The organism is Sedimentitalea sediminis (assembly GCF_042687825.1).
In the GTDB taxonomy this organism is placed as follows: domain Bacteria; phylum Pseudomonadota; class Alphaproteobacteria; order Rhodobacterales; family Rhodobacteraceae; genus Sedimentitalea.
In genome coordinates, this window is sequence record NZ_JBHUQE010000006.1 from 55,974 (window position 1) to 169,793 (window position 113,820).

Sequence of the window (113,820 nt, forward strand, 5' to 3'; positions counted from 1 at the left end):
GCACCGGGTCCCGCCGGTCGGGGTCGCCGTGTTCATGCTGACGATGCTGGGCAGCGGCAGTTTCGACGGGCTGAACGAGACATTCTGGTGGCTCGACATCCTGGGCCTGAACCCGCTCGAGTTTCCCGGGCGCTCTGCGATCATCTGGCAGACGCTGGCGGGTCTGGTCGTGGCCAATGCCGGGTTGATCCTGATCTATGCGCTGTCGCTCTGGCTGGGGGTGCGGCTGACCGGTTGCGATCTGGCACTGGACCGGGCCTTTTGCCTGTTTGCGCCGTCGATCCTGCCGATCGCGCTGGGCTATCACATCGCCCATTACCTGACCAGTTTTCTGGTCGACGGTCAGTATGTTCTGGCGGCGCTGAACGATCCGCTGGCGCGGGGCGATGACCTGTTGGGGCGCGGCGCGTCCTATGTCACCACAGGGTTCTTCAACACGCCGGACAGCGTACGCCTGATCTGGCTGACACAGGCAGCGGCGGTGGTGATCGGCCATGTTCTGGCGGTTGCGATGGCGCATGTGCTCGCCCTGCGCCAGTTCGGGACCCGGCGCCTTGCCACGCTCAGCCAGACGCCGCTGGCGGTGTTCATGGTTCTGTACACCCTGTTCGGGCTGTGGCTGCTGGCGTCTCCGCGCGGTCTGTAGGAGCAATGAAAGGTTGCCAAACGTCGGGAAAATCCGGATCATTTCGAAACTTGGCGCGACCTCGATCGGCAAAAAAAGCGCATTCGTCTGCCAAAAGGAACAGATTTCATGACCGATGACCGGAAAAAACCTGTTGGACACACCCGTCGAAATGCATTGAAAACCCTGGCCGCAGGAGCCGGGGGGGCTGTGTTGCCATTGTGGGCACGCTATGCCCAGGCGCAGACCTCAGAGCCGATCCGCATCGGTTTTCAGGTGCATCGCACCGGTATCGGCGCCGCCTATGGCCGCTGGTACGACCGCACGACCAACGCCGCGGTCGCGCTGATCAACGACGCCGGCGGCATCAATGGCCGCTTGGTCGAGATCGTCGCCGAGGATGACGGCACCGACCCCAAGCGCGGTGCAGAAGTGGTCGAGAAATTCGCCACCCAGCACAATTGCGATGTCGGTTATGGCACCCTGTTCTCGCACGTGGTCATCGGCTCTGCGCCGCGCGCGGGCGAACTGAAACTGCCCTATTTCGTGGTGTCCGAGGGCCACCATGTCGCCAGCGGCATGCTGAACCGGTACACGCTGCAACCCGGTATCACCGATGTCAAAAGCCAGGTGCAGGCGATGGCGCCCTTTGTCAGCCAAAACCTGGGCAAGAAGGTCACGATGATCTATCCGGATTTCGCCTTTGGTCACGATCACCGCGACTATTTCAGCGCCGCGCTGGCCGAGCAGGGCGGCGAGGTGGTCGCCAAGATCGCGATCCCGCCAACGGAAACCAGTTTTACCAAGTATTTCCCCAAGATTCCGCGCGACACCGAGGTGATCTATCATGTCATGGTCGGCCCCGCCGTGCTGACATTCGTCAAGGAGCTGGGCGAGTTCTTTGGTCCCAGCCGGCCCGAGATCTTCGGCTTTATCGACAGTCTCGAGGCGGTGGATCTGGCCAGCTCGGGGTTGGAATTTCTCGAAGGCACCTATTTCTGGGAAGGTAATCCGCGCTATGCGCAACCCGACCAGAGCGACTATGACAAGCATTACCGCGCCGCCGTCGGGGTCGACGAGAATGGTGCGTCGATCAGCGATCCAAGGGATGTCTCGACCTATGCCCACATGTTCGGCTGCTGGGAAACCCTCTATACGATCAAGGCCGGAATGGAGGCCGCCGGCTATCAGGGGCCGGGCGACCGGGCCGCTCTGATCGAGGCGGTCGAGGCCATGACCGACATGCCCCATTCCAACGAACACCCGCAGGGGGCCAAACGGTTCAACGGCAAGACCCACCAGGTCTTTGGCCACCAGTATATCAGCAAGGTGACCGATGGCAGGCTGATCGTGGTGCACACGACCTCAATCGAGGATACGCTCTATCCCGACGAGGTGGACTATACCACCCAGAGCCTGTGAACGCGGGGCGCATATGTCCGGCCGGCCGGTCGCTCTGCGCCGGGTCCGGCTGAGGCGGGGCGGACGGATCACGGATGGAATTCGGACCCTATCTGATCCTAGCGACCCTCGAGGGCGCGGTCACTGCGGCGGTGCTGGCGCTGACGGCGGTCGGGCTGTCGCTGGTCTTTGGCGTGATGCGCGTGGTCAATGTGGCGCATGGCGAGTTTTTCATGCTGGGCGCGGTTCTGGCCTGGTGGGTGACAGGTCAGGTCGGCGGCCATCCGGCGCTGGGATTTGGCCTGGCGCTGCTGGTGGTGCCGATTCTGGTCGGGCTGCTGGCCGCTGTGGCGGACATGACGGTGCTGAAACGTCTGGCCTATGATCCCGAGCGTACCATCGTCGCCACCATCGGCCTGCTCTACATCATCCAGCAGGTCACGCTGATGAGCTATGGACCCGACGCGCGTCCGGTGGCGCCACCGTTCAACACCCGGCTGGCCATTCCCTGGATCGAATTTGCCGATGGCCGGTTGCAACTCTACTGGCCCTGGGGGCTGGGCACCACCAGCTACAAGCTGGCGGTGATCGCGGCGGCGGTGCTGGTGCTGGTGGGGGTCTGGGGACTGATGGCGCGCAGCCGCATCGGCCTCGTGATGCGGGCGACGCAGATGGACCGCGACATGGCGCTGGCCTTTGGCATCCCGGTCGAGCGGGTCTATGCGCTGGTCTTTGGCCTTGGCGCCGGGCTGGCGGCGCTGGCGGCGGTGCTGATCGTGCCGATCCAGCAGGCGCATTACCTGATGGGCGGCGATCCCTTGTTGCTGGCCTTTATCGTGGTGATCATCGGCGGGCTGGGCAGCCTGCCGGGCACGGTGGTGGCGGCGGTGCTGATCGGGTTGTCGGACGGCATCATCTCGGTGTTCTTCTCGCCGACGCTGGCCAAGATTCTGGCCACGCTGCTGGTGGCGCTGGTGCTGGTGTTCCGCCCGCAGGGCCTGTTCGGGGTGCGTCGCGCATGAGCGCCGGCGCCCGCCGCGACCTGCTGTTGCACGCCGCGCTGCTGGCGCTGCTGCTGGCGCTGCACTTCCTGCTGCCGGCCTATCACCACGGCAACATGGCGCGCATCCTGGTGCTGGCCACTTATGCGATCGGGTTCAACGTGCTGTTTGGCTATACCGGGCTGCTCAGCCTGGGCCATGCGCTGTTCTTTGCCGCCGGCATGTACGGCATGGGGCTGGCGGTGCGGCATCTGGGGTTTTCGCCTGTCCCGGCGCTGGCCGCCGGGCTGGCCGCCGGTTTGCTGGTGTCGCTGGTCGTCGGTGCGCTGGCGCTGCGCACCACCGGGGTGGCGTTCATGATCGTGACGCTGATGTTCGCACAGGCGGGGTATCTGACGGTGCTGTATTTCGGCGCCTTTACGCGCGGGGACGAAGGGTTCGTGATCCAGCAGGCTCAGCGCGTAAAGGCGGGCATCGACCTGTCGGATCCTGCCAATCGCTATTTCGCCGCCCTGACCCTGTTCGCAACCAGCCTGATGGCGACGCTGTGGCTGGTGCGCGCGCCCTTTGGCAGGGTTCTGATCGCCATCCGCGAGAACGAGGACCGCGCCCAGATGCTGGGCTATGACATTGGCCGGCACAAGCTGGTGGCAGTTGTGATCTCGGGGACGATCTCGGCGGCGGCGGGGGCGGTCTATGGGCTGCTGTTCGGCTATGTCGGTGCCAGTTTTGCGGCGGTGCAATATTCGATCTTTCCGCTTTTGTGGGTGCTGCTGGGCGGTGCCGGCACCACATTGGGTCCGTTCATCGGCACGCTGTTCATGTTCTATCTGATCGACCTGTCCAGCGGGCTGACCACTGCCTACATGCTGGTTGCCGGCATCGTTCTGGTGCTGCTGACCCTGTTCGCGCCGCTGGGTCTGGTGGGCGAATTGCGCCGGCGCATCTGGCGGGGGCTGCCATGACCCTGCTGTCCACGCGCGGGCTGAGCAAGCGGTTTGCCGGGCTGCACGCGGTCGAGGATGTCGATTTCGATCTGCCCCGGGGCCAGGTGCGGGCGCTGATCGGGCCGAACGGGGCGGGCAAGACCACCTTTGTCGGCATGCTGTGCGGCCGCATCCCGCCCAGCGCCGGGCAGGTGATCTTTGACGGGCAGGACATTTCCGCCCTGCCGGCGCATCGACGCATCAATCTGGGCATGGCCTATACGTTCCAGATCACCTCGGTCTTTGCCAATCTCAGCCTGGCCGAAAACGTCGCGCTGGCGGCGCGTCGGCGTCTGCGCGGTGCCGCCGTGCCGTCGGCGGTGCAGGCAGCGCTGGCGCAGGTCGGTTTGACCGAGCCGCCCGAGCGCAATGCCGGTGATCTCAGCTATGGCCACCAGCGCCTGTTGGAGATCGCCATGGGGCTGGTGCAAAAGCCGCGCCTGCTGATCCTGGACGAACCCACGCAGGGCTTGGCGGATAGCGAGATTGCCGCCTTCAAGCGTCTGATTCGCGATCTCGCGACACGCGCCACGATCCTGCTGATCGAACACAACATGTCGGTGGTGATGGAGACCGCCGACGTGATCACGGTGCTGAATTCCGGCCGCGTTCTGGCCGAGGGCAAACCGGGTGATATTCGGGCCGACCGGGCGGTGCAGGCCGCCTATCTGGGGACCGGCTGATGCTGGAGCTGCGCGACCTGAATGTCGCCTATGGTCATGCCCAGATCCTGCGCAACCTGTCCCTGCAGGTGCAGGCCGGGGAAATCCTGTGCTTGCTGGGGCGCAACGGTGCGGGCAAGAGCACGACGATGAAGGCGATCATGGGGCTGCTGCCGCTGATGTCCGGGCAGGTCAGGCTGGGCGGGCAAGTGATCAGCGACCTGCCCGCGCATCGGGTGGCTGGCACCGGCATCGGCTATATTCCCCAGGGCCGCCGCCTGTTCGGCGAATTGACGGTGGCGCAGAATCTCGAGATCGGCCTGATGGCGGGGAAATCCGGTCCGCAGGTTCTGGACGATGTGCTGGACCTGTTCCCGCGTTTGCGCGAACGGTTCCGCCAGCGTGCCGAGACCCTGTCGGGCGGGGAACAGCAGATGCTGGCCACTGCCCGCGCCCTGTGCCTGCAGCCCCGGGTCCTGCTGCTGGACGAACCGACCGAGGGGTTGCAACCCTCGATGATCGACCTGATCCGCCGGGTCATCGTGGTGATGCGCGACCGGGGAGTCGCGATCCTGCTGGTCGAACAGCGCATCGACGCGGTGCTGTCCGTCGCCGACCGGGTGGCGTTCATCGACAACGGCCGCAATCAGGAAACCCTGACGGCCGAGGCCTTGCGCGCCGATCCTGCCCTCCTGCAGCGGCATCTGGGCGTATAGCCGGGGGCGGGCTTGTCTGTTGACAGGTTGCCGCAGGGACCGCAAAATCCGGCTGGTCGCCGAGATAGACCGCCCCCCAACCGCGCGAGGCAAATCGCACGTGTCTGCATATCACCGGCCCGAAACCCTGAAGGACGCCCTGGCGATACTTGCCCGGTCACCGGCAGTGGTGGCGGCGGGGTGCACCGATCTGTTTCCGGCAACCGAGCGTCAGACATTGGCCGGGCCGGTGCTGGATATCACCGCCATTGCCGGGTTGCGCGGTATGCGGGAAACCACCCAGGGCTGGCGCATCGGCGCCACGACCACCTGGCGCGATGTTCTGGACGCCCCGCTGCCGCCGGGTTTCGACATGCTGAAACAGGCCGCGCGCCAGATCGGGTCACCCCAGATCCAGAACGCCGGCACCGTGGCCGGAAACCTGTGCAACGCCTCGCCCGCCGCGGATGGGGTGCCACCGCTTTTGGCGCTGCAGGCGCAGGTCGAACTGACCGGCCCTCAGGGGCCGCGCCGTCTGAACCTGGCCGATTTCCTGTGCGGTGTGCGGCAGACCCGGCGGCGGGATGACGAATTGCTGACGGCGATCCACATTCCCTGCGCGGCCGGTGCCGGGCGCAGCGTCTTTCTGAAACTCGGGGCGCGCAAACACCTGGTGATCTCGATTGCCATGGTCGCGGTGCGCCTCGTGGCGGCGCAGGGCCGGGTCGTGGATCTGGCGCTGGCGGTCGGGGCTTGTTCGCCGGTAGCGGTGCGGCTGCACGCGCAGGAACAGGTGTTGGTCGGTCAACCCTTGCCCGATCTGGCGGCGCGGCTGGACCCGGCGGCCGTGGCCGCCGATCTGGCGCCGATTTCCGATTTCCGGGCCGATGCCGCCTATCGTACCGAGGCCGCGGTCGCCCTGTTGCGGCGGGCGCTCGCGGGGCTGCAACCGGGCGCGCCGGACATGGTGTCATGAAGGACGCTGCGGAACGGCAATTATCGGTCAATGGCCGTTTGTTCAGCGTGACCGCGCCGCCCGGGCGGCGCTTGTCCGACGTGCTGCGCAACGAGTTGGGGCTGACCGGCACCAAGGTCGGCTGCGATGCCGGCGATTGCGGCGCCTGCACGGTTCTGCTGGATGGCCGGCCGGTCTGCGCCTGCCTGACCCCCTTGGCGCAGGCGGCCGGGGCCGATATCCGGACGGTCGAGGGGCTGGCCGCCGAAAACACCTCCTCGCGGTTGCAGGCGGCCTTTCTGCGCCATGGCGCGGCCCAATGCGGTATCTGCACCCCCGGTATGCTGATGGCGGCGCAGGCGCTCTTGATGCGCGACCCGTCCCCGGACCGGGACGCAATCGAAACCGCGCTGAGCGGCGTGCTGTGCCGCTGCACCGGGTATGCCAAGATTGTCGCCGCGGTCCTGGATGCCGCCGCCGCCCCCGGCAGCGGCATCGCGCCCGGGGCGGGGCAGGCGGTCGGCGCCCGCGTGCCGCGCTTGGACGGTCCGGCCAAGGTGGACGGAACCGAACGCTTTGGCGCCGATGTCAGCCCGTCCGGCGCGCTGATGGTACAGGCCATCCGTTCGCCGCACGCGGCGGCCCGCTTTCAACTGGGCGATGTGGCGGGCTGGATCGCGGCGCAATCGGTCGAGGCGCTGGTGTTCACCGCCGCCGACATACCCGGTATCAACCGGTTCGGGGTCATCCCGGACTGTGCCGATCAGCCGGCTCTGGCCGAGACCCATGTGCGTATGCGTGGCGAGGCGGTGGCGCTGGTGGCGGCGGCGCAGAACGATATCGCACGGCTTGATCTGGCGGGGTTTCCGGTGACCTGGCAGGCGGAACCGGCGCTGACCGGTCCCGCCGCTGCGCGTGCGCCCGGGGCGGCGCGTCTGCATCCCGCGCGCGCGGACAACATCCTGATCCAGGGCAAGGTCCGGCGCGGCACGCCCACGACCGCTCTGCGGGACGCAGCGGTGGTGGCCGAGGCCAAGATCGAAACCGGCCATGTGGAACATGCCTATATCGAACCCGAGGCCGGGGCCGCCTGGATCGAGGGCGAGACGCTGGTCATCCGCGCCTGTACCCAGGCGCCGATGCTGGACCGCGACGACACGGCCCGGGTGCTGGGGCTGCCGGCCGAACGCGTGCGCATCCTGCCGGCGGCGGCGGGTGGCGGTTTCGGGTCCAAGCTGGACCTGTCCGTACAACCCCTGATCGGGCTGGTCGCGCTCAGGACCGGGCGGGCTGCGCGCATGGTCTATGGCCGCCGCGAAAGCATGGTCAGCACCACCAAACGGCACCCGGCGCGGATGACCGCGCGGGCCGGGATCGACGCGCGGGGCCGGATCACGGGCATGGAGTTTGACGGCGATTTCGACACCGGCGCCTATGCCAGCTGGGGGCCGACCGTGGCGGTGCGGGTGCCGGTGCATGCCTCGGGGCCCTATCGCGTGCCGCATTACCATGCCCGGGCCCGCGCGGTGCATACCCACAACCCGGTTGCCGGCGCTTTTCGCGGGTTCGGCGTGCCGCAGGCGGCGATCCTGCAAGAGGCGTTGTTTGACGATCTTGCCGAAAAAGCGGGGATCGACCGGCTGCAATTCCGCCGGCAGAACGCGCTGCGCGACGGTGACCGCTCGGTCTGCGGGCAGCAATTGTACGGTGTCGGCATCCGCGCCTGTCTGGATGCGCTGCGCGATCCCTGGGCGCGGGCGCTGCAGCGCGCAAGCCAGCTCAATGTCGGCGCAGGCGACATCCGACGTGGCGTCGGGGTGGCGTCGTGCTGGTATGGCTGCGGCAACACCGCCCTGCCCAACCCGTCGACGATCCGGCTGGGCCTGACACCGGATGGCCGGCTGTGCCTGCATCAGGGCGCCACCGATATCGGTCAGGGCGCAAACACGGTGATCGCGCAGATTTGCGCCGATGCGCTGGGTCTACCGCTGGATCAGGTCCGGCTGATCGGTCCCGACACCGCGCGCACGCCCGATTGCGGCAAGACCTCGGCCTCGCGCCAGACGGTGATCACCGGCAAGGCGGCGCTGTTGGCCGGGGCGGCGCTGCGGGCGCGGATTCTGGCGCTGAGCAACATGGGGGACGATGCGCGGATCCGCCTGGCGGGCGCCACCCTGCAGGTCAGCGACGGGCAGGCGCAGCGCCGGATCGCCCTGGGGGAACTGCCGGTTGACGGGCATGGCTATGTGCTGGCGGCCGAAGAGCGCTATGACCCGCCGACCCGGCCGCTGGACGAGAACGGGCAGGGCGTGCCCTATGCGGTCTATGGCTATGGCGCGCAGCTGGTCGAACTGGATGTCGACATGACGCTGGGCACCGTGCGGGTACAGCGCATCACCGCGGCGCATGATCTGGGGCGGGTCATCAATCCGCTGCTGGCCGAGGGCCAGATCGAGGGCGGCATCGCGCAGGGGTTGGGCATGGCGCTGATGGAGGAATATCTGCCCGGACGCACCGAGAACCTGCATGATTATTTGATTCCGACCATCGGCGACATGCCCGAGATCCGCTCGATCCTGATCGAGAAACCGGATCCCGAGGGGCCGATGGGCGCCAAGGGGCTGGGCGAGCATGTGCTGATCCCCACCGCGCCGGCGATCCTGAACGCCATCCGCGATGCCAGCGGCGCGCGCATCACCCGCCTGCCGGCCCTGCCGCATCGGGTGCGGGCGGCGATCCGCGCCGCCAGCGAGGCCCGGCATGACTGAGAAACGCAGAACGAGGCCGGAAAAGATACGCTGCGACGCCTGCCCGGTGATGTGCTATATCGCCGAGGGTCAGATCGGCGCCTGCGACCGCTATGCCAACCGGGGCGGGCGGATCATCCGCTGCGACCCGCTAACGGTGCTGGACAGGCGTATCGAGGCGGGCGGCGAAATCCGGCCCTTCCTGACCTCGGAATGGGACGGGCAGGTGATCGCCGGCGACGATCTGTTCATCACCGCCGTCGGGTCCGGCACCACCTACCCCGATTACAAGCCCGCGCCATTCATCGTCAGCCGCGACATCGACGGCGTCGATTTCGTCACCGTGGTGACCGAGGCGATCTTTTCCTATTGCGGTGTCAAGGTAAAGATCGACACCGACCGGCATCTCGGCCCCGAGGCCGCGCCGGTGCGGGCGCAGGGCGAACATGTGGGTCATGTCACCACCAGCGAATATGGCAGCCAGATGCTGTCGCTGGGCGGGGTCGAGCATTTGACGGGCGGTTCGAAACCCGAGGGCCGAGTCACCTGCGACACGCTGCTGCGCCTGTGCAACCGCCAGGCGGTCGACCTCGATGTCGATGGTGGCGCGTCGGTGACGGTGCAGGCCGGGCAGCCGCCCATTGTCGACGGTCAAGTCGAGGAGCGCATGCGCGTCGGCTGCGGCTCGGCCACCATTGGCATGTTCGCCAGCCAGTGGCAGGGGCTGGTGGACGAGGTGGTGGTGGTCGATGACCACATTACCGGCGTGGTCAGCGAGCATCAGGCCGGCAAGGTGCTGGGCTGGCCGGATACCGGCATCCGCATCAAGGGCCGGCGCTCGACCCCGGGGCGGTATTTCCAGGTGGCGCAGCCGGGGCTGGGCTGGGGCGGTACCGACATTTCCGACCCGCTGACGATCCTGGGCGACTGGAACCCGAAAAAGGGCGCTCGGCCCGGGCTGACCTTGTTGATGGTGTCGACCACCGGCGAGCAATGGGGCTATTTCGTGCTGGATGCCGATCTGGTGCCGCGGCCCGCCGCCTTGCCCGACCGCCTGCGCCCGACCGTCGATCTGATTGCCGAGAATTGCGAACCGGCGCTGTGTACGGTGCTGTTCATGGGCGGCGCGGGCGGCTCGTTGCGCTCGGGCGTGACCCGCAACCCGGTCAAGCTGACGCGGTCGGTGCAAGAGGCCCATACCCGGGTCACCGTGGGCGGCGCGCCGGCCTATGTCTGGCCGGGCGGCGGCATTACCCTGATGGCCGATGTCACGCGGATGCCGGACAACGCCTTTGGCCATGTGCCGACGCCGGCGCTGGTCGCGCCGCTGGAATTCACTCTCAGCCGGGCGGATTACAACGCGCTGGGCGGGCATGACCATGCGGTGCGGTCGGTTGCGGATGTGCTGGAACATGGCGGCGAATACGGTGCCGACCTGCGCGCGGTTCCGCCGGAAAGGAAGTAGAATGCCGGGGCCGCAAATCTCGTTTCTGCCGGATGGACGGCGGCTGCACCTGCATCACGGGCCGATCGATCTGATCATCGCCGCCGACGGGCCCGGTCGCGCGGCGGGACTGGCCCGCGCGGCCAGACGCTTTGACACCCTTCTGGCAGAGCTGGCCGCCGAATTGCCGCAACTGCGTCGCCCGGTCACCGATCGGTGCATTTTGCAGGGGCGCGTCGCGCGCGCGATGCAGCGTGCGGCGCTGGCCCATGCGCATGTGTTCGTGACCCCGATGGCGGCCGTGGCCGGGGCCGTCGCCGACGAGATCCTGGCCGCGATCTGTGCCGACGACGGGCTGCGTCGGGTGCATGTGAACAACGGCGGGGATGTCGCCTTTCACCTGGTGCCGGGCGCGGAACTGACCGCCGCCATCGCCGCGCCGAACCTGCCGCGGATCACGCTGCACGCCGCCGGGTGCACCCGCGGCATGGCAACCTCGGGCTGGCGCGGGCGCAGCCTGTCGCTGGGCATTGCCGACAGCGTGACCGTTCTGGCCCGCACCGCTGCCCGGGCGGATGTCGCCGCGACCCTGATTGCCAATGCCGTGGACCTGCCCGGCCATGCGGCGGTCCGCCGGGCACCCGCAAACCAGCTATTTGCCGACAGCGATCTGGGTGACCGGCCGGTGACCGTGGACGTCGCGGCGCTGGGCCCGGATGAGGTGGCGCGCGCGCTGGGGCGCGGCCAGCGTCTGGCCGAAAGCTGTCTGGCGCGCGACCTGATCACCGGCGCGGTTCTGACACTTGGCCCAGCCTGCCGGGTCGTGGCCGCGCCTGACCTGTTGACCGCTTTTGAAAAGGACCGGATTCATGCCTGATTTCACCCTGCGCAAGACCATGATCTTTATCGAGGACATTCATCACGACGGCGGCGCCATCGCCCGCGAGCCGCGCCGCCGCGCCGCCATCGTGGCGCTGGTGCGCAACCCGTTTGCCGGCGGCCATACCGAACATCTGATGACGGCGATGGAAGACCTGAAACCTCTGGGCCTGATGATGACCGACCGGTTGATCGAGGCGATGGGCGGGATCTCCGGGATCGACGGTTATGGCAAGGCCGGTCTGGTCGGCGAGGGCGGCGAACTGGAGCATACCGCGCTGTGGCACGTGCCCGGCGGCTATGCCATGCGCGAACGCCTGGGCGCGGCCAAGGCCATCGTGCCGTCCTGCATGAAGATGGGCGGGGTCGGCACCCGCATCGACATTCCGCTGGGCCATATCAACGCGGCCTATGTGCGCAGCCATTTCGACGGGATCGAGGTCGGCGTGCCGGACGGGCCGCGCGCCAACGAGTTGCTGTTCGCCCTGGCGATGAGCCGGGGGCCGCGCATTCACAACCGCATGGGCGGGCTGGCAGCCGAAGAGGTCGTCGGCGAGGACGGTCTGCGCTGAGGCAAGAACGGCCCCGGCTGCGCCGCCGCCCCGCTGTCAGTCGGGTTTGCAGGCATCCGGGTGCGCGGCGGCAAAGGCCGGGTGCTGCGCACAGGCAGCATCGACCGCCAGCAGGCGCGGCATGTCTGCGATGTCCACGTCCCAGCGCCGGGCATTATAGACCTGCGGCACCAGGCAGAGATCGGCCAGACCCGGTCTGTCGCCACAGCAGAACGGCGTCTGATCGAACTCGTCCAGCAGGGTTTCAAAGGCGGCCAGACCGGGGCGGATAAACCGCTGCATCCAGGCCTCGCGTGTGCCGTCGCGGCCTCCGGTCAGCTGTTCGGCGTAGGCCGCGACCGCCAGGTTGCAGACCGGGTGGATATCCACGGCAACCGACTGGGCCAGAGCCAGTTGCTGCACCCGTTTCGCTGGATCGCGGGGCAGCAGGCCCAGCTTTCGGGTCTGGTCCAGATAGTCGAGGATCGCCAGTGATTGCGTCAGGCGCAGCCCGTCGATTTCCAGCACCGGAACAAAGCCCTGCGGATTGCGCGCCAGATGTGTGGGCAATCGGTTTTCACCGGCCGCCAGATCGACCGACACCGCCCGATAGGCGATGCCGGCCAGATTCAGAGCGATCCGCACGCGGTAGCTGGCCGACGAGCGCCAATAGTCGAACAGAACCGCGTCAGCCATCCGAATAGGCGCGGGCGACGGCCATGATTTCCCTGAGCACGCCGACATCGCCGATCCGGTTTGCCATCAGCAGCACCAGCCGCGCGTTCAGGGCGTGACTTTCGCTGTCGGCAAGCCCGGCATGGGCGTCCATCAACGCATTATAGAATTCGTCCTGTTCCGGGCTCAGCCGGTCGGGTGTGGCGTTCATGTCGCGTCCTCCAGTTCTGCGCCCAGGGCGCGGGCCTTGGCGGTCAGGACCGCCTGGGTCGTAGGGTGATCGAACACCGCGCAGACATGGCCGTCGGGTCGGAAAAGATAGGCCTTGCCCGAGCCGTACCGCCGGGTGGCATAACCGCCATTGGCCATGAAACAGGGGTAGTCTGCCCGCTGGTTCACTCCGATGCGGCGCACCAGGTCGATATCGGGCAGGGTCACGTCGCCAAAGGCAACCAGGGTGAAATCGCCCTGGACCTCGCTCAGAAGCCAGCTGTCGCCGGTAGCGCTGGTCAGGGGCGCGTCGATCAGCGCCCGGCCGGGTGCGACCTGTGCCGATCCCGGCGTCTGCAGCGCCATCCCCTCCAGCGAGCAGGGCAGGGACAGCCGGCCGGAATTCAGCAGTTTCTGCGCAAAGGGCTGATCATGCGCCAACCGCAGGGTTTCGGCGCGGAACAGGGCCTCGATCGGGGTCTTGGGGGTCATGAAATTGGTGGACCGCGCGGAGTTCAGAATGTTCTCGGCGGCGCCGTGGCGACGTTCCTCGTCATAGGTGTCCAGCAGCCGGACATCGGCCGTGCCGGACAGAACCGCTTCGAGTTTCCAGCCCAGATTGTCGATGTCCTGGATGCCGCCATTCCCGCCGCGGGCGCCAAAGGGGCTGACCACATGGGCGCTGTCGCCGGCAAAGATCACCCGGCCATGCACGAAACGGTCCAGCTTGATGCAGCGGAACTTGTAGACGCTGACCCAGTCCAGTGAAAACGGTTTGTCTCCGACGATCGCCTTGATCCGGGGGACCACCTTGTCCTCGGCGGATTCGGCGGCCCCGTCGGCATCCACGTCCAGTTGCAGATCGATGCGATAGATGTTGTCGGGCTGCATGTGCAGCAGCGCCGATTTGCCCGGGTGAAACGGCGGATCGAACCAGAACCAGCGCTCGGGCACATCCTTGTCGCCGAACGGGCTCTGTTCCATCTCGATATCGGCGATCAGAAACTGCTCCTCAAAGGTCTGACCTTCAAAGCTCAATCCCATCCGATTGCGCGTCGGCGACCCGGCGCCGTCGCAGGCAATCAGATAATCGGCCTGCAGCTTGTAAGGGCCGTCCGGGGTTTCGATCTGCAGCTCTACGCAATCCTCGATCTCTTTGTGATCGACCACGTTGTTCTTGAACCGCAGGTCGATCAGGTCGGAAAACTCCTGGGCGCGCTGCACCAGATATTCTTCGACATAGTATTGCTGCAGGTTGATGAAGGCCGGATATTTGTGCCCCTGCTCCGGCAGAAGATCAAAACTGTAGACCTCCTCGGCACCGTGAAAATTCCGCCCGATCTTCCACGTGACCCCCTTGGCCAACATGCGCTCGCCGACCCCCAGCCGGTCAAAGATTTCTAGCGTGCGCTTTGACCAGCAGATTGCGCGGCTACCCACCGAAACTACGTCATTGTCGTCCAGCACCACCGATTTCACCCCGCGCTGGGCCAGGTCGATGGCCATCGCCAGGCCGACCGGACCGGCACCGATGATCGCCACCGCGTGACGCGGCTCGGATTCGGTCAGACCGGGCGGCGCGACATAGGGGAAGGGGGTGTAGTCATAGGCCATTGGGCGTTCTCCCTCAGTTCTGTTGCGGTCTTTGGCAGCCTGCCGCTGGCAGGGGCAGGCGTCCATGATCGAAATCATGGGCCGCAGATCAACCTTGCAAGTCTTGCCACATCTGAAGATCGCGCTGCGCGGTCCAGATGCGCGGCGTGTCGATACCGCGGGCTTCGTCATAGGCACGGGCGACGTTGAAGGGCAGACAATGCTCATAAATGGCATAATCGGCGAATTTCGGGTCGCATTCGGCGCGCACCGCGTCCCAGGCATCTTTCAGGCTGCCACCCCTGGCGGCAACCTTGGCGGCAGGACGAAAGGTGCTGGTCACGAAATCGCGGGTATTCTCGATCGCCGCATCCACCATGTCGCGGCCCACCAACGCATCGCCGCGCCCCGGCGCAATGGCATCGACTTCGAACCATTTGATCGCATCCAGCGTGTCGCCCCAATCGGCGAAATGACCGTCGCCGCAATAGCAGGCGCTGTGATATTCGACGATGTCGCCGGTGAACATGACATTCTGATCCGGTACATGGATAACGATATCCCCGGCGGTATGGGCCCGGCCCAGATGCATCAGGTCGATACGGCGGTTGCCGAGATAGATGGTCATGCTGTCGTTGAAAGTGGTGGTCGGCCAGGTCAGGCCGGGGATACTCTCATGGCCCTGAAACAGCCGCGGAAAACGCTGAAACTCGCTGTCCCAGTCCTCTTGCCCGCGCTCAACCACCATGGCGCGGGCCATGTCCGACATCACCACTTGATCGGCCCCGAAAGCCGAGGCCCCCAGCACCCGCACCGCGTGGTAATGGGTCAGCACCACATGGCTGATCGGCTTGTCGGTGACCTCGCGCACCTTTTCGATCACCTTGTTTGCCAGACGCGGCGTGGCCTGGGCCTCGACGATCATCACGCTGTCATCGCCGATGATCACGCCCGAGTTGGGGTCGCCCTCGGCGGTGAAGGCGTAAAGACCCGCGCCGACTTCGGTAAACGAGATGTTCTTTTCGCTCAGGTCGCCTTGGGATGCGAATGCTTTGGCCATCTTGTCCTTCCTCGCCCCGGGCTTGACCCGGGGCCTCATGGTTTTTCGGTCAAAAGGCCCCGGGTCAGGCCCGGGGCGCGTTGGATTATCGCTGATAGGGGTTTTCGACGGCCGGCAGGACAGTGCCGCTGCAGGTTCCGAATCCGATCCTGTACCCGTCGCCCTGCGCATGCCCGTGCAGGGTCAGCGTGTCGCCATCTTCTAGAAACGCGCGCGTTTCGCCGCTGTCCAGCGTCACCGGCTCCTTTCCGCCCCAACTAAGCTCCAACAGGCTGCCGCGCTGCGATTTCTCCGGACCCGAGATGGTGCCCGACCCCAACAGATCGCCGACATTCATCGGGCAGCCCGAGGTGGTGTGATGCGCCAGCTGCTGCGCCGAGGAGTAATACATCTCCTTGTAGTTGGTTCGCGCGATGGTGCTGGCCTCCTTGCCGGCCGGGGCCAGCGTCACCGCCAGATCGACGTCATACAGCATCGGGCCGCAATCCTTGAGGTGGTCCAGCAATTCGACCTCGCGCGCGGGGGTGTCGGCGCGGAACGGTTCCAGGGCTGCGCGGGTCACGATCCAGGGGCTGATGCTGGTGGCGGTCGCCTTGGCCTGAAACGGACCCAGCGGCTGATATTCCCAGGCCTGAATGTCGCGGGCGGACCAGTCGTTCAGCAATACGTAGCCAAAGATATTGGCATCCGCCTCCTGCACCGTGATCGGCCCGTCGCTGGCGACCCCGACGATGGCGCCGATTTCCAGCTCCAGATCGAACCGGCGGCAGGGCAGAAAAGCGGGCTTGTCCTGATCCGGCGATTTCAGCTGGCCCCAGGGCCGGCGAACGTCTGTGCCCGAGACCACGACCGAAGAGGCCCGCCCGTTATATCCGATCGGGATATGCAGCCAGTTCGGCGGCAGGGCGTTTTCGGCGCCGCGAAACATCGTGCCGACATTGGTGGCGTGGTGCCGGCCGGCATAGAAATCGGTGTATTCGCTGACCATAAGGGGCAGGTGCAACTGCGCCTGCTCCATCGGGACCAGCAGCGGTTCCATCCTGTCCCGTTCGGCCGATCCCTCGGCCAGCAGCGCCGTCAGCCGCGCCCGCAGCGCCGCCCAGACCGCCGGACCTTCCTCCATCAGATCGTTCCAGAACGGCAGCTCGAACAGGGCGACCTCGGTCAGATCGATCAACCCATCGGCCTCGGCGGCCTGCATGTCCAGGATCATGTCGCCGATGGCGACGCCACAGCGCGGCTCGGTGCCTTCGGTCGAGAACACGCCGTAAGGCAGGTTGTTCAGGGGAAAGGGGTGGTCGGCTGCATTTGCCGACGTCACCCAACTGGTTTTCAGGGGCATTCAGTTATCCTTTTGTGGCGCGGACCGCCGCGGTCGCCGGCGCCGGTCACTTTCGTCCGGGCGTACCATCGAATTTCTTTTCGATGTCATCCCAGCAGTCAATATAGTCGTCCTGCAGCGGCGCTTCGTTGGCGGCAAAGGCGGTCAGATGCTGCGGAAACCGCGTCTCGAACATGAAGGACATGGTGTTGTCCAGCTTTTCAGGTTTCAGATCGGAATTGCTGGCACCCTCAAAAGCGTTCTTGTCCGGCCCGTGCGGCAACATCATGTTGTGCAGGCTCATCCCGCCTGGCACGAAACCCTGCGGTTTGGCGTCATATTGACCATAGATGTTGCCCATCAGTTCGGACATGATGTTCTTGTGATACCAGGGCGGGCGGAACGTGTCTTCCATCACCATCCAGCGCTCGCGGAACAGCACGAAATCGATATTCGCGGTGCCGGGCACGCCACTGGGCGCGGTCAGCACGGTAAAGATCGACGGGTCGGGGTGATCGAACAGGATCGCGCCGACCGGGCAATAGGTGCGCAGATCGTATTTCACCGGCGCATAATTGCCGTGCCAGGCGACCACATCCAGCGGGCTGTGGCCGATATGGGTTTCATGGAACTGACCGCACCATTTGATCGTCACGGTGCTGTCGGCGTCGCGGTCTTCGTAGGCTGCGACCGGGGTCTTGAAGTCGCGCCGGTTGGCCATACAGTTCGCGCCGATCGGACCGCGCCCGGGCAGTTCGAACTTCTGGCCGTAATTCTCGCACACGAAACCCCGCGCCGGCCCCTCCAGCACCTCGACGCGATAGACCAGACCGCGCGGCAGGATGGCGATTTCCTTTGGTTCCAGGTCGATGATGCCCAGTTCGGTGCAGAAGCGCAGCCGGCCCTCCTGGGGCACGACCAGTAATTCGCTGTCGGCGGAATAAAAATAGGCGTCCCGCATCGAAGCGGTGACCAGATAGATATGCGTCGCCATGCCGACCTGGGTGTTGACATCCCCGGCGGTGGTCATCGTGCGCATGCCGGTCAGCCAGGTCAGCTCCGCGTCCGAATGCGGCACCGGGTCCCAGCGGTACTGGCCAAGGCTGATCACGTCCGGGTCCACGTTGGGTGCCGATTTCCAATAGGGCAGGTCGATCTTGTGATAGCGGGCCGAATGCTTGACCGAGGGGCGGATGCGATAGCACCAGGTGCGCTCGTTCTGGTGGCTGGGCGCGGTAAAGGCGGTGCCGGTCAGCTGCTCGCCATACAGGCCATAATTGCATTTCTGCGGGCTGTTCATGCCTTGCGGCAACGCTCCGGGCAAGGCCTCGGTTTCGAAATCATTGCCAAATCCTGGCATGTAACCCGGCGTCGTGCCGGTGGGGCTGTCGGCTTGGATCATCTCTTTCGCGTCGGTCGGACAATTCATCGCGGTCTCCTCGAAATGGCTGGCTGTTGGGTAATAGTTGATTTTGTAACTAACAACGGCAAAAAGGAGGACATGAAGGAAAAAGATGATTTCGATCTGCAGAATTTTCTGCCCTACCTGTTGAATCAGGCGGCCGAGGAAAGTTCGCTGGCATTTCAGCGTGTCTACAAGGGGCGATACGGCATGTTGCGCACCGAGTGGCGGGTGCTGTTCCACCTGGGCATGTACGGGCAGATGACGGCCCGGGACATCGGCGCCGAGGCGCGGATTCACAAGACCAAGGTCAGCCGCGCCGTCCATAAACTGGTGCAGCGCCGGTTTCTCACCCGCACGCGCGACGAGCGCGACCGCCGTTCGGAAAAGCTGGACCTGACCGCGGCGGGACGGGCCGCCTATCACGAATTGCGGATCGTCGCGATGCGCTATGACGCGACTCTGGCCGACGGGTTCACCGCCGACGAGGTCGCCCTGCTGCGCCGGATGTTGCGGCAGCTTGCCGGCAAGAACGGCAAGGACTGCGGATCATTGCCTCGGACCGGTCGCGCGTGAGGGGGCAGGCCGCAGAACTCCGGGGATCGTACCGATGACTGGGGCGGCACACCCGACGCATCCGCCCACGGCGGACAATGCGGAACTGACGGCCTGGCTGATCCGGCAGGGGCTCGAGGGAACCGGGCACGAGGCCTTGTTGCAGGGATACTGCCAGCAGTTGATCGCCAGGGGCGTGCCGTTGTTTCGCCTGCATGTAGCGCAGCGGGCCTTTCACCCGGAATTCGGCGGGATGGGGTTTGACTGGTGGCGCGATACCGGATTGTCGCGCGAGCGTTATGCGCATGAAAACTCGGTCGCGGATTCCTGGCGCAACAGCCCATTGTACCACCTCTTGATCAGCGGGCAGACCGAAATGCGCGAGACCTTGGCGCACATGGATGCAAACGGGCGTTTCCCGATCCTGCAGGAATTGCGGGAAAAGGGGGCGACGGACTATTTCGCGATGGCGATGGCGTTCGAAAAACTGCCGCCGGGGCGGCCGATCGACCCGCAGAACACGCCCGAGGGCATCGTCATCTCGTGGACGAGCGACCATGGCGACGGGTTTTCGGCGGCGCATATCCGGTTGATTCGGGACGTCATGCCGGCCTTGGGGCTGGCGCTGAAATCGGCGTCGAACCGGCGCATGGCGCGGGAACTTCTGGCCGTTTACCTGGGGGCGGATGCCGGCGCCCGTGTTCTGTCGGGCGAAATCCGACGCGGGTCGCTGCAGCGGATCGACGCGGCGATCTGCTATTTCGACCTGAGCGGCTTTACCCGTCTGGCCGAACGGACCGAGGTCGAATTGCTGATCGGGATGCTGAACGACTATTTCGGACTGGCGGTCGATCATGTCCAGTCGCGTGGCGGCACGGTCCTGAAATTCATCGGCGATGGCTTGCTGGCAATGTTCGATGGCCCCGACAAGCAGGCCGCCTCTGTTGCGGCGCTGGACATGGCGGCCGCGCTGCGCCGCCGGATCGCCGCACGCAACCTGGAACGGGCCGGCGAGGGGCAGCCGACGGCAGATGTAACCCTGGCGTTGCATGCGGGCGAGATCTTCTATGGTAATATCGGTGGCAAGGACCGGCTGGATTTCACGGTGATCGGTCCAACCGTCAATCTGGCGGCACGGTTGTCCGACATGCACGCGGCCCTTGGACAAAGCGTGATCCTGTCCGAAGCCATAGTCCGGTACGCGGGGGAAACCGGCCACGATCTGGTGCCCTTGGGGCGTGTCATGCTGCGCGGAGTGGCCGCGCCGCAGCCGCTGTTCACGCTGCATGATCCCGGGCAGGTCTGAGCAGAGGTCCGGTTGCCGAGCCGCAGATCAGATATCGACTTGAACGCCCCGCAGGTTGAGGGCTTTCAGCATTTCACGCAATTCCTGCCGCGCGGCGATGTTGGACATGTTCAGCTTCTTGACGCCGATATCTTTGAGATCCAGCAGGGTCAGGCCGCGCGGGAACAATTCGCGAAAGATCACCCTTTCGCTGAATCCGGGTGCGACGCGGAACCCGATACGCTCGGACAGCAGGCGCACCGCGCGCTCCATCTTTGCCTTGTTCATCATGTGCTGTGAACCGACCCGGTTGCGCAGAACCACCCAGTCAATCGGTTTCAACCCGGCCTGAGCACGCAATTGCCGGGCGCTCCAGACCATTTCGGAATAGACCGACGGCCCCTGGATTTTCTCGCACTGGTTGTCGATGCGTGCCAGCAGATCGAAATCGACAAAGCTGTCGTTCAGCGGCGTAATCAGCGTGTCCGCCAGGGAATGCGCCACCTGACTGAGGCGGGTGTGCGACCCCGGGCAGTCGATCAGAATGAAATCGCAATCCGGTTCCAGCGACGCCACCGCAGCGGCCAATCGCAGGTCAAAGATGTTCTCGCCCGGCGGTACGGTGGCCGGGTCGATCTCGGGCAATTCGCGGAAATCCGGTTCCGGCAGGTTCAGACCGGATTTGCGGATAAAGTCGCGGCGGTTCTCGGCATAACGGCCCATGGTGCGTTGCCGCAGATCCAGGTCCAGCGCGCTGACCTTGTGCCCCATGCGCACCAGCGCCGTGGCCAGATGCATCGAGACGGTGGATTTCCCCGCCCCGCCTTTTTCGTTTCCAACGACGATGATGTGCGCCATGCCCGTATCCTTTGCCGCGGTGCCCGCGCGGTCTGGTGTTTCCGCATCTATAGGATGCGGTTCGCCAGTTGGAAAGCGCTCTGCCTGAACCGGGTCCTTCTGGCCGGTCTGGGTAGCAGGTTGTTTGATCGGATCGGGGGGAAGAAAGGTCATCTGGGGTATCGCCTCGCTGTGCGCGGTCGCTCGCGCCGACAGTCTTGCCGCAAAACCTTTCCAATTCGTCACCATGGCCCGGCACGGCCCGGGGCCGGTCCGGGAACGCAAAACGCCGCCCTTTGCGGGGCGGCGTCGATATCTGCGCAATGCGTGGTCGGTTTCAGAAACCGAGGCCCTCGTATTTTTTCTTGAACTTGGACACGCGGCCGCCGGTGTCCAGCAGGCGGGTGCCGCCGCCGGTCCAGGCCGGGTGGGCGCTGGGGTCGATGTCCAGCGCCAGGGTGTCGCCCTCTTTGCCCCAGGTCGATTTCATCTGAACGACGGTGCCGTCGGTCATCTTGACGTCGATGAGGTGATAGTCGGGATGGATGTCTTTTTTCATCTGTCCGTACCTTACGCCTGTGCGCCCGAAAGCGGCTTGTAGTGGGAATCCTCTGCGATCCGGGCGGACTTGCCGCGACGCGAGCGCAGGTAATACAGCTTGGCCCGGCGGACACGGCCGCGACGGACAACGGTGATGCTTTCGATATTGGTCGAATGCAGCGGGAACACCCGCTCGACGCCTTCGCCAAAGGAAATCTTGCGCACGGTAAACGCACCGGCAATGCCGTTACCGCCCTTGCGGGCGATGCAGACGCCTTCGTAGTTCTGTACGCGGGTGCGCGAGCCTTCGGTCACCTTGTAACCGACACGCACGGTGTCACCGGCTTTGAAATCGGGGATGTCTTTCCCCAGGGCGGCGATCTGTTCCGCCTCCAATTGTGCGATCAGGTCCATCGCATCTACTCCTAAATGCTCGTGGTTGCTCCACGAAGATTTGCGCGGCCTCAGAGCTCTTGGTCTTCACCGGGTCCGCATGCCGCGCCCGCCAGAGGTCAGGTCGTCTGTTCCTTGCTGCGTGGTCCGGCGCGCCGAGAGAGAAGGCCGAAGAAGGCGCGGCTCTCGAATGCCAGCAAAGACCACAGGCCCGGAGCCGCCAAGGCGATTCCGGGCCTCTGTCGGTTTAGGCGAAACCCGGATGCGGATCAAGCCCGATCGGCAGGGTCGCGGTCGCCCAGCCGTCGCCACAGATCCGGGCGGCGCTCGCGGGTCAGGCGTTCGGACTGGGCCTGGCGCCACTGGGCGATCCGGGCGTGGTGGCCCGACATCAGCACGTCTGGGATGTCACGCCCCTTCCACGAGGCCGGGCGGGTATATTGCGGGTGTTCCAGCAGGCCGGCGGAGAAGCTTTCCTCGACCGTTGACTCCCGGTTGCCCAGCACGTCCGGGATCAGGCGCACGGTGGCGTCGATCAGCGCCTGGGCCGCGATCTCGCCGCCGGTCAGGACGAAATCGCCCAGGCTGACCTCTTGCACGCCGTAATGCTCCAGCACCCGCTCGTCGATGCCCTCGAAGCGCCCGCATATCAGGGTGACGCCGGCAGACTGGGCCAACCCGCGCATCAGGTTCTGGGTCATCGGGCGGCCGCGCGGCGACAGGTAGATCAGCGGCCAGTTCTCGGGCGTGTCGGCCTGCGCCGTTTCGATGGCCGGCCCGACCACGTCGGCCCGCAGCACCATCCCGGCACCGCCGCCGGCCGGCGTGTCATCGACATTGCGGTGCTTGCCAATGCCAAAGCCGCGCAGATCGATGGTTTCCAGCTGCCACAGCCCCTCTTGCAGCGCCTTGCCGGTCAGGCTTTCGCCCAGAACGCCGGGAAAGGCGGTCGGAAACAGGGTGATCACCTTGGCCTTCCACACGCCTTTCAGATCGGGCACCGGGGACATCAATTCGCGTGGCTGCATCGTGGCACGGATGGTTTTGCGGCCCAGCGATCTGCCGGGGGTCGGATCATCGGACGCGGATTTGGCGGGACGGTCGGTCATGGCGATTCCCCAGACGTTGCCTGCCGGGTGCCGGGCCCGGCCAGAGCGACAGATTTCAGAACAGGCCCTGTGGCGGATCGGCGATGATCCGGCCCTGGGTCAGATCGACGGTTGGCACGTTGTCGCGGGTAAACGGCAGCAGGACGCTGTCCCTCAGACCCGGCCCATGGATTTCCAGCAGATCGCCGGCCCCATGGTTCAGCACCGATTTCACCTGACCCAGCCGGGTGCCGCCGGAATCCAGCACCGTCAGCCCGATCAGGTCGGCGTGATAGAATTCGTCGTCCGGCAGCGACGGCAACTGATCGCGGCGGGCAAACAGGCGCAGCCCACGCAGCGCGTCGGCCTGTTCCTTGGTTTCGATGCCGCCCAGACGCGCGGTGAACCCGTTCTGGATGGTGCCAATCAGCGCCACCGAATAGCTATGCTGGCCGTCCTCTGTACACAGCGGCGAATAGGTCTCGATATCCTCGGGCACGGCGCAATAGCTTTTCAGGCGCACCTCGCCGCGCACCCCAAAGGCTCCGGCCAGGGCGCCGACGCAAACCAGATCACTCATCGTTGTCCTCCTTCGCAAAGCCCGCCAGTCACCCGCCCGCCGGCATCCAGGCACCGGTCGGTATGAGCGCTGCGCTCGTAGAACACGCCGGTGACAAAGGCGAGCAGCACAAAGATGGCCAGTCTGATCAATCCGAACATCGCTTTCAGCGCACCTCCAGGGGCAGGGTGGCATGGCGCTGTTCCCAGCCCTGACGTTCCAGTTCCGGCGTGTCCGAAACGGCTTCCGGCCAGCCGATGCAGAAATAGCCGATCAGGCGCCAGCTGTCCGGCACCTGCAGATCGCGCGCCAGCCGGTCCGGGTCGAGAATCGACACCCAGCCCAGTCCCAGCCCCTGGGCCCGCAGCGCCAGCCACATCAGGGTGATGCCGCAGACCACGGAATACCGCCGCATCTCGGGCATGGTCGCGGCCCCCAGACCGCTGCCTTTTTCGGTGCCGTCGTCGCAAAAGACGGCCAGGTGCACCGGCGCCTGATCCATCCCGGACAGTTTCAGCCGGCCATAAGCGGCGGCCTTTTCACCGTCATACCCCGCCAGCGCGTCGGCGTTGGCGGCGCTGAAATTGTCCTGTACGGCAGCGCGTCGGGCCGGGTCGTCGACCCTGACCAGACGCCAAGGTTCGCTGAGTCCGACAGAGGGCGCAAGCGCGAACGCGTCGAGGCCGCGCGCCAGCGCCGCCTCGTCCACAGGGTCGCTGCGGAACCGGCGCACGTCGCGCCGGAGCTGCATCAACCGATTCAGCTGCGTGCGGAAATCACCGTCGAACTCGGTGCCCGGCACGGTCACCGGCTCAGTCTTCGGCGACAGCTGCGGCCTTTTCGGCCTTTTCTTCGGCGCGGGCCTTGGCCTTTTCACCGGGTGTGCCCTTTTTCGGGTTGTTGCGTTCGGTCTTTTCCCGGACGCCGGCGGCTTCCAGCATGCGGGCGATGCGGTCGGTGGGCTGGGCGCCCTGGCCCAGCCAGTACTGCACGCGCTCGAGGTCCATCTTGACGCGGTCTTCGCTGTCCTTGGGCAGGAGCGGGTTGTAGGTGCCCAGCTTTTCGATAAAGCGGCCATCGCGCGGCATGCGGCTGTCAGCTGCAACGATGCGATAGAAGGGGCGTTTCTTGCTGCCGCCACGGGCAAGACGGATTTTCATGGCCATTGGGTGTGTCTCCTTTGAATGGCGTGGGGGATGCGCATTTGGCATCCAGTATCGGGGTTATTGTTGCTGTTTCTCGTGGTGGTGGATGACTTCCTGAATGATGAAATTCAGGAAAGCCTTGGCGAATTCCGGGTCCAGATCGGCCTGGTTCGCCAGGTCTTCGAGACGTGCGATCTGTGCCGCTTCGCGGGTCGGATCGGACGGGGGAAGGTCGTGTTCGGCTTTCAGCTTGCCCACCGCCTGGGTGTGCTTGAACCGCTCGCCCAAGGTATAGACGAGGATCGCATCGAGCCGGTCGATGCTTTGGCGATGCTCTTTCAGCAGCAGCGCGGCGCGGGCTACGGGATCGGTCATGCGGGTCTCCGATGGGCGAAAACGGCGGCGGGCGGCGCGGCGGCGCGCCGGTTGGCTGCCATGAGGGAAAACGGGCGCGGCATCAGGCATAGGCCTCGATGCTGCCATCGACCAGACGGTCCGGTGACGGGTGACGATAGACCAGACAAGGGGTATTGCCGGGTCCGCTGGCGCGGTCGTCGCGGCGGGCGCCCAGACGTTCGGCCAGGGCGATCGAGCGGCTGTTCTCCGGCGCGACATAGCTGACGGCGGTGTCCCAGCCCAGAATGTCATAGGCATGGGCGCGGGCCGATTGCACGGCCTCGAACGCATAGCCCCGGCCCTCGGCCTCGGCGGACCAGACCGACCAGCCGATTTCCCGTTCGGGCCAGCCCTCGGGAAACCACGGGCCGGCCATGCCCAAAGCGGTATCGTCGCTCTTCCGGGTAAAGACGAAATTGCCGTAGCCGCGCAGCGCCCAATGACCGATGACATGGCCAAAGGCACGCCAGGCGAGGCTGTCGTCCACCGCGTGAGGCCGAATGAACCGCGACCTTTCCGACGCCATCATCGCGCGCCAGGCCGGCCAGTCCTGCGGGCCGGGGGCGCGCAGGATCAGACGGTCGGTTTCCAGAACCGGGGTATCGGCCAGACGCGGGGTCACGCTATTTCTTCTTTCCGAAACCGGACAGGCCGGGGGGCAGGCCCATGCCACCGCCCAGACCGGGCAGCCCGCCGGGCAGCTTGCCGCCGCCCATCTGTTTGGCCGCCGCCTCCAGCGCTTTGGGGTCCATGGTCGACGGATCGGGCATGCCGCCCTTGCCGAACATGCCCTGCATGGCCTGTTTCAGCATCTTGCCTTTGCCCATCTTGCCCATCTTCTTCATCATGTCGCCCATCTGGCGATGCATCTTGAGCAGCTTGTTCAGGTCGCTGACCTCCATGCCGGCGCCGCGAGCGATCCGCTTCTTGCGGCTGGCCTGCAGAATCTGCGGGTTGGCGCGCTCTTTCTTTGTCATCGACTGGATCATGGCGATCTGCTGGCGCAGGATCTTGTCGTCGAGCCCGGCATCCTCGACCTGTTTGGCCATCTTTTTCATGCCGGGCATCATGCCCATCATGCCCTGCATGCCGCCCATCTGGATCATCTGTTCCAGCTGCATTTTCAGGTCGTTCATGTTGAACTGACCCTTCATCATGCGCTTCATCATCTTTTCGGCCTGTTCGGCCTCGATGGTTTCCTGCGCCTTTTCCACCAGGCTGACGATGTCGCCCATGCCCAGGATGCGCCCGGCCACCCGGTCCGGTTCAAAGGTCTCGATGGCGTCCATCTTTTCGCCCAGACCGACAAAGCGGATCGGCTTGCCGGTGACCGCGCGCATCGACAGCGCCGCACCGCCGCGCCCGTCGCCATCCATCCGCGTCAGCACCACACCGGTGACGCCGATCTTGTCGTCAAATTCTGTGGCGACATTGACCGCATCCTGTCCGGTCAGGCCATCGACCACCAACAGGGTTTCGCGCGGTTGCGCGATATCGCGCACATCGGCGGCCTGCTGGATCAGTTCGGCATCGATATGCAGGCGCCCGGCAGTGTCCAGCATATAGACGTCATAGCCGCCCAGGCCGGCCTGGGTCTTGGCGCGTTTGGCGATCTGTACCGGGGTCTCGCCCTTGACGATGGGCAGGGTATCGACACCGATCTGGGTGCCCAGAATCGCCAGCTGTTCCATCGCCGCCGGGCGGTTGGTGTCCAAGGACGCCATCAGCACACGCTTGCCGTCGCGTTCCTTCATCCGCTTGGCCAGCTTGGCGGTGGTGGTGGTCTTGCCCGACCCCTGCAGGCCGACCATCAGGATCGGCGCCGGCGGGTTGTCGATTTTCAGCTTGCCGGGATCCCCCTCGCCAGTCAGCACGTCAATCAGCGCATCATGCACGATCTTGACCACCTGCTGGCCCGGTGTCACCGATTTGGTCACCGCCTGGCCGGTGGCCTGTTCCTGCACCTTCTTGATAAAGTCGCGCGCCACCGGCAGCGACACGTCGGCCTCCAGCAGCGCAACGCGCACCTCGCGCAGGGCGGTCTTGACGTCCTCTTCGGACAGCGCGCCCTGCTTGGTCAGCCGGTCAAAGACGCCGGACAGGCGTTCGGATAGGTTTTCAAACATGCCGAGGCTCCTTCAACCCGTTGCGCTCTGAACCCCACATAGGCAGGACCCGCCAGAATTGCCAACGCCCCGGATCAATCGTCGCGGCCCCGGACCGGGGCAAAACAAACGGGGGCAAAACAAACAGTTTTGCCCCCGTGGGCGCGACGCGCTGACGGAGGGCGATCCCGGGGCAGGCCACGGGACCGGAAGACATGACGGACTTCCGGATTGCGCCGGTATTTAGGCCGCAAGGGCGGATGAGTCAACTGGCGGGCGCGCCGAAAATGCATGCTGCCGGCCCCCGCAGGCACAGCGCGGAGCGCCATGCGTGATCCTGCACGATACTCGGAAACGGCCGGTAAGCGTCGCCGATGAAACCACCGCCAGCGACCCTGACGCGGCCATGCTGGGCGATCCGCAGGAAGACACCTGATGATCTGCGCGATCAGGCGGGAGCAGGTCCCAAAACGGCTCGCGCGGTGGTCGTGCAAGGGGTATGTGCCCGGATATTCGCCGAATTGGTACAGCCCGGGCTGGATGGCGAGAGCATCAAATTCGGTCTTTCACATCCGAGTGCTGCGCGCAGCGGCAAGTCCCGCAACAGGGCGCGCAACCAAACCGGACAGCGCCGTGGCCCGCCTGTTGCCGCGGGCAGCCAGGGGTCATGATGCAGGCCGGGTGCGCGAAACCCCTGAGGACAGAACGATTGCCTCCCGAATCCCGGCATTGCCCGGCACCAGGACAGGCCCGCCAAAACACGACCACGCTTTCAACCGACAAAGACACGGCATCGAGACCCTCTTCACCTGCTCCTGAGACTGGCGCCTTAACGCCGCTCCCGACAACTGATGCGGCGCCCCGTTCCGCGCTCCGGTCTGCCTGGCCGCGACCGTCTGGTTCTGATTGTGGGGCCTGAACCTGCCGGATGCCGGAGGCTGCGCAAAGATGAATCGTGCCGAACCGGACCCAGCGACCGCCGATGACGTCGCCGCCCGTGTCCGGCGGGAACGCCAGGTCAGGTCAACCGCGATCAACGGGTGGTGCTTGCGCTCCAATCGCCGGCGCCGGGGCTTGCGGCCTTGCGCAACTGAACCGGGGGAACTGCTCAAGCACTCAGGGTGAACACGACCAAATGGGCGGTTCAGCGACGGCCCTCGCGCAGCCAGCCGCCCACGATCAGCGCCGAGGCCAGGATCAGCACCAGCCAGGCGGGCAGCAGCGGCGATTGGGTGACATCCCGGGTTTCATAGGCATCGCGCGGTGTCAGCCCGATCCAGCCGCGCCCGGCGGCGGGCCGGCCGGGGCGCACGTCGCGGATGTCGGGCATCCCGTCCTCCAGCCGAAACACGCCGCCGCGCAAAGGCGCTATCAGCGGCTCCAGCAAGCTGGCCGTGGCGATGGTTTCCTCGAATTCGCGCGGCGCTGCCGGACCCAGCCCGATCACCGCCTGCATTTCGCCCTCGGCCAAACGATAAAGGCCGATCTCGGGGCCGTCATAGGTGGCTTCGAACCGGCCCGGCGAGACCTCGGTCAACTCGATCCCGACCGTGCCGCCGTCCGGGCGCGTGACGGTCACAGGGCCGACCGTTTCGTCCAGCGTCCGGCGGATGATGCGCATGCTCTGGCCGGTCGCTTCGGCCCACAGCGCGTCCTCTTCCAGTTCCGGTTCCTTCATCATCCAATGCGCCAGGCGGCGCAGCAATTCCAGTTGCGGCCCGCCGCCCTCGTATCCCCGGCTCCACAACCAGGCATGATCCGAGGCCAGCAGCGCTACGCGACCCTCGTCGACCCGGTCCAGGACCAGCAGAGGGCGGTCTTGGATGCCGGACATCAGCACCGACCCGGATTGCGGTTCGACATCGATCTGGCGCAGCCAGGCCCCCCAGTTTTCGGCTTCGGGCAGATCGGCCGTGACCGGATGCCGCTCGCCCAGGTCGGTGACGGTTGGGCGGTATTTCTCCTCGATCACCCGGGCGGTGGGCTGGGCGGGCAGAATCCGCGCCAGCGGCGATCGATAGATGCTGTCGGCGCCAGCGAAATCCGGCCCCGCAGCCACCAGCACCGCGCCGCCCTTTGAAACATAGTTCGCGACATTGTCGAGATAGATCGCCGGCAGGATGCCGCGACGCTTGTAGCGGTCAAAGATGATCAGATCGAAATCCTCGATCTTTTCCAGAAACAGTTCGCGCGTGGGAAAGGCGATCAGCGACAATTCCCCGACCGGCACGCCATCCTGCTTTTCCGGCGGGCGCAGGATGGTGAAATGCACCAGATCGACGGAACTGTCCGATTTCAGCAGGTTGCGCCAGGTGCGGCCACCGGCATGCGGTTCGCCGCTAACCAGAAGCACCCGCAGCCGGTCGCGCACGCCGTTCATCTGGATCAGCGCGCTGTTGTTGCGGTCGGTGATTTCGCCCGCCGCCATCGGCACGGCGAACCGGATGACGTTGCGCCCGCCATGGGGCAGGGTCACCGGCAATTCGATATCGCGACCGATCGGCACCTGAAAGCGCTGGGCCTCGGCCCCGTCGATCGAAATGTCCAGCGGCGCCATGGCAACCGGGTCCGGGGCCGCGCCGCTGTCCTCGATGCGCAGGGTCAGGGTGACGGATTCGCCGATGATCGCAAAGGCCGGGGCATTGCGCACGATCAGGCGGCGGTCCCAGTCCGAGGCGCGACCGGTCAGCAGCAGATGCAGGGGAGCGGGCAGGACGGGAGCGCGGTCGATATCGTGTACCCGGCCGTCGCTGAGGGCGATGATCCCGGCAATCCGGGCGCGCGGTTCCTCGGCCAGCACGTTGGCCAGGGCGCTCAGCAATTCGGTCCCGGCATCGCCGGCGCCATCGGGCACGGCGACTTGGCGCAGCTCGGTATTGGGGCGCGCCGCCAGTTCGGCGATGAGGGTTTCGCTGGCGCGCGCCATCTGGTCGGGTCGGTCCGACAGGTCCTGGCTGGCGCTCTGATCCTCGATCAGCACCACGATGTCGGTCAGCGGTGTGCGATCCTCGACCTGATAGACCGGTCCGGCGATCGCTCCCAGCAGGACCAGGGCGGCCAGCGTGCGCAGTGCCCAGCCGGACAGCCCGCGCCACAGGGCCAGCAGCACACCCGCCAGGGCCAGCCCGGCCAGCGCCCAGATCATCGGCCAGGGGATCAGCGGGTCAAAGACGACGGTTCCGGTCATTGTCCCAGCCTGTCCAGCAAGGCGGGCACGTGCACCTGGTCGGATTTGTAGTTTCCCGTCAGCACATGCATCACCAGGTTGACGCCAAAGCGAAAGGCCAGTTCCCGTTGCCGTTCGCCGGCAAAACCGCGTCCCACGGGCAGCATCGGTCGGCTGCTGTCGTCCACCGCCCAGGCGGCGGCCCAGTCATTGCCGCCGATCACCACCGGGGTGACGCCGTCATTGAGGTTGCGAAATGGCATGCCTTCTATGCGTTCCGCATCCGGCGGCGCCGCTTCGACCCAGATCTCGCGCCCGGTATGGCGGCCGGGAAAATCCTGCAGCAGGTAGAACGAGCGGGTCAGCACGTGATCGGCGGGCAGCGGATCCAGCGGCGGAATGTCCAGCGGCGCCGCCAGTTGCTGCAGCTTGCGGCCGTTCGGGCTGGCGTTGCCATATCGGGCGATGTCCGCGTCGCGGGTGTCGAACAGGATCAGCCCGCCCGAGCGCAGATAGGCGTTGAGGCGGGCATAGGCCTCGGCGGACGGCGTTGGCTGATCCGGTGTGATCGGCCAGTAGAGCAACGGAAAGAACGCCAGTTCACTGCGTTCCAGATCGATGCCCACAGGGGCGGCAGGTTCGATCGAGGTGCGGAAATACAGTGTATCGGACAATCCGCGCAGCCCGGCCCAGGCAATCCGGTCCACCCGGTCGTTGCCAGTCAGGACATGCGCCAGCGCCAGTTCGCTGGCGGCGGCAACGACCGTTTCGCCCGTACCGCCGGATTGCTGCGCCCGCAGTGGGGCGGGATGGGACAATCCGGCGATCCCCGCCAGCGCCAGCGCCGCCACGGCCCGGCCCGGCCCCAGACGCCCGGACAGGGCGAGCGAGGCGATCACGTCCAGCACCAGCAGGCCGATCGCGAGGCTCAGCAGCAGTCCGCCCAGGGGCCGCTCGCGGGTGACAGACAGGCCCCCGACCGGGATCCGGCCGGGCCATGTTGCCGGCGTCAATAGGCTGTCCGCGGACAGGAGGTTTCGTGCCAGCCGCCTGTCATCGCTGGCGTACAGGCCCGGGCGCAGTGACGGCCCGGCCGGGGCGCTGACCAGGTCGGCGCCGTCGACCCCGGGCAGTGTGCCGGCATCGGACAGGCCGCCGAACCCGTCCATCACCTGGAGCGGCGTCCAGGTGGTGCCCTGCAGGTCGCCGGCTTGCGGTCGCTTGGCCGACGAGGATACCGCCAGCCGTTCCAGCATTTCGACGAACAGCCCGGACAGCGGCAGGCTGGACCATTCGGCATTGGCGGTGACATGAAACAGCACCACCTGCCCCTGACCCAGCGGTTTGCGGGTGACCAGCGGCGTGCCGTCCGACAGGGCGGCAATCACCCGGTCTGCCAGCACCGGATCTGGCTGCGCCATCACCTGCGCGCTGACAGTGACGTCGGCGGGCACGGACAGGCCGAAAAAGGGCGAGCCTTCGGCGAACGGCGCCAGGGCCTTGGGCTCGCCCCAGCTCATCGCGCCGCCGACGCTGCGGCCCCCGGCGCGCAGGCGGACCGGCATCAGCGGATGTTCTGCGCTGCGGCTGATGCCGCTGGCCGCCAGTCGCGGCCCGGCAAATCGCAGCAACATGCCGCCGGTCTCGATCCAGGCGGTCAGCGCCGATTCTTCGGCCGCGGACAGGGTGGCGACATCCGCCAGCACCACCACGTCCGGATTGGCGGGCAGCAGGTCCAGCAGCGCACCGTCCAGCAAATCGGCGGTCGGCACCAGCGCCTGTTTCAGATAGTGCAGCGGCGCCAGCAGCTCGAGTCCCTCGCGATCCTCGCGCCCGGCGATCAGCGCAACCTCGCGGCGGCGCAGCCCGTCATCGGTCAGGCTGAGCGCGCCTGCTGACCGCTGGCCGCGAATCTCGAAGCGGGTGATGCGGGCCCGCAGTTCCGCCGGCAGCGACAGGGCCGCCGAGGCGGTGGTTTCACCGATGCCAAACCGGGCCGGCACCTCTGCCAGAACCCGCGTGGTGCCGGCCGGGTCGCTGCCCTGGGCCAGGATCGTGATCTCGCGCGCCACATTGTCCCGCGAGCGGTGCGCGGTCAGTTGCACCGCGCCGTCCTGAAATGACGCCGGCGCCAGACCCAGAACCGCGGCGCCGGTCTGAAACACGCGGACGGATCCGCGGCTCTCGAGCGCCGCCAGCAGATCGGCACGGCCCTCATGGTCCAACCCGTCGCTGATCCAGATCGTGTCGAACCCGTGCCGGACGGCGTCCAGTTCCTTTTGGGCTGCCGCGACCTGTGTCGGTCCCGGCGACCAGGGGGCGGGCGCCAGTCCCGCCAGACGGCTGCGCCAGATATTGGCGGCCTGGAATAGTGGCTGTTCGGGTTCGCTCAGACGCAGGATCGACACCGGCCGCCCGGCACGCCCGGCCTCGGACAGGTGCGTGTCGATCAGGTCGATCCTGTTGGGCCAGCGCGTCGCGCCGGCCCATCCGGCGTCCAGCAGGATCAGCAGCGGCCCGTCCGCGCCGTGCTCGTCCTGTGGGTTCAGGACCGGCCCTGCCAGTCCGACGATCACCGCCGCCACGGCCAGCATCCGAAGCAACAACAGCCACCAGGGCGTGCGGTCCGACACGCTTTTGTCGTCGCTGAGCCCCAGCAGAAGGGCGACGCCGGGGAACCGCCGGCGGACCGGTGCGGGCGGAACGGCCCGCAGCAGGAGCCACAGGACCGGCAGCGCCAGCAGCCCCAGCAGCAGCCAGGGCGAGGTGAAGCCGATGCCGGCCAGAACTGTCATGGCTGGCTCCGATCCAGCGCCCGGTACAGCCACAGCAATGCCGATTGCACGCTGTCGCCGGTGTGGTGCAGGCCCAGTTGCCAGCCGGTCAGGCGGCACAGATGCGCCAGCCGCGCCTTGCGATCTGCCAATCGCTGCAGGTAACGGTCCCGCAGGTCATCGGCCTTGAGCGTCTCGTGGGTCAGCGTGCCGCCGACGCTGTCGAAAATGGTGCGGCCGCGAAAGGGAAACAGTTCTTCGCTGGGGTCCAGAATCTGCAGCAGCACCCCGCGTACGCCGCGATCGGCGGCCTTGGTCAAGGCCTGTTCCACCTCGACCACATCGCCCAGAAAATCCGAGAGGAACAGCGCCCGCGCATGCGGGATCATTGCCCGGTGTTCCGGTGCCGCGTAGTCCCTGGCGTCATCCTCGGCAAAGGCGGCGGCCAGTCGCAGGATCTGGGCATTGCCGCGCCTTGGGGGCAGGTCGGTGCCGCATAGTCCGACCCGTTCGCCGCCCCGTGCCAACAGGATCGCCACGGCCAGCGCCAACAATCGGGCGCGATCGATCTTGGGCGGCAGGTGATCGCCCGAGGCAAAGCGCATCGACGCGCCCTGATCGACCCACAGCATCACCGATTGCGCGATCTGCCATTCCCGCTCGCGCACGAATTGCTGATCACCCCGGGCCGACCGCCGGTGATCAATCAAACGTTTGCTGTCCCCCATCTGTGCCGGGCGGTATTGCCAGAAATCGTCGCCCAGACCTGCGCGCCGCCGCCCGTGCTCGCCCAGCAGAACCGTGCCGGCCAGTTGCTCGGCGCGTGCCAGCAGCGGCGGCAGGCGGCTGGCTTCGGCCTCGGAACGTTCCCGCAAGGTGAGGGCGGCGGGTGTCACGCAGCGGCCTCGGTACGGGTCAGCGCCTGGGCAGTGGTGTCGATCAACTCGGCCAGGCTGTCGCCGCGCGCACGGGCGGCAAAGTTCAGCGCCATGCGATGGCTGAGCACCGGGCGCGCCATGTCGATCACGTCGTCCGCACTGGGCGCCAAACGCCCCTGCAGCAGCGCCCGCGCCCGCACCGTCAGCATCAGCGCCTGCGCTGCTCGCGGCCCTGGCCCCCAGGCGACGGTCTCGGCCACGCGGTCGGACACGCCCGGTTCGTCCGGGCGAAAGGCGCGTACCAGATCGAGGATCATCTCGACCACGGATTCACCCACCGGCATGCGCCGCAGCAGGGATTGCGCGGCCAGCAATTCGTCGCGGGTAAAGACCTGGCTGGCCACCGCGTCCTCGATTCCGGTGGTGGCAATCAGGATGTCACGTTCGGTGTCGCGATTCGGGTAGTTCACATCGATCTGCACCAGAAACCGGTCCAACTGGGCTTCGGGCAGGGGATAGGTGCCTTCCTGCTCGATCGGGTTCTGGGTTGCGAGAACGTGAAAGGGCGGATCCAGCGGGCGGTCTTCGCCGGCAACCGTTACCGTGCCCTCTTGCATCGCCTGCAGCAGTGCGGACTGGGTGCGCGGGCTGGCGCGGTTGATCTCGTCCGCCATCAGCAACTGGCAAAAGATCGGGCCCGGCACAAAGCGGAACGACCGCGTGCCATCCGCCGCCGTGTCCAGCACCTCGGATCCCAGAATGTCGGCCGGCATCAGGTCGGGCGTGAACTGGATGCGGTTGCCATGCAGACCCATGACCGTGGACAGGGTTTCGATCAGTCGGGTCTTGCCCAGCCCCGGCAAGCCGATCAACAGGCCGTGGCCGCCGCACAACAATGCCGTCAGGGTCAGATCCACGACCCGCTCCTGACCGATGAACCGGCGGGTGATCGACCCCTTGGCTTCGGCCAGCTTGGCTTCCAGCGCTTCAATCTCGGCGACCAGATCGGCAGGATCGGACATGACATTCCCTTCAGGTGGCTTATAGTTCGACAGTAAGTGTATTCTGCGCAGAGGAAATGACAAAAACAATGAACGGACAAAAAGCTGTTACCCCGTCGGCCGAAGGCATCGCCGCGTCGGTTCGGGCGACCAAGGGGCGGGGCCTGCCGCCGGTCCACCTGTGGAATCCGCCCTTTTGCGGCGATCTGGACATGCGCATCGCCCGCGACGGCACCTGGTTTTATCTGGGCACGCCGATCGGGCGTTTCGAGCTGGTTCGGCTGTTTTCCTCGATCCTGAAACGCGAGGACGGCAAGTACTTTCTGGTGACGCCGGTGGAAAAGGTCGGGATCGTCGTGGACGACGCGCCCTTTGTCGCCGTGGATTTCGAGCGTCAGGGTGCGGGCCGCGAACAGGTGCTGACGTTCACCACCCATGTCGGCGACACCGCCACGGCCGGTCCCGAACATCCGATCCGCGTCAGCCGCGTCCCCGACACCGGCGAACCTTCGCCCTATGTTCTGATCCGCGCCGACCTCGAGGCGCTGATCGACCGCAAGAGCTTTTACCGGCTGGTCGAGCTGGGCGCGCATCACGACGACTGGTTCGGCCTGTGGTCGCAAGGCCAGTTCTTTCCGATCATCCCCTCGCAGGAACTGGCGAATATCTGAACCGCGATCACGGTCTGCCACGTGCCGCAGGCTGCGGCCCAGCAGCGTCATCCCGCGGGCTCGAATGGCGTTGCATCGGCGATGAAAATTCAACCGAGACGCGAAATTCCGCCGATTTGCGGGCCTCGCTCTCTTGGCAGGCCGCGGCGGCGCAGGCTAAAGAGGCGGCGCATTTGTTTAGTGAGTCCTCTATGCCCCGATTTGCCGCCAATCTCTCGTTGATGTTTGCCGAATTGCCCTATCTCGACCGGTTCGACGCGGCTGCGGCCGCAGGGTTTGAGGCGGTCGAAATTCTGTTTCCCTATGACATCCCGGCCAAGGAAACCCAGCGGGCCTTGCTGCGCAACGGCCAGACGCTGGTGCTGATCAACGCGCCGCCGCCGAATTATACCGGCGGCGATCCCGGATATGCCGCCATTCCCGGCGGCGAGGGCCGGTTCCAGCACGACATCCGCCGCGTGCTGCGCTACGCTGAGCAGCTGAAACCCCGGCTGATCCACGTGATGGCGGGACACACGGCGGCGGCCGGGGCGCAGGAAACCTTTGTGCGCAATCTGCAATGGGCGGCCGATCAGGCCCCGGAACAGCTTTTTACGATTGAACCGCTCAACCCAGGCGACCAGCCGGGGTATTTCCTGAACGATTTCGGGTTGGCTGCCGAGGTTCTGGACGCCGTGGCGCGCGCGAATGTCGGGCTGCAGTTCGACAGCTATCATGCCCATCTTATTCACGGCGATGCCGCGCGGGTCTGGCGCGATCATGGCGCCCGTGCGGTGCATGTTCAGGTCGGCAATCCGCCCGACCGCAGCGAGCCGAAACCCGGAGCGATCGACTTTTCGGCCCTGTTCGCCGAAATCGACGCCAGCGACTATGACGGCTGGGTCAGTGGCGAATACACCCCATCGACGGGGCGCACCGCCGACAGTCTGAAATGGATGACATGATACCGCAGAGCGGGGCTCTGGACTATTTATTCAGAAAATGGCATGTGAATGCGGCTTGCTGAAGGAGACCTGCCGATGATTCCCGCCCGTTTCGCGCCGATCCTGTTCGGTTTCATCCTGTCCGGCCTGATGTCCTGTATCGTTTCGGGCATCGCCACCCTGCGCGCGCTGGGTGCGGGCGAGGGGTTTGTCGCGGCCTGGATGGGATCCTGGAGTTTCAGCTGGGCGGTGGCGTTTCCTGTCATTCTGGCCGTGGCGCCGGTGACCCGGCGCATGGTTGCGATGCTGGTGCGGGCCGACACCTGACGCGTGGGCCGCGATAACCGGTAACTGCTATTGCGGCCGCGGCGGGGCCACACCGCGCCGGGCGCTGCGTGCCTGGCGCACCAATGTTGTCGAGTAGATCAGCAAGGCCAGCCAGATCATCGGAAAGGCGATCCGCCGTGCGCCGGAAAATTCTTCGCCGAACACGAAGACTGCTGTCAGAAAGATCATCGTCGGTGTGATGTATTGCAGGATGCCGATGGTGGACAGGCGCAGCAGCTTGGCACCGTTGGCATAGATCATCAGCGGCGCAGCGGTGATCACCCCACAGCCCAGCAATAGCCAGGTATCGACCGGGTTTCCGGCCCACAGATGGTTCCGACCGGTGCCGACCAGCCAGGCGACATAGCCCAGCGCCAAAGGTGTCAGCAGCAACACCTCGAGCATAAAGCCCTGATTTGGTCCGATGGGCAGCCATTTCTTGAAAAACGCATAGAGGCCCCAGGAAAAGGTCAGCCCAATGGCCACCATCGGTACGCGCCCAGCCTCAACGGTCAGCAGGACGACGGCCGCCGCGGCCAGCAGAATCGCGGCGATCTGCGCCGGGCCGAGCCGCTCGCGCAGGACCACGGCGCCCAGCAGGACGCTGAACAGCGGGTTGATGTAATAGCCCAGCGCCGCGTCCAGGGCCTGGTCCGCCGAGATCGACCAGACATAGATGCCCCAGTTCACGGTCACCAGAGCCGCCGTCACGGCGGCCATGGCCAGGGTGCGCGGCGATGTCAGGGCCTGGCGCAGATCGCCGGTGCGCCCGATCAGCACCAGGACCAGACCGGCCACGGGGACAGACCAGAGGATACGATGGGCAATGACTTCGGCAGGCGAGATATGCGCCAACGCCTTCATATACAGTGGCAAGAGTCCCCAGAGTACATAGGCCGAAACCGCAAAGGCAAAGCCGCGGCTGCTGTCCTGATTATCTGGCATCATGCTCACCTCCGATGGCCCGCCGCGCGCGGGATATCTCGCAGGTATATGATTGCTGTGTTAAGAACCATGGTCAAATTGCGACCGAAACTGACGGTAATCGACGACCGTGCAGCCACCATCGCAGAAACCGGTTCTGCCAGTACTCCGTTCCAGCCCGTTTTCGGTGCCGTGGTCCGGCGGGCGGGGTCGCGCTACATCAGTTCATCTTCGGCGTCGGTAGCGGAAATGCCCAATGCATCCAGCCCGTTTTCCAGATGGTCCGACATGTGCGGCGTCCCCAGCACGTAATCGGCACAGGGGGTCGATGCCTCTGCCTTGGCGGTGGCAATGGCTTCGGCCAGATCGTCGACATCGAAACTTTCGCGCCCGATCCACATGATCGCCACCAGCTCGGCCTGTTCGTCTTCGCTCATGCGGTCGATAAAGCCCCGCAACTCGCCCTCGGCCCGGTGCAATTCACGCCCCATCAGAACGACTTGCGCCACTTTGCGTGGGGAAATCTCCAACATTACGTATTCCTCCTGTTCGCGGTCCCTTGTCCGTATGTGATACCCCAGCCACGCCTGCCGTCCTTGATCTTGCGCAAACCGGTCGTCCGCCGGGGCGGTTGCTGCGAAACCATGCCATTGAAGCCAAGTCCCGGGCTCTTATACTGATTTGGCGCGCGACCGGTGCGCGCACCAAGGAGGGACGGACATGAAGATTGCGACCATGGCAACAGGGGGGATCGGCGGATTTCTGGCGGTGCGGCTGACTCAGGCCGGACATCAGGTCGCCGCCATTGCGCGCGGTGATCATCTGCGGGCCATCGCCGAGAACGGCCTGACCCTGGAGCATGGCACGGGCGTCGACACGGTGACCCCCTGGATTGCCACGGATGATCCTGCCGAGGTGGGCGAGGTGGACGCCATCATATTCGGCGTCAAGGGCGATGCACTGGAATCGGCGGCAAAAGCCTGTCTGCCGATGATTGGCGAGGACACGGTCGTTGTGCCTTTTCTGAACGGGGTCGAGGCCAGCGAGCGGCTGATGCAGATCCTGCCGGCGCATTGCGTCGCAAACGGCATGGCCCAGATCTCGACCACGATCGCCGCGCCGGGCGTCGTCCGGCAGGTCGGTGATTTCAGCCGGTTTGTTTTTGCCGAACGCGACAGCCAACCTTCGGCACGCATCGATGCGTTGCGGGCGGCGATCAAGGGCGCCGGTGCATCGGCCCCGGCGACCAACGATATCGACCGCGATCTGTGGATGAAGTTCGTTCTGTTCTCGGCGGTGTCCGGTGTCACGGCCGCCGGGCGCTGTACCATAGGCGATATTCTCGATCATCCGCCACTGGCCGATCTGATGCGGGCGGTGATTGCCGAGACCGCCGCGATCGGACGGGCCCGGGGCATTTCCCTGCCGATGACCGCCGAAGCGGACACCTGGAACCTGGTTCAGGGCCTGCCGCGCGCGATGCGGGCCTCGACCGCGATCGACCTGGAAGAAGGCCGCCCGCTTGAAATCGAGTGGATTTCCGGCGCCGCCAGGCGTCTTGCGGCACAGATGGATGTCCCGGCGCCGATCAACTCGGCCCTGTATGCGCTGTTGCTGCCGCACAAGACGGGCCACGGCTAGAGGCCGGTTTTCAGGGATCGGATTTGCCCAGAGGCACCACGTTGGACGCCTCCTGTTCGGCGATCTCCTCGAAATCGAAATTGTCCAGCCGCTGCGCCCGACGTCCGGCTTTTTCGGCGCTGATGCGAATCTCGGAGATATCCTTGGCCGCCTGACCGAAATGCCGGTCCAGATTATTCACCCGGTCGCCCAGCCGGTCGACATCCTTGTGCAGCAGGCCCAGCTCGCGGCGGATTGCGCCGGCCTGTTCGCGCATGCGCGCATCTTTCAGGATTGCGCGCATCGTGTTCAGCGTCGCCATGCAGGTGGTCGGCGACACGATCCAGACCCGCGCGGCAAAGCCGTCGCGCACCAGTTCCGCAAAATTCGCGTGCAGCTCGGCATAGACCGCTTCGGAAGGCAGGAACATCAGCGCGCCATCGGCGGTTTCGCCCTCGACGATGTAACGGTCTGAAATCGCCTTGATATGGGCGCGCACGGCGGTGCGCATCATCCTGGCGGCCTCGGTTGTCTGGGCCGGGGTTTCGGCGCGGCGCAGCGCCTCATAGGCCTCTAGCGGGAATTTGCTGTCGATGACGATGGGGCCTGGCGGATTGGGCAGGCGGATCAGACAATCGGCGCGCTTGCCGTTGCTCAGCGTCGCCTGCAATTGATAGCTGTCCTTGGGCAGCGCCTTGGACACGATGTCGTTCAACTGAATTTCGCCAAAGGCGCCACGCGTCTGCTTGTTGCTCAGGATGTCCTGCAGGGACAGCACATCGCCCGACAATTTGGTGATGTTGTCCTGTGCCTTGTCGATGGTGGCCAGACGCTCCTGTAGCTGGGTCAGCGAGGTTGCGGTCTGTTTGCTGCTGCCATGCAGGGTTTCGCGCATACGCTCCTGCATCTCGGTCAGGGCGCGGTTCTGGCGCATCATGTTGTCGGCCAGCCGGTCGTTCAGGTTCTGCTGCACATCCGACAGCCGGGTTTCCACGGTCTGTACCATCTGCACCTGGGCATTGGCCTGGGCATCGGAGACATGTTGCAACCCGCCGCGCAGCTGTTCCTGCCCCATGCCCAACTGCTGCACATGCTGCCCCAGCACCGCCATTTGCTGCGCAAGAGGTTCGGTCAGGCGGGCCGAGCGTGCCGCAGCGCGTGCGGCCAGAACCAGAAGGACCAGCACCAGCAGGATCAGCGTCGCCGCCCCCACCGCGCCCAGCACAAGCGGGTCGTTTGGCGCATAGCTTATACCGCCGATCTCGATCATGTGCGCCCGAAAAGGCGTTCGATATCGGCCAGTTTCAGTTCCACATAGGTCGGGCGGCCGTGGTTGCACTGGCCGGAATGCGGGGTGGCTTCCATCTCGCGCAGCAGGGCGTTCATCTCTTCGGCGCGCATGCGGCGGCCCGAGCGGACCGAGCCATGGCAGGCAACGCGCGACAGGATCGCCTCGATCCGGGCCTGCACGGTCTGACTGTCGCCCTGATCGGTCAGTTCATCGACGATGTCGCGCAGCATCGCGGCCGCATCGACCTCGCCCAGGATCGCCGGCGTTTCGCGCACCGCGATGGCGCCGCCGCCAAAGGGTTCGATGCTCAGACCCAGCCGCGCCAGATCGTCGGCGATGTCCAGCAGCCGGGCGCAATCCGGTTCCGGCAGATCGACGATTTCGGGGATCAGCAAGGCCTGCGCGGCCACGCCGGTTTCGGCCATCTGGCGTTTCAGCTTTTCATAGACCAGGCGTTCATGTGCTGCGTGCTGATCGACGATCACCAGGCCGGTCTCGGTCTGGGCGATGATGTAATTCTCGTGCACCTGGCCGCGTGCGGCGCCCAAAGGCAGGGCCTGTGCCGTCTCCGGCTCTGCGGGGTCGGGATCGGTCGGCAATTCGACGACGCGGGCGCTGTAGCTGTCCCGCATTTCAGCAAAGCCCGGGGCCTGTGCCGCATAGCCGGCGCGGCGCGCCTCCGGCGACGGGCGATCCATCTGATAGACCCGCGCGCCGGTCGGTTCCGGCGTCATCGCGCCCAGCGTGGCTTTCGCCACCGTGCTCGAGGCGCGGTGTCCGGCCTCGGCCAGCGCATGGCGCAGCGCCGAGACGATCAATCCGCGCGCGATGCCCGGATCGCGGAACCGCACCTCGGATTTCGCCGGGTGCACGTTGACGTCGACCAGCGTCGGGTCACAATCCAGAAACAGCGCCGCCACCGGGTGCCGGTCGCGCGACAGAAAGTCGAAATAGGCCGCCCGCAAGGCGCCGCCCAGCATCCGGTCGCGCACCGGGCGGCCGTTGACGAACAGATATTGCGCCACTGCCGCGCCGCGGGAATAGGTCGGCAGGGCGGCATAGCCAAACAGGCGGACGCCCTCGCGCGTGGCGTCGATGCGCAGCGCGTTGTCGGCGAAATCGCGGCCCAGGATACGGCCCAGCCGCCCATGCAGCGCGTCAAACAGATCGCCGGTTTCGGGATCGGCCCGAAACACCACGCGCCCGGCACCGCCGCTGACATCGCGCAGGGCAAAGCCGATGGCCGGTTCCGCCATCGCCAGCCGTTTCACCACATCGGTGATCGCCTGCGCCTCGGCGCGATCGCTGCGCATGAATTTCAGCCGGGCGGGCGTGGCATAGAATAGGTCCGACAGCTCGACCACCGTGCCGCCGCCCAGCGCCACCGGTTTCACCGGACCGATCTGCCCGCCGGCAACCCGGATACCGGCGGCGTCGGCCCCGGGCACACGGCTGGAGATGCTCAGGCGTCCGACCGCGCCCAGGGACGGCAGGGCTTCGCCGCGGAACCCGAAAGTGTGGATATTCAGCAGATCCGAACCGTCGATCTTGGACGTTGCGTGTCGTGACAGCGCCAGCGGCAGATCCCCGGCGGCGATGCCGCAGCCGTCGTCGGTCACCCGGATCAGCGTCTTGCCGCCATCCGCGACATCGATGCCGATGCGCGTGGCACCCGCGTCGATGGCGTTCTCGACCAGTTCCTTGACCGCCGAGGCCGGGCGCTCGACCACCTCGCCCGCCGCGATGCGGTTGATCGCGGCTTCGTCCAGTTGACGGATTACCGGGCGTTCTTCGCCGATTTGGGGGTTCGTGTGCGCCATACCCCTATACCTAGCATGGGTATCAACGATTCTGCCACCGGAATGATCGGCGTGCCGCCCGCAAGGCCACAACCGTAACTTGCAGGGTGCCGGCCGGTATCGCCACAGGGGTGCGGCACCGGTATTTACGCTATACATCGCGCCGCGAACCGGATAGGTGCCGTCGCTTGATTCACCCTGCGCGTCGTTTTCCCGCCCGCGCCGTCAGCAGAAAAGAACCCGCACGTGAAACACACTTTGGCAGAAGCGCTGCAGCGGCAGGGCTATGACACCCTGACCCCGGTCCAGCAGGCCGTGACCGATCCCGGGCTGGGCCATTCCGACCTGCTGGTGTCGGCACAGACCGGGTCTGGCAAGACCGTCGGCTTTGGCCTGGCCATCGCGCCGACCGTGTTGGGCGAAGGCGATCATTTCGACGCTGCCGGGGCACCGCTGGCGCTGGTCATCGCGCCGACCCGGGAACTGGCGCTGCAGGTCCGGCGCGAACTGGCCTGGCTGTTCGGCCCGGCGGGGGCGCATCTGGCCTCGTGCGTCGGCGGCATGGACATGCGCGACGAGCGCCGGGCGCTGGCCCGCGGAGCGCATATCGTGGTCGCCACGCCCGGTCGGCTGCGCGACCACATCATGCGCGGAACCATCGACATGAGCGCCCTGCGCGCCGTGGTGCTGGACGAGGCCGACGAGATGCTGGACCTGGGATTTCAGGAGGATCTGGAATTCATCCTGGCGGAATCGCCGCAGGACCGGCGCACGCTGATGTTTTCGGCCACGGTGCCGCGCGGCATCGCCCGGCTGGCGGAAAACTATCAGACCGACGCGATCCGCATCACCACTGCCGCCGAGGCGCGCCAGCACAGCGATATCGAATACCGGGCCCTGTCGGTGGCGCCGCGGGACGTGGAAAACGCCATCATCAACGTGCTGCGCTATTACGAGGCGCCCAATGCGCTGGTCTTTGCCAATACACGGGCGATGGTCAACCGGCTGACCACGCGCCTGTCCAATCGCGGTTTTTCGGTGGTGGCGCTGTCCGGCGAACTGTCACAGAGCGAACGCACCCATGCGCTGCAGGCGATGCGCGATGGGCGGGCGCGGGTCTGTGTTGCCACCGATGTCGCGGCCCGGGGCATCGATCTGCCCAGTCTTGATCTGGTGGTGCATGCAGAACTGCCCAACAGCCATGAGACCCTGCTGCACCGCTCGGGCCGCACGGGGCGGGCCGGGCGCAAGGGCGTCAGCGCGCTGATCGTGCCGCCGGTCGCGCGCAAGAAATGCGAGCGGTTGCTGCGCTTTGCCAAGCTGACCGCGGAATGGGACCAGGCGCCCTCGGCCGAGGCGGTGCGCGCCCGCGACGGCGAACGGATGCTGGCCGATCCGGTCTGGCAGCAACCTGCCGAGCCGACAGAACTGGCGCGCGATCTGTTGGCGCGGTTCGGCCCCGAGCAGATCGCGGCTGCCTATGTCGCGCTGTATGAAAGCCGTCATTCCGCGCCCGAGGAACTGTCGCCTGCGGGTTCTGCGGCCAAACCCGAGCCGCGCGCGCCCTTTGGACCCAGTGTCTGGTTCTCGGTTTCTGGTGGTAAAAAGGCCGGGATCGAGACCCGCCGCCTGCTGCCGATCCTGTGCAAGGCAGGCGACATCACCCGGGACGACATCGGCGCGATCCGCATTCAGTACGACGAAAGCTTTGTCGAGATCAGCGAGGCGCGCGCCGACGGTTTTGCCGCCGCCCTCGGACCCGAGATGACGGTCGAGGACGGCGCCAGGGTCACCCGACTGGACAGTGCACCCGATCTGGGTGGCAGGCAGCGCCCGGGTGGCAAACCCGTTGGCGGCAAACCTTTCAAGGGCAAAGCCAAGCCCCATCGCGGCAAGCCGCCGACCGAACCCGTCGCACAGGCGACCGCCGCCGCCGCGCCCCCGGTGGCGCCGCCGGACGCAACTCCAATCGATTGGAACGACGCCCCCGTTCCCCGGGTAAAAAAGCCGAAACCGGGATCAAAACCCAAGGGCGCGGCCGCAAAATACAAGAAACCCCGTGCCAAGGCCGCCGGCCACCCCGGGGGGGCTGATACGCCTTATCAACCGCGCGGGACGGCGGCCAAACGGAAACCGGTTCCGCCGCACAAGGGCGCCGCGCCGCTTGTGGGCAAGCCCAACAGCAAGAAAAACAAGGCCCGCCGCGCCGCTGCCGCCGCTGCGGCAAAGGCGCAGGGCGGGGACAAGCCTCCCAAGCGCCGTACGCCGAAATCGTGACGCATCAGCCCTGTTGCGGCGCCCCGGCCCGGGTGCGGCAAGGGCCGAACAGCGCCGCCGCAGCCAGGATCAGGCCGGACATCGTGGCGATCATGCCGGCCGCGCTGACCGCATCCTGACCGCCCAGCCACAGCGGGCCGTAACCTGCCAGAATATAGCCACTAACCGCGGAAAGCACCGCAAAGGCGACGCTCCAGGCCACCTGATGTTCCAGCCGGTTGGTCATCAGCCGGGCCGCCGCGGGCGGGCAGATGAACATGGCGATCACGATGATCGAGCCGACCGCGTCAAAGGCCGCCACCGCCGCCACCGCCGCGGTGATCACCAGCGCCAGCCCCAGCAGATCGGTGCGGATACCCAGCGTGCGGGCAAAGCCTTCGTCAAAGGTCGACAGCTTTAGCGGTCGCCAGAACAGCAGGGTGAACAGGATCACGCCGATCAGGGTGATCGCAATGCGCGGCAGTTCCACCGGCAGGCCGCGCAGGGCCTCGTGGTCCAGCAGCGAGCTCCAGCCGGTGGCGTCCAGCCAGATCAGGCTTTCCAGATTGCCATAAAGCGCGTGTTCCACATCCAGGTGGACGCTGGACGTGTCGGACTGTTCCAGCAGCAGTACCCCGGCGGCGAACATGGCCGTAAAGACCACGCCCATCGCCGCGCCCGGCTCGATTCGGCCCAGACGGCGGATCGCCTCGATCAGCACCACCGCCAGCACCGCGGCGCCGGCAGCGCCCAGCATCATTGGCCAGGCGGCGATCACACCGGTCGCCAGAAAGGCGACGACGATGCCGGGCAGGACCACATGGCTGATCGCATCGCCGATCAGCGCTTGCCGCCGCAGCACCAGGAAATTGCCGGGCAGGGCACAGGCCACGGCGGCAAAGATGCCGATCAGCAGCGGTGGCAGTGACAGGGGAACGAACTCGGAACCGGTCATGCGGGCACGCCTTTCGGTCCGCCGATGATGCGGTCGACCTCGGCGATCTGGTCCCGGGTCAGGACGGTTTCGATGTCGCGCAACCCGTCATACAGGGCCGCCGCTGCCTCGTGGGTCTGATCGGCGCGGATCACCTGCCAGCGTCTTTCGTCGCGCAGCGCCTTGGCGGCGCGGGCGCGGCCCTTGTCGGTGGCAACCCCGTCCGGGCGCGCCAGCCCGGCCCGGTGCAGCAGGCGCAGCGTCAGTTTTTCATAGATCGGCTGACCCTGGGCCAGCGCCAGCAGCCCCTGGCGCAGATGCACGCGCTTTTGAAACCGCAGGTGGCGCAGCACCGCCGCCAACACGCCGCGCCCGGGGGCCAGCAGTAGCGACAGGGCAAAACAGGCAAAGCTGACCAGCACGATGATCGGCCCCGTTGGCAGGTTCGGGGCCGAGGCCGAAATCGCCGCGCCGACATAACCCGATGCCCCGCCGACCAGCCCGGCCAGCAGAACCACCCGGTCGCTGCGCTCGGTCCAGAACCGCGCGGTGACCGGCGGGATGATCAGCAGCGCGACGATCAGGATCAGCCCGACGATCTTCAGCCCGACGACGGTGATCGCCATGACCAGCGCCATCATCGCCAGATCGATCCGCGCCACCGGCAGGCCGCGTGCCGCGGCATATTCCGGGTCAAAGGCCACCAGGGTCATCGGCCGGCGCAGCAGCAGGATCAGCGCCAGCGTGGCGGCCCCGCCCAGGGCGATCACCAGGGCGTCGTTCCACAGCATGCCGGCGGTCGAGCCCAGCAAAAAGCTTTCCAGACCGGCCTGTCGGCCCGATCCCATGGTCTGGATGATCGTCAACAGCACGATGCCCAGCCCGAAAAACACCGACAGGACGGCGCCGATCGCCGCGTCTTCGGCCAGCCGGGTGCGGCGCACCAGCCAGTTGAGGCACAACAGGCCGACCCAGGCGGACAGGGCCGAGCCGGCCAGCAGTCCGATCAGGTTGCGGCCATCGCCGCCCAGCATCACCATCAGGATAAAGGCCAGGCAGACGCCGGGCAGGGTGGCGTGGCTGATCGCGTCGCTGACCAGGGCGCGTTTGCGCAGGAACAGGAACGTGCCCGTGGCCCCGGCGGCGACACCCAGCAGGGTCGCGCCGATGGCCACCAGCGTGGCGTTATAGCCCAGTTGCAGCAGCAGCGCGTCGCTTATCATGGTGTCACCCCAGGGCGCGGGCCAGCTGGTCGACCTGCGCGGTGGCCAGACGTCCGCCATAGGTGGCCTGCAGGGTCTCGGCGGTAAAGGTCGTCTCGACCGGACCCTCGGCGACCCTGCTGGTGTTGATCAGGAACACGTTGTCGAAATAGTCGCGCACCGTCGCCAGGTCGTGATGTACGACCACCACGGTCTTGCCTGCCGCGCGCAACGATTTGAGCACGCCGATGATCGCCTTTTCGGTGGCCGCATCGACCCCGGCAAAGGGTTCGTCCAGCAGATAGAGATCGGCATCCTGCGCCAGCGCCCGGGCCAGAAACACCCGTTGCTGCTGGCCACCGGACAATTGTCCGATCTGACGATCCGCGAAATCGACCATGCCGACCCGGTGCAGGCATTCCGTGGCCTGCTGCCGATGCCGCGCCCGGACCCGGCCCAACAGCCCCAGTTGGCGATAGAGTCCCATCAGGACCACGTCGATGACCCGGGTCGGAAAATCCCAGTCGATGCTGGCGCGCTGTGGCACATAGGCGATGCGCGACCGCTGGCTCTGCAGCGGCGCGCCAAAGACCTGGACCTGGCCCGACAGAGGCGTGATGATCCCCAGTGCGGCCTTGAGCAGCGTCGATTTTCCGGCGCCGTTGGGGCCGATGATCGCGGTCATGGCGCCCGGTTGCACGGTCATGTCCACCGAGAACACCGCCGGCTTCTGACCATACGACACCGTCAGCCCCCGGATCGCCAGCGGACTGTCCGCGGCGGAATTCCGTGCCGCGTCCTGCCCGTGCAGGGTTGCCAGTTCCACGTTCATCTCAGAACCCCGCCGACAATCTGCCGCTCATGCCGCGCGCTGGCACGTCCGCGCCCAAGGCCGACGCGATCACTGTCACGTTGTGATCGATCATGCCGACATAGGTGCCCTCATAGGTGCCCTCGGGACCCATCGCGTCGCTGAACAGCTCGCCGCCGATCTGTACCTTGTGCCCCTTGGCGGCGGCCCCCTCGATCAGGGCGCGGATACTGCGGTCAGACACCGAGCTTTCGACGAATACCGCGGTGATGCCACGATCCACCAGCAGATCCACCAGCGCGCTGACCCGGTTCAACCCGGCCTCGCTTTGGGTCGAGATGCCCTGAATGCCCAGCACTTCGACGTCATAGGCGGCGCCGAAATAGCCGAATGCGTCATGCGCGGTCAGCAGGACGCGGTTTTCCGGCGGCACCTGGCGCATGCTGGCCTCGGCATAGCGGGCCAGTCCGTCCAACTCGGCCAGATGCGCCGCGGCGTTGGCGGCAAAGATGTCGGCGCTGTCGGGCCGGGTCTCGGTCAGGGCGATCTGCACCTGCTTGACCACTTCTTTCCACAAAACCGGGGTCATCCAGACATGCGGGTCGAATTTGTCGGCATAGTCGTCATGGCCGCGCAACAGATTGCGTGGCAGCCCCTCGGCCACCGCGACCACGTTGCGCTTGCGCGCCAGGTCCTGAAAAAAGTCTTCCATCTGTGCTTCCAGATACAGGCCATGCCACAGAACCAAATCGGCGCGGGTCATCGCGACGATATCGGTGCGGGTCTGACGATAGGCATGGGGATCGACACCGGGACCCATCAACGCCTTGACCTCAACCAGATCGCCGCCGACCTGCCGGGCGGCATCGGCAATCATGCCGGTGGTGGCCACCACCTGCAGCGGCTGGTCGGCCCGGACCGGTCCAGCCAGCGGCAGGATCATCGCGGCGGCGATTGCAGACAGAAATGTACGGCGCAGAATCATGGTTGGGTCCCATTCAGGTCGGTTTCGATGAATATGAGAGTGACTCGCAAGTAAGTCAATGCTATTGAGAATTATTCGCAAGAAAGACAGGGTGTATCCGGTCCTTCGGAAAGAAATCCAAGGCGCGCGCGTGCAAACCTGTGGCATGCGTGCCGATTGCGCGGGCGGATGCGCTGGGCGCAATGGGTGAGTGCCGGGTTGTAGGTGTCAGTCTGTCTGGCGCGGCGGGATGATCTGTTGTGCGATTCCGGCAAACAGCAGGTAGACGCTGGTAACCACCAGCCCCCAGTGTGCCCAGCTTTGCGGGTGGAAATCGACCCAGGCGGCCCAGCCTGCAAAGAAGGTCCAGGCCAGCGCCATCGGCAATGTCAGGTTGCGCCAGCGTTCGGTGCGCACCGGGTGGACGAATTTCAGGGGTGTAAACATGGTGATGGCCAACGTGGTGACCAGTGCCAGGATGACCCAGAAATTCGGTTGCAGCGCAAACACGACCAGCACCACCATGTTCCAGCAGCCGGGAAAACCGGCAAAGGAGTTGTCCTTGGTCTTCATCCGCGTATCGGCAAAATACATGGCGCTGGCAAAGGTGATGACGATGATCGCGACCCAGCCGGTCCAGCCGCTCATCAACCCGGACTGAAACAGGGCAAAGGCCGGGATGAAGACATAGGTCAGATAGTCGATGATCAGGTCCAGGATCACCCCGTCAAATTGCGGCGCATAGTGTTTGACGTGGTATTTGCGGGCCAGGGGACCGTCGATACCGTCGACAAAAAACGCCACGACCAGCCACAGAAACATCAGGCTCCACTTGGTCTCGGCCGCCGCCAGCATGGCCAGCATGGCAAAGACCGCGCCGGTCGCGGTGAACAGATGGACAAGCAGGGCGCTGTGTTTCGGGGCCATGCCTAGCGTCATGGCGGAACCGCAGATCGGATGCAAAGCAAAATCTCACGACCTGCCGGCGGTGCGGTGCTCAGTTGCCGACGCGCACCTCTTCCAGCGGATAGGCCAGGCTGTCCTGATCCTGCCACGCACCGTGGCAATCGTGACAAAAGCTCTGCGACAGGCGCATCATCCTGCCGTCGGGTTGCACCGCCTCGTAAAACCAGTCATCGCTGTCCGGTGCGCCGCCCTGGTCCAGCTTGGTCATCAGGAACAGGGGGCCGACCCGGGCGGTCCCGTCGGCGCTCAGCGCGATGCTTTCCTTGGCCAGTACCGAGCCGGCGGGCATGCGCACACCCTCGGGGGCAAAGGCCAGATAGGACTCGGCCGCCTCGGCATTGGCAAAAGTCTGTAACAGACGGTCGCCATGCGGGCCGGCGACGGCGGGCCGGGTCGAGGCCACGGTCCAGCCGCGATAGGCGGTGGCTGCCGGATGGCCGCTTTTGGCGTAGGCCGTCTGCATGTCCTGCGCGATACAATCATACAGCGTTTCGATCTCGGCGGCGCTCAGTTCCCAGGTGTCGCCCTGCGGCGCGGCGCAGGTGTCGGCCAGGGCCGCGCCGGTCAGGCCGATCAGGGCGGCCAGGCTGCTCTGGCACAGGTTTGCGGGTCGTGTCATGGTGGTCTCCTCTCGGTAATACGGGATGCCGGGGTCGTGTCGCGAGGTTCCCGTATCGTGCCACGCCCGACCCGCCCGGCGTAGGCACGCTTGTGCACAAGCCTGTGACGAAACGAGAGTCCGGGCTGCGCGGGCGGGCGGATCAGGCTCTTGGGTGGGCGCGGTCATAGACCTCGAGCAGGCGCGCCGTGTCCACCGCCGTATAGGTCTGTGTCGTGGACAGAGAGGCATGACCCAGCAATTCCTGGATGCAGCGCAGATCGCCCCCGGCCTCCAGCAGATGGGTGGCAAAGCTGTGGCGCATCGCATGCGGTGTCGCGGTGGCGGGCAGGCCCAGTTGCATCCGGGCCTTGGCCATTGCCTCCTGGATCGCCCTTGGGTTCAACGCACCGCCGCGGACGCCTCGAAACAGCGGCGTCTCTGCCGTCATCGGGTGCGGGCACAGGCGCAGATAGGCGCTGACCGCGTCGCGGGCGGCATCCAGCACCGGCACCACGCGTTCCTTGCCGCCCTTACCGACGATCCGCAGCGTCGGGGGCAGCGGCGCGTCGGCTCCGGTCAGGCCCAGGGCTTCGGAGATCCGCAGCCCGCAGCCGTAGAGCAGCGTCACCACGGCAACGTCGCGCGCCGCGACCCAGCTGTCTCTGGATTGCAGTTCCACCGTGTCGATCATCGCACGGGCGGCCTGTTCATCCAGCGGGCGGGGCAGTTTCTTGCGGAAACGTGGTGCGCGGGTGGCCAGAACGGCGGTGGGTTCAAACCCCTCGCGCTCTGCCAGCCAGCGGTAAAAGGATTTCACGGCCGACAGCTTGCGCGCCAGCGAGCGCGGTCCGACCCCGGCGCTGCGGGTGCGGGCCATCCAGGCGCGCATGTCCGAAACGCTGATGCGCTGCAGTGCTGCCAGTCCTTGCGCGCCGCCGTGATGCAGACACATGAAACCGAGGAAATCGGTCACATCGCCGCGATAGGCGGCGATGGTGTTTGCCGAGGCGCCGGCCAGCGCCTTTTGCCCGTCCAGCCAGGTCTGCAATGCATCCCGGCAGGCCGGCGAAATCGGGGTCACGACAGCCAGTGGCGCATCGACCGTTCGAACACACCGGCGAAGAACGCCAGCAGGTCGGTGCCTTGTTGCGGGCTGAACTGATGCGAGTCCTTGGCACCCATCACCAGCATGCCGGGCAGGCGACCGGCCCCCAGATCCAGCTTGAGACAGGCCTCGGACTGGATCTGATCGGCGATCTCGCCATAGATGCGGTCGCTGGCCAGCTGGATCTGGCGCAGGCTGACCTGGCGGGGCGATCCGCCGCGCATCTGGGTGATATAGCTGTCCACGAATCCCGGCTCGACCACGGTCAGCACGCTGCCCATGCGCTGCACCGACGGATCGCTCTCGGCCTGGGCGGATTCAAGCACCAGAGTAATGGCGTCCACGCGCAGGATTTCGGCCACCTCGCCCCTCAGATCGCGCAGGAACGGTTCGAACTCCAGCGGATCCAGCAGCCGCAACACGGCGCGGTGCACCTGGTTGGTGCCGGCCAGGTTCTCATAGGCGGCGGCGATGACGCTGCGGTGGGTATCTTCCAGCCGGTCCAGCCGGTTTTCCAGCCGGTCCATTGCGATGCCGCGCAGATCGACGATGTTTTCCCCCATCAGGCGTTCGTTGGCGGACACGAGGGCGCGCATCACGTCCTGATCCTCGAGAATGGCATCGGGTTTGGCAATGATCGCCGAGCGCAGGGCGTCTTCCAGTTTCGGGCTGCTGCTCATTCGGGCCTCGTTTTTTGTGTTTTAGGGCTTATAGCACGTCTGGCGCCATCGTGGCGTGCAAAACCGCGACAGCGCCGCGAATGATGTCCAAATGACAACAGGCGGCATCCGCGACGGGGCGATAGCGCCCATCGCGGATGCCGATCCGCGTGGCATTTACAGGATTTTCTGTCCGGTCTTGGCCCAGTCCGCCATAAAGGCGTCCAGCCCCTTGTCGGTCAGCGGGTGGCTGGCCAGCGCCTTGATCACGCCCGGCGGCGCGGTGATCACGTCGGCGCCGATGCGCGCGCTTTCGGTGACATGGTTCACCGTGCGGATCGAAGCGGCCAGGATCTGGGTGTCAAAGCCGTAATTGTCATAGATGGTGCGGATGTCGGCGATCAGGTCCATGCCATCCAGGTTGATATCGTCCAGCCGCCCGATAAAGGGGCTGATGAATGTCGCGCCCGCCTTGGCCGCCAGCAGTGCCTGATTGGCCGAGAAACACAGGGTGACATTGACCATGTGGCCCTCGTCGGTCAGCACCTTACAGGTTTTCAGCCCGTCCCAGGTCAACGGCACCTTGACGGCGATATTCTCGGCGATCCCGGCCAGCTTGCGGCCTTCGGCGATCATCTCATCGGCTTTCAGGGCGACCACTTCGGCGCTGACCGGGCCATCGACCAGGTCGCAGATTTCCTTGGTGACCTCGAGGATATCGCGGCCCGATTTCAGGATCAGCGACGGGTTCGTGGTGACGCCGTCCACCATGCCCAGATCGTTCAGTTCGGCGATGGCGTCGATTTCGGCGGTGTCGACAAAGAATTTCATGGCGCGCGGTCCTTTGGTGGGTTGGCCTTGGTTCCCGATGGCTTTACCCCAAGAGCCGAGATGCTGAAACCCCCGAGAGGCAAGCCGCGGTGAGCCAGCCGGAATTCTTCGATCAGGGCGCGCTGGTGGCGGTTCTGACCACGCAGCCGCTGGACCGGCTGCTGGATTACAAGGCGCCCGAGGGCGGTTGTTTGACAGGTGCCTTTGTCGAAGTGCCATTGGGCCCGCGCAAGGTGTTGGGCGTGGTCTGGGGGGCGGGGCAGGGCGATTTCGACCTGTCCCGCATCCGCTCGGTCATCCGGGTGCTGGACGCGGCGCCGATGCGCGACGAAATGATGACCTTTCTGACCCGCGCCGCCGATTACACGCTGACGCCGATGCCGGCGATGCTGCGGCTGGCGACCCGGGCGCCGGGGCTGAGCGATCCGCCCTCGATGCGCAAGGTCTATCGGCGGGGGCAGGGCGAACCGGACCGCATGACCGATGCGCGCCGCCGGGTGCTGGCGGTGCTGCAGGATTATGGCGGCCTGTCCTTTACCCTCAAGGAACTGGCCGAAATGGCCGGGGTCACCGCGTCGGTGGTCAAGGGGCTGGTGAAACAGGGTGCCGTGGCCGAGCTGGACCGTCCGCGCGATCTGCCCATGCCGCCGCTGGACCCGGACCGTCCCGGCAAGGCGCTGACCGACGATCAGGCGGCGGCGGCGGATCACATGCGGACGGCGCTGCGCAGCCGGACTTATGGCACCACGCTGCTCAAGGGGGTGACCGGGTCGGGCAAGACCGAAGTCTACCTGGAGGCGGTGGCCGAATGCCTGGCACAGGGGCGACAGGCGCTGGTCCTTTTGCCCGAGATCGCGCTGACGGCGGAATTCCTGACCCGGGTCGAGGCGCGGTTCGGCGCGCGTCCCGCCGAATGGCATTCCGGCGTCACCCTGACCGAACGGCGGCGGGTCTGGAAGATGGTCGGTCAGGGCAACGCGCAGCTGGTGGTGGGCGCAAGATCGGCGCTGTTCCTGCCGTTTCAGCATCTCGGCCTGATCATCGTCGATGAGGAGCACGACACCAGCTACAAGCAGGAAGACGGGGTGCTGTACAACGCGCGGGACATGGCGGTGCTAAGGGCGGCAATCTGCGGCGCCCGTGTGGTTCTGGCCAGCGCCACGCCCAGTCTGGAAAGCTGGGCCAACGCGCAGTCCGGAAAATACGGCATGGTCGAACTGACGGCCCGGTTCGGGGCCGCCGTGATGCCCGAGATGCGTGCCATCGACATGCGGGCCGAAAAGCTGCAGGCCGGCAGCTGGATTTCGCCGAGCCTGCGCATGGCGGTGCAGGACCGGCTGGCCAAGGGCGAACAGGCGATGCTGTTCATCAACCGACGCGGCTATGCGCCGGTGACCCTGTGCCGGGCCTGCGGTCAGCAGGTCGGTTGCGATCACTGCGATGCGCGCATGGTCGAGCACCGGTTTCTCAAGCGCCTGATGTGCCATCAATGCGGCGAGACGCGACCGATCCCGACCGTCTGTCCGGCCTGTGGCGCCGAGGATCGGCTGGCCCCGGTCGGCCCCGGCGTAGAACGGCTGGGCGAAGAGGCGGTGGCACTGTTTCCCGATGCGCGGATCGCGACGCTCAGTTCCGATCTGTTTGGCAGCGCCCGGGCGCTGAAGGCCGAGATCGAAAAGATCGCGGCGGGCGAGGCGGATATCATCATCGGCACCCAACTGGTTGCCAAGGGGCACAACTTTCCGCTGTTGACGCTGGTTGGGGTGATCGATGCCGATCTGGGGCTGCAGGGCTCGGATCTGCGCGCCGCCGAGCGCACGTTCCAGCTGATGCGCCAGGTGGCGGGGCGCGCCGGGCGGGCGGAACGGCCCGGCACCGCGCTGTTGCAGACCTTTCAGCCCGAACACCCGGTGATCCGGGCGATCCTGTCCGGCGACGAGGACGGATTCTGGCGCGCCGAGGCAGCCGAGCGCGAGGTCGCCGGCGTGCCGCCTTTTGGCCGCATGGCCGGGATCATCCTGTCCGGCAGCGACGTGGCGCAGGTGTTCGATCTGGGCAATGCGCTGGCGCGGGCCGATGCGCCGCTGCGCCGGATCGGCGCACAGGTCTTCGGACCGGCGCCTGCCCCGATCGCGCGCATCCGCGGCCGCCACCGGGTGCGCCTGCTGGTCAAGGCCGCCAAGGGCGCGCCGCTGCAAGAGGCGCTGGCCGCTTGGATTGCGCCATTTCGCCCAAAGGGCGATCTGCGGCTGAATGTCGATATCGACCCGCAGAGCTTTTATTGACCCCGGCCGGTCGGGTCAGATCGCCGAACTGTGCCCCGCCTTGCTGAGGTCATAGGCATCAAAGCTGCGCGCGATCATGCGGGTCAGCGCCCGCGCCTCGGGCGGGATTTCGACGCCGTTGCGGGTCATCGCCAGAATGCCGGGGAAATCCTGACTGGCCTGCGAGAACATCCGGTCCAGCTCGGTGCGGTCGATGGCAAAGCGCGTGGTGATCTCGTCGCTGTCGATGCGGAAATCGCACATCAGAGCCTCGATCATGCGCGCCCGCAGCGTATCCTGACCACGGAACCGGTGACCGCGCGTCGTCGAGAACCGGCCCTCGCGGATGCGGCTGGTATGGGCCGAGGTGGCCGGCGCATTCTGAGCAAACCCCTGCGGAAAGCGCGAGATCGCCGACGCACCGACACCGATCAGCACCTCGGAGGTATCGTCGGTATAGCCCTGAAAATTGCGCCGCAGCCGGCCCAGGCGCTGGGCCCGGGTCAGCCCGTCGCCCTTTGTGGCGAAATGATCGATGCCGATCTCGGCGTAGTTGTCCCACAGGAACAGCTTGCGCGCGGTCTCGAACAATTCCAGCCGTTCCTGCGGTGTCGGCAGGGCGTCAGACGGGATCAGTTGTTGCCGCTTGGCCATCCACGGCACATGCGCATAGCCATACAGCGCCACCCGGTCGGGATTGAGCGAAAGCAGCTTTTGTACGCTTTCTGTCATCCGCGCCTGGCTCTGATGCGGCAGGCCGAACAGGATATCGGCATTCAGGCTGGGCACGCCGCGGTCGCGAATCATTTCGACCGCATTGCGGGTGATGTCATAGCTTTGCAGCCTGCCAATGGTCTGCTGAATTTCCTCGTCGAAATCCTGCACCCCGATCGAGGCCCGGTTCAGCCCCGCCGCCGCCAGCGCGTCCATGCGCGGGGCGTCGATTTCATTGGGGTCGATCTCGACCGAGAATTCGGCATTCGGGGCCAGCGGCGCCACCGCTGCGATGGCCGCCGCGAGGTCGCTCATCATGTCCGGGCTGAGCAGCGTCGGTGTGCCGCCGCCCCAGTGCAGGCGCGACAGCTGCACGCCCTGGGGCAAACTGCCGGCCAACAGCCGCAATTCGGCCTTGAGGGTCTCGAGATAAGCCCGCACCGGTGCGTCGCTTTGGGTGCCCTGGGTGCGGCAGGCGCAGAACCAGCACAGACGCCGGCAGAACGGCACGTGCAGATACAGCGAGATGCGGGCACCTTCAGGTATTTGCGATATCCAGGTCGCATAAAGTTCGGGCCCCACATCATTGCTGAAATGGGGCGCTGTCGGGTAGCTTGTGTAGCGGGGTACTTTGGCGTCAAAGAGTCCCAAATCGGCCAATTGTGATTTCGTAACCATCCGTTTAGGGTAGGCGAGATTGAAAACTGCGAGCTTTGACCCAGATCAAGTTGTGAAAATGATGAACGCGCCTGGACAGACAATGAGCGTAAACTGCACGGAATGCCCCATCCGGCACCGGGCGGTCTGCGCGCGCTGTGAAAGCGACGAATTGGTGCGTCTGGAAGAGATCAAGTACTATCGCAGCTTCGAGGCGGGGCAGACCATCATCTGGTCCGGCGACAAGATGGACTTCGTCGGATCCATGGTGTCTGGCATCGCGACCCTGACCCAGACCATGGAGGACGGGCGGACCCAGATGGTAGGCTTGCTGTTGCCGTCGGACTTCGTCGGCCGGCCCGGACGCGACGGCGCCGCCTATGACGTCGTGGCGACCACCGACATCGTCATGTGCTGTTTCCGCAAGAAGCCGTTTGAACAGATGATGCGGGAAACGCCCAGTATCGCCCATCGCCTGCTGGAGATGACGCTGGACGAACTGGACGCCGCGCGCGAATGGATGCTTGTGCTGGGGCGCAAGACGGCGCGGGAAAAGATCGCCAGCCTGCTCAGCATCGTCGGGCGGCGGGACGCCTCGCTGCATCCCGATTCCGGCCCGATCGGCCCGATGGTGTTCGACCTGCCTCTGACGCGCGAGGCCATGGCCGACTATCTGGGCCTGACCCTGGAAACCGTCAGCCGTCAGATGTCGGCACTGAAAAAGGACGGGGTCATCAGCCTGAAGGGCAAGCGCCACGTCACCGTGCCCGACATGGCGCGATTGATGGAAGAGGCCGGCGACGACGCAGATGGCGGGTTTTTGGGCTGAAACCCGCGCCCCACACCAGTATTATTTCGAGCAAGGCAAGTCTTTTCCCGGCAGGGGCCGGGGCTGAAAGCGTGACCTGTGGGCCATTGGCCGCTTCGGACGGGTGCGGCCGCGGCATGACGGCTTGTCTCGGTTGTGCGGCGATGTCAGCATGGCAAGACATTACAAACGGAGGTCGGGATGCAATTTGAAAGTTTGATCGCGATGCTACTGGTTGGCGCCATTGCCGGCTGGATCGCCGGCAAGCTCATGAAGGGCCGGGGTTTTGGCCTGATCGGCAACATCATCGTCGGAATCGTCGGTGCGTTTCTGGCCGGGCTGATCTTTCCGGCGCTGGGGTTCTCGGTGGGCGGCGGGCTGATCGCATCAATCTTTCACGCCACTATCGGAGCTGTGATCCTTTTATTCCTGATCCGGCTGGTCAAACGCGTCTGAGCCGAGATCGCGGCGCCTTGGCCGATGGCGCCGATGGATGTGGCTTGCGGCTAATGTGCCATAAAGACCGGCACAGCGGATTTCTCCAGCATGTTGCGGGTGGCGCCGCCCAGAATCGCTTCGCGAAAGCGGGAATGGCCATAGGCGCCCATCACCATCATGTCCGCCGATGTATCCGTGGCGTGCCGGTTCAGGATATCGGACACCCGGTTCATCGTCTTGCCCAGAACGTCGATCTCGCATTTGATCCCGTGCCGTGCCAGCATCTGCGACAACAGCCCGCCGGGATCCGAGCGTTCCGGCCCGTGCGATGGCGGATCGATCACCACGATGCGCACCAGGTCGGCGTTGCGCATAAACGGCAGGGCGCGGCGGATCGCGTTCAGAGCCTCGACGCTTTCGTTCCAGGCCGCCAATATCGTACGCGGCTGACTGAGAGGTTGATAGTCGTCCGGCACCACCAAAACCGGGGCGTGTCCTTCGAACAGGGCCGCTTCGACGATCGGCTCGACTTCGGCGCCACGGTCCTCGCCATAGGGGCGGGGCATCACGACAAGGTCCGAAAATCGCGCGTGATGCGCGACATGTCGCCCCAGATCCGCAATCTGCGCCACGCCGTCATCCGCCGACCAGCGCACCCCGGATTTACCCAGAACGGCGTTGGCATGCGCCAGGATTTCGGCCGCCTCGGCATTGGCGCGTGCCAGGGTTTCCTGCAGCACCATGGCGTTGGCTCCGGCATAATAATAACCGGTTTGGGTGCGATCCACGCCCAAACACAGCGCTTCGGCGTGCCCATCCTGAGCCTCGGCCAGCGCGATGATCTGGTTCAGTGGAGCGGCTGCGATTCCGGGATCTGTCAGCACGGTCAGCAACGATTTATAAGCCATTTGGACCTCGCAGTTGGCAATCCCGGTCTGGCCAAGCCGACGGGATGTTGTACCATGAGGACTGTCATAGAAACGCTGCTGGCGTCTTGATGCAGATCAATGCGGAATTTTCACGTAATTCGCATTAAGCGGCCAGTCTTACCTAGGGGCGCGGCTGTCGAGTCGCGCCCGTGACGCATACGGACGAAAAAAGGGACGCAAAATGTCGAACTACATCAAGCTTATCGCGCTTGGTCTCGTCACGCTGGTTGCGATGATCGGGATCAACTATGCGCGTGATACGGCTTACATGGTCCATGCCATCATCGTGATGCTTGTGGCCGGTGGCCTTTTCCTGTGGACGCTTCGCCGGACCGACGAACACAAAGATGTCGTCGATAATTCGGGCGAATACATGGACGGTGTCATTCGCGCCGGGGTCATCGCGACATCACTTTGGGGGGTCGTCGGGTTTCTCGTCGGCGTGATCATCGCGTTTCAGCTGGCCTTTCCGCAGCTCAATTTCGAGTGGGCGCAAGGTTATGCCAATTTCGGACGTCTGCGGCCGCTACATACTTCGGCGGTGATCTTTGCCTTTGGCGGCAACGCCCTGATCGCCACCTCGTTCTATGTCGTCCAGCGCACCAGCGCGGCGCGCCTGTGGGGCGGAAATCTGGCGTGGTTCGTGTTCTGGGGCTATCAGCTGTTCATCGTGCTGGCCGCGACCGGCTATCTGCTGGGGGCGACGCAGTCCAAGGAATACGCCGAACCGGAATGGCATGTCGATCTGTGGCTGACCATTGTCTGGGTCGCTTATCTGCTGATCTTTCTGGGCACCATCATCCGCCGCAAAGAGCCGCATATCTACGTGGCCAACTGGTTCTATCTGAGTTTCATCGTCACCGTGGCGATGCTGCACCTGATCAACAACATGGCGGTGCCGGTCTCGTTCTGGGGTTCGCGCTCGATCGCGCTGTTCTCGGGGGTGCAGGACGCCATGACGCAATGGTGGTACGGGCATAACGCCGTGGGCTTCTTCCTGACTGCCGGCTTCCTGGGCATGATGTACTATTTCGTACCGAAACAGGCGGAACGTCCGGTGTTCAGCTACAAGCTGTCGATCATCCACTTCTGGGCGCTGATCTTCCTGTATATCTGGGCCGGTCCGCACCACCTGCACTATACCGCGCTGCCGGATTGGGCCGCGACCCTGGGGATGGTGATGTCGATCGTGCTGTGGATGCCCAGCTGGGGCGGCATGATCAACGGCCTGATGACCCTGTCGGGCGCCTGGGACAAGCTGCGCACCGACCCGGTGATCCGCATGATGGTGATTTCCATCGGGTTTTACGGCATGTCCACCTTTGAAGGTCCGATGATGTCGATCCGCTCGGTCAACAGCCTCAGCCACTATACCGACTGGACCATCGGCCACGTGCATTCCGGTGCGCTGGGCTGGAACGGCATGATCACCTTTGGCGCGCTGTACTATCTGGTGCCCGCCCTGTGGAAGCGCGAGCGTCTGTACTCGCTGTCGCTGGTCAGCTGGCATTTCTGGCTCGCCACGATCGGTATCGTTCTCTATGCGGCATCGATGTGGGTGACCGGCATCATGGAAGGCCTGATGTGGCGCGAAGTGGACGCCAACGGCTTCCTCGTGAACTCGTTCGCCGACACCGTGGCAGCCAAGTTCCCGATGTATGTGGTGCGTGGACTGGGGGGGCTGATGTTCCTGACCGGTGCCGTGATCATGTGCTACAACCTGTACATGACTGTCAGACGAGCGCCGGCCAAAGAGGCCGACCTCTCTGTCGCAGTCCCGGCTGAATAAGGAGGGTTGAAAACATGTCAATCCTGGACAAGCACAAGGCCATCGAGACCAACGCAACCCTTCTTCTGGTGCTCAGCTTCTTTGTCGTGACCATCGGCGGTCTGGTACAGATCGCGCCGCTGTTCTGGCTGGAGAACACCATCGAAAAGGTCGATGGCATGCGACCCTATTCGCCGCTCGAACTGACCGGGCGCGAGATATACATCCGCGAAGGATGCTATGTCTGCCACAGCCAGATGATCCGTCCGATGCGCGACGAGGTCGAACGCTATGGCCATTACAGCCTGGCGGCCGAGTCGATGTATGACCACCCGTTCCAGTGGGGATCGAAACGCACCGGGCCGGATCTGGCCCGTGTCGGTGGCCGGTATTCCGATGAATGGCACGTGGACCACCTGCGCGATCCGCAGTCGGTGGTGCCGGAATCGGTGATGCCCAAATACGGGTTCCTCGAGCGCAAGCTGATCGAGCCGACCTATATTCGGGATTTGCTGGTGGCCCAGCAAAGGGTCGGCGTGCCCTATACCGACGACATGCTGGTCAACGCCATGGGGGATTTCCTGGCTCAGGCCGATCCGGACAGCGACTATGACGCCATGCTGGAACGCTATCCGGGTGCGCAGGTGCGCAACTTTGACGGCCAGCCGGGGATTTCCGAGGCCGATGCGCTGATCGCCTATCTGCAGATGCTGGGCACGCTGGTCGATTTCTCGACCTTCACGCCCGACGCAAGCCGCTAGGAGGGCAAGATGGAAGAATATACTCTCCTGCGTCAGTTTGCGGACAGCTGGATGCTGCTGCTGCTGTTCGCCTTCTTTGTCGGAGTCGTCCTGTGGGCGTTCCGGCCCGGCGCCAGCAAGACCTACAAGGACACGGCGAACATCCCGTTTCGCCATGATGACAAACCCGCCCCGGTTGGGGGGGACATTCCCGCCACATCCAAGGAGGCGCGGTCATGAGCGACAACGACAGCAACAAGAAGAGCGAACAGGGTCACGGCACGACCGGTCACAGCTGGGACGGTATCGAGGAATGGGATAACCCCATGCCGCGCTGGTGGTTGTGGTCGTTCTATGCCTGCATCGTCTGGGCGGTGCTCTATACGATTGCCTACCCGGCCTGGCCGTTGATCAACGGTGCCACCGCCGGCGTTCTGGGCTGGTCCACGCGCGGCGAGGTCGCGGCCGAGATCGCCGCCGTCGAAGAGGCCAATGCGGCCATCAACGACCGGCTGGCCAGCGCCGAGCTGGGATCGATCGCCGATGACGCCGAACTGGGAACCTATGCGGTCTCGGCCGGCGGCGCGGTGTTCCGTACCTGGTGCGCCCAGTGCCACGGTTCTGGCGCGGCGGGGGCCAAGGGCTATCCCAATCTGCTGGACGACGACTGGCTGTGGGGCGGCGATGTCGAGGCCATTCACACCACCGTCAGCCATGGTATCCGCAACGAGGACGACGACGACGCGCGCTATTCCGAGATGCCGGCCTTTGGCGCTGATGAAATCCTTGATGGCGAACAGATCGACGCGGTGGTGAACTATGTCATGTCGCTGTCGACCACGCCGCCGAATGCGGAACAGGTCGCGGCGGGCGCCGAGATCTTTGCCGACAATTGTGCGGCCTGCCATGGCGAGGACGCAGGCGGTGACCGCGAACAGGGGGCACCGAACCTGTCCGATGCCATCTGGCTCTATGGTGGCGATTACGACACGCTGGTCGAAACCGTGACCTACAGCCGCTATGGCGTGATGCCGGCCTGGAGCCAGCGACTGAGCGAGGCCGAGATTCGCGCGGTCACGACCTATGTGCACCAGTTGGGCGGCGGCGAGTAACCGCCCCGCATCAGAAACTTCCGGGCGGCCACTGGCAGCCCGGAAGCCCGGCACCGGCTTTTCGATCTGTTCGCGCGTATCCTGAAAAGCTGGTGCCTTTGGTTTTTCCTGATACGGGATGGCCGGGACAAGAACCGGATCGCGGCCTGAACGAAAAATTCCCGATCACAAACCCTGGTCACACGCCGGCAGCCCGGATGATGACACCGGCCCGGGTTCACGCGTCAAATCATCGCGGAAACAGGTGTTTATGGCGATTTTCCGGCGTTTTGTTAACCACTTGGTAGCCGCGTTGACGACAAAGTTTGTCGCGATTTTGCAGAAACCGCTTGCCATGGGCAGGGGCTCGTATATCGGGGTGGACTATAACAATCCGACACGGCAGGCGCATGAGCATTTCCGATCCCGGCGATCCGCAAGACGCTGGCGCCACCGCGCCGCATGACTGGGTTCGAATCCTGGTCAAATACCGCGAACCGCGGCTGTCTCGCAGCCTGTTCGAATTGACGGTCAGTCTTGTCCCCTTCCTGCTGCTCTGGGCGTTGGCCTGGTGGTCCCTGTCGGTCAGCTATTGGCTGGCGCTGGGCATTTCGGTGATCAATGCCGGTTTCCTGGTCCGTCTTTTCGCCATCCAGCATGATTGCGGCCATGGCGCGTTCTTCGAGAACCGCCGGCTCAGCGACTGGATCGGGCGGATTCTGGGAGTTCTGACACTGACGCCCTATGCCGTTTGGCGGCGCACCCATTCGATGCACCATTCCGCCGCCGGCAATCTGGGCCGCCGCGGCATTGGCGACGTGCACACGCTGACGGTCGCGGAATACCGCGCGCTGTCGCCCCTGTGGCGATTCCATTATCGCCTGTACCGGCACCCCTTTACCCTGTTCGGCTTGGGGCCGGGTTATATCTTCTTTCTGCAGAACCGGCTGCCGATCGGTCTGATGACGGCGGGCTGGCGCTATTGGATCAGTGCCATGGGCACCAATCTGGCCATCTTCGCCGCCTTGGGAACGATCTATTATTTCGGGGGGCTGGCGCCGTTGTTGCTGGTGTTTCTGCCCACGACCCTCGTTGCCGCCTCGATCGGGGTCTGGCTGTTCTATATCCAGCACCAGTTCGAAGAGACCAGTTGGAACCGGGAAGAAGAGTGGCAGTTGCATGACGCCGCCCTGCATGGCAGCTCTTATTACGACCTGCCCACCGTGCTGCGCTGGTTCACCGCCAATATCGGGGTGCATCACGTGCATCACCTCTACAGCCGCATCCCGTTCTATCGTCTGACCGAAGTGCTGCGCGATCACGAGGTTTTGACCCGCCTCAATCGCATGACGCTGGCCGAAAGCTTTGCCTGCAGCCGGTTGCACCTGTGGGACGAGAATCGCCGGCGCCTGCTGTCGTTCCGGCAGGCCACCGCACTTTACGGCGCGCCCTAGCCGGCGCCCGTGAGGCCCCGCGGAACATCGTGACAGACTGACGCGTTGTTTCGGTTGCGGTTGCCTCTCCCGACCGGCGCGACCATGATCCCCCATGGGGAGGCAGCCCGGGCGCTGCTGCAAGTCCTATGGTGCCATGTCGTAAAACATTACTGTCCGATGCCCTTTTTGACTCATATCAAAGTTTGCATGCGACGCATCTGTGAAAAGTCCCCAGACAAGGCCCATCAACCGGAGTGAGTCCGTGAGCAGTACAGAACCAGCCCCCAGCCTTTTTGCCGCGCGTGAGCCGATCTTTCCGAAACGTGTCTCAGGTCCGTTCCGCAGTCTGAAATGGATCATCCTGGCGGTGACTTTGGGCATCTATTACATCACGCCCTGGATTCGCTGGGACCGCGGCCCCAGCCTGCCGGATCAGGCGGTGCTGCTGGATCTGGCCAATCGCCGGTTCTATTTCTTCTGGATCGAGATCTGGCCGCACGAGTTCTATTTTGTCGCCGGTTTGCTGATCATGGCCGGGCTGGGTCTGTTCCTGTTCACGTCGGCACTGGGCCGGGTCTGGTGCGGCTATGCCTGTCCGCAGACCGTCTGGACCGACCTGTTCATCCTGGTGGAACGCTGGATCGAGGGCGACCGAAACGCCCGCCTGCGTCTGCACCGGCAGAAAAAGATGGATGCCCGCAAGCTGCGCTTGCGCCTGACGAAATGGATCGTCTGGCTGCTGATCGGGTTGGCCACGGGCGGGGCCTGGGTGTTCTATTTCGCCGATGCGCCGACCCTGTTGCGCGATCTGCTGACGCTGAACGCCCATCCGGTGGCCTATTCGACTGTCGCGGTCCTGACGGCGACAACCTTCTTTTTCGGCGGGTTCGCCCGGGAACAGATCTGTATCTATGCCTGCCCCTGGCCGCGCATCCAGGCCGCGATGATGGACGAGGACACGCTGGTCGTGGGCTATCGCGAATGGCGCGGCGAGCCGCGCAAGAATTCACCTGCGGTCAAATCCGGCGAAACCCAGGGCGACTGCATCGATTGCATGGCCTGCGTCAATGTCTGCCCCGTCGGGATCGACATCCGCGACGGCCAGCAACTGGAATGCATCACCTGTGCACTGTGCATCGACGCCTGCGACGACATAATGGCAAAGATCGGCAAACCGCGCGGGCTGATCGATTATATGGCGCTGTCCGACGAAACCCGCGAACGCAGCGGCAAGCCGCCGGTCAATATTTGGAAACACATCCTGCGGCCGCGTACGATCATGTACACCACGCTGTGGTCGCTGGTCGGTATTGGCTTGGTGTTCGCACTGTTCGTCCGGCAGGACATCGAGATGACGGTCGCGCCGATCCGCAATCCGACTTTTGTCACCTTGTCCGATGGCTCGATCCGCAACACCTATGATGTGCGCCTGCGCAACAAGAACGGCGACCCGCGCCAGTTCCGGCTGACCGTGTTCGGTGATCCGACCCTGCGCATCCAACTTGAGGGAACCCCCTATGACTCGCTGCAGGTTCCGGCTGACACGGCCCTGCTTCAGCGTGTATACGTTGTTTCGCCCGGCCAGTCCGAACCCTCGAAGGCCGAACGCACGGATATCCGGTTTTGGGTCGAGGATCTGAGCAATGGCGACCGGGCCTACAAGGACACGACCTTTAACGGCAAGGAGAACTGACCGATGGCCCAGCGCGAGTTCACTGGCAAGCATGCAGCGGCCGTGTTCATTGGCGGCTTTGGCGTCATCATCGCGGTGAATATTGCCCTGGCCTATAGTGCGGTCTCGACCTTTCCGGGGCTCGAGGTCAAGAACTCGTATGTCGCCAGCCAGGAATTCGATGCCCGCCGCAACGCCCAGCAGGCGCTGGGCTGGTCGGTGCGGGCGGATGCGCGCGACGGGCGGGTGATCCTGTCGATCACCGATGAGCAGGGGGCGCCGGTGAAAGTGGCCAAGCTGACCGCCGTCCTGGGCCGCGCCACCCATGTCAAAGAGGATTTCGAGCCGGAATTCGTCTTTGACGGCAAGGCCTATGTAGCGCCGGTCGAGCTGGGGGCCGGCAACTGGAACATCCGGCTTGTGGCGCGCGCGGCAGATGGCACCGAATTCACCCAGCGCGTCATCCTGCACGTTCGGGGCTAGACCGCAATGACGGCGCCCCTGTCCCCTCCGTCCGCGGCGGCCTGTCCGGGCTGCCTGGCGGCACCGGCCGAGATGGTTACCGAACCGCCGAAACAGGCGCGCATCGCCCTGTCCCTGCCGACGATCCACTGTCAGGCCTGCATCTCGGCGGTCGAGCGCGGCCTGAACGCGCATCCGGGCATTCGCGGCGCGCGGGTGAACCTGACCCTGAAACGGGCGATGATCGATGCCGAGGACGGCGTCGATGCGCGCGATCTTGTGGCGTTGCTGGACGAGTTGGGATACGAGGCGCACGAGTTGGACCCCGGCGCGCTGAGCGCCACCCAGGCCGACCGGGCCGGGCGCGACCTGCTCATTCGGCTGGCGGTGGCCGGGTTCGCCTCGATGAACGTCATGCTGTTGTCGGTCTCGGTCTGGTCCGGGGCCACGGATGCAACGCGCGACCTTTTCCACTGGATTTCCGCCGCCATCGCTTTGCCGGCCATCGCCTATGCGGCGCAGCCGTTCTTTCGCAATGCCTGGGCGGCGCTGAGCGCGCGGCGGCTGAACATGGACGTGCCGATCGTTCTGGCGATTGTTCTGGCGCTGGCGACTTCGCTCTGGGAAACCTCGCTGTCCGGCGCGCATGCCTATTTCGACGCGGCGCTGACCCTGACCTTTTTCCTGCTGGCCGGGCGCTATCTGGATTTCCGCACCCGCGCGGTGGCCCGGTCGGCGGCCGAGGAACTGGCGGCGCTCGAGGTGCCACGAGCAATCCGGATTGCCGATGGGCGGGAAAACGAGATAGCGGTGGCTGACCTGAGTGTCGGCGATCTGGTTCTGGTGCGCCCCGGCGGGCGCATGCCGGTGGATGGCGAGGTCGTGACCGGGCAATCCGAACTGGACCGCTCGCTGCTGACCGGCGAGACGCTGCCGGTCTTTGCCGGGCCGGGGCAGGCGGTCAGCGCCGGCGAGGTCAACCTGACCGGCCCGCTGACGATAAGGGCCAGTGCCGTGGGGCAGGATACCTCGCTCCACCGCATGGCCGATCTGGTGGCGATCGCCGAGAGCGGACGCTCGCGCTATACCTCGCTGGCGGATGCGGCGGCCAAGCTTTATGCACCCGGGGTGCATATCCTGTCGGCTCTCAGCTTTGTCGGCTGGTATCTGTGGTCCGGCGATTTGCGCGTCGCGCTGAACATCGCTGCCGCCGTTCTGATCATCACCTGTCCCTGCGCGCTGGGGCTGGCGGTGCCGGCGGTGACGACGGCGGCCTCGGGGCGTTTGTTCCGACGCGGCATGCTGATCAAGCACGCCACCGCGCTGGAGCGTCTGGCCCAGGTCGACACGGTGGTTTTCGACAAGACCGGCACCCTGACCGCTGGCACACCCGAGCTGACCAACCTGGGCGATTTTTCCCGCAGCGATCTGCGCGTGGCGCTGGCGCTGGCCGAGGGGTCGGCGCATCCGTTGTCGGTCTCGCTGGCCCGCGCCGCGCGGGCCGCCGGCATCAGACCCGCCGATCTGAGCGATCTGACCGAAATTCCCGGACACGGCACCGAGGCGAGTCATCAGGGCCGCCGGGTTCGGTTGGGCCGGGCCGCCTGGGTTGGCGCCGAACAGGGCGCGCAGACGGCTGCCTGGTTGTCTCTGGGCGACGCGCCGGCGCGGCCGTTTCTGTTCTCGGACGCGCTGCGCCCGGGCGCGGCCGAGGCTGTTGCTGCCCTGCAGGCTGCCGGCAAGACCGTATTGCTGATGTCGGGCGACTCGACCGGCGCGGTCGCGGAACTGGCGGGGCGCCTGAACATCGACAACTGGGTCGCCGAGGCCCTGCCGCAGGACAAGGCCGCGCGGGTGGCTCAGTTGAATGACGCGGGACACCGGGTGCTGATGGTCGGTGACGGGCTGAACGACACGGCAGCGCTGGCAGCGGCACATGTATCGATCTCGCCCGCCAGCGCGCTGGATGCGGCGCGGGTGGCCTCGGATATCGTGCTGCTGGGACAGGACCTGTCGCCAATTGCCGACGCCTGCGCCACCGCGCAAAAGGCGACCCGGCGGATCCGCGAGAACTTTCGCATTGCGACGGTATATAATATAATCGCGGTGCCTTTGGCGGTGGCCGGTCTGGCAACACCGCTGATCGCCGCGCTGGCGATGTCGACCAGTTCGATCACGGTGTCGCTGAACGCGCTGCGTCTAAGATAACCTGTATGAGGTAACGACATGTCGGTCCTGGCCTATCTGATCCCGATCTCGCTGACTCTGGGGGCGGTCGGCTTGGTTGCCTTTGTCTATACGGTGCGCAGCAACCAGTATGACGACCCCGAGGGCGACAGCCGCCGCATCCTGTCCGATGACTGGGACGATCACCCGAAACCATGAGCCGCGTGAACCCGACGCGGTACCGAGGCCGGTTTTGCGGTCGACGAATGCGCCTGTGTCTGCTCTGAGGTCGGTTTTGTGCGGATTTGCGTCGGAAGGATTTTGCACGCTTGACCGCGGACGGGCATAAACCGGATCTAACAGACTCAATCCGGAGAGTGGCCCCAATGAAAACCCACGTCAAAGCACTGGTTGTCGGCGGCGGTGCCGTCGGAACCTCGATCGCCTATCACCTGGCCCGGGCCGGGTGGGATGACGTGATGCTGCTGGAGCGCGACGAGTTGACCAGCGGCTCGACATGGCATGCCGCCGGCTTGCTGCCGCTGTTCAACATGTCCTATGCCACGACGCATATTCACCAGTATTCGGTCGAATTTTACAAAACGCTCGAAGAGGAAACCGGCCTGAACGCCGGATTTGCCGTGGTCGGCAACCTGCGCATGGCGCAGACCGATGCGCGCATGGACGAATACATGCTGTACGCTTCCACTGCCGAAACCTGCGGTGTGCCCTATGTCTTTCTGACCCCGGACGAAATCAAGGCGCGCTGGCCGCTGATCCGTACCGAGGATCTGAAAGGCGCGCTGTATCACCACACCGACGGCTACATCAATCCCGCCGACGTCACCATGGCGATGGCCAAGGGCGCGCGCCAGCGCGGTGTCGCGATCGAGCGCAAATGGCAGGCCGACGCGTTTCACTGGAACGGCGCGGCCTGGGAGGTCACCGCCACCAAGATGGTCGAAAAGGGTGGCAATCTGGTGCCCAGCGACGAACAGGTGGTGATCACCGCCGAACATGTGGTGACCGCCAGCGGCAACCATGCGCAGCGCACGGCCCGCATGCTGGGCATCAAGATGCCGGCGATCCCGGTCGAGCATCAGTTCATCGTGATGGATCAGGACCCGGCGCTGGTCGAATGGCGCAAGGCCGGCAACCCGGAACATCCGGTGATCCGCGACGCCGACGCGCAATCCTATGTGCGCGAAGAACGCGGCGGCTGGATCCTGGGCGTTTATGAAAAGAACGCGCCGGCGCGGTTCGAATATGGTGTGCCCGACAGTTTCCGGGCCGATTTGTTCCAGCTGGATCTGGAACGGATCGAAGACCAGTACATGGCGATGAACCATCGCATGCCCAGTGCCGAGGATTGCGGGCTGAAAGACGATTTCAACGGCCCGATCTGCTATACGCCCGACGGCAACCCACTGGTCGGTCCGGCGCCGGGCCTGCGCAACATGTGGCTGGCCGAAGGTTTCAGTTTCGGCATCACGGCAGCCGGCGGCACCGGCTATTATCTGGCGCAGATGATGGTCGAGGGCGAAGCCGAGATCGACATGGCCAGCCTGGATCCGAAACGCTATGGCGACTGGATGACCACCGAGTTCGCCGCGCGCAAGAACGAGGAATGCTACGACCACGTCTATATCCTGCACCACCCGGACGAGGAACGCCCGGCCTGCCGCCCCCTGCGCACGTCGCCCGCCTATGACCGGCAAAAGGCGCGCGGTGCGCAGTTCGGTTTCGTCAATGGCTGGGAGCGGCCGAACTATTATGCGCCCGAAGGGTTCAGCGACCATGACAGCCGCAGCTTTCGGCGCGGCGGCTGGTGGCAATATGCCGTGGACGAAGCCCGCGCGATCCGCGAGGGCGTCGGGCTGATCGACGCCACCGCCTTTACCAAACATGTGGTCAAGGGACCGGGCGCGACCGCCTTTCTGGACTGGTTCACCTGCAACAAGCTGCCCAGTGTCGGGCGGATCAACCTGACCTATGCGCTGACCGATGCGGGCACCACGCGCACCGAATATACCATCGTGCGCTTGGGCCAGGATGAATATTACCTGGTGTCCGCCGGTGCCTGGACGGCCTATGACGCCGATTTCCTGCGCAAGGCGGCGGCCGACAAGATGGACGAATTCGGCTATATCGAAATCCAGGACGTGACCACGCAATGGGGTGTCTTTGCCATTGCAGGGCCGAAAACGCGCGACGTTCTGAACGAGATCGTCAGGGATGCCGACCCGTCCACGGTGCTGTCCAACAAGCGTTTTCCGTGGCTGACCATGCGCAATATCGAACTGGGCATGTGCCCGGTGCGCGCAATCCGCGTGGCCTATACCGGCGAGTTGGGCTGGGAGCTGCATCATCCGATCGAGATGCAGAACTATCTGTGGGATCAGCTGATCGCCGCTGGCGAAAAGCACGGCATGAAACTGGTCGGCGCACGGGCGCAGAACTGGCTGCGGCAGGAAAAATCCTATCGCGCCTTCGGCACCGAGCTGGGCCGCGACGCCACTCCGCTGGAGGCCGATCTGCCGCGTTTCGTGGACCTGTCCAAGGAATTCAACGGCAAGGCGGCGATGCAGGCCAAGGGCATACGTTCCAAATGCGTCACCCTGCTGATCGACGGTCCCGACGACGCCGACCCCTGGGGGCGCGAGGCGCTGTATCAGGGCGACACGCGGGTCGGGCGGCTGACCTCGGGCGGCTATTCGGTGCATTTCGGCAAGAGCATCGGCATGGGCTATGTGTCGCCCGATCTGGCAACGCCCGGCACCCGGCTGCAGGTCCGGATGCAAAACCGTCTGTGGGATGCCGAGATCGTGCAGGACAGCCCGTATGATCCGGAAAACGCGACGATCCGCATCAACGGCTAAGACCCCGCCCGCCGGTCCATTGGCAACCGGCGGGCAAAACATCTGTTCGCGACTCGCCTGAACGGGTATACTGAGCCAGTCCCTGCCTCAGCGGATCGGGAAGCGGATGTTTGACACGCTCGACACCAGAGCCCTGTTTGTGGCCGCCGTCGTATTCTTGGTGGCGTTGGCGGTGGCCTATCTGCTGAAACGGTTCCAGATCACCGACAGCATCGGGTTCATCGCCATCGTGGTGCTGCCGCTGGCCGCCTATGGCATCGTGTCGGGCTATGTGTCGAAACTGTCCGCACCGGGCGGATGGGCGGCGGAATTCCGGGAAATCGCCGGCACGCAGATCAAGCCGTCGCGGCTGGTCGACGAGGTGCAGGATCTGGACATCATCGAAAAGGCCGGACTGGACGCGCTGCGCGAGGCGCGCGAGGGGCTGGAACCCGGCAAGCCTGTGGCGATCTCGTTGCGGCTGGGGCGCAGCGGCTATTACAGCGAGCAGGCCATCGCCACCTATATCCGCGCTTTTCTGACATTCGATCCGAATCTGACGGTGATCTTTATCGAGGCTGACAATGGCCGGTTCGTCGCCTCCAGCAATGGCATTGCGGTGCTGGCGGCGCTGGAATTGCAGGATTACGACCGCCGGTTTGTTCAGGCGCTGGAAAGCTCGGACCTGCTGGCGCTGCGCCGCTTGGTGGTGTTGACCACGAATTCGGTGGATGCCGAGACCACCAATGCCCAGGCGTTGCAGATGATGGTCGCCGATGGTGTCGATGCCATCGTCAAGACCGATGCCGCCGGCATGGCAGTGGGGCTGGTGCGGCGCGACGAGATCATTTCGCGGCTGATGGTGGAACTGGCCCGCGGCTAAGCCGCAATCGTCTAGAATTTTCCGCATTTTTCCGGCCTGATCGCGATGGCCTCAGGCAATTCTTCGCAGTTTTGCCGCAATCTGGCGCCAGCGTGATGAAATCGGCTGCAGGAATGGCGGGACATGAGCTTTCAGGGCGAAATACAGGCGGATGGCAGGCTGAAGACCGCGTTTCGCGGCGGTCTGGCCGAGGGCACGAATCTGCGCACGCCCTGTGGTTTGCGCCGGATCGAGCTGATCCGGCCGGGCGATCTGATCGTCACCCGCAGGGATGGGTTGCTGCCGGTACGCCTGGTTTGGCAGCGCGAGGTCAGCGGTCCGGACATGGTGCAGGATATTTCGCTGGCGCCGGTGCGGCTGAAACCGCGCGCGATCGGCCCCGGCGCGCCGCAATCCGAATTGCTGTTGGCGCCGGATCACCGGGTGCTGGTGCCGGGTTTCAAGATCGAAGGACAGGCCCGCGACAAGCCGGGCCTGGTTCGGGCGCAGGAACTGGCCGGCACCTGTGCCGAGATACAGACCGTGTGCGGCTTGCAGACCATGCGCTATTTTCAACTGGTATTTGACCGCCATGTCGTGCTGGCCGCGAACGGGTTGCCGGTCGAAAGCTTTCTGGCCAACCCGGCCGCGGTCGCGGCGCTGAGCGACGAAATGCGCACCGCGCTGGTGAACCAGTTTCCCCATTTGCGCCAGCAACCCAACGGGTATCCGCTGACCGGGTATCCTATCACGCGCCGGATCCAGTACTTGCCCTACGCGGACTGAGCCGGGCGCTATTTCAGCCGGCCGCCGAAATCCGTCGTGCTGATGACGCCGTCGCGGTCCCGGTCAAAACCGGCCATCCAGTCCGCGGTGCGGTCCCGGAACTCGTCGCGCGACACCGCTCCATCGCCGTTCACGTCGTTGAATGGCAGCGTCAGTCCCTGATTCACCGATTTCATCGGACCCTTGCCATGCCCGCCGGCATTCTCGGCCATATCGGCCTGCCGCGTCATATCGAAAAGCTGGTACTCGGTGGTATCCAGCAGGCCGTTCTCGTCCTGATCGAACATGGTGAAGAGTTCGGCACGTTTCTGCGTGGCTTCCTGCAACGTCACCTGCCGGTCGCCATCCTGATCCCAGTTTTCGATGAAATGCGCCCCCGGTTGGCCCTGTTGTGCGATCGCCGGGCCGGCCAGACCCAAGGCCAGCAGAGCGGCCCCGATCCACCGGGGGCTCATGCGGCCACCAGTTCGTCGTAGCATTCCAGCGCCTTGGCCGCATACATCATCGACGGTCCGCCGCCCATCTGGACACACATCCCCAGCACATCCGCCAATTCTTCGCGGCTTGCACCCAGTTTGAACAGGGTTTCGACATGCAGCGAGATGCAGGGCTCGCAGCGCACGGCAACCGAGATGCCCAGGGCGACGAATTCCTTTGTCTTGTAGTCCAGAGCGCTGTCCTGCTTGACGGTCTTGCTCAGCGCGCCAAAGGCGCGAGCAGTTTCGGGGATCGCGCCGTTCAGGTTGCGCAGGCCCGCACGGGTGCCGTTCAACTTGTCTTGCCAGGTCATCAGGTTCAGTCCTTTTTCGCATATTCGTTTTTTTGCAAGCGTTCTGCGTCCGCCGTCACGCTGCGTCTTTGATCTTGATCAGATCGTCGTTTTTCGAGAACAAAGGCCAGGTTGTTCGCCGGCATTTCCACAATTTTGACCAGCGACAGGCCGGCAGCAGCGGCCCTGTTCACAATGACCGAGCTGTCCTTGTATCCGATATTGGGATCGGCGGCCGTCAGGCTGGCGTGAAAGGCGGCGTCACCCTCGCTGGTCAACTTGCCGTTGCGCATGAAAGGACCATAGACCACGAACCGTCCACCGAGGGTCAATGCCCGTGCCGCCTGGTCGATCAGGATTTCGGCTTCCGGCATGCTGATCAGGTGCAGCAGGTTGACCAGCACGATCAGATCCTGCCCGGCCCAATCCACAGCCCATCCCGGGGCCGTGGCGTCCAGGTGTCGCGCCGGCGCCAGATTGGCCAGATCGGCGTCGGCGCGATAGGCATCGATGCTGGCGCGCCGCGCCGGGTCCGGCTCGGTAGGCTGCCAGTGCAGGCCGGGCAGGCCGGCGGCAAAGGCGACCACGTGCTGGCCGGTTCCGCTGGCCAGTTCCAGGGCCCGGCCGCTGGCCGGGGCGACCCGGGCCAACAAATCGCAGAGCGGCGCCCGGTTGCGGTCTGCCGAAGGCGCCGACAGACGGTCGCCGGGACCGGGCACGGCGATGCTGGCGGTATCGGGCAGGCGGCGGATCACTGGCGCAGCCTTTCCGGGGTCAGTGCCGCCACCACGTCCGGCGGCAGTGCGCTGGGGAGGCCGCTGATCAGATCGGCCAGAAGCTGCGCCGCCGCCGGTGCTGTCTGAAAGCCATATCCGCCCTGTCCGGCGCACCAGATGAAATCGTGCTGCACGGGGTCGGGCCCCAGAACGAGGGACCGGTCGGGCGCAAAGGACCGCAGCCCGGCCCAACTGGTTTCCACGCGCGTCACCGGTTCGGTTACCATATCCTGATATCGGGCCAGCCCCTCGGCCAGCACCATGTCGTCGGTAAACGCGTCCTGCGGCGCGACCGCGTCTTCCTCTGCCGGCGAGACCAGCAGCTTGCCGGCGTCGGGTTTAGCATACCAGCTTTCTCCGGTGCCCATAACCATCGGCCAGGTCCCCACGACCTGACCACCCGGCGCGGGCAGACGGACCATCGAGCGGCGATAGGACACGATCCCGATCGGCGGCAATCCGGCCAATTGCGCGACCTCGTCGGCCCAGGCACCAGCGGCGTTGACCAGTTGTCGCGCGTCATGCCCCCCGCCCCGCGCCGTTTCGACCTGCCAGCCCCCGCCGCGACGCGTGATCGCGGTGACACGGGCGCGGGTCAGAACCTGACCGCCGTGGCTGCGGATCACCCGGGCCAGATCCTGCATCAGACGGTCCGTGTCGATATCCCGGGCACTGTCCCGATAGGCGGCCAGTTCGACCGCTTTAGGGCTGAGAATCGGAACCATTTCGCGCGCCTGCGCCGCCGGGATCGGCGCCAGGTTGAGATCGGCGGCATCGGCCAGAAACCGGTCGTGCTGGGTCGCGTGGGCCACCAGCAACAGGCCGCGAGGTGTCAGATAGCCGCCGCCGCTGTTGCGCAGATAATCATGGCTGGCCAGGTTCAGGGCCACCGTGCTGGGCAGGCCGTAATCCGCCACGAACAACGCTGCCGAACGGCCCGAACTGTGGTAACCCGTCGCGTCTTCGGCCTCGAGCACGGTCACTGACCCCAGTGACGACAACCACGCACCGGCGCTGAGACCGGCAATGCCGCCGCCTATGACAAGGAAATCCGTCATGATTGTTCGCCCAATCGCTTTTTGGCGGGCTCGGAAAGCGGGCAGGTGGTCCAGGGGCGGCGGCTGGCGGAACGATTCATGGCCGCAGAGTGGCACGCCCGGCGCCGTGGCGAAAGGGCGGGCTGCGGGGATAATCCTGCCCAATCGTGATGTTGCCGACGTGCGGGGCTTAGGTCATAGTGTCTCGCGACGTCATGCGAGCAAAGAAAGGGTGTCACAATGGAAACGCCTGCGGTTCATCCTTTGGCCCCCGAACACTTGCCGGCCTTTCTGGCCGCTGCGGATGGCAGCGACCCCTTCTTCACCGGGATTGTGGTCTTTGTTCTGGCGCTGATAGTCGGCGTCGGCATCCTGTATCTGACATTGCATTCTCTGCCCGAGCGCATGGCGCATGGCTATCAGAGCAGCCAATTCCAGTTGATCGGCATTCTGTGCCTGCTGGCCCTGTTCACACATAACAACACCTTGTGGCTGGCGGCACTGGTTCTGGCGGCGTTCCGCGTGCCGGATTTCATGACGCCGCTGAAATCGATTTCGGATTCTCTGGAAACCATCAAGTTGCAGGGTCGCTGATAGATGCTGGAATTCCTGTTCTGCTCGATGCTGACGATCCTGCCCGATTACCTGTTTCGCCGCTATGCACAGGGCAAGCGGCTGGGCAAAGAGATCACGCTTTTTTCGGTCTGGCATGAATTGCGCTGGGGGATCACCCTGTGCGCCATTCTGACGACGACGCTGATCACCATCGTGTTCTATTATCACCCGTCCACGAAATACGTCCGGTCCTATTTCAGGACCGTGACGATTCTACCGGAAACCGGCGGGCGGGTCAGCGAGGTGCACGTGGCCAACAATCAGCTGGTGCAGGCCGGGGATCTGCTGTTCCGTCTCGATCCGTCAAGCCAGCAGGCCGCCGTCGAGACCGCCCGGCGCAAGATCCAGGAGGTCGATGCCCAGACGGAGGTGGCCAAGACCGAGCTTGCGGCGGCGGTGGCCGGTGTCAAGCAGGCCGAGGCCGCCGTCGATGTGATCGAGGACGATTATCTGCGCAACAAGGCCCTGCTGGATCGCGGATCGGCCGCGGTTCCCGTGGCTCAGGTCGAGCGGCAGGAAAACGAGCTGAATGTCCGTCGGGGCGCACTGGAGGCGGCGCAGGCGAACCAGGCCTTCGCCGAGGAAAAAATCGAGATCCAGTTGCCTGCCGAGCGCGCCAGCGCGATTGCGTCGCTGGCCCAGGCGGAAACCGAGCTGGCCAAGACCGAGGTTTATGCCGGGGTGACCGGGCGGGTCGAACAGTTCGGTCTGCAGGTGGGCGATTACGTCAACCCGATCCTGCGCCCGGCCGGCATCCTGGTGCCCAGCACCTTTGACGGGCAACGGTTCGTGGCCGGGTTCGGTCAGATCGCCTCGTCTGTGGTCAAGCCCGGAATGATCGCCGAGATGGGCTGTCTGTCCGAGCCGTTCACGATCATTCCCATGGTGGTTGTCGGCATTCAGGACGTGATCCCCTCGGGTCAGATACGCCCGACCGATCAGCTGGTCGATCCGCAGGACAACATGCGGCCGGGGACGCTGACGGTGTATATGGAACCCCTGTATCCCGAAAACAGTCTGAAAATACCGCCGGGCAGCACCTGCCTGGCCAATGCCTATACCAGCATGCATGACGTGCTGGCAGAGGACGATCTGGGCTTTTGGAAAACGCTGTATTTCCACGCCGTGGATACCGTGGCCCTGGTGCATGCTGCGCTGTTGCGCATCCAGGTGTTGATCTTGCCGGTTCAGACGCTGGTGTTTTCAGGACACTGACCGGGGATCCGGCCAGGCGGCTGCCACGCGGTCCCGCGTGAGGGCGCGGGCCGGATGTGCCGCAGCTTCAGATGCGAAACAGGGGCTGCAGCAGCCGCGGCACCAGCGAATTGAACCGCAGCGGCGCGTCGGTGGCCGCCAGGCAGATGCAGGGCGGCCCGCTGTCTGCGGTCGGCGTGTGTTCCAGGCTTTCATCGGCAATTTCCAGATCCCCGACGCCAAACCGCCCGGTTTCATCGCTGAAACTGCCCTGCAGCACCAGCGTCAGTTCCAGCCCGTTATGGCTGTGGTCGGGCACGGCCTGACCCGGCGGGATGTAAAGCAGGCGGGCCGAGCCCTCGTCACTGGCCGAAAGGATGCTCTGGCGTACGCCCAGACCCAGGGATTTCCAGCGCGGTGGTCGCCCTTTCAGTTCGTGCATGACCGGCCCCGGAAACACACCAGAGCGTTCATAGACCGGTTCCGGCGCGCAGGGGGCATCCAGGCGAGCGAACAAGTCGGATTTAAGGGTTTCAGACAGATCGGCCGCGTCGGTGGTTTCCAGTATGGCCCCGCCGACGGACTGATGCGACGCCAGCGCGGCGCGACATTCCAGACACAGCGACACGTGGCTGGCGATCACCACGGCAAAGGGGTGGGGCAGGCTGCCCGCGGCATAGGCGGCCAGCATCGCGTCGGGGATATGGTGGGTGATAGCGGTCATCTTATCGCATTCCCTTCAACTCGTGGCGCAGACGGTCCAGCCCAAGCCGGATACGCGATTTGATTGTGCCCAGGGGCAGGCCGGTCTGGCTGCTGATCTCGCTATGGGTCAGTTCGCCCAGATAGGCCTTTTCGATCATGCTGCGTTGGTCGGGCTTAAGGCGGGACAGGGCCTGTTGCAGTCTGCCGGCCTCTTGTTCCAGCGACAGGATGTGGCTGGCGTCGGGTTCCTGATCGGGCTCGTGCGACAACTCCTCGGGCAGCGGGCGCTGTTCCTTGCGGATCAGGTCGATCTGCCGGTTGCGCGTGATCTGATATATCCAGGCCGAAACCTGGGCGCGATGCGGATCGAACTGGTCGGCCTTGCGCCAGACGGTCAGCATCACCTCCTGTACGACCTCTTCGGCCTGGCCGGCCGGGAGGCCCGAGCGCATGATGAACCCCTTCAGACGCGGTGCAAAATGATCGAACAGGGCAGCAAACGCCGTGCGGTCGCGCCGGTCGCGCACCGCCAGCATCCAAGTGGTCTGCAGAGACATCTGCGCGGGTTCTGACGGCACCGGTCGCTTGTCCTTTTGAACCGCGCGGCGTGCGTGGACGGCGGCATGGGGCTGGGGTGGGCACAGGGTCAACATATCGCTGTTACGCCCGCGATTGAAGGTCGGATCACTATTTCCGGTTCCGGGGCGATTTTTCTGGATATTGATCCGTCGCGCGATTTCCTGCGTATTGAAAGGAAACAAGACCGGAGACTACATGTCCTTTGCCAATCGTCATATCCGCCCGCAGCGTATCGCGATCATCGGGGGCGGCATTTCGGGGCTGGCCAGCGCCTATCTGATGTCGCCGCATCATGCGGTCACGCTGTTTGAGGCCGGGCCGCGGCTGGGCGGGCATGCGCGCACGGTCCATGCCGGGCGCAATGGCGATCAGCCGGTCGATACCGGGTTCATCGTGTTCAACTATGCCAATTATCCGCATCTGACCCGGATGTTCGCCGATCTCGATGTGCCGGTTGCCAAAAGCGACATGAGCTTTGGTGCTTCGATCAATGGTGGTCAGATCGAATACGGTCTGCGCGACCTGCGGGCGCTGACGGCGCAGAAACGCAATCTGGCGCGCCCCGGTTTCGCCCGCATGGTGCGCGACATATTGCGGTTCAACGACCGAGCCGAGGCGGTGGCGCGCGATGACAGCGCCTCGATTGGCCAGTTGATGGACGAACTTGGTCTGGGCGACTGGTTCCAGCGCTACTATCTGATGCCGCTCTGCGGTGCGATCTGGTCGACACCGCCCAGCGAGATCCGTGATTTTCCCGCCCGCACCCTGGTGCAGTTCTTTCGCAACCACGCGTTGCTCAGCACGTCCGGACAGCATCAGTGGTGGACCGTCGATGGCGGCAGTATCGAATATGTGCGCCGGCTGGAAACCTGCCTGCGCCACCGCGGTGTGGCGATCCGCACCGGAACGCCGGTGACACGGGTGCGCCGGCATCGCGGCCAGGTCACCGTGCACAGTGCCGCCGGCCCGCATGCGCCCTTTGATCAGGTGATCCTGGCCTGCCATGCCGATCAGGCGCTGGGGCTGCTGGCAGACCCCAGCCCGCGCGAGGCCCGCGCGCTGTCGTCAATCCGGTTTCAGGACAACCGCATGATCCTGCACCGTGACACCGGCCAGATGCCGCAGCGCAAGGCGGTCTGGTCCAGTTGGGTCTATACTGCCGACACCGCGCGTCAGGAAACCGCCATCGGTGTCACCTACTGGATGAACCGGCTGCAGAACATCGACGAAGACGATCCGTTGTTTGTCACGTTGAATCCTTCTCGGCCTGTGCCCGAGCACCTGATCTATGACGAAACCCGCTTTCGCCATCCGGTCTTTGACGCCGCGGCCTTGGCGGCGCAGCGCGAACTGATCGATCTGCAGGGCAACAAAAGCACCTGGTTTGCCGGGGCCTATACCCGGCACGGGTTTCACGAGGACGGTTTTGCCAGTGCCGTGCGCATCGCGCGCAAGATGGACCGGCAATGCGCATGAGACAGCCGGCGCAATATATCCCCGGCGTCACCACGCACAGGCGGCGCGGCGCGACGCGGCACGGGTTTCGCTATGCGGTTGACTATGTGCTGATCGACGCCGAGCAGCCCGGCCCGCTGCCGCTGTTGTTTTCGCACAACCGGTTCAATCTGGCCTCGGTACAGGACCGGCACCATGGCGGCGTTCCCGGCGCCGGGCGCGGCGCGGGCTGGGTACGCGACCTGCTGGCACGGCATGGGCTGTCGGGTGACGATCTGCGGCTGCATTTGTTGACCCAGCCGGCGTTTCTGGGCCGGGTGTTCAACCCGGTCAGTTTCTGGCTGGTGCGGCGCCAGAGCGATCTGGTGGCTGTGATCGCCGAGGTGTCGACCCCGTTCGGCGACCGCCATTCCTATCTGTGCTGCAATCCGGGTTTCGCGCCGATCACGGCCCAAAGCCGCATAGCGCGGCCCAAGTCCCTGCACGTGTCGCCCTTTCAGCAGGTGGCGGGCGGATATGAGTTCGTTTTTGATATCCGAAAGGACCAGGTGGCGATCCGCATCCTGTACAGCAATGGCGACGAGGGTGTTCTGGCCACACTGACCGGCCCGTGCCGGCCGCTGACCAGCGCGGCGCTGCTGGGCGCGGCCCTGCGTCGACCGCCGGGCGCGCTGCGCACCATCCTGCTGATCTATTGGCAGGCATTGCGGCTGAAACTCAAGGGGGTGCGGTACCGGACCCGACCAGCCCCGCCCAAGACCGAGGTAACCTGATGTTGTATCTGAGCAATCGCGTCAAAAACGACTTTCTGCGGACCTGCGAAGGTATCGCGCAAGGCAGTCTGCGCCTGTACACGCCCGAGGGCGAAATTCATGATTTCGGCCAGGGCCGGCCCGAGGCGGAAATGCGAATCCACGACTGGTCTGTGGTCACCACGCTGGCGGCGCGTGGTGATGTCGGGCTGGGCGAGACCTATGTGGCCGGGCTGTGGGACACGCCCTCGGTCGAAGACCTGGTCCGGGTGGCGCTGCTGAACCTGGACCGGTTTCAAGGTTACGCCTATGCGGGGTTCTGGAACAGCCTGAAATTCCGCATCGTCGACCGGTTGATCCGCGCCAATTCTACCCGTGGCGCTGCCCGCAACATTCGCGCGCACTACGATGTCGGCAACGAATTCTATCAGCTTTGGCTGGACCCCGGCATGACCTATTCTTCGGCGATGTTCGCGCCCGGAGATGACGATCTGGGGCGCGCGCAGAACCGGAAATATGATCGTATCCTCGATCGCCTGGACAAGGGTGAGCGGGTGCTGGAAATCGGCTGCGGCTGGGGCGGGTTCGCCGAGCGTGCCGCCGATGCAGGCCGTCATGTCACCGGTCTGACCCTGTCGCCCAGCCAGAAAGGCTATGCGGATGCGCGGCTGGACGGGCGCGCCGATATCCGGCTGCTGGATTATCGCCAGTGCGACGGGCGCTTTGACAATATCGTGTCGATCGAGATGGTCGAAGCGGTGGGACAGTCCTATTGGCCGACCTATTTCGCCACGCTGCGTGCACGGCTGGCCGAGCAGGGACGCGCGATGATCCAGGCGATCACCGTACCGGACAGCTATTTCGACATCTATCGGCGCAGTTCGGACTATATTCGCCAGTACACTTTTCCGGGCGGCATGCTGCTGTGCAATGCAGCGATCGCTGAACAGGCCGGCCGGGCCGGTCTGGCGGTGCGGAACACGCATGCTTTTGGCGCGGATTATGCCCGAACCTGTCAGCTGTGGGATGGGCGGCTGCAACAACAGTCGGCCCGTATCCGGCGTCTGGGATATGACGAGGGGTTTCTGCGCAACTGGCGCTTTTATCTCGGCATATGTGCCGCATCGTTTTCCGTCGGGCAGACGGATGTCGTGCAGGTCGAACTGGCCCATGCCTGAGCGCGCAACCTACCGGCCCCGGCAGCGCTTTGCCGGTGAAGCGCCATGCTGACTGTTCTGCTGACGTTGGGCGCTGTTCTGGCGGGGTGGCTATTGGCGCGGCGACGGATCGGGTTCGCGGCACAGCGCCCGGCATTTTACGCGGAAACGGCGCCCGTCTTCGATCTGCGCCGGCATCTGTCTGGCACCTTCCAGTCCGAGGGCGTTATCTATGGCCCGCTGGGGCGCGTGGACAGCCGGTTCGTGGCGCGGATGCAGGGGGATTGGCAAGGCGATCAGGGCACGCTGCGCGAATCGTTTCGCTTTGCTTCCGGTGCTACGCAAACGCGCGCCTGGCAGCTGCGCCTGACAGACGGCAACCGCTTTACGGCCACCGCCGACGATGTCGTCGGCACAGCCCACGGCGAGCAGAGCGGCGCGGCTCTGCGCCTGATCTATCGTTTGCGGCTGCCTGCGGATGCCGGCGGACATGTCCTTTCGGTGGTCGATTGGCTGTACCTGACAGAAAATGGCAGCATCGTGAACCGCTCGGAAATGCGCAAATTCGGCATCAAGGTCGCCGAACTGGTGGCCACCATGCGCCCGCTCGCGCCCACGGACGCGGATTCGCCACAGCCCGTACTTTCTGACTGACCGCGCCGGTTACCCCAAAGGGACACTGGACTGCGCCGATCCGGCACGCCAAACATGGCGGCGGGCCGGCGCGGTGCCGGGCAAATGATCCTGCGAGGAATTCGAGATGACGCGCAATGGCGGGCAGCTGCTGGTGGAAAGCCTGGCGGCGTTGGGGGCCAGCAAGAGCTTTGGCATTCCAGGCGAAAGCTATCTGGCGGTGCTGGATGCGCTGCACGACACGGCAGGCACGCTGGACTATGTGCTGTGCCGCAACGAAAGCGGCGCGGCCTTCATGGCGGCGGCCTATGGCAAGCTGACGGGGGCGCCAGGCATATGCTGGGTTACCCGCGGCCCCGGTGTCACCAATGCCTCGATCGGGGTGCATACGGCGATGCAGGACAGCGCGCCCATGCTGCTGTTCGTCGGGCAGGTCGGGACCGACATGAAGGGGCGCGAGGCCTTTCAGGAGATCGATTACCGGGCGGTGTTCGGCACCATGGCGAAATGGGTGGTCGAGATCGACCGGGTCGAACGCGTGCCCGAGATCGTCGCCCGCGCCTGGACCGCCGCCACGACCGGCCGCCCCGGACCCGTGGTGATCGCGCTGCCCGAAGATATGCTGACCAGCCAAACCGACACCAAACCCTTGCGCCAGCCAGCCGAACTCTGTGAGCCTGCGGCCCCAATGGCGGCGCTGGACAAGATGCAGGCGCTGCTGACGGCAGCGCAGCGTCCGCTGATTCTGATCGGTGGCTGCAACTGGAGCGATGCCGGCAGGGCGGCGCTGCAATCCTTTGCCGAGGCTTCGGATATCCCGGTGATCGCTGCCTTTCGCTATCAGGACCAGATCGACAATTTCTCGCCTGTCTATTGCGGCGAAGCAGGGGTCGGCATGCCGCCGCATGTGCGCCGCATGATCACCGAGGCGGATACGATTCTGGCGATCAATCTGCGTTTTGGCGAGATTGATCACCGAGGCGGATACGATTCGGGCGATCAATCTGCGTTTTGGCGAGATTGATCACCGAGGCGGATACGATTCGGGCGATCAATCTGCGTTTTGGCGAGATTGATCACCGAGGCGGATACGATTCGGGCGATCAATCTGCGTTTTGGCGAGATTGATCACCGAGGCGGATACGATTCGGGCGATCAATCTGCGTTTTGGCGAGATTGATCACCGAGGCGGATACGATTCGGGCGATCAATCTGCGTTTTGGCGAGATGACCACCGATGGTTACAGTCTGCTCTCGGTGCCGGTGCCGCGACAGGCGCTGATCCATGTGCATGCCTCGGACCGGGAAATCGGCAAGATCTATCAGCCCGCCCTGGGGATACAGGCCGGTGCGAATGCCTTTGCCGCGCAACTGACGCCGACGCGGGGCGGCTGGTCGGACTGGCGCGCGCGCGGCCGCGCCGCCTATCTGGACAGCTTTGACGCGCCTGAACAGCCCTCGCCCGTCGATATGGTCAAGGTCAGTTCCTGGTTGCGCCAGAACCTGCCCGAGGATGTCATTCTGACAAATGGCGCGGGCAATTTCACCGTCTGGCCCAACAAATTCTTCCAGTTCGGACCCCGGGCGCGGCTGCTGGCGCCGCAATCCGGGGCGATGGGCTATGGTCTGCCGGCCGCGATCGCCGCCAAGGTGGCCAGTCCTGATCGCATGGTGGTCTGTTTCGCCGGGGACGGCGATTTTCAGATGACCTGCACCGAGCTGGCGACAGCTCGCCAGGCCGGGGCGCAGCCCATCATTCTGCTGGTGAACAATGGCATTTACGGCACCATCCGGGCCCATCAGGAGCGGGCCTATCCACAGCGGGTTTCCGGCACCAGCATGACCGGGAATCCGGATTTCGTGGCACTGGCCCGGGCCTATGGGTTTCATGGCGAAAGGGTCGAACGCACCGAGGATTTCGCGGCGGCCTTCCAGCGGGCACAGGCCGCCCCGGCCGGGGCGCTGCTGGATCTGTCCGTATCGCCCGAAGCGCTGACACCGCGTCAGACGCTCAGCCAGATTCGCACCGCCGGGCTGGCTGCGCGGGGCGAATGACGCGGTCGCCGCAATCGTGGTGCGGCCAAGGCTTGCCGCGATGCTGTGGCGAAACGCTCATCCGATACGCCGTGCTGGCGTTTGCAGAGTGTATCGTCAGTCGTCGCATCGGGGGAACGTCCAACAGTCCGGGATGGTGGCACGCGCCCGGCCTGTGAGGTGCGGACCGAAAGGGTACAGCGGTACCCGCCCGCTCAATCCTTGCACGGCAGCCGGTGCGCGGTCCAATTCAGAGCGTTTTCGCAAGTTCAGCAAGCAGCGCAACTCTGCCGAAACCCTCGGCGATTTCTCTGCAGGTGGGCGCGTACAGCACAAATGGGCACGACCGCGCCGGGGGGCGGGCGGCCGTTTCCGATAGGCAGGCGCGACGGGCAGGATAGTTGCCGCCGGCGCCGCCGGTCACTGTTGCGCGTCTGAGGCCTGTTCCAGCCGCTCGATCTCGCTGGCAACCTCGCCGGCGAATTGTGGCGGGTTGGCCGGATCGATCATCGCTGCCACCTTGCGGAACTGCTCCAAAGCTTCGGTATTGCGGCCCAATGCGGCCAAGTTTACGGCCAGATGGTATTGCACCGTCGGGTCATCCGCCAACCCGTAGGCTGCGGCCTGCAGGTATCTCAGCGACGCCTCGTGGCTGCCACGCCGGAAGGTGATCCAGCCATAGGTGTCCTGAAAGGCCGGCACGTCGCTGTCGCGCAGCCGCCGGGACACCGCGTAAGCGCGCTGAAGGCTCTCGTCGTCGGTCCGGTGGGTGGCCAGCAGGCTGGCCAGGTTGTTGGCGACGATCAGAGAACCCGAATTGTTCTCGTACATCTTCTCATAGATCGAAATGGCGCCCTCGATATCGCCGTCACGTTCCAGTTCGCCGGCCCGGGCCCAGAGCAGGTCGCCATTCTTCGGCAGGGCGGTCAGGGCGTCGTTCAGTACGGCGCGGGCCCCCTCGATATCGCCGGTCTGCGCCTTGAGCCGATACAGGGCGATCCAAACGTTGGGTTGTTGCGCGTTGCCCGTCAGCAGGTCGCGGAAAATTGCTTCGGCCTCGTCCGGCTTGTTGTCGCCGACCAGTAATCCGGCCTTGAGAAACCGCAGGGTCGCGTCGTCCGGGGTCTTGCTCAGCAACTCGTCCAGATAAGCACTGGCTGCTTCCGGACCTTCCGAGGCCAGGCGGGCGCGGACCAGCGCGATTTCCGCAGTTCTGCCCATCACCTCGTCGCCGGTCAGTTCCTCAAGCATCGCGTTCAGATCTTCGGTGCGGTTCTGCTGGGCCAGTTTCTGAGCCGTCAGCGACTTGGCCCGCAAGAGCGCTTGCGGATCCTCCAGCCGTTCCAGGTCTCTGACGACGCTTTCGACACGGCTCCAGTCTTCCATCTGAGTGTAGATATTTCCGAGCATGGCCAGCAGGGCCACGTTGCCGGGGTTGACCCGCAACGAGTCGATCAGCACGCCCTCGGCGGCGACCAGCTTGTTGTCAGCGGCCAGAAAGTTGGAATAGCGGATAGATTCCGCGGCGCCACGGCTTGAGGCCTGAACCGCCAGCGCCAGCATTTCGCCCATCAGTTCACGGTTGCCCTCGCGCTCATAGGCGCGGGCCAGCAAAGACACCAGGACGGCATCCTCGGGCGACTGGTTCAGCGCGCCACGCAGCATGACGATGGCATCGGCGGTTTCGTCGTCGTCGATCAGCCAGTTGGCCTTGAGCTTGATGGCGTCCGGCTGCGAGGGGTCTTCGCTCAGGATTTGCTCGATCAGCGCACGCGCACCGACCGCGTTGTTCTGGCGAAACAGCATCCGCGCCAGATCGACTTCGAAACTGCGGGTCTGGTCGGTACGCTCGGCGTCCTTGACCAGGGCCTGCATCTCGGTCACGCCGGCCTCCTGATTGCCCATTTCAAAGTTCAGCTTGGCCCGTAGCGCCTGGAAAGCCCGCAATTCGGGACCGCCCGCAGCGATCAGCCTTTCAACTTCCTCGAGCGCCTGTTCACGGCCGTGAACCTGTTCGAGGAAGCCCAGCAACTGCACCTGATCGATGGTTTCCGCACCATCGCGACTGGCGTCCTGGCGCAGGAATGCCTCGGCTTCGTCCAGTTTTTCTTGTGCGACCAGAAACCGGACCAGCGATTGCTTGAAGCTGCCGCGCTCTTCGGGAAACCGCTGCATCAATTCACGCAGCTGGCTATCGATCCCGTCGAGATCTCCGATCTGTTGCAGTACGGCCAGTCGCATCTGATAGAGACGTCGGCTGTCGGGATCCATTGCCAGACCCTCGTCAATCACGTCCAGCGCCGCATACCAATCCTGCTTGCGCAGCAGGTCGTCCAGCACAATCTCCCGGGAGCTGCTGAGCGACTTGTCCTGTTCGACCAGTGCCTGAGCCTTGATGATGGCGGCCTGCTGGGCGTCGTCGTTCTTGTCCTGCACAGCGTGGAAATACTTGACCGCGTTGTCGATGGACTGAACCAGGATATCGTCCGGCGCAAGCGCGATCGCCTTGGTCACGTGCCGTTCGGCCTCGTCCCAGTTGCGCGCGTCGACGGCCATTTCGGCCAGAGCGCGGCGGCCCTCCAGGTTTTCGGGGTGTTGTTCGACAAGCCGCAGATAGTGTCCGTAGGCGTCCTGAAAAATGCCCCGGTCGCGCTGAGCGCGGGCATAGGCCAGACGCGCACCTTCATGCTTGCCGTTCAGTTGAAAGACGTTGCGGAACTCGACAAGCGCGCGGTCCACATCCCCTTCTTGCAGCAGGGCCAGACCGGTTTGATAGTGTGTTTCGGCGCGTTCTTCTGCTGTGTCGCAGGCTGCGGTCAAACCCAGACCGACGGCGAGAACAGCAGCCAAACCCACACGGCTCAGCCGTGATTGCAAACGATTACGCCGAACATCCATGATTTTGCCGATTCCCTACGTGGCTGCAGATACGTGGGAATCAGTATCCTGTCGCGCGAAACACGACAACAAAGGTTTTCGCCAAGATTGAGCAATCATTGGCAAAGGACAGGTTGTAGAAATACTTGTCGTCATATTGCGCACGCGCGGTAAAGGCGGTGTCGTTGCGGTCGGTGACCTGCCACAGCCCCGAAATTCCGGGGCGCATCCAGTAATAGGACCGGCCCGGGTAGAGATTGGTCTGATCGACCATCATTGGGCGCGGCCCGATCAGGGACATGTCGCCGATGATCACGTTCAGTACCTGGGGCAGTTCGTCGAGGGAACATTTGCGCAACATGGTGCCGATACGGGTCACGCGCGGGTCTTCGCGCAGTTTCTGGCTGTGATCCCATTCGGCGCGCGCCTTCGGGTTGTCGCGCAGATGCGCCTCGAGCGCCTGATCGGCGTTCGACACCATCGTGCGGAACTTGAACATCTTGAACACGCGGCCTTGCCGTCCGACACGACGCTGAACGTAGATCGGCGATGATCCGTCAAGGGAAACCAGAAGGGCCGTCAGCACAAGCAGCGGCAGGGTGACGGGCAGGGTCAGCAACACGATGGCAAGATCCAGCACCCGCTTGCCCGCCAGAGAATAGAGATCTGGCTTGACAGTACATCGTGTTGGAACAACATCTGAAACAGACACGGCCTTGAGGCGCGTCGGGTCATTAATTTGAAACGTCATATTCCACTCGCTTTACTCAGCACACACACGCAAAAAAATATCGTCGCAATCTGCGGCTCTTGCACGGCCACCCTCTCACTACCCGACAATATGAATAATTACCTAAAATTTGCAGATAAACAACCGCTTTGTTAGCCCCTTGAAATTCAGCCATGCGTTTATACTATTGAAAAATAAAGATAAAATTTGAATGCTGTTGCGTGTGAACATTTTATGGTTTCGCGACCTGTCGTGCGGTACTAATCCGAATGGCCAGTGACGCTGGTCTGGCATGGGCGCCGAGGGTCTTGATCCGCCGTGATTCTCAACTGTACCGGGAATGTGGCGGTTTCATCTCGGGTTTGAGGGGTGGCAGTGGGGGGTGCGGTGCAAACCCGCCGATAGGGTCGCCGGAAATGGCCTTGATTCGTCGGGCATTGGCGGTGACGCAAGATTGCGGGAGCTGAATGATCGGCGCCGGGCCGTGCTTTCGCTGCAAATGCAGCGATACGCATTGCCTTTTGCGGCAAAAGCAGGGATGCAGGACCGGGGGCTTGACGGTTCAATCCCGCCTCTTTGACATTATATAAGTGTCAACTGGTTTGTGAGTATCTGACATATCATGTCGCAGTCATCTTTTTACCTGGGCTATTTCGGCCTGAAAGAGCGTCCGTTCACCTTGGTTCCGGATCCCGGGTTCCTCTATTGGTCGCCACAGCACAAGCGCGCCTATGCAGTGCTTGAATACGGCGTGCTGTCTCGGGCGCCGATCACGCTGCTGACCGGCGAGGTCGGGTCAGGCAAGACGACCCTGTTGCAGAATCTGCTCGGCCAGATCGAAGAGGATGTCATCGTGGGGCTGGTTTCGAACGCCCAGGGCAACCGCGGCGAGCTTTTGCAGTGGGTCCTGAACGCGGTGGACGTGCCGATCGAATCCGAGGCGACCTATGTACAGAACTTTCAAAAACTTCAGGAATTCCTGATCGAGCAGTATGCCCAGGGCCGCCGTGTGGTATTGGTCTTTGACGAGGCTCAGAACATTTCTCGCGAAGGGTTGGAAGAGCTACGTATGCTGACCAACATCAATGCCAACAAGGACGAGTTGGTGCAGTTGATCCTGGTCGGGCAGCCCGAGCTGCGCGACATGGTGCGCCATCCCAGTATGAGCCAGCTGGCGCAGCGCGTTTCTTCCAGCTTTCATCTGAATCGCATGAGCGCCGAGGTCACTCAGGGGTATATCCGGCACCGGCTGAAGACCGCGGGCGGGACGGGCGACGAGTTCACGGCAGGCGCCTGCCTGCTGGTTCATGATGTGACCGGCGGCGTGCCGCGTCTGGTCAATCAACTGTGCGACTTTGCGCTGCTCTATGGCTGGAGCGAGGATACCGGCACGACGGTCTCGGGTGGGATGGTCCAGTCGGTCATTGACGACGGGGTCTTCTTTTGCGAACAGACCATTGAGAGGGAGGCACAGGCCTAGATGACCAACCTTCGGTTTTACCTTTCGCTGTTTCTCCGCCGGTTGCCGTTGTTCCTTTTGGTCGCGGCCAGCATTTCCACGGTATCCATATTCGTGGCCTTTACGCTGCCCCCGGCCTACGAATCCAAGATGGTGCTGATTGTCGAGGCACCCCAGATCCCCGATGCCCTTGCCCCCAGCACAGTGCGAATGCCCGGTCCGCAGAGGCTGCAGATTATCGAGCAGCGGCTGATGACCCGCGCCAATCTGCTGGATATTGCGCGCCGGCTCGAAGTCTTGGCGGATCAGAACGAGATGAATCCGGACGAGATCCTGCAGGCGATGCAGGCGCGCACCACCATTCTAAAGACCCGCAATCCGAACGAAGCCAGCATCATGACCGTCACCTTCGAGGCCAGAACACCAAGATTGGCAGCCGGGGTGCTGAACGAATATCTTACGCTGATCCAGGCCGATGATGCCTCGTTCCGCAAGGGCCGCGCGGGCCAGACGCAAGATTTTTTCAAGCAGGAGGTCGCCCGGCTGAATGCCGATCTCGAAATCCTCGGCGCCCGGATCCTCGAATTCAAGAACGCCAATGCCGGTGCCCTGCCGGACAGCCTGGCATTTCGGCAGCAACAGCGCACCGAACGGCAGTTGCGCCTTGAGGAAGTGGGGCGCGAACTGTTCACGCTAACATCGCAAAAACAGCAGTTGATTGATGTATTCTCACAGACCGGTCAGGTGATTTCGGACACGTCCAAATCGCAGAGCAAGACGCAACTGCGGCTGGCCGAAGCCGAGGCCGAACTGGACGACGCGTTGCTGGTCTATTCGCCCAACAACCCACGCATCAAGATCTTGCAGGCCAAGGTCGAACAGCTGCGCGAAACCGCGCTGGAGGAGGCCGCCAAGCTCAACGGCGAAGAGCAGGCGAGCACCGGCAATTCGGCGCTCGATTTCCAACTGGCCAGCATCGACACCCGCATTTCCGCCCTGCAACAGCAAGAGGCGTCGCTGAAACAGGATATCGAGCGTCTGAACGACTCGATCCGAAAAACGCCCAACAACGCCATCATTCTGGAAGATCTGCAGCGCGACTACGACAACGTTCTGGCTCAGTACAATCCTGCGGTTCAGCGACTGGCCGATGCCGATACCGGCGAACGCATCGAGATCCTGTCCCGCGGCGAGCGGATTTCGGTGATCGAGCAACCGGCGGTGCCGAGCGAACCGACCAAGCCGAACCGGATCAAGATCGCTGGCGGCGGAACCGTTCTGGGCGTTGCTGCCGGGGTCGGGCTGATCGTTCTCTTGCTGATGCTCAACGGCGCGCCTCGGCGGCCCGAGGATCTGATCCGCAAGCTGGACGTGTGGCCGATTGCGACACTGCCGTATATTCGGACTCGTCGCGAAGTTATCCTGCAGCGCAGCGTGAAACTGGGGCTGATCCTTGTCATTCTGGTCGGTGTGCCGGCGGTCGTCTGGTCGGTCCACACCTTTTACCAGCCGCTGGATCTGGTGGCTGACAGGGTGATGAACAAATTGGGCGTAAGGTGGTGACAAGTTCCATGATGACAATCGAGAATGCGAGGGCCGCGTGACAGACCGTCTTCAGCAAGCAATAATGAAAGCCCGATCCGAACGCGAGGGGTTAGGCGATACGCCCAGCATCACGCGCTCCCGTTCCGCAAAGGACCCGCGACAGACCGTTCAGGACGCCTGGCAGGCGCTGTCCCCGCTGTCCGTGGACCGAAAGACGGTGATCCGTAACCGTCTGGTCGCCAGTACCAGCGGGGAAATGGCCATACCCTTTGACATGCTGCGTACCAAGTTGCTGCAGCAGGTCAAAGAGAACAAGTGGCGCCGGATCGCGTTGGTGTCGCCAGGCAGCAATTGCGGCAAGTCGACGATCGCCGCCAATCTCGGTTTCAGCCTGAGCCGCATGAAGGAACTGCGCACGATCATCATGGATTTCGATTTGCGACGCATGGGGTTGGGCAAAGTGCTGGGCCAATCGCAGTCGCTGGGCATGCCTGACGTGCTGGCCCGCGAGGCGGATTTCTCGGACGTGGCACAATGTCTGAATGGCAACGTCGCTTTTGGTCTGAATGCGCAGTCCGGCCGCAACCCCTCGGAAATCCTGCAAAGCGCTCAGACCTCTGAGATCCTGGACGAGATTGAAGAAGCCTATCAGCCGGATGTCATGCTGTTTGATATGCCACCTCTGATGGCGAATGACGACAGTCACGGGTTCCTGCAATCGGTGGACTGCGCCTTGCTGGTGGTGGTGGCGGAACAGACACCCATGGAACAGATCGATGTGGCGGAACGACAGTTGGCGGCGCTGACCAATGTCTTGGGGATTGTCCTGAACAGGTGCCGGTACACCACCGGGGCGCATGGCTACGAGAACGAATATTACTGATCTGCCTGGCCGGCGCTTGCCGGCAGGGAGCGCACCGGGTTCGATGAAACCGACGAAGGGATCAGTCGGGACTGCGTGTGCAACACGGTGCGACGACAACGCCCTGACTGGGCAGCACTCGGCCTTATCGGGGGGGGGGCGGCGGCGTTTTGGCCTGAGTTGTGCCAACGCGAAGCCCGGCTTTGCCCTGCTCTGTGGCAGTGCGATCGAGTTCGGCTTGCAAGAACGGCGCGATACCAGCTTGACCCGCCGCTTTCGGAGATCCAGCGCTTGCGCATGGAGCCAAGTTGCGGATCACCAAGAAATGCCTCCGCGAATCGATGGTCGATACCCGAATACACCGGGCTTTGGATCGATGGCGTCGTCCAAAGCCCGGGAAACAGCCAGGGCAAATTGCGAGGCAAGTCAGTTGCAACAACCGGGCGCGCGCTCCATCGAGAGCAAGTGGTTTGCTCGGAACTGCCATGCTCTTTCGGATCCTGATCATCGATCATTGGCCGACGACGCACCAGGTCGCGCCGCCCATGGCCAATCGCGTGCGCATTGGCGGATTACCGTTTTTCGGCGGCTGCCTGGGCTGCAGGTTGACGGTCGGGAACCGGTCCTGTGTCCTAATATCAGGTGGCCGCAGGCCGGCCAGATGATCTGTGGCCATGATCCGGTATCTCGACTTTAATAGGCGTTCTTCGGGCTCCATGCATTTCATGGCCGAACCGCTCTCGGCGCGGGCAAAGTCCACCGGCGCGCGGCTTCAATGCGGTCTGGCTTGGCCGGCGAAACTTGCAGCGACAGGTTCGATGATATCGAAGGATTGCCATGCAGGATCGACGGGTTGCCCGATGTCAATCTGTCCACATCTCGCCGGCCATCGTCCGCACCGGGCGGGCCTCGGAGCATTCACTTGATCAGGTTCCGCAGCATTTCCCTGAGCGGGTAAAGGCAGGCATCGATCCTCAAAAACTTGTGCCTTCCCCTGCCGGCCCATTCTCCGCCGTGCCGCTCACAATCAGCAGGCCGGCAGAAGGCTTTGACGAATAACGCCGGCGTTTTCGAGGGCCGAAAATCGCCGCCTGGCCCGTCAGGTTTTAAGCAAAGAGTTTTCCAAATTTGGCGCTGGCGTCTTCTATGCCGGCCAATCGAAGCATGTGCCAGGCAAGCGCCTGGTTGCTGGAGATGACCGGCACGCCAATTGTCGCCTCGGCCTGGGGGATGACATCAAGACACCGAAGGTTTGTGCAGGAAATGACCACGGCATCGCAGGGCGCCTTTGTGACGACGGTCTCTATGGCCTGAAGGATCGAGGCCGGGGTGATCCGTGCCACCAAGCGATCGTTACCTTCTTCGAACGAGCCGAAGCTGGCGATCTTGAACCCCGCGCATTCCAGGTTCTGCCGCATCCTGGCCGAGACCTCGGGCACATAGGGCGTGACAAAGCCGAGACGTTTGGCGTTCAGGTGTCGGCCCGCGGCGACAATGGCCGCAAGCGGATCGGTCACGTTGGCTCCTGGGCACACGCTCTGGATCGCCCGCGCCACCTTGTCCGAGCCGATCACAGAAGACGCCGAGGTACAGCCGAAACCGATCGCGTCGAACCGCAGCGAAGGTGGCAGCAGGCGCGCCGAATCAGGCAGATCCCGTTCCATACGCGCCAGCGTATCGGGTCGGATCTCGGGAACCATGGCGATACGGCTGTGATAGAGGGCAACGCCGGACATTCTGAGGATGCGCGCGAATTCATGCTCAAGCGTTTCGTCGGTTTCCAGCACGATCACGCCAAGGTTTGCCCGGATGCCGATACCGCCATCTGTCTGGAATTCAAGCTGCATGGACCCTCCTCATATGACCGGCAGTTCGGGCGCGGCGCGCTCGGTCAACAACTGAGCCCCGCCCGCCCGCACCACGATGTTTTCCTCGTGAACCATGATCCGGCCATCGCCATAGCCAAGCGACGGTTCCAGTGTCAGCACCATATTCTCGGTGATCTCTGTCATGTCCCAGGCGGCGTGCGAGGGCCATTCGGTCAATTGCATCCCGAGCCCGTGACCGAGCCGCCCGACATCCCCCCCCTGATCGTCCATCTCGGCGATCACCTTCTGCATGGCGCAATACAGGCCGCGGCACGTGGCCCCCGGGCGCGCCGCTGCGATCCCCGCTTCGGTGGCTCGCCACAGCACGTCATAGGCCCGGCGCGAGGCGTCATCCGCCGAACCAATGGCAAAGTTGCGGTCGAAATCGCAAAAATACCCGTCCCAGTTGGCGCCGGTGTCGAGCATCAGGATATCGCCCCGGACCAGCGGACGGCGGGATGGCGGCGAGATCACGTCGCTGTAACCGCCGGTCTCGGCCCCCCCGACCAGATAGGGAACGTCGTCGGCCCCCTGGGCCAGACCTTCGCGGCGGAAGGCCCGGAACAGGTCTTCGAGCGGTTGCCCTTCGTGCGCGAGGTCGGGAACCCGGGCAAAGGTGCGCGAGCCGATGGCGCAAATATGCGCGATCTTCTCGATCTCGGCGTCGGATTTCACCATCCGCAATTCCCGCACCAGCCAGGTGGCGTCGGCGAACCGCAGCCCGCCAAGCCCCGCCGCAAGCCGTTCGAAATCGCCAAGCGGCATCCTCAGATGCGTCTCATGGCCCTTCATCAGACCGATGGTTTCGCCGCGCACCGCGTGGGGCGTCAGAAGGTCGGCCAACAGGCTGATCCCGTCATCCTCGGGCGCGGGGGCGCTCCAGCTGCGGATATCGTCGATCCAGGTGCGCCGCATGAGATCGGCGCCGATTTCGGGGATGATCGCGACGGGCTTGCCCGTTGCCGGAACGAACAGGAACCATGGCCGTGTCGGGCTTTGCCAGAAGAGGGTATGAAAGCCGCTGAAGTACCGCACCTCGGGTTCCGTCGTCAGCAACAGGCCGGCCATTCCGGCCTTGGCCATCGTTGTCTGTGCCCGCGCAGTTCGGGCGGCGAATTCCTCTGTTCGAAAACCGCGGTCAGGGGGGGTCATGATACCGGGTCCTTTTGCTGTGGCAGCCGGTCGTGAACCAGCCTGACCCAAAATTCGGCGCCGATCGGCAGCAGAGCATCGTTGAAATCATAGTCCGAGGCGTGCAGCGGTTGGCCATGCGCCCCTGCCTCGCCATTTCCGAGCAGCAGGAAACAGCCCGGTACGACGGCTGAAAACTGCGCGAAGTCCTCGGAAAAGCTCATCGGGGCACGATCCTTGACAAGGTCGCAGCCCGCGGCTTCTGCCGCGCGGTACACGGCCGAAACCGGCGTCTCGGCATTGATGGTCTCGACGAACTGGGTATCAAAGGAGACCGAAGCCGTGATCCCGTGCGCGGCAGCCACCCCATCGGCGATCTGGCGTGTGAACCGTTCGATGGCGAGGCGATCTTCGGGCGAGCGGGCGCGGAAATCTCCCCGGAGCGTGGCATTTCCCGGCAATACATTGCGCTGGCCGTCGGTCAGGAACTCGGTGATCGAGACAACGGCGCCGGATGCGGGTGCAAGCTTGCGCGCGACGATGGTTTGCAGCCCAAGCACGATCTCGGCGCCGACCGTGATGGCGTCGATACCGGTCTGCGGCATCGCGGCATGACCGCCCCGGCCTTTCACCGCAATCTCAAACAGAGTTTCACTGCTGCAGATGATACCCGTGCGCGTCGAGACCTGACCTGTGGGGGCGCCGGGCAGGTTGTGGATGGCATAGACCTCGTCGACCGGAAAGCGCTGCAGCACGCCTTCGTCGATCATCGCGCGGGCACCCAGGCCGTGTTCTTCGTTCGGCTGGAACAGAAAGATCACGGTGCCATCGAAAGTCGGTCGTGCCGCCAGCCGTTCGGCTGCGCCCAACAGCATGGCCATATGCCCGTCATGGCCACAGGCATGCATGACGCCGGGCGCGGCAGAGACATGGCCGTGCGTCGAGGTTTCAGCGATGGGCAGAGCGTCCATGTCGGCGCGCAGCCCGATGGCTTTGTTGCCGCCACCGGACCGCAGCACGCCGACAACGCCCGCGCCGTCATGCACCTCGATTCCCAGCGCCCGTAGACGCGCGGCCACGACCGCCTTGGTCCTTGTCTCTTGAAAGCCCAGTTCGGGGTGCCGGTGCAGATCATGACGCAGCTGTGTCAAACCGGTCTGAGAGTCGCTCATCCTGCACCCGTCCTGTGGCCCTACCCGAAAGATAGACCGCAGCGTCGCCCATGAGGTATCGAGTTTTGCTGCATTTGGCAGAAAAACTTGCATGAAACCGGCCCCTGCAGACCGGATCCGGCAAACCGGCCCCTTCCGGGGCAGGCGGGCGGGCCCGACTCGGTCTGCGGCGTCGCACGCTTGCCGGGCACGGCGAAACGCTTACGGTTCAGATCGGCAGGTTCAGTCCGACCTTGGTACGGTCCATCGCGACAGAGGTGTGGAAACGCCGGACATTCGAGTTTTCAAAAAACAGCCGTTGGGTCAGGGTCTCGAAATCCTGCATGTCCCGGGCCGAGCAGATCAGAATGAAATCTGCTTCGCCGGTGACATAATAGCACTGCTGGACCTGCGGTTCGGCCCTGGCGCGTTTGCGAAACACATCGAGCTGTTGCAACGATTCCCGTTCCAGTTCGACATGCACGATAAAAGTCATCCTGTATTCAAAGCGGGCCGGGTCGAGCACCGCCACTTCTTTCAGGATCAGGTTGGAGTCCCGCAACCGCTTCAGCCGCCGCTGAACCGAGGGAACGGAAAGACCGCATTCCTGTGCCAGATGTTCAAGACCGACACGACAATCGGCCTGCAGTGTTCGCAGAATGGTGAGATCTGCCTGGTCTAGCTTGTCTGGCGCCATGCCCATGAACAATACCCGCGCCTGTTGAGGGTGATGTGAAAGAATTTATCGACGATAGGACCAAGAACGAAAAATGGAAATAGCTGACAGATGCTAGATATTGCGGCGATGACTACAGCGTACAGAGGCGACATGACCGAGACAGACAGCCTGGAATTTCGCCCCGACTTTGCCCGTGCTCTGGCATTCTTTGATGCCCGGCAGGACTATGAAAGGTCCCCGTTGCGGGAATTGCAGACGCCGGACGGCCTGCGGTTCTGGGCCAAGGACGAGACCGCCCGCATGGGGCTTGGCGCGTTCAAGGCGCTCGGCGCGCCCTATGCTGTGTCCCGGATTCTGGCCGAGGCCTGGCACGCGAAAACCGGCGAAACGCTGACGGCCGCCCGCATGGGCGACGCCGATATCCGTGACTTTGCCGCGCCTTTCACCTTTGTCTGTGCCAGCGCCGGCAATCACGGCATGGGCGTCGCCGCCGGGGCCCGGGCCATGGGAGCGCAGTCGCGGATCCATCTGGCCCGGACCGTGCCCGAGGGGTTTGCCCGGCGCCTGTCGGCTTTGGGCGCCCAGGTGGTCCGATCGGGCGATGTCTATGACGACAGCGTGGCGGCTGCGATTGCCGATTCCGACCACAGCGGTGCGACACTGTTGGCGGACGGTACCTGGCCCGGCTATACCGAAATCCCGAAATGGGTGATGGAAGGGTATTGTGTCATCGCCGAGGAACTGCGCACCGCGTTTCTGACCTCGGGTACATGGCCGACCCATGTCTACCTGCAGGCCGGCGTGGGGGGCTTGGCGGCGGCCATGGCGCATATGATCAGGCTGAACTGGTCTGAACAGCCCGAACTGATCGTTGTCGAGCCGGCGGCCGCGGCTTGTCTGAAAGCCAGCCATCAGGCCGGCAGACCGACCCGCGCCGACGGACCCGACTCGGATATGGGCCGCCTTGATTGTAAAGAACCATCAATCGTGGCCTGGCACGTGCTGCAACGCTGTGACGTGCGCTATGAAACGCTGACCGAAGACGAGGGCGCGGCCGCGCCCCGGACGCTGGCCGCGCTCGGGGTCGACACGACACCCTCGGGCGCCGCCGGTTTCGCGGCGATGACCAGACAGGCGGCGGCGATCCCCGGCACCGGCCGGTTCCGCCCCCTCGTGATCGTCTCGGAGGGCGCAACATGACCAAGAGTACCGGGCGGCGGCCGTTCAGCCGGATACCGCCGGCGCGCAGGATACGCCCTATCTGTTTGATTCGATCACGCCGGGCAGATCGTCACGCTGTGCCCCGCGCGGCGCCCTGATCTGTCCCAGCAGCCAGTTCGGCCCCGCCAGTAGAGGTTTCAGCGCCGCGTTGCCGCGCAGACCGGCCTTGAACTTTTCGATCTGCATTACATTGTCGATACGGCGGTCCAGAAAGGCCCAGGTCGCGGCATCATCCGGGCTGGTGTCGCCCAGCCAATACAGCACGGTCGACGAATAAACGCCGGACAAGGTGGCGCGTTTGGTGTACCAGTTCACGTCCTGCGACGTGTCCCCCAGTGCGGTCCAGATCCGGTCGCAGGTCTGCCAGACCGCCCCGGCTCCGGCTGCGGCATGCTGGGGCAGTGCGAACAAGGTCGCGCCACGCCGTACCAGTTCCTTGTCCTCGACCGCCTCGAGGCGGAAACGAACCGCCGTTGCAATCCGGTCGCGGAATTTCAGCGTGCTCAGATCCTCGGCCGCCAGACGGTCCAGCATCGCCCGATCGCCGCGCGCATGATAGGCCAGCGCCAGATCCACCGGTCCGCGCGGGCACAGCCGGCGCATTGCGTCCCGTTCAAGGCCGATATCCGACGCCGCCGCCAGCAGCGTTGCGTCCGACCATCCGTCAAACGGAACATGTATCACGGCGGCATCCAGCAACTGATCCAGTCGCGGGTCATGGGGCAGGGTCACGGCGTTCTCCTCGGTCTGATCAGGCGCAGCAGCGTTGGTTCGGGCGTTCCGAACCCAAAGATGCGGTACCCTAAGAATGCGATTTTTCGGCCGCTGATGAAAGTGGACTTTGCGTGAGCTCTGATCACGACGGCCACCGGACCCCTATGGCAACGGCCCGGTTCGCGCCGGGCTTGCCTGTGCGATTGGCGCCCCGACGGGAGTTGACATGTACCGTGTCTCACGAGCCGATGGGTAAATCGATCCGCAATCCGTCGCGGCCGATGATCAGCGCGGTATCGCCGAGACCTTCCACGGCCTCGAGCCAGTCTCGTTCGGCATAGGCCGGGTCATCCGACGGGATCAGGTGCGACAAGACCAGCGTCTTAACGCCGGCGTCAGCGGCGATTCTGGCGGCGTCATGGGCAAAAGTATGCGATCGCAACAAATGGGCCATCAGATTGTCGCCGCCATTTCCGATCCTGGCCAACAGGGCGGGCAATGCGCGTTCCAGCATCGCTTCGTGGATCAACAGATCGGCCCCGCGCGCGAAATTCTCCATGGCTACAATCGGGGCCGTATCACCGGAAAAGACAACATGCGTCGTCTGCGTCTGAAAGGACAGGGCAAAGCAGTCCACAAGCGGTGGGTGATCGGTCCGGATGGCGGAAACCGTCAGCCCGTCCCTGTCGAACACGAGTCCCGCGTCCATGTCGTGTATCTGTACGAGGCCCCGCAGGTCGGGGCGCCCCTCGTCTTCGATCCGAAGGTCGATATCGGCCTGCATCGAGGTCAAAAAGCCGTTCCAATAGGCATGCAGGCCGCGCGGGCCATAGATCTCTACCCGGGTGCACAGCCCGGCTGTCCAGGCCGTGTGTAGCAGCGGGCCAAGCTCGATATAGTGGTCCGAATGCAGATGAGTGATGAAGATCAGCGCCAGCTCGCTGAGCTGCATGTCTTGATCCACAAGCCCCTTGGTCACGCCCAGGCCGCAATCGACCACGACCTGGATGCCGTTCAGCACAAACAGGTTCGACATGGGCATGGACGAACCCGGACGGATGGCGGGACCGCCCTTTGTGCCCAAGAGAGCGACGTAATCCTGAGACATCTGAGACCTCTCTGGCGTGCAGATACGACGTGCAGCGCCGAATGAATGACGGGCGTCCTGTTCTGTCAGGACATGCTGTGGCGACAGGGTCAGATCGAGTCCGTAAACGCGAACCGTTGCACCAGCTTGATACGCCGCTTCTTGTACCTTGCCTACGGTTTCTGCGTCGATAGGTTTTAGTCGATGCTGTCTCTGAAGTGCCCCTAGTTTCCTAGACACCTGCCTGGTTCAGTTTGGGCTGTCGGATTTCGAAGTCAGCGGGCGACGGCATGCCGTTGTTCGTGTGTTTTCGCTTCGGGTTAGCGAAGGGTCGTCGGTTCCGAAGCTTTCCTCGGAATGGCCGCATTTAGTGCAAGTGACTTCGACGCCTTCGGTCGTACCACCATAATCATTGTCAAGATCAGTGTAGTCGGTCGTAGTCGAGACATAGGCTATTAGCGATGTTCCCATTGCACGTCACGCAGCCAAGTTGGCTGTGCCGGGTGGTCGGACATGTCGCCGTATCTGTAGCAAAGCCAGTAGTAAAAGTCGTGTATCGCATCTTGAACGGGTACATCGTCGGGTATTTGCTCGGACGCCTTAATGGCCACCATCAATTCCGTGAAGCGTCCAGTAGCCGAAATTTCATGGCGGTTTTTCATTGCGTGTTCGTTGTCGAGTGAGAAATTTTGCGCGTCCAGAAGGACTAGCGTTTGAATTCCCCACAAAAACTGCTCTTGCTTTGTCAAGTGTATTCTCCAGTGTTTTCGCTACAAGTTGTGACGTATCATACATGCAGTAGGTCAACGAAGGAACAACGCAACGTGCGCAACATAAGCATCAAAGATCACCCGTTTTACGAACGTCTGGGGCAGGCCACACCGCAGGAAGCGGCGTCGTGGGTCATAGGTGACACGCCTATAGAGGAAGCCGAAGCCAAGGACCGCAAAGCTGCGTTCCGAAGTGTCGCCAAGAAGATCACAGCGGGTAAGGCCGAACGCAGCAAGTATGGGTTCAATTCTGACACGAACGGCGAAATCGCACGCGCGATGGAATGGGCGTTCAAGGCAGGGATGAACGTAGGAAAGAAATCTAAGGGCAAATAGCAGCCCCAAAAACGGACGTTCAAGCCGGGTTTCGGGCGTGGGTAGTTCGTGGGTAGGATGGTCGAAGCGCCAAATTATCCAATAAAATCAATGGGTAATGGCGGAGACGAAGGGTGTAGCACAAATCACCTAAGAATTTGTTAATAAATAAATAATTTTTAAAGAAATTGAGTCATACCACGAATTGCACCACAGTCTGTCATACACGTCTCCTCGTGACTACTTCTGAGCCTCCTGAAATATTGAGCTGAATTGCCTTTGGTCCTCACTGACCATCTTCGATGCATCAACCGTCGGCATAAGCATATTAAAAAGCTCTCCTTGCGCGGTTGGTAAGGGCGACACCCCCCAACTTTCGGCATCCAAGTAAGGGCGCAAGGGAGGAACTTGTTCGAAGGTCTTTTCGAGGTTGGCGGTCATAGTGGCTTCATCATCGTAGAATTTCGTTTGAAAGTTAATGCTTTCTGAACCCGCACGGATCGCTGAAGAGGTGTATGAGCCAGCGGCCACGTAAAGAAGCCATAGGTTCACGTCTGTGACCAAACAGCCATCGATCCGGAGACCTGATCCGAAACTCTGGTTGATTACAACCAGTGGCAACACTTCAAGTTCTTCGATACCTTTGCTCCAGCCAAGCAGATCCACAAAGTCAGGCAGCGCCCCCTCCATCCACTGCGCCTTTCTTCGAGCCTGCTCGCAAGCTTCTTCCAGCTTCCCAAGATGATTGTATCGATCGATCGGTTCACACGGTCGAATAAACGCTTTCGCTTCACATACGATGATCTTTCGCCCGAAACGCACTAGGAGGTCGATTTCCTCGCTGTCGGGCTGGTCCCGACTTTTTGATATGGCGTCCGGACAGACGTGGAAGTCTTTTAATACTTCGTTCTTCTTAGCTACCTCAATAGTCCGCCTTCTCAACTGGTTCTCAAAAACGAGACCGGGTGCATGTTTCTTCTTACCCTCCGTCTTAAGCGCTGCTTCGGTGTGCAATTCCATGAATCTGTGAATTGAGCCGACATCAATCGCCGGTGCAAGTAGTAGAAGTTCATCATCTTCAAGCTTGACCAATGGCCGCGACCAAAGGCCGTCTCGGAAAAGACTTCCAGTTTCTTCCGGAGCAATGGTCAGACATTCGACAAGCCTAATGGCTAGCGCCTCGTCGATCTCCAAGCAGCGCGTCACTACGCGGACCAATGCATTCCGCGAGAGACCGAGCGACAACTTGCGAACCTCAGAATAATGCTTCGTGCTGGTTGGCAGGGCCAGTTTGGAAAATGCCGAAACTATGTCCTTAAGGAGCTGCAGCACCAAAATCAGCTGATACAAAGTCGCGCTTCCGTATTTCCCCCCAAGTTCCTTCCTCAACATGGGGCCAAGATAGAACTGCGAGGCTGCGGACAGGCGCATCCGCAGATTGTCGGACGAGTGCTTCGAACGTGGGCCGCACTTGAACCTGACCCTATTTCCCCTGACCTCTAACGATTTGACCGATTCTGAGGGCACCTCAATATCGTTAGGCAGTTTCAAGTCTCCGTCAGCCAAAGCAAGGCTTCGGGCCATGATATCAGCTTCGTGACGAAGTTGGCACGCATGCCAATAATAAGCATCACTTTTCGACGATGGCCGCAGACACAATCCCTTGTCTATTTTTGTCAAGAACCATCCTTCCCAAAGAGCGGCATCCCAGACATTTTTAAAGGCATGTTCAACCGAAAGAATCGCCGAACATCGTCGCCGGAGGTATTGAAAATTGAAGCCTGAAGCCTCGCGAACATCGTCCAGATCTTTGGCCTCGAAAAGCCAATGTGGCACGGAGTCCACGACGGCGGTTACAAAGTCATCTGGTGAGGTCGCATTGCCCGGCCCTAGAAACTCAATCTCTCGCAGTTGTTCAATGTGGAGCGGTTCACCGCGCTCAAACTGTTTTTCGACTAATCGCCGAAAGTGCTTCTGAAACGTGAAGAATTCGAGGTTTGCGCTTGCCAACGCCAATCGGATGGCCGTTCGTTTCGACAGGCTGGAAAAGAGCTTCTCGAAAAAAGTCCCCCTCAGCGCCTTGAGCTGCCCAGCGACAAACAGACCGCAAGCCAAAAGGTCTTGATCGCGCACGGTACCACGGCATTCTTTTTCTGCACTGCACCACGCTTCGTAGTCAAACGCCTTCGAAAACGGTGATGCAAGTCGATCGCCGCTTTTTTTACGCAGCCTGTCAAAGACTTCGCTGTTTAGGTGGCTTAGCTTCTGCATCTAATAGATCTGTCGACTAACACATAGCAATGCGGCACCATCTAAACCAAACTGGCCTGGACTTCGCGAAAGCTCTCCAACCCTGCCTCAAGTTCCTCAATGATTTCCTCAGCTAGCACATCTGGTGCGGGCAAGTTTTCCATGTCCGTCAAACTCTTGTCCTTCAGCCAGAACACGTCAAGGCTCGCTTTGTCTCTGTCCAGAAGCTCTTTCAAAGGATACTTCCGCCACCGGCCGTCTGGCATTTCTTCGGACCAAGTTTCGGACCGAAGATGCGTCTCGCCAGCTTTGAAACAGTCCACAAAGTCGGCCAGATGCTCATAGGTCATCGGCTTCTTCTTCAACGTGTGATGCACATTCGTGCGGTAGTCGTAGAACCAGACCTCATTTGTCTGGGCATTCGGGCTCGCTGGCTTGTTGTCGAAAAACAGGACGTTCGCCTTCACGCCTTGCGCATAGAAAATGCCTGTCGGCAGGCGCAAAATGGTGTGCAGATCAGTGGATTGCAGCAACTTGCGCCGCACCGTCTCACCTGCACCGCCCTCGAACAGTACGTTGTCAGGCACCACAACAGCCGCCCGGCCGGTACTCTTCAACATCGACCGTATGTGTTGGACAAAATTCAGCTGCTTGTTCGATGTGGTCGCCCAGAAGTCCTGACGGTTGTAGGTCAGGTCATCCGTCTCCTGCTCGCCCTCGTCATTGGTAAAGCTCATTGAGCTTTTCTTGCCAAACGGCGGGTTCGCTAGAACGTAGTCAAATGTCTGCGGAGAAGCGGTCACCAATGCATCATTGGGCGACACAAGGCTATCGCCATCAATCTCACCGATGTTGTGCAGCATCATGTTCATCAGGCACATCCGGCGGGTGTTCGCGACGATCTCGTTACCGAAAAAGGTTTCGTGTTTCAGAAACGCCTTCTGATCGCGGTCCAGCCCTCCCCGCTTCGGATCATTGAGATAATCATAGGCTGCAAGGAAAAACCCACCGGTGCCGCAGGCGGGGTCAGCAATGGTCTTGCCCGGTTCGGGCGCAAGACACTCGACCATCGCCGTAATCAGCGAGCGGGGCGTGAAGTACTGTCCAGCGCCGGATTTCGTATCCTCGGCGTTCTTCTCAAGCAGCCCTTCGTAGACGTCGCCCTTCACGTCTGCACCGAGCATCACCCAATCGACTCCATCCACCATGTCGATCAGACGGTAAAGCTTGGCCGGGTCCTGGATCTTGTTCTGTGCCTTCGTGAAGATGTGACCCAGCATCCCCGGCTTGGTGCCGAGCGTCCGCAGCAAATCGACGTAGTGTACCTCAAGCTCCGCACCGCGCTTTGCTTTCAGCGATGCCCAGTCGTACCCCTCTGGCACGCCGACGCTCCGATTGTGTGGCGGCTTGGAATACTCATCAGCCATCTTGAGAAAGATTAAATAAGTCAGCTGTTCCAGATAGTCGCCATATCCCACGCCGTCGTCACGCAGCGTTGTGCAGAAGCTCCAAACCTTTGAAACAATGGGGGCAGTATTCATTCCGTCTCTTCCTCGGTTTGTTCGGCCATTGCAGCCTCATAGGCGCCGTAGTTTTTGGTCTGGTCGCTTTCAAGAAACCATGCTCCCGTTCCCGACGTCGGTCGCCCTGTGACAACAGAGGCTGCGGCGCTCACGCTATTGAACGCATAGCTTTGAAGAAACTTCCGTGATCCATCGACGTCGCCAATCACTCCTTGAGACACCAGCGACGCGTAGAGCCGACCGTATGTGGACTTCGCACTTGTCGTTCCGACCCATTTGCTTCGAGCGTCAGACCCTTCTTCAACAATAAAGTCGCCGCCTTCCTGTCGCGCACGGGCAGACACTTCTTTGGTCGACAGCACGAAGAAAACGGGCTGCGCCTTGGGTTCGCTTGTCGCAGCTGGCGTCTTTGGTTTCGTTTGCTCTGTCAAGAAATCAAAGCGCAACGCCGGTAGGACAAGGCGCAGGTTTCTCAGAAAATCCTCCATGTGCGCGCGAGCCGCCTTGCTGAGCGGGCTAGCGGTTGGCGCCTTGGAGTTTGCCAGTGATACTTTGGATATCTGAAGAGCTAGGCTGTAAATCCGGCTCTCAAGATAGCGGGCATGCGCTTTGTTCAGCGGCTCGCCTAGTGCCGTCACAAAGATAGCCCGCTCCCACCAGTCTTTGGACGCATCCTTGATGTGCTGATTGATCCTTGTGCGGATCTCGTCCGTCTCTCCCACGTAGAGCGTCAGGCCGTTTTCGGTTTCACCGACCAGAAGGTAGATGCCAGGCTGCGACGCTTCCGGTTCTTTCAGCGCATCAAAAACCTGCGTTCGGTTTGTGACCAGGACATGCCCTGTCCACTGAAATGGGATTGTTGCAGTCGTCATTCCATCGGGATCGCCGTCATGGAAAAAGAGTTCGATTGAGCGTCCTTGCGATGTCATGCGGGCGTCTTTCGTTTGCGCTTAGGCTTTGGGGCAGCTTTCCGCTCGGTTTTGATGCGCTCCAGCAGGGCTGAGGCGGGTTCATCTGTTGGGTCTTGTGGGACAAGCTTGCCTTCGAAGGCGCGTTTGAGGATGGATTGGCGCAACGCGCGGGAGCGGGCGAGTTGTCGATCAATATCCTCCTCAAGAGCGTCGAGGGTGGAGAGCTTGGCTTCGAGGCGGCTGACGATTTCGGCTTGTTCGGCTAGCGAACAGTATGGGAAAGGATATTCTTGGAGTTTGTTCCCATTAATATTCGACTGGTTCACTCCATCCGTCTTCACCACGTCACCATGCTTCTTCGCTGTAATCGAGTTGAGGAAATAGGTCAGGTAGGAACCTGAGACCGTCTCTTCAATTTGGTTGATCCTTATCAGGTAGCCAGCAAAAAGCGCGGGCCGCTCGCCACGGTAAATTGATGTTTTTCCAACAAGTTCTGGGCTATTTGTTCGGTTGAAGAGTACATCTCCGGAAGAGAGAGCGTATTGTTGGATTTCTTGACCATCTGATGTGAAAACCAGATCGGTCCAATCGATTTTACCTGCTTGGAGGTTACCCATCCTAACAACAGGCATCACCCCTGTCTCCGCCGACTTCGCAGAGGTGCCATATTCGACGCCGCATGTGCTGTAGCCAAGACGCTGCCAAAGCCATCCGTGCGGCAAATCAGGTAGCTCAATCTCGATGTCATCGAGTGTGTCGTTGAAATCACGTGGACGCTTAGGCTTCGCGGGCTTCTTCCCTTCCTCACCTTCAGCACGCCATTTGGCAACGGCGTCCTGCCAATCGTCCAGCGCTTGTTTGTAGCGGGCGTCGCGTTCTTCCTGGATGCGGGCCAAGAGGGTTTCGGGGTCTTCGAGTTTGTCGGGGTTGGCGGCGCGCCAGTCGGCGGTCAGGTGGCCCTCGAACGCGTGTTTGAGCAGGGATTGCCGATACAGCCCGGCCTTGTCCCGCGCCGCCCGCAAACTCTTCTCTCCCTTGTCCAGCAATTCAAAAAGCTGCTCGATCTTCTCGACGATGCGGCGTTGTTCGTTGAGGGGTGCGACCCGAACTTTGAGCTGAGCAAATCGACCGTGCGTGAGGTTAAGCCCGCTGTCATTGATTCCGGTCTTCATCCGATCAATGGCGTCGGTCGCTTCTCTCGTAGCCAAGAAATACGCGAGAAACTTGGAGTTCATCGCGTTTTCGAGCGGGCGAAAGCGATACATCTTACCCGACATCATCAGCTTCGATTGCGTTCGCTCAACGAGACACGTCACCCCGCATCTATTTCGCGGTCCCGCACAGGTCATCAAGATGTCACCCGCGTTTACGGTGACGTTGGCTTTGGGCTCTAAGTGGTCCGGCAGGCGCTTGTTCTCATGCCCCCAGTATTCTCCGTCCTGGATCGCGGTTGTTTTGAGCACCCCCCAGTCACCGTCAGGTGCAGGATGGCTTTCACACTGAGGGCTCCAACCTTGTTGAAACGGTTTACCGTTGTTGTTTTCGGCCAGGACATCGACAATTTCTGTCTCCACCCAACCGTCCGTAAGTTCACTCATCCCGCCACTGCCTCATTCATCTCGGCCATCAGTGGCTCCATTTCGTCGCCGAACAGTTGATACATCCGACCTAGCCCGCCTTGCCCGTCAAAGGGGGCAAAGTCCAGATCATCCCGTTCGATATGGAAGCTGCTGGCCAGATGATCGCGGATCATGCGCAGCCAGGTCATTTGCTCCTCATCAAACTTAGCTCCCTTGCCCGCATGGCGTTTCAGAACCCAGTTCTGGAAATTCTTGCGAACACGATCCGCATGGGGCGTCAACTTGTCATCCAACCCAGCCACGCGGCGGATCAGGGCAACCAGCGCCTCCAGCTCTTTCTCCGGCGCTGCCCCCTGCACCGCCTCCAGATGCGCGTAGGCCCGCCACACATTGAGCGGGGCCAAGCGCGGGGCATCGGCGCGCAAGGCTTCCAGCACATCGCGGATCATAGCGAATGTGATCTCTGACCGGCGGGCGGGCTGGTTGAAAAAGATCGTCAGTGCCTCAAGCCGGTCGCGGTTGTCATTGAGGTAAGCTTCAAAGTCCTGGCTCAGCGCTTTTGCGTTCTCATCCGTATCGCCCGCCCATTCCGCCTTGGTCACATGATCAAGGTTTTCGTGATCGACCGTTTGTTCCAAGTCGCGGCGGATGGTGTCGAGCGTATTGATGAGCGTGCCGTTCAGCATCTTTGCCGCTTCACCCACACGCTTGGCCCGCGCGGCGTCCTGAGCGGCCTCATCAGGCTCATCCTGGCCCGTTGCAGCCTTGGCATCAGCCAAGACATCATCGGCGTCGATCGCGTCAAACAGGCCCTTGATCACAGAGCGCAAGGAACGGCCTGCGGCAGCCTCTACCTGCGTGCGTTGCTGATCGTCAATTTGTCGATCGATCCGCGCCAAGCGGCCCGCAAGGGACGTGACCGATGCCTCATCCCGCGCCGCGCCCATCATCACTCCCATCGCGAGGTCTTTGAGTGGAACGGAGGGCTTGGTGTCCAAAGGCTGGCTCGCCGTTTTCACCGACTTGGTCACGCCGATTGCATCGACAATCACGTAGTGGCTTTTTGCGCGGGCTGAGGGTGTGACCTTTTTCAGATCGTCAGCTTTCACCACACGAGTGCCGCGACCCTTCATCTGTTCAAAGTAGTTCTTCGATTTCACGTCCCGCATGAACAAGAGGCATTCGAGCGGCTTCACATCCGTGCCGGTGGCAATCATGTCGACGGTCACTGCGATGCGCGGGTAGTAGTCGTTGCGGAAAGCCGCCAGGACAGATTTCGGATCGCCATCCGTCTTGCTGGTGATCTTTTTGCAGAACTCGTTGCCCTCGCCAAATTCCTGCCGGACGGTTTGAATGATGTCGTCTGCGTGGCTGTCGGTCTTGGCAAAGATCAGCGTTTTAGGCACTTCGTTTCGGCCCGGAAAGATGTTGGGCAGGTTGTCCTTGAAAGCCCTGATGACCGTCCGGATTTGGTCAGCGTTCACAACTGATCGGTCGAGCTGCTTTGCCGAATATGCCTCGTCTTCGTCCTGCTGCTCCCAGCGCTTCTTTCTGGTCAGCTTTTCGCGGCGCTCGACTTGCTGCTTGGCGACAAGTTTCGCACCCTTCTGGGTGACTTCGGTCTCGATCACATAGATTTCGTTGCCGACGTTCACGCCATCGGCAACAGCATCTTCGTGGGTGTACTCACTTACGACATTCTTCTGGAAAAACCCGAAAGTACGATCATCGGGCGTGGCCGTAAGACCAATCAAGAAGGCATCGAAATACTCAATGACCTGACGCCACAGGTTGTAGATAGAGCGGTGCGCCTCGTCGATGACGATGAAATCGAAATACTCAGGCGGAATCTTGTCGCTATAGACCACGGGAAGCGGCTCACGCTTCCTCTTCCATTGTTCGGCCGGGTTTTCGTCTTCTGCGCCTTCTGGCAGCTCCTCATCCTTGAGGATCGCGTACATGCGTTGAATGGTCGAGATGCAGACTTGGCTATCACCGGCAATGTGGCGCGACTTGAGACGCTGGACATTGTAAAGCTCGGTGAACTTTCGGTTGTCGTCGTTCGGGACGAAGGACATGAACTCTTGCTCAGCTTGCTCCCCAAGGTTCTTTGTATCAACGAGGAAAAGGATCCGCTTAGCACCCGCATGCTTTAGCAGACGATAGATTTCTGTGATCGCGGTGAAGGTTTTGCCTGATCCCGTAGCCATCTGGATCAACGCCCTGGGGCGGTTTTCCTTGAGAGAGGCTTCGAGCTTGGTAATCGCGCTAGTCTGGCAGTCCCTTAACCCATCTTCGTTCAGCTCAGGCAGGCCTTGTAGCGCCGCCCTGAGTGATTGCCCTTGCTTGATCCACTCAGCCAGCGCTTCTGGCCGGTGGAACGAAAACACTTCCCGCGACCTTGGTTTCGGATCGCGACCGTCTGTGAACCGTGTAACTGCGCCGGTGCTTTCGTATACAAACGGTAAAGGGCTTGAGTTATTGACCCACTTAAGCTGCGCCGCCGCATAGCCCCCGGACTGCTCTTCAACTGTCGTAAGCTTTTGTCCCCACTCCTGGGGTTTGGCCTCCAACACTCCCACAGCGCTACCGTCGACAAACAAGACATAGTCAGCAGGGCCAATGTCAGTTTGGTATTCACGCACCGCTACGCCAAGTGCTGCTGTTGGATTGAGCTCTGACTTATTCTGCACAACCCAACCAGACGATCTAAGCTGCTCATCAATTTTATCACGCGCAATCTGCTCTGGATTTTGATTTATCTCGTTCAAATCACTTTCACCCTCAACACTCCGCAACCATAAAGTGTAAGGGAATGAATTGAAATGGAAAACAGTGAACCAAATCGAACAATAAAACGGGGCTGTCTGCCCCCGCGCCTGCCTGGCGCTCCCCCGAGGATACTTCTGGGAAGATGAAGCAGCTGCGCTCTAAATCCGAACGCGGTGGGTATATTAGTACGGCCACTTCCTCAGAACGCATTCTTCGACTTCGAGCGCACCAATATCCATATCATGCCAGCCTTTCGCAGATTTTTCGAAGAGACTGCGTGCTTCTTCAACGAAACTCTTCTTGATTGTCGAGGTGCGGTAAACTTTCACGGCTTCATGTTGAAACCCGTAAATAAGTTCACCTTGCGTCTTGAGATCAATCATGCGGCCCCATGGCTGTTTTCCAAGCTGTAGGACTTCAGTCATTCGGCCATGAACAATTCCGCCCTCGGCGGTCAATTCGATACCCTCGAACTCGATCGTCTCTCCCGATTTATCGGTGGTTCGGACGATCATAGGCTCTGCCCAGCCAGCTTTTGTCAGGGTTCGAGCATCCTCAACACTCACCTCCCCGTAGGTGAGAAGACAGTGCAGCGCATCACCACCAGGTGTAAGGGTGACATAGCCTGCTACAGGTGGAGTTCGGGAGCTTATTTCTGACATGTTGGCCCTTGATAGGTTGCTGCCCTGGATGCGGGGCGAGAGTTGGAATTTGTCATTTCAGTTTACTCAAACGATCAGAGCGCTCTTTCATTCGGAGCATTCTGCTACCGGCACCCATACTTGAGACAGCGGAAGCAGATTGTGGAGCCAGGGTTACGGTTCGTGGCGAGGCAGTGCTCTGAACATTCGGTGGCACAGACCGACTCTGGGCCCCAACCTGCCGGGCACTATGTGCCTCACCTCTGAGACCAAATTTGCGAGCAGCACCCCCTGCAAGGGATCCGACCAAACCTGCGTTGATGTCGCCAGACAAAGTCCTCACAATCGCGGGAATGAATGCAATCAGAGTTAGTGATAAAAGGATGAGCGCGAGGAAAGGGATCGCGGCTCCAATGTTGGATGCGCTGTCGGGACTCCCAACGGCAGTTTGCAATACGCGCATCAGCCCGAAGATCACCGAAAACACCCCGGCTATGACCACCGGGTAAAGCGACCAACTCAAAACAGCGGCGAGCCAACGGCTGAAGTAGTCATTCGTTGGCTTGAACAGTGACAACATGATCATTGCAGGCGCAATACCGATCAACAACGTTACCACCATCTTAGCGAGCACAAGAACGAGCGCCGCCGCACCCCCAAGGATTGAGAGAAGAAAAGTCAGCACAACGCTCATGATCGCGCCGGCCATCCAGTTGAGGTTTGATCCAATGGCATTGGCATAGTCAGCCAGCTCATCAATCATCTGATCAAAGCGGTTCGCGAAATAGTCTGAACCTGATCCGGTATCTCCGGTGATCGAACCAATCAGCAATCCTGCGACGTTCTCAAGCCCCAGGAAGACCAGGTTGCTTACATAGTTGAAGTTCACCCAGTTGAAGGCAAAGGCGTTGATCAAGCCGATCTTGATCAGAAGTGGAAATAGCTCCGCGCCGTCCATTGGCCGTATTTGCAAAGCCATGTTGATGAAAAGCAAGGCGACGGCAAGTGTGGAGGCGACAACAACTGCCCCGCCCAATCCCGAAGCCACTGCGGCAAACTGAGATTCAGCGACGTCGTTCAGCCCTGCATTTGCCGCATCCATTATGAAACTGACGATCCCCATTAGCCTGCCTCCTTGCAAAGAGCATGTACCCGTTCGCGAAGCTTGGAAATGTCTGGGAAATAGACTTCGTCGGCCCATTGATCGTAGTCGCTGATCGGACCCTTCGCGAAACCGAGAGCGTTGTATTCATCCTCGATCACAGACCAGTTTGGTCGGATCTGGGCACAGTCGCAGTCCTGTGCTTCCAACACTCCCATGTAACGTTGCAAATCATAGAGTTTGTCTGCCGCGGCCGATCGCCAACCATCCCGAAAACTGTGGAATGTCATGTGGTCTGGTCGTTCGGAGATTGGGCAACCAAAACGGTCAGTTTCAGCGACTTCAACGGAGTTAGAAAAAACCTGACCATGACCGGCCAAGGGAAGAAACCAGAAAACCAGTGCGGTGAATAGTGGTTTGCCAAACATCAAAATCTCCTCAAAAATCGTTTTGCAATGTGCCATGTGCCATGTGGCATTTGCCGTTCGCCATTTGCCATTTGCCGTGTGCTACGTGGCATTCGCCATGTGCCTTGTGCCTTGTGCCTTGTGCCTTGTGCCTTGTGCCTTGTGCCTTGTGCCTTGTGCCTTGTGCCTTGTGCCTTGTGCCTTGAAGTGAGTTCCCTGGGCATGTGCCCCATGCAACATGTTCCTGTTTTCCGAAGCGTGTGTTCCTGTGATCAGTGGCGGAGCGCACGAACATCCTCACCGATCTCTTCCGCTAAGGTTTCCCGAGCTGCGCTTGTGCCCTCTGCGCGAGTTTCAAGCTGTCTTGCAGCTTGGATGGGGTCGTTTCGATGCCCGAGGCTTCTTGCATCCAGTCGCTCAAGGCTTTGACCAATAAGATCTGTGATCTGGCCAATGCGCTCATGGAGCCGTGCAACCCATCCAGTTCGGTCCGCATTTCGCTTCCGGAGGATTTCAATTCCTGCGCTGATGTTTCCGATGCCTGCGTCAACCGCTCCACGTAGCTCAACAATTCGCGCTCTAATGCTGTCAGACCATCCATTGCTCACTCCTCGATCCTGATGCAGTCGCGCTCCTCGCCCGCCCACATGCAGCGGCGTAGCGTCGTGGTCTCGCTCTCCAAGATCAAAAAGGTGTAGCTGCCCTGTTCGATCCTCTCGATGCCCAAGGCTTGCCAACTCGTCCTGTACGTTAGGATCATCTGTGCGAAGCCAAGCGTCGTCACCAACGTGAGTGTCACCATCGCCAATATCAGCCATTTCTCTGACCATGTCCGGTAGCCGGAGTGCTTCCGGTTTTCGGTCACCCACTTCTGACGTAGTTTCAGAAGTTGCGCGTCCATATCGCTCTGAATTGTAAGCAGCGCGTCGTCGGCAATGGCCTTCAAATCGGTCCTGAAGCTCTTCAACTGCGCGTCGATCAAGGCGGCATTCTCGCTGCGCAGGTTCTCCATGTCCTCCGCCAGTTTCTCGCTCAACCTCGGTGTCTGCTTGCCAGTCTTCATGGAAAATCTCCCCCTTCAACCGCCACTTCTCGCCTGTCTCCGGGTCCTGGGCAGTGATGTAATTCTTGCCTGCGCGTGGAATTTCAAAACCTGCATCGCGGAGTGTTTCGATCATCACGGCACGATCCGTGATCAGACCCACAGATATCTGATCACGGATCCAGCCGTGGAGCTCCTCGCGCCCCTGCGCACGCGTCGGCGCTTCGTTGACGGCCTTCACCTCTGCCACGCGCTCCACGTCCATGGGATCGGCCCAGCCGTGGGTCTTGTTCATCAGGTCGCGCAGGCTGTCGAAGGCGCGTTCGTAGCCGGGCGGGGCAATATTGAGGCTGCGCCCGCTGTGCAGCTCCATACGCGGCATGCAGAAATGCAGCTCGACGCGATCCTCGTGGGTATGGCGCACCCATAGGCAAGCGTAGCGATCGGCATCGAGACCAGCGAAGGCGATCTCCTCGAAACGGTCGATCACCTCCTGCTGCTGGTCCCCGGTCGGGGCGTCCTCGCTGGCGAAACTAACGACACCTGCGCGATAGGTCCATTTGTGAGGGCAGGCGTCGATCAGGTCGATCATGCCCTGGGAATCGCCGCGCACGACCTCAGGCAGCGGCTCGCGGCTCACGGTCATGGGCTGGCCCGAGGCATCGCGGATCAGGTCGCGGTTGTCGTCATAGGCAAGCACGGTGCGGGCGGTCAGGTATTCGACCGGCCCCGCGCCGCCACCCTTGCCGTTGGGGAAGAACTTGATCAGCACCCGGGCGGCCTCCGGTGCTTGGCGATGATCTCCACCAACCGCCGCTCGATGCCGACCAGCGCCGCCGCCACGCGCAGAGCCTCGATCTCGCTGGCCCGGCCCGCGCGGGTCGCCGTGTTGAGCCACCGCGCGATCTGGTTGAGGTTCCCGCCATTGCGGGACACAGCCAGCACGAGCGCGGGATCGACACGGGGCGCAGGCTTGCGCCGCTTCGGAGCCACGCCGGTGGCGAGCTGCCGAA

General features: G+C 63.3%; 107 protein-coding genes (2 of these 107 running past the window's edge). 46 read left to right on the forward strand and 61 right to left on the reverse strand.

Annotation, left to right across the window (positions count from 1 at the left end):
* The 11 genes from ACFMPD_RS06980 to ACFMPD_RS07030 form a co-directional block, all read left to right on the forward strand.
* Positions 1-646 carry the final stretch of a hypothetical protein gene (locus ACFMPD_RS06980; RefSeq protein WP_380993076.1) on the forward strand. Its footprint begins 785 nt before the window's first position, so 646 of the gene's 1,431 nt are visible here — the last part of the coding sequence; the start codon falls outside the window, past its left edge; its stop codon occupies positions 644-646.
* Positions 647-754: 108 nt separating this feature from the next.
* Entirely contained in the window at positions 755-2,047 is a 1,293-nt protein-coding gene (locus ACFMPD_RS06985) for an ABC transporter substrate-binding protein (protein WP_380993077.1), read from the forward strand.
* Between the two features lie 74 nt (positions 2,048-2,121).
* Positions 2,122-3,048, forward strand: coding sequence for a branched-chain amino acid ABC transporter permease (locus tag ACFMPD_RS06990; protein WP_380993078.1), 927 nt, complete (start codon positions 2,122-2,124; stop codon positions 3,046-3,048).
* Positions 3,045-3,992 (forward strand): branched-chain amino acid ABC transporter permease, encoded by a 948-nt coding sequence (locus ACFMPD_RS06995; RefSeq protein ID WP_380993079.1) that lies wholly within the window; start codon positions 3,045-3,047, stop codon positions 3,990-3,992. The genes ACFMPD_RS06990 and ACFMPD_RS06995 overlap by 4 nt, the downstream gene beginning before the upstream one ends.
* A complete protein-coding gene (locus tag ACFMPD_RS07000) occupies positions 3,989-4,696 on the forward strand; it encodes an ABC transporter ATP-binding protein (protein ID WP_380993080.1) in 708 nt (235 codons plus the stop codon). The genes ACFMPD_RS06995 and ACFMPD_RS07000 overlap by 4 nt, the downstream gene beginning before the upstream one ends.
* Complete coding sequence (locus tag ACFMPD_RS07005; protein ID WP_380993081.1) at positions 4,696-5,391, forward strand: ABC transporter ATP-binding protein; 696 nt, start codon at positions 4,696-4,698, stop codon at positions 5,389-5,391. The genes ACFMPD_RS07000 and ACFMPD_RS07005 overlap by 1 nt, the downstream gene beginning before the upstream one ends.
* 100 nt (positions 5,392-5,491) lie before the next feature.
* On the forward strand, positions 5,492-6,346 hold the full coding sequence (locus ACFMPD_RS07010) for an FAD binding domain-containing protein (RefSeq protein ID WP_380993082.1): 855 nt from the start codon (positions 5,492-5,494) through the stop codon (positions 6,344-6,346).
* Complete coding sequence (locus ACFMPD_RS07015) at positions 6,343-9,093, forward strand: molybdopterin-dependent oxidoreductase (RefSeq protein WP_380993083.1); 2,751 nt, start codon at positions 6,343-6,345, stop codon at positions 9,091-9,093. The genes ACFMPD_RS07010 and ACFMPD_RS07015 overlap by 4 nt, the downstream gene beginning before the upstream one ends.
* Positions 9,086-10,537 (forward strand): 6-hydroxynicotinate reductase, encoded by a 1,452-nt coding sequence (locus ACFMPD_RS07020; RefSeq protein WP_380993084.1) that lies wholly within the window; start codon positions 9,086-9,088, stop codon positions 10,535-10,537. Before ACFMPD_RS07015 ends, ACFMPD_RS07020 begins: the two co-directional genes overlap by 8 nt.
* A gap of 1 nt (position 10,538) precedes the next feature.
* The gene (locus ACFMPD_RS07025; RefSeq protein ID WP_380993085.1) at positions 10,539-11,393 is read left to right on the forward strand and encodes a UPF0280 family protein; all 855 of its coding nucleotides are present in this window, start codon (positions 10,539-10,541) and stop codon (positions 11,391-11,393) included.
* The gene (locus tag ACFMPD_RS07030) at positions 11,386-11,967 is read left to right on the forward strand and encodes an amino acid synthesis family protein (protein ID WP_380993086.1); all 582 of its coding nucleotides are present in this window, start codon (positions 11,386-11,388) and stop codon (positions 11,965-11,967) included. Before ACFMPD_RS07025 ends, ACFMPD_RS07030 begins: the two co-directional genes overlap by 8 nt.
* A gap of 36 nt (positions 11,968-12,003) precedes the next feature.
* Here ACFMPD_RS07030 and maiA read toward each other — a convergent pair whose 3' ends face one another.
* From maiA to hmgA, 6 genes are all read right to left on the reverse strand, one after another.
* On the reverse strand, positions 12,004-12,642 hold the full coding sequence (gene maiA / locus ACFMPD_RS07035; RefSeq protein ID WP_380993087.1) for a maleylacetoacetate isomerase: 639 nt from the start codon (positions 12,640-12,642) through the stop codon (positions 12,004-12,006).
* A complete protein-coding gene (locus tag ACFMPD_RS07040) occupies positions 12,635-12,832 on the reverse strand; it encodes a DUF2783 domain-containing protein (RefSeq protein ID WP_380993088.1) in 198 nt (65 codons plus the stop codon). The genes maiA and ACFMPD_RS07040 overlap by 8 nt, the downstream gene beginning before the upstream one ends.
* A complete protein-coding gene (locus tag ACFMPD_RS07045; protein WP_380993089.1) occupies positions 12,829-14,445 on the reverse strand; it encodes an FAD-dependent oxidoreductase in 1,617 nt (538 codons plus the stop codon). Before ACFMPD_RS07045 ends, ACFMPD_RS07040 begins: the two co-directional genes overlap by 4 nt.
* An 88-nt stretch (positions 14,446-14,533) precedes the next feature.
* Positions 14,534-15,484, reverse strand: coding sequence for an MBL fold metallo-hydrolase (locus ACFMPD_RS07050; protein WP_380993090.1), 951 nt, complete (start codon positions 15,482-15,484; stop codon positions 14,534-14,536).
* Positions 15,485-15,569: 85 nt separating this feature from the next.
* Complete coding sequence (fahA, locus tag ACFMPD_RS07055; protein WP_380993091.1) at positions 15,570-16,826, reverse strand: fumarylacetoacetase; 1,257 nt, start codon at positions 16,824-16,826, stop codon at positions 15,570-15,572.
* 46 nt (positions 16,827-16,872) lie between these two features.
* On the reverse strand, positions 16,873-18,234 hold the full coding sequence (gene hmgA, locus ACFMPD_RS07060; RefSeq protein ID WP_380993092.1) for a homogentisate 1,2-dioxygenase: 1,362 nt from the start codon (positions 18,232-18,234) through the stop codon (positions 16,873-16,875).
* Between the two features lie 72 nt (positions 18,235-18,306).
* On the opposite strand from hmgA, the gene ACFMPD_RS07065 reads away from it, so the two are divergent.
* Positions 18,307-18,783, forward strand: coding sequence for a MarR family winged helix-turn-helix transcriptional regulator (locus ACFMPD_RS07065; RefSeq protein ID WP_380993093.1), 477 nt, complete (start codon positions 18,307-18,309; stop codon positions 18,781-18,783).
* A 34-nt stretch (positions 18,784-18,817) separates the two neighbouring features.
* Positions 18,818-20,068 carry an adenylate/guanylate cyclase domain-containing protein gene (locus ACFMPD_RS07070; RefSeq protein ID WP_380993094.1) on the forward strand — a complete coding sequence of 417 codons (1,251 nt, stop codon included), beginning with the start codon at positions 18,818-18,820 and terminating at the stop codon, positions 20,066-20,068.
* A gap of 27 nt (positions 20,069-20,095) precedes the next feature.
* On the opposite strand, the gene ACFMPD_RS07075 is transcribed toward ACFMPD_RS07070, so the two are convergent.
* The 15 genes from ACFMPD_RS07075 to ACFMPD_RS07145 all read right to left on the reverse strand — a co-directional run bounded on the left by ACFMPD_RS07075 (position 20,096) and on the right by ACFMPD_RS07145 (position 34,950).
* The gene (locus ACFMPD_RS07075) at positions 20,096-20,905 is read right to left on the reverse strand and encodes a division plane positioning ATPase MipZ (protein ID WP_380993191.1); all 810 of its coding nucleotides are present in this window, start codon (positions 20,903-20,905) and stop codon (positions 20,096-20,098) included.
* A 316-nt stretch (positions 20,906-21,221) separates the two neighbouring features.
* Positions 21,222-21,443, reverse strand: a complete 222-nt coding sequence (gene rpmE, locus ACFMPD_RS07080; RefSeq protein ID WP_380993095.1) for a 50S ribosomal protein L31 — start codon at positions 21,441-21,443, stop codon at positions 21,222-21,224.
* An 11-nt stretch (positions 21,444-21,454) separates the two neighbouring features.
* Positions 21,455-21,838, reverse strand: a complete 384-nt coding sequence (gene rplS / locus ACFMPD_RS07085) for a 50S ribosomal protein L19 (RefSeq protein WP_380993096.1) — start codon at positions 21,836-21,838, stop codon at positions 21,455-21,457.
* A 248-nt stretch (positions 21,839-22,086) separates the two neighbouring features.
* The gene (gene trmD / locus ACFMPD_RS07090; protein ID WP_380993097.1) at positions 22,087-22,926 is read right to left on the reverse strand and encodes a tRNA (guanosine(37)-N1)-methyltransferase TrmD; all 840 of its coding nucleotides are present in this window, start codon (positions 22,924-22,926) and stop codon (positions 22,087-22,089) included.
* Between the two features lie 55 nt (positions 22,927-22,981).
* Positions 22,982-23,485 (reverse strand): ribosome maturation factor RimM, encoded by a 504-nt coding sequence (gene rimM, locus ACFMPD_RS07095; protein ID WP_380993098.1) that lies wholly within the window; start codon positions 23,483-23,485, stop codon positions 22,982-22,984.
* Positions 23,482-23,625, reverse strand: a complete 144-nt coding sequence (locus ACFMPD_RS07100; protein WP_380993099.1) for a hypothetical protein — start codon at positions 23,623-23,625, stop codon at positions 23,482-23,484. The genes rimM and ACFMPD_RS07100 overlap by 4 nt, the downstream gene beginning before the upstream one ends.
* Positions 23,626-23,630: 5 nt before the next feature.
* The gene (bluB, locus tag ACFMPD_RS07105; RefSeq protein WP_380993100.1) at positions 23,631-24,272 is read right to left on the reverse strand and encodes a 5,6-dimethylbenzimidazole synthase; all 642 of its coding nucleotides are present in this window, start codon (positions 24,270-24,272) and stop codon (positions 23,631-23,633) included.
* A gap of 4 nt (positions 24,273-24,276) precedes the next feature.
* Positions 24,277-24,630, reverse strand: a complete 354-nt coding sequence (rpsP, locus tag ACFMPD_RS07110) for a 30S ribosomal protein S16 (RefSeq protein WP_380993101.1) — start codon at positions 24,628-24,630, stop codon at positions 24,277-24,279.
* Positions 24,631-24,687: 57 nt separating this feature from the next.
* Positions 24,688-24,984, reverse strand: a complete 297-nt coding sequence (locus tag ACFMPD_RS07115; RefSeq protein WP_380993102.1) for a chorismate mutase — start codon at positions 24,982-24,984, stop codon at positions 24,688-24,690.
* A gap of 82 nt (positions 24,985-25,066) precedes the next feature.
* Positions 25,067-25,627, reverse strand: coding sequence for a GNAT family N-acetyltransferase (locus ACFMPD_RS07120; RefSeq protein WP_380993103.1), 561 nt, complete (start codon positions 25,625-25,627; stop codon positions 25,067-25,069).
* 1 nt (position 25,628) lies between these two features.
* Positions 25,629-27,131 carry a signal recognition particle protein gene (ffh, locus tag ACFMPD_RS07125; RefSeq protein ID WP_380993104.1) on the reverse strand — a complete coding sequence of 501 codons (1,503 nt, stop codon included), beginning with the start codon at positions 27,129-27,131 and terminating at the stop codon, positions 25,629-25,631.
* Positions 27,132-28,254: 1,123 nt separating this feature from the next.
* Positions 28,255-30,297, reverse strand: a complete 2,043-nt coding sequence (locus ACFMPD_RS07130) for a hypothetical protein (protein WP_380993105.1) — start codon at positions 30,295-30,297, stop codon at positions 28,255-28,257.
* Positions 30,294-33,071 carry a DUF4159 domain-containing protein gene (locus ACFMPD_RS07135; RefSeq protein WP_380993106.1) on the reverse strand — a complete coding sequence of 926 codons (2,778 nt, stop codon included), beginning with the start codon at positions 33,069-33,071 and terminating at the stop codon, positions 30,294-30,296. The genes ACFMPD_RS07130 and ACFMPD_RS07135 overlap by 4 nt, the downstream gene beginning before the upstream one ends.
* On the reverse strand, positions 33,068-33,946 hold the full coding sequence (locus ACFMPD_RS07140; protein ID WP_380993107.1) for a DUF58 domain-containing protein: 879 nt from the start codon (positions 33,944-33,946) through the stop codon (positions 33,068-33,070). Before ACFMPD_RS07140 ends, ACFMPD_RS07135 begins: the two co-directional genes overlap by 4 nt.
* Positions 33,943-34,950 carry an AAA family ATPase gene (locus ACFMPD_RS07145; RefSeq protein ID WP_380993108.1) on the reverse strand — a complete coding sequence of 336 codons (1,008 nt, stop codon included), beginning with the start codon at positions 34,948-34,950 and terminating at the stop codon, positions 33,943-33,945. The genes ACFMPD_RS07140 and ACFMPD_RS07145 overlap by 4 nt, the downstream gene beginning before the upstream one ends.
* 68 nt (positions 34,951-35,018) lie before the next feature.
* Between ACFMPD_RS07145 and ACFMPD_RS07150 the strand changes: the two genes are divergently transcribed.
* The 3 genes from ACFMPD_RS07150 (at position 35,019) to ACFMPD_RS07160 (ending at position 36,850) form a co-directional block, all read left to right on the forward strand.
* The gene (locus ACFMPD_RS07150) at positions 35,019-35,600 is read left to right on the forward strand and encodes a DUF1285 domain-containing protein (RefSeq protein ID WP_380993109.1); all 582 of its coding nucleotides are present in this window, start codon (positions 35,019-35,021) and stop codon (positions 35,598-35,600) included.
* 191 nt (positions 35,601-35,791) lie between these two features.
* Positions 35,792-36,544: a hydroxypyruvate isomerase family protein gene (locus ACFMPD_RS07155; RefSeq protein ID WP_380993110.1), complete on the forward strand. Its 753-nt coding sequence runs from the start codon at positions 35,792-35,794 to the stop codon at positions 36,542-36,544.
* A gap of 75 nt (positions 36,545-36,619) precedes the next feature.
* Positions 36,620-36,850, forward strand: a complete 231-nt coding sequence (locus tag ACFMPD_RS07160; RefSeq protein WP_380993111.1) for a DUF2798 domain-containing protein — start codon at positions 36,620-36,622, stop codon at positions 36,848-36,850.
* A gap of 27 nt (positions 36,851-36,877) precedes the next feature.
* On the opposite strand, the gene rarD is transcribed toward ACFMPD_RS07160, so the two are convergent.
* Both rarD and ACFMPD_RS07170 read right to left on the reverse strand, forming a co-directional pair.
* On the reverse strand, positions 36,878-37,798 hold the full coding sequence (gene rarD / locus ACFMPD_RS07165) for an EamA family transporter RarD (protein ID WP_380993112.1): 921 nt from the start codon (positions 37,796-37,798) through the stop codon (positions 36,878-36,880).
* 191 nt (positions 37,799-37,989) lie between these two features.
* Complete coding sequence (locus ACFMPD_RS07170) at positions 37,990-38,307, reverse strand: DUF3775 domain-containing protein (RefSeq protein ID WP_380993113.1); 318 nt, start codon at positions 38,305-38,307, stop codon at positions 37,990-37,992.
* 187 nt (positions 38,308-38,494) lie between these two features.
* Between ACFMPD_RS07170 and ACFMPD_RS07175 the strand changes: the two genes are divergently transcribed.
* Positions 38,495-39,415, forward strand: coding sequence for a ketopantoate reductase family protein (locus tag ACFMPD_RS07175; RefSeq protein WP_380993114.1), 921 nt, complete (start codon positions 38,495-38,497; stop codon positions 39,413-39,415).
* 10 nt (positions 39,416-39,425) lie between these two features.
* Here ACFMPD_RS07175 and ACFMPD_RS07180 read toward each other — a convergent pair whose 3' ends face one another.
* Together ACFMPD_RS07180 and mutL are read right to left on the reverse strand one after the other, a co-directional pair.
* Positions 39,426-40,664, reverse strand: coding sequence for a DNA recombination protein RmuC (locus ACFMPD_RS07180; RefSeq protein WP_380993115.1), 1,239 nt, complete (start codon positions 40,662-40,664; stop codon positions 39,426-39,428).
* Positions 40,661-42,505 carry a DNA mismatch repair endonuclease MutL gene (gene mutL, locus ACFMPD_RS07185; protein ID WP_380993116.1) on the reverse strand — a complete coding sequence of 615 codons (1,845 nt, stop codon included), beginning with the start codon at positions 42,503-42,505 and terminating at the stop codon, positions 40,661-40,663. The genes ACFMPD_RS07180 and mutL overlap by 4 nt, the downstream gene beginning before the upstream one ends.
* Before the next feature lie 225 nt (positions 42,506-42,730).
* Here mutL and ACFMPD_RS07190 point away from each other — a divergent pair, with 225 nt between their 5' ends.
* The gene (locus ACFMPD_RS07190) at positions 42,731-44,761 is read left to right on the forward strand and encodes a DEAD/DEAH box helicase (RefSeq protein WP_380993117.1); all 2,031 of its coding nucleotides are present in this window, start codon (positions 42,731-42,733) and stop codon (positions 44,759-44,761) included.
* A gap of 4 nt (positions 44,762-44,765) precedes the next feature.
* Here ACFMPD_RS07190 and ACFMPD_RS07195 read toward each other — a convergent pair whose 3' ends face one another.
* The 9 genes from ACFMPD_RS07195 to fsa form a co-directional block, all read right to left on the reverse strand.
* Entirely contained in the window at positions 44,766-45,695 is a 930-nt protein-coding gene (locus tag ACFMPD_RS07195) for a metal ABC transporter permease (RefSeq protein ID WP_380993118.1), read from the reverse strand.
* On the reverse strand, positions 45,692-46,897 hold the full coding sequence (locus ACFMPD_RS07200; RefSeq protein ID WP_380993119.1) for a metal ABC transporter permease: 1,206 nt from the start codon (positions 46,895-46,897) through the stop codon (positions 45,692-45,694). Before ACFMPD_RS07200 ends, ACFMPD_RS07195 begins: the two co-directional genes overlap by 4 nt.
* 4 nt (positions 46,898-46,901) lie before the next feature.
* Entirely contained in the window at positions 46,902-47,708 is an 807-nt protein-coding gene (locus ACFMPD_RS07205; protein ID WP_380993120.1) for a metal ABC transporter ATP-binding protein, read from the reverse strand.
* Between the two features lies 1 nt (position 47,709).
* Positions 47,710-48,672: a metal ABC transporter solute-binding protein, Zn/Mn family gene (locus ACFMPD_RS07210; protein ID WP_380993121.1), complete on the reverse strand. Its 963-nt coding sequence runs from the start codon at positions 48,670-48,672 to the stop codon at positions 47,710-47,712.
* Between the two features lie 207 nt (positions 48,673-48,879).
* Positions 48,880-49,578 (reverse strand): CDP-alcohol phosphatidyltransferase family protein, encoded by a 699-nt coding sequence (locus ACFMPD_RS07215; RefSeq protein ID WP_380993122.1) that lies wholly within the window; start codon positions 49,576-49,578, stop codon positions 48,880-48,882.
* Positions 49,579-49,648: 70 nt separating this feature from the next.
* Positions 49,649-50,236 (reverse strand): recombinase, encoded by a 588-nt coding sequence (locus ACFMPD_RS07220; protein WP_380993123.1) that lies wholly within the window; start codon positions 50,234-50,236, stop codon positions 49,649-49,651.
* A 142-nt stretch (positions 50,237-50,378) separates the two neighbouring features.
* On the reverse strand, positions 50,379-51,299 hold the full coding sequence (locus ACFMPD_RS07225; RefSeq protein ID WP_380993124.1) for a tyrosine recombinase XerC: 921 nt from the start codon (positions 51,297-51,299) through the stop codon (positions 50,379-50,381).
* A complete protein-coding gene (locus ACFMPD_RS07230; protein ID WP_380993125.1) occupies positions 51,296-52,003 on the reverse strand; it encodes a DUF484 family protein in 708 nt (235 codons plus the stop codon). The genes ACFMPD_RS07225 and ACFMPD_RS07230 overlap by 4 nt, the downstream gene beginning before the upstream one ends.
* 156 nt (positions 52,004-52,159) lie before the next feature.
* Positions 52,160-52,813: a fructose-6-phosphate aldolase gene (gene fsa, locus ACFMPD_RS07235; protein ID WP_380993126.1), complete on the reverse strand. Its 654-nt coding sequence runs from the start codon at positions 52,811-52,813 to the stop codon at positions 52,160-52,162.
* An 89-nt stretch (positions 52,814-52,902) separates the two neighbouring features.
* On the opposite strand from fsa, the gene ACFMPD_RS07240 reads away from it, so the two are divergent.
* Entirely contained in the window at positions 52,903-55,098 is a 2,196-nt protein-coding gene (locus ACFMPD_RS07240; RefSeq protein ID WP_380993127.1) for a primosomal protein N', read from the forward strand.
* A 15-nt stretch (positions 55,099-55,113) separates the two neighbouring features.
* Here the strand turns inward: ACFMPD_RS07240 and hemN are convergent, their stop codons facing one another.
* Positions 55,114-56,469, reverse strand: coding sequence for an oxygen-independent coproporphyrinogen III oxidase (gene hemN, locus ACFMPD_RS07245; RefSeq protein ID WP_380993128.1), 1,356 nt, complete (start codon positions 56,467-56,469; stop codon positions 55,114-55,116).
* A gap of 61 nt (positions 56,470-56,530) precedes the next feature.
* Between hemN and fnrL the strand changes: the two genes are divergently transcribed.
* Positions 56,531-57,277, forward strand: coding sequence for a transcriptional regulator FnrL (fnrL, locus tag ACFMPD_RS07250; protein WP_380993129.1), 747 nt, complete (start codon positions 56,531-56,533; stop codon positions 57,275-57,277).
* 180 nt (positions 57,278-57,457) lie between these two features.
* Positions 57,458-57,712 (forward strand): GlsB/YeaQ/YmgE family stress response membrane protein, encoded by a 255-nt coding sequence (locus ACFMPD_RS07255; RefSeq protein ID WP_380993130.1) that lies wholly within the window; start codon positions 57,458-57,460, stop codon positions 57,710-57,712.
* A gap of 50 nt (positions 57,713-57,762) precedes the next feature.
* Here the strand turns inward: ACFMPD_RS07255 and ACFMPD_RS07260 are convergent, their stop codons facing one another.
* Entirely contained in the window at positions 57,763-58,602 is an 840-nt protein-coding gene (locus ACFMPD_RS07260) for a universal stress protein (RefSeq protein ID WP_380993131.1), read from the reverse strand.
* Between the two features lie 202 nt (positions 58,603-58,804).
* On the opposite strand from ACFMPD_RS07260, the gene ccoN reads away from it, so the two are divergent.
* From ccoN to ACFMPD_RS07320, 12 genes are all read left to right on the forward strand, one after another.
* On the forward strand, positions 58,805-60,412 hold the full coding sequence (ccoN, locus tag ACFMPD_RS07265) for a cytochrome-c oxidase, cbb3-type subunit I (RefSeq protein ID WP_380993132.1): 1,608 nt from the start codon (positions 58,805-58,807) through the stop codon (positions 60,410-60,412).
* Between the two features lie 14 nt (positions 60,413-60,426).
* Positions 60,427-61,152 (forward strand): cytochrome-c oxidase, cbb3-type subunit II, encoded by a 726-nt coding sequence (gene ccoO, locus ACFMPD_RS07270; protein ID WP_380993133.1) that lies wholly within the window; start codon positions 60,427-60,429, stop codon positions 61,150-61,152.
* Positions 61,153-61,161: 9 nt separating this feature from the next.
* Positions 61,162-61,371 (forward strand): cbb3-type cytochrome oxidase subunit 3, encoded by a 210-nt coding sequence (locus tag ACFMPD_RS07275; RefSeq protein WP_380993134.1) that lies wholly within the window; start codon positions 61,162-61,164, stop codon positions 61,369-61,371.
* Positions 61,368-62,243, forward strand: a complete 876-nt coding sequence (ccoP, locus tag ACFMPD_RS07280) for a cytochrome-c oxidase, cbb3-type subunit III (protein WP_380993135.1) — start codon at positions 61,368-61,370, stop codon at positions 62,241-62,243. Before ACFMPD_RS07275 ends, ccoP begins: the two co-directional genes overlap by 4 nt.
* A 389-nt stretch (positions 62,244-62,632) precedes the next feature.
* Positions 62,633-63,676 carry a fatty acid desaturase gene (locus ACFMPD_RS07285; RefSeq protein ID WP_380993136.1) on the forward strand — a complete coding sequence of 348 codons (1,044 nt, stop codon included), beginning with the start codon at positions 62,633-62,635 and terminating at the stop codon, positions 63,674-63,676.
* 244 nt (positions 63,677-63,920) lie between these two features.
* Complete coding sequence (gene ccoG / locus ACFMPD_RS07290) at positions 63,921-65,351, forward strand: cytochrome c oxidase accessory protein CcoG (protein WP_380993137.1); 1,431 nt, start codon at positions 63,921-63,923, stop codon at positions 65,349-65,351.
* 3 nt (positions 65,352-65,354) lie between these two features.
* The gene (locus tag ACFMPD_RS07295) at positions 65,355-65,813 is read left to right on the forward strand and encodes a FixH family protein (protein ID WP_380993138.1); all 459 of its coding nucleotides are present in this window, start codon (positions 65,355-65,357) and stop codon (positions 65,811-65,813) included.
* 6 nt (positions 65,814-65,819) lie between these two features.
* Positions 65,820-68,000, forward strand: a complete 2,181-nt coding sequence (locus ACFMPD_RS07300; RefSeq protein WP_380993139.1) for a heavy metal translocating P-type ATPase — start codon at positions 65,820-65,822, stop codon at positions 67,998-68,000.
* Between the two features lie 18 nt (positions 68,001-68,018).
* Entirely contained in the window at positions 68,019-68,177 is a 159-nt protein-coding gene (ccoS, locus tag ACFMPD_RS07305) for a cbb3-type cytochrome oxidase assembly protein CcoS (RefSeq protein WP_380993140.1), read from the forward strand.
* Positions 68,178-68,344: 167 nt separating this feature from the next.
* Positions 68,345-70,837, forward strand: coding sequence for a GcvT family protein (locus ACFMPD_RS07310; protein ID WP_380993141.1), 2,493 nt, complete (start codon positions 68,345-68,347; stop codon positions 70,835-70,837).
* 106 nt (positions 70,838-70,943) lie between these two features.
* Positions 70,944-71,699 carry a hypothetical protein gene (locus tag ACFMPD_RS07315; protein WP_380993142.1) on the forward strand — a complete coding sequence of 252 codons (756 nt, stop codon included), beginning with the start codon at positions 70,944-70,946 and terminating at the stop codon, positions 71,697-71,699.
* 123 nt (positions 71,700-71,822) lie between these two features.
* Positions 71,823-72,464 (forward strand): Hint domain-containing protein, encoded by a 642-nt coding sequence (locus ACFMPD_RS07320; RefSeq protein ID WP_380993143.1) that lies wholly within the window; start codon positions 71,823-71,825, stop codon positions 72,462-72,464.
* A gap of 8 nt (positions 72,465-72,472) precedes the next feature.
* On the opposite strand, the gene ACFMPD_RS07325 is transcribed toward ACFMPD_RS07320, so the two are convergent.
* Genes ACFMPD_RS07325 through ACFMPD_RS07340 form a run of 4 tightly spaced genes read right to left on the reverse strand, consistent with a single transcriptional unit; the run spans position 72,473 to position 75,067 of the window.
* Complete coding sequence (locus tag ACFMPD_RS07325) at positions 72,473-72,919, reverse strand: EF-hand domain-containing protein (RefSeq protein ID WP_380993144.1); 447 nt, start codon at positions 72,917-72,919, stop codon at positions 72,473-72,475.
* The gene (locus ACFMPD_RS07330) at positions 72,916-73,254 is read right to left on the reverse strand and encodes a carboxymuconolactone decarboxylase family protein (RefSeq protein ID WP_380993145.1); all 339 of its coding nucleotides are present in this window, start codon (positions 73,252-73,254) and stop codon (positions 72,916-72,918) included. Before ACFMPD_RS07330 ends, ACFMPD_RS07325 begins: the two co-directional genes overlap by 4 nt.
* A 5-nt stretch (positions 73,255-73,259) precedes the next feature.
* On the reverse strand, positions 73,260-73,988 hold the full coding sequence (locus ACFMPD_RS07335) for a DUF938 domain-containing protein (protein WP_380993146.1): 729 nt from the start codon (positions 73,986-73,988) through the stop codon (positions 73,260-73,262).
* On the reverse strand, positions 73,985-75,067 hold the full coding sequence (locus tag ACFMPD_RS07340) for an NAD(P)/FAD-dependent oxidoreductase (RefSeq protein ID WP_380993147.1): 1,083 nt from the start codon (positions 75,065-75,067) through the stop codon (positions 73,985-73,987). The genes ACFMPD_RS07335 and ACFMPD_RS07340 overlap by 4 nt, the downstream gene beginning before the upstream one ends.
* A gap of 219 nt (positions 75,068-75,286) precedes the next feature.
* On the opposite strand from ACFMPD_RS07340, the gene ACFMPD_RS07345 reads away from it, so the two are divergent.
* Together ACFMPD_RS07345 and ACFMPD_RS07350 are read left to right on the forward strand one after the other, a co-directional pair.
* Entirely contained in the window at positions 75,287-75,640 is a 354-nt protein-coding gene (locus ACFMPD_RS07345; protein ID WP_380993148.1) for a hypothetical protein, read from the forward strand.
* A 3-nt stretch (positions 75,641-75,643) separates the two neighbouring features.
* A complete protein-coding gene (locus tag ACFMPD_RS07350) occupies positions 75,644-76,876 on the forward strand; it encodes an HlyD family secretion protein (RefSeq protein ID WP_380993149.1) in 1,233 nt (410 codons plus the stop codon).
* Between the two features lie 67 nt (positions 76,877-76,943).
* Here the strand turns inward: ACFMPD_RS07350 and ACFMPD_RS07355 are convergent, their stop codons facing one another.
* Both ACFMPD_RS07355 and ACFMPD_RS07360 read right to left on the reverse strand, forming a co-directional pair.
* Positions 76,944-77,579, reverse strand: a complete 636-nt coding sequence (locus ACFMPD_RS07355) for a ChrR family anti-sigma-E factor (RefSeq protein ID WP_380993150.1) — start codon at positions 77,577-77,579, stop codon at positions 76,944-76,946.
* A 1-nt stretch (position 77,580) separates the two neighbouring features.
* Positions 77,581-78,117 (reverse strand): sigma-70 family RNA polymerase sigma factor, encoded by a 537-nt coding sequence (locus ACFMPD_RS07360; RefSeq protein WP_380993151.1) that lies wholly within the window; start codon positions 78,115-78,117, stop codon positions 77,581-77,583.
* 217 nt (positions 78,118-78,334) lie between these two features.
* On the opposite strand from ACFMPD_RS07360, the gene ACFMPD_RS07365 reads away from it, so the two are divergent.
* From ACFMPD_RS07365 to ACFMPD_RS07390, 6 genes are all read left to right on the forward strand, one after another.
* Entirely contained in the window at positions 78,335-79,615 is a 1,281-nt protein-coding gene (locus ACFMPD_RS07365) for an NAD(P)/FAD-dependent oxidoreductase (protein WP_380993192.1), read from the forward strand.
* Positions 79,612-80,367, forward strand: coding sequence for a DUF1365 domain-containing protein (locus ACFMPD_RS07370; protein ID WP_380993193.1), 756 nt, complete (start codon positions 79,612-79,614; stop codon positions 80,365-80,367). Before ACFMPD_RS07365 ends, ACFMPD_RS07370 begins: the two co-directional genes overlap by 4 nt.
* Positions 80,367-81,524 carry a class I SAM-dependent methyltransferase gene (locus tag ACFMPD_RS07375; protein ID WP_380993152.1) on the forward strand — a complete coding sequence of 386 codons (1,158 nt, stop codon included), beginning with the start codon at positions 80,367-80,369 and terminating at the stop codon, positions 81,522-81,524. Before ACFMPD_RS07370 ends, ACFMPD_RS07375 begins: the two co-directional genes overlap by 1 nt.
* A gap of 66 nt (positions 81,525-81,590) precedes the next feature.
* Positions 81,591-82,157, forward strand: a complete 567-nt coding sequence (locus tag ACFMPD_RS07380) for a DUF3833 domain-containing protein (RefSeq protein WP_380993153.1) — start codon at positions 81,591-81,593, stop codon at positions 82,155-82,157.
* A 106-nt stretch (positions 82,158-82,263) separates the two neighbouring features.
* A complete protein-coding gene (locus ACFMPD_RS07385; protein WP_380993154.1) occupies positions 82,264-83,160 on the forward strand; it encodes a thiamine pyrophosphate-binding protein in 897 nt (298 codons plus the stop codon).
* A 143-nt stretch (positions 83,161-83,303) separates the two neighbouring features.
* Positions 83,304-84,191 carry a thiamine pyrophosphate-dependent enzyme gene (locus tag ACFMPD_RS07390; protein ID WP_380993155.1) on the forward strand — a complete coding sequence of 296 codons (888 nt, stop codon included), beginning with the start codon at positions 83,304-83,306 and terminating at the stop codon, positions 84,189-84,191.
* 399 nt (positions 84,192-84,590) lie between these two features.
* On the opposite strand, the gene ACFMPD_RS07395 is transcribed toward ACFMPD_RS07390, so the two are convergent.
* Together ACFMPD_RS07395 and ACFMPD_RS07400 are read right to left on the reverse strand one after the other, a co-directional pair.
* Positions 84,591-87,020 carry a tetratricopeptide repeat protein gene (locus tag ACFMPD_RS07395; RefSeq protein WP_380993156.1) on the reverse strand — a complete coding sequence of 810 codons (2,430 nt, stop codon included), beginning with the start codon at positions 87,018-87,020 and terminating at the stop codon, positions 84,591-84,593.
* An 88-nt stretch (positions 87,021-87,108) separates the two neighbouring features.
* A complete protein-coding gene (locus ACFMPD_RS07400; protein WP_380993157.1) occupies positions 87,109-87,687 on the reverse strand; it encodes a sugar transferase in 579 nt (192 codons plus the stop codon).
* A gap of 712 nt (positions 87,688-88,399) precedes the next feature.
* On the opposite strand from ACFMPD_RS07400, the gene ACFMPD_RS07405 reads away from it, so the two are divergent.
* The 3 genes from ACFMPD_RS07405 (at position 88,400) to ACFMPD_RS07415 (ending at position 91,664) form a co-directional block, all read left to right on the forward strand.
* The gene (locus ACFMPD_RS07405) at positions 88,400-89,257 is read left to right on the forward strand and encodes an ExeA family protein (protein WP_380993158.1); all 858 of its coding nucleotides are present in this window, start codon (positions 88,400-88,402) and stop codon (positions 89,255-89,257) included.
* Positions 89,258-90,799, forward strand: coding sequence for a GumC family protein (locus ACFMPD_RS07410; protein WP_380993159.1), 1,542 nt, complete (start codon positions 89,258-89,260; stop codon positions 90,797-90,799).
* 64 nt (positions 90,800-90,863) lie between these two features.
* Positions 90,864-91,664 carry a CpsD/CapB family tyrosine-protein kinase gene (locus ACFMPD_RS07415; RefSeq protein WP_380993160.1) on the forward strand — a complete coding sequence of 267 codons (801 nt, stop codon included), beginning with the start codon at positions 90,864-90,866 and terminating at the stop codon, positions 91,662-91,664.
* Positions 91,665-92,749: 1,085 nt separating this feature from the next.
* Here the strand turns inward: ACFMPD_RS07415 and ACFMPD_RS07420 are convergent.
* From ACFMPD_RS07420 to ACFMPD_RS07435, 4 genes are all read right to left on the reverse strand, one after another.
* On the reverse strand, positions 92,750-93,436 hold the full coding sequence (locus ACFMPD_RS07420; RefSeq protein WP_380993161.1) for a maleate cis-trans isomerase family protein: 687 nt from the start codon (positions 93,434-93,436) through the stop codon (positions 92,750-92,752).
* A 63-nt stretch (positions 93,437-93,499) separates the two neighbouring features.
* Positions 93,500-94,663, reverse strand: coding sequence for a M24 family metallopeptidase (locus ACFMPD_RS07425; protein ID WP_380993162.1), 1,164 nt, complete (start codon positions 94,661-94,663; stop codon positions 93,500-93,502).
* Positions 94,660-95,814 (reverse strand): amidohydrolase, encoded by a 1,155-nt coding sequence (locus ACFMPD_RS07430; protein ID WP_380993163.1) that lies wholly within the window; start codon positions 95,812-95,814, stop codon positions 94,660-94,662. The genes ACFMPD_RS07425 and ACFMPD_RS07430 overlap by 4 nt, the downstream gene beginning before the upstream one ends.
* A 208-nt stretch (positions 95,815-96,022) precedes the next feature.
* Positions 96,023-96,496: an Lrp/AsnC ligand binding domain-containing protein gene (locus ACFMPD_RS07435; RefSeq protein WP_476463231.1), complete on the reverse strand. Its 474-nt coding sequence runs from the start codon at positions 96,494-96,496 to the stop codon at positions 96,023-96,025.
* 126 nt (positions 96,497-96,622) lie between these two features.
* On the opposite strand from ACFMPD_RS07435, the gene ACFMPD_RS07440 reads away from it, so the two are divergent.
* Entirely contained in the window at positions 96,623-97,672 is a 1,050-nt protein-coding gene (locus tag ACFMPD_RS07440) for a pyridoxal-phosphate dependent enzyme (protein ID WP_380993164.1), read from the forward strand.
* 57 nt (positions 97,673-97,729) lie between these two features.
* Here ACFMPD_RS07440 and ACFMPD_RS07445 read toward each other — a convergent pair whose 3' ends face one another.
* The 3 genes from ACFMPD_RS07445 to ACFMPD_RS07455 all read right to left on the reverse strand — a co-directional run bounded on the left by ACFMPD_RS07445 (position 97,730) and on the right by ACFMPD_RS07455 (position 100,243).
* A complete protein-coding gene (locus ACFMPD_RS07445) occupies positions 97,730-98,425 on the reverse strand; it encodes a COQ9 family protein (protein ID WP_380993165.1) in 696 nt (231 codons plus the stop codon).
* Positions 98,426-98,645: 220 nt separating this feature from the next.
* Positions 98,646-99,515, reverse strand: a complete 870-nt coding sequence (locus tag ACFMPD_RS07450; protein ID WP_380993166.1) for an MBL fold metallo-hydrolase — start codon at positions 99,513-99,515, stop codon at positions 98,646-98,648.
* Between the two features lie 434 nt (positions 99,516-99,949).
* Positions 99,950-100,243, reverse strand: coding sequence for a hypothetical protein (locus ACFMPD_RS07455; RefSeq protein WP_380993167.1), 294 nt, complete (start codon positions 100,241-100,243; stop codon positions 99,950-99,952).
* A 75-nt stretch (positions 100,244-100,318) separates the two neighbouring features.
* On the opposite strand from ACFMPD_RS07455, the gene ACFMPD_RS07460 reads away from it, so the two are divergent.
* On the forward strand, positions 100,319-100,600 hold the full coding sequence (locus tag ACFMPD_RS07460) for a hypothetical protein (RefSeq protein WP_380993168.1): 282 nt from the start codon (positions 100,319-100,321) through the stop codon (positions 100,598-100,600).
* Between the two features lie 219 nt (positions 100,601-100,819).
* Here the strand turns inward: ACFMPD_RS07460 and ACFMPD_RS07465 are convergent, their stop codons facing one another.
* The 10 genes from ACFMPD_RS07465 to mobC form a co-directional block, all read right to left on the reverse strand.
* Positions 100,820-102,850, reverse strand: a complete 2,031-nt coding sequence (locus ACFMPD_RS07465) for a hypothetical protein (protein WP_380993169.1) — start codon at positions 102,848-102,850, stop codon at positions 100,820-100,822.
* A 41-nt stretch (positions 102,851-102,891) separates the two neighbouring features.
* A complete protein-coding gene (locus ACFMPD_RS07470) occupies positions 102,892-104,370 on the reverse strand; it encodes a type I restriction-modification system subunit M (RefSeq protein ID WP_380993170.1) in 1,479 nt (492 codons plus the stop codon).
* Complete coding sequence (locus tag ACFMPD_RS07475) at positions 104,367-105,281, reverse strand: GIY-YIG nuclease family protein (protein WP_380993171.1); 915 nt, start codon at positions 105,279-105,281, stop codon at positions 104,367-104,369. The genes ACFMPD_RS07470 and ACFMPD_RS07475 overlap by 4 nt, the downstream gene beginning before the upstream one ends.
* A complete protein-coding gene (locus tag ACFMPD_RS07480; RefSeq protein WP_380993172.1) occupies positions 105,278-106,861 on the reverse strand; it encodes a restriction endonuclease subunit S in 1,584 nt (527 codons plus the stop codon). The genes ACFMPD_RS07475 and ACFMPD_RS07480 overlap by 4 nt, the downstream gene beginning before the upstream one ends.
* On the reverse strand, positions 106,858-109,614 hold the full coding sequence (locus tag ACFMPD_RS07485) for a type I restriction endonuclease subunit R (protein ID WP_380993173.1): 2,757 nt from the start codon (positions 109,612-109,614) through the stop codon (positions 106,858-106,860). The genes ACFMPD_RS07480 and ACFMPD_RS07485 overlap by 4 nt, the downstream gene beginning before the upstream one ends.
* A gap of 183 nt (positions 109,615-109,797) precedes the next feature.
* Complete coding sequence (locus tag ACFMPD_RS07490) at positions 109,798-110,277, reverse strand: hypothetical protein (RefSeq protein ID WP_380993174.1); 480 nt, start codon at positions 110,275-110,277, stop codon at positions 109,798-109,800.
* A gap of 52 nt (positions 110,278-110,329) precedes the next feature.
* Positions 110,330-111,379, reverse strand: a complete 1,050-nt coding sequence (locus tag ACFMPD_RS07495; protein WP_380993175.1) for a TrbL/VirB6 family protein — start codon at positions 111,377-111,379, stop codon at positions 110,330-110,332.
* The gene (locus ACFMPD_RS07500) at positions 111,379-111,822 is read right to left on the reverse strand and encodes a hypothetical protein (RefSeq protein WP_380993176.1); all 444 of its coding nucleotides are present in this window, start codon (positions 111,820-111,822) and stop codon (positions 111,379-111,381) included. Before ACFMPD_RS07500 ends, ACFMPD_RS07495 begins: the two co-directional genes overlap by 1 nt.
* Before the next feature lie 215 nt (positions 111,823-112,037).
* Entirely contained in the window at positions 112,038-113,579 is a 1,542-nt protein-coding gene (locus tag ACFMPD_RS07505) for a relaxase family protein (protein ID WP_380993177.1), read from the reverse strand.
* Positions 113,573-113,820, reverse strand: the 3' portion of a protein-coding gene (gene mobC / locus ACFMPD_RS07510; RefSeq protein WP_380993178.1) for a plasmid mobilization relaxosome protein MobC. Its footprint extends 13 nt past the window's final position; the window shows 248 of its 261 coding nt (coding positions 14-261); the start codon falls outside the window, past its right edge; its stop codon occupies positions 113,573-113,575. Before mobC ends, ACFMPD_RS07505 begins: the two co-directional genes overlap by 7 nt.

Bases quoted from the DNA above. Each gene is read 5' to 3' on its own strand.
- ACFMPD_RS07195 (WP_380993118.1), bottom strand. From the start codon at position 45,695: ATGACCGGTTCCGAGTTCGTTCCCCTGTCACTGCCACCGCTGCTGATC.
- ffh (WP_380993104.1), bottom strand. From the start codon at position 27,131: ATGTTTGAAAACCTATCCGAACGCCTGTCCGGCGTCTTTGACCGGCTG.
- ACFMPD_RS07220 (WP_380993123.1), bottom strand. From the start codon at position 50,236: ATGACACGACCCGCAAACCTGTGCCAGAGCAGCCTGGCCGCCCTGATC.
- ACFMPD_RS07040 (WP_380993088.1), bottom strand. From the start codon at position 12,832: ATGAACGCCACACCCGACCGGCTGAGCCCGGAACAGGACGAATTCTAT.
- ACFMPD_RS07260 (WP_380993131.1), bottom strand. From the start codon at position 58,602: ATGGCTTATAAATCGTTGCTGACCGTGCTGACAGATCCCGGAATCGCA.
- trmD (WP_380993097.1), bottom strand. From the start codon at position 22,926: ATGACCGACCGTCCCGCCAAATCCGCGTCCGATGATCCGACCCCCGGC.
- ACFMPD_RS07025 (WP_380993085.1), top strand. From the start codon at position 10,539: ATGCCGGGGCCGCAAATCTCGTTTCTGCCGGATGGACGGCGGCTGCAC.
- ACFMPD_RS07000 (WP_380993080.1), top strand. From the start codon at position 3,989: ATGACCCTGCTGTCCACGCGCGGGCTGAGCAAGCGGTTTGCCGGGCTG.
- ACFMPD_RS07440 (WP_380993164.1), top strand. From the start codon at position 96,623: ATGACCGAGACAGACAGCCTGGAATTTCGCCCCGACTTTGCCCGTGCT.
- ACFMPD_RS07325 (WP_380993144.1), bottom strand. From the start codon at position 72,919: ATGAGCCCCCGGTGGATCGGGGCCGCTCTGCTGGCCTTGGGTCTGGCC.
- ACFMPD_RS07480 (WP_380993172.1), bottom strand. From the start codon at position 106,861: ATGAGTGAACTTACGGACGGTTGGGTGGAGACAGAAATTGTCGATGTC.
- ACFMPD_RS07490 (WP_380993174.1), bottom strand. From the start codon at position 110,277: ATGTCAGAAATAAGCTCCCGAACTCCACCTGTAGCAGGCTATGTCACC.
- ACFMPD_RS07115 (WP_380993102.1), bottom strand. From the start codon at position 24,984: ATGACCGATCCCGTAGCCCGCGCCGCGCTGCTGCTGAAAGAGCATCGC.
- ACFMPD_RS07360 (WP_380993151.1), bottom strand. From the start codon at position 78,117: ATGTCTCTGCAGACCACTTGGATGCTGGCGGTGCGCGACCGGCGCGAC.
- ACFMPD_RS07135 (WP_380993106.1), bottom strand. From the start codon at position 33,071: ATGACAGTTCTGGCCGGCATCGGCTTCACCTCGCCCTGGCTGCTGCTG.
- ACFMPD_RS07385 (WP_380993154.1), top strand. From the start codon at position 82,264: ATGACGCGCAATGGCGGGCAGCTGCTGGTGGAAAGCCTGGCGGCGTTG.
- ACFMPD_RS07465 (WP_380993169.1), bottom strand. From the start codon at position 102,850: ATGCAGAAGCTAAGCCACCTAAACAGCGAAGTCTTTGACAGGCTGCGT.
- ACFMPD_RS07215 (WP_380993122.1), bottom strand. From the start codon at position 49,578: ATGGCCCCGAAACACAGCGCCCTGCTTGTCCATCTGTTCACCGCGACC.
- ACFMPD_RS07175 (WP_380993114.1), top strand. From the start codon at position 38,495: ATGAAGATTGCGACCATGGCAACAGGGGGGATCGGCGGATTTCTGGCG.
- ACFMPD_RS06995 (WP_380993079.1), top strand. From the start codon at position 3,045: ATGAGCGCCGGCGCCCGCCGCGACCTGCTGTTGCACGCCGCGCTGCTG.
- ACFMPD_RS07020 (WP_380993084.1), top strand. From the start codon at position 9,086: ATGACTGAGAAACGCAGAACGAGGCCGGAAAAGATACGCTGCGACGCC.
- ACFMPD_RS07495 (WP_380993175.1), bottom strand. From the start codon at position 111,379: ATGGGGATCGTCAGTTTCATAATGGATGCGGCAAATGCAGGGCTGAAC.
- ACFMPD_RS07170 (WP_380993113.1), bottom strand. From the start codon at position 38,307: ATGTTGGAGATTTCCCCACGCAAAGTGGCGCAAGTCGTTCTGATGGGG.
- ACFMPD_RS06985 (WP_380993077.1), top strand. From the start codon at position 755: ATGACCGATGACCGGAAAAAACCTGTTGGACACACCCGTCGAAATGCA.
- ACFMPD_RS07005 (WP_380993081.1), top strand. From the start codon at position 4,696: ATGCTGGAGCTGCGCGACCTGAATGTCGCCTATGGTCATGCCCAGATC.
- rpmE (WP_380993095.1), bottom strand. From the start codon at position 21,443: ATGAAAAAAGACATCCATCCCGACTATCACCTCATCGACGTCAAGATG.
- fsa (WP_380993126.1), bottom strand. From the start codon at position 52,813: ATGAAATTCTTTGTCGACACCGCCGAAATCGACGCCATCGCCGAACTG.
- ACFMPD_RS07150 (WP_380993109.1), top strand. From the start codon at position 35,019: ATGAACGGACAAAAAGCTGTTACCCCGTCGGCCGAAGGCATCGCCGCG.
- ACFMPD_RS07300 (WP_380993139.1), top strand. From the start codon at position 65,820: ATGACGGCGCCCCTGTCCCCTCCGTCCGCGGCGGCCTGTCCGGGCTGC.
- ACFMPD_RS07425 (WP_380993162.1), bottom strand. From the start codon at position 94,663: ATGACCCCCCCTGACCGCGGTTTTCGAACAGAGGAATTCGCCGCCCGA.
- ACFMPD_RS07065 (WP_380993093.1), top strand. From the start codon at position 18,307: ATGAAGGAAAAAGATGATTTCGATCTGCAGAATTTTCTGCCCTACCTG.
- ACFMPD_RS07430 (WP_380993163.1), bottom strand. From the start codon at position 95,814: ATGAGCGACTCTCAGACCGGTTTGACACAGCTGCGTCATGATCTGCAC.
- ACFMPD_RS07415 (WP_380993160.1), top strand. From the start codon at position 90,864: ATGAAAGCCCGATCCGAACGCGAGGGGTTAGGCGATACGCCCAGCATC.
- ACFMPD_RS07450 (WP_380993166.1), bottom strand. From the start codon at position 99,515: ATGTCTCAGGATTACGTCGCTCTCTTGGGCACAAAGGGCGGTCCCGCC.
- ACFMPD_RS07310 (WP_380993141.1), top strand. From the start codon at position 68,345: ATGAAAACCCACGTCAAAGCACTGGTTGTCGGCGGCGGTGCCGTCGGA.
- fahA (WP_380993091.1), bottom strand. From the start codon at position 16,826: ATGCCCCTGAAAACCAGTTGGGTGACGTCGGCAAATGCAGCCGACCAC.
- ACFMPD_RS07330 (WP_380993145.1), bottom strand. From the start codon at position 73,254: ATGACCTGGCAAGACAAGTTGAACGGCACCCGTGCGGGCCTGCGCAAC.
- ACFMPD_RS07155 (WP_380993110.1), top strand. From the start codon at position 35,792: ATGCCCCGATTTGCCGCCAATCTCTCGTTGATGTTTGCCGAATTGCCC.
- ACFMPD_RS07295 (WP_380993138.1), top strand. From the start codon at position 65,355: ATGGCCCAGCGCGAGTTCACTGGCAAGCATGCAGCGGCCGTGTTCATT.
- ACFMPD_RS07160 (WP_380993111.1), top strand. From the start codon at position 36,620: ATGATTCCCGCCCGTTTCGCGCCGATCCTGTTCGGTTTCATCCTGTCC.
- maiA (WP_380993087.1), bottom strand. From the start codon at position 12,642: ATGGCTGACGCGGTTCTGTTCGACTATTGGCGCTCGTCGGCCAGCTAC.
- ACFMPD_RS07210 (WP_380993121.1), bottom strand. From the start codon at position 48,672: ATGATTCTGCGCCGTACATTTCTGTCTGCAATCGCCGCCGCGATGATC.
- ACFMPD_RS07275 (WP_380993134.1), top strand. From the start codon at position 61,162: ATGGAAGAATATACTCTCCTGCGTCAGTTTGCGGACAGCTGGATGCTG.
- ACFMPD_RS07375 (WP_380993152.1), top strand. From the start codon at position 80,367: ATGTTGTATCTGAGCAATCGCGTCAAAAACGACTTTCTGCGGACCTGC.
- rimM (WP_380993098.1), bottom strand. From the start codon at position 23,485: ATGAGTGATCTGGTTTGCGTCGGCGCCCTGGCCGGAGCCTTTGGGGTG.
- ccoP (WP_380993135.1), top strand. From the start codon at position 61,368: ATGAGCGACAACGACAGCAACAAGAAGAGCGAACAGGGTCACGGCACG.
- ACFMPD_RS07255 (WP_380993130.1), top strand. From the start codon at position 57,458: ATGCAATTTGAAAGTTTGATCGCGATGCTACTGGTTGGCGCCATTGCC.
- ACFMPD_RS07500 (WP_380993176.1), bottom strand. From the start codon at position 111,822: ATGGCACATTGCAAAACGATTTTTGAGGAGATTTTGATGTTTGGCAAA.
- rarD (WP_380993112.1), bottom strand. From the start codon at position 37,798: ATGATGCCAGATAATCAGGACAGCAGCCGCGGCTTTGCCTTTGCGGTT.
- ACFMPD_RS07475 (WP_380993171.1), bottom strand. From the start codon at position 105,281: ATGACATCGCAAGGACGCTCAATCGAACTCTTTTTCCATGACGGCGAT.
- ACFMPD_RS07320 (WP_380993143.1), top strand. From the start codon at position 71,823: ATGAGCTTTCAGGGCGAAATACAGGCGGATGGCAGGCTGAAGACCGCG.
- ccoO (WP_380993133.1), top strand. From the start codon at position 60,427: ATGTCAATCCTGGACAAGCACAAGGCCATCGAGACCAACGCAACCCTT.
- mutL (WP_380993116.1), bottom strand. From the start codon at position 42,505: ATGGCGCACACGAACCCCCAAATCGGCGAAGAACGCCCGGTAATCCGT.
- rpsP (WP_380993101.1), bottom strand. From the start codon at position 24,630: ATGGCCATGAAAATCCGTCTTGCCCGTGGCGGCAGCAAGAAACGCCCC.
- rplS (WP_380993096.1), bottom strand. From the start codon at position 21,838: ATGGACCTGATCGCACAATTGGAGGCGGAACAGATCGCCGCCCTGGGG.
- ACFMPD_RS07355 (WP_380993150.1), bottom strand. From the start codon at position 77,579: ATGACCGCTATCACCCACCATATCCCCGACGCGATGCTGGCCGCCTAT.
- ACFMPD_RS07285 (WP_380993136.1), top strand. From the start codon at position 62,633: ATGAGCATTTCCGATCCCGGCGATCCGCAAGACGCTGGCGCCACCGCG.
- ACFMPD_RS07130 (WP_380993105.1), bottom strand. From the start codon at position 30,297: ATGACCGGAACCGTCGTCTTTGACCCGCTGATCCCCTGGCCGATGATC.
- ACFMPD_RS07435 (WP_476463231.1), bottom strand. From the start codon at position 96,496: ATGGGCATGGCGCCAGACAAGCTAGACCAGGCAGATCTCACCATTCTG.
- ACFMPD_RS07470 (WP_380993170.1), bottom strand. From the start codon at position 104,370: ATGAATACTGCCCCCATTGTTTCAAAGGTTTGGAGCTTCTGCACAACG.
- ACFMPD_RS07370 (WP_380993193.1), top strand. From the start codon at position 79,612: ATGAGACAGCCGGCGCAATATATCCCCGGCGTCACCACGCACAGGCGG.
- ACFMPD_RS07145 (WP_380993108.1), bottom strand. From the start codon at position 34,950: ATGTCCGATCCTGCCGATCTGGTCGCCGAGATTGAAGCGCTGGAAGCC.
- ACFMPD_RS07315 (WP_380993142.1), top strand. From the start codon at position 70,944: ATGTTTGACACGCTCGACACCAGAGCCCTGTTTGTGGCCGCCGTCGTA.
- ACFMPD_RS07410 (WP_380993159.1), top strand. From the start codon at position 89,258: ATGACCAACCTTCGGTTTTACCTTTCGCTGTTTCTCCGCCGGTTGCCG.
- hemN (WP_380993128.1), bottom strand. From the start codon at position 56,469: ATGGTTACGAAATCACAATTGGCCGATTTGGGACTCTTTGACGCCAAA.
- hmgA (WP_380993092.1), bottom strand. From the start codon at position 18,234: ATGAATTGTCCGACCGACGCGAAAGAGATGATCCAAGCCGACAGCCCC.
- ACFMPD_RS07340 (WP_380993147.1), bottom strand. From the start codon at position 75,067: ATGACGGATTTCCTTGTCATAGGCGGCGGCATTGCCGGTCTCAGCGCC.
- ACFMPD_RS07030 (WP_380993086.1), top strand. From the start codon at position 11,386: ATGCCTGATTTCACCCTGCGCAAGACCATGATCTTTATCGAGGACATT.
- ACFMPD_RS07180 (WP_380993115.1), bottom strand. From the start codon at position 40,664: ATGATCGAGATCGGCGGTATAAGCTATGCGCCAAACGACCCGCTTGTG.
- ACFMPD_RS07100 (WP_380993099.1), bottom strand. From the start codon at position 23,625: ATGTTCGGATTGATCAGACTGGCCATCTTTGTGCTGCTCGCCTTTGTC.
- ccoN (WP_380993132.1), top strand. From the start codon at position 58,805: ATGTCGAACTACATCAAGCTTATCGCGCTTGGTCTCGTCACGCTGGTT.
- ACFMPD_RS07345 (WP_380993148.1), top strand. From the start codon at position 75,287: ATGGAAACGCCTGCGGTTCATCCTTTGGCCCCCGAACACTTGCCGGCC.
- ccoS (WP_380993140.1), top strand. From the start codon at position 68,019: ATGTCGGTCCTGGCCTATCTGATCCCGATCTCGCTGACTCTGGGGGCG.
- ACFMPD_RS07365 (WP_380993192.1), top strand. From the start codon at position 78,335: ATGTCCTTTGCCAATCGTCATATCCGCCCGCAGCGTATCGCGATCATC.
- ACFMPD_RS07045 (WP_380993089.1), bottom strand. From the start codon at position 14,445: ATGGCCTATGACTACACCCCCTTCCCCTATGTCGCGCCGCCCGGTCTG.
- ACFMPD_RS07230 (WP_380993125.1), bottom strand. From the start codon at position 52,003: ATGAGCAGCAGCCCGAAACTGGAAGACGCCCTGCGCTCGGCGATCATT.
- fnrL (WP_380993129.1), top strand. From the start codon at position 56,531: ATGAACGCGCCTGGACAGACAATGAGCGTAAACTGCACGGAATGCCCC.
- ACFMPD_RS07205 (WP_380993120.1), bottom strand. From the start codon at position 47,708: ATGAACGTGGAACTGGCAACCCTGCACGGGCAGGACGCGGCACGGAAT.
- ACFMPD_RS06990 (WP_380993078.1), top strand. From the start codon at position 2,122: ATGGAATTCGGACCCTATCTGATCCTAGCGACCCTCGAGGGCGCGGTC.
- ACFMPD_RS07015 (WP_380993083.1), top strand. From the start codon at position 6,343: ATGAAGGACGCTGCGGAACGGCAATTATCGGTCAATGGCCGTTTGTTC.
- ACFMPD_RS07200 (WP_380993119.1), bottom strand. From the start codon at position 46,897: ATGATAAGCGACGCGCTGCTGCTGCAACTGGGCTATAACGCCACGCTG.
- ACFMPD_RS07350 (WP_380993149.1), top strand. From the start codon at position 75,644: ATGCTGGAATTCCTGTTCTGCTCGATGCTGACGATCCTGCCCGATTAC.
- ACFMPD_RS07070 (WP_380993094.1), top strand. From the start codon at position 18,818: ATGACTGGGGCGGCACACCCGACGCATCCGCCCACGGCGGACAATGCG.
- ACFMPD_RS07050 (WP_380993090.1), bottom strand. From the start codon at position 15,484: ATGGCCAAAGCATTCGCATCCCAAGGCGACCTGAGCGAAAAGAACATC.
- ACFMPD_RS07075 (WP_380993191.1), bottom strand. From the start codon at position 20,905: ATGGCGCACATCATCGTCGTTGGAAACGAAAAAGGCGGGGCGGGGAAA.
- ACFMPD_RS07405 (WP_380993158.1), top strand. From the start codon at position 88,400: ATGTCGCAGTCATCTTTTTACCTGGGCTATTTCGGCCTGAAAGAGCGT.